The sequence below is a fragment of the Salmonella sp. SAL03688 genome, assembly GCF_046551895.1.
Lineage (GTDB): Bacteria > Pseudomonadota > Gammaproteobacteria > Enterobacterales > Enterobacteriaceae > Salmonella > Salmonella enterica.
In genome coordinates, this window is the sequence record NZ_JBGDVI010000019.1 from 1 (window position 1) to 103,741 (window position 103,741).

The 103,741-nt window shown below is 51.6% G+C and carries 110 protein-coding genes, 3 tRNA genes and 5 pseudogenes; 74 read left to right on the forward strand and 44 right to left on the reverse strand.

What is annotated here, in order from left to right:
• The 8 genes and pseudogenes from ACLJR2_RS17570 to ACLJR2_RS17605 all read left to right on the forward strand — a co-directional run.
• Positions 1 to 768: DUF4329 domain-containing protein (locus tag ACLJR2_RS17570; RefSeq protein WP_219828005.1), on the forward strand; the 768-nt coding region annotated here is incomplete at its 5' end.
• Between the two features lie 25 nt (positions 769 to 793).
• Positions 794 to 1,090 carry an NTF2 fold immunity protein gene (locus ACLJR2_RS17575; protein WP_227491030.1) on the forward strand — a complete coding sequence of 99 codons (297 nt, stop codon included), beginning with the start codon at positions 794 to 796 and terminating at the stop codon, positions 1,088 to 1,090.
• Positions 1,091 to 1,194: 104 nt separating this feature from the next.
• Positions 1,195 to 1,506 (forward strand): annotated as a pseudogene (locus ACLJR2_RS17580) (PstS family phosphate ABC transporter substrate-binding protein); the annotation flags it as partial.
• Between the two features lie 88 nt (positions 1,507 to 1,594).
• A pseudogene (locus ACLJR2_RS17585) lies at positions 1,595 to 3,861 on the forward strand (RHS repeat-associated core domain-containing protein).
• Complete coding sequence (locus ACLJR2_RS17590; RefSeq protein WP_001534617.1) at positions 3,861 to 4,331, forward strand: hypothetical protein; 471 nt, start codon at positions 3,861 to 3,863, stop codon at positions 4,329 to 4,331. Before ACLJR2_RS17585 ends, ACLJR2_RS17590 begins: the two are co-directional and overlap by 1 nt.
• 93 nt (positions 4,332 to 4,424) lie before the next feature.
• Positions 4,425 to 4,952 (forward strand): annotated as a pseudogene (locus tag ACLJR2_RS17595) (RHS repeat-associated core domain-containing protein); the annotation flags it as partial.
• 67 nt (positions 4,953 to 5,019) lie between these two features.
• Positions 5,020 to 5,985, forward strand: a complete 966-nt coding sequence (locus ACLJR2_RS17600) for a tetratricopeptide repeat protein (RefSeq protein WP_000739390.1) — start codon at positions 5,020 to 5,022, stop codon at positions 5,983 to 5,985.
• 193 nt (positions 5,986 to 6,178) lie between these two features.
• Positions 6,179 to 7,341 (forward strand): IS3 family transposase gene (locus ACLJR2_RS17605; protein WP_086011254.1). Its coding sequence is split into 2 segments (ribosomal slippage): positions 6,179 to 6,449 and positions 6,449 to 7,341, totalling 1,164 coding nucleotides; the frame shifts between segments, so codons are not numbered across the junction.
• 137 nt (positions 7,342 to 7,478) lie between these two features.
• On the opposite strand, the gene ACLJR2_RS17610 is transcribed toward ACLJR2_RS17605, so the two are convergent.
• Positions 7,479 to 8,258, reverse strand: a complete 780-nt coding sequence (locus ACLJR2_RS17610) for a hypothetical protein (protein WP_000686702.1) — start codon at positions 8,256 to 8,258, stop codon at positions 7,479 to 7,481.
• A 267-nt stretch (positions 8,259 to 8,525) separates the two neighbouring features.
• Here ACLJR2_RS17610 and ACLJR2_RS17615 point away from each other — a divergent pair, with 267 nt between their 5' ends.
• From ACLJR2_RS17615 to ACLJR2_RS17630, 4 genes are all read left to right on the forward strand, one after another.
• On the forward strand, positions 8,526 to 8,804 hold the full coding sequence (locus tag ACLJR2_RS17615; RefSeq protein WP_015632889.1) for a hypothetical protein: 279 nt from the start codon (positions 8,526 to 8,528) through the stop codon (positions 8,802 to 8,804).
• Positions 8,801 to 9,178, forward strand: a complete 378-nt coding sequence (locus tag ACLJR2_RS17620; protein ID WP_015632890.1) for a hypothetical protein — start codon at positions 8,801 to 8,803, stop codon at positions 9,176 to 9,178. The genes ACLJR2_RS17615 and ACLJR2_RS17620 overlap by 4 nt, the downstream gene beginning before the upstream one ends.
• 539 nt (positions 9,179 to 9,717) lie before the next feature.
• Positions 9,718 to 9,930 (forward strand): cold shock domain-containing protein, encoded by a 213-nt coding sequence (locus tag ACLJR2_RS17625; RefSeq protein ID WP_000208509.1) that lies wholly within the window; start codon positions 9,718 to 9,720, stop codon positions 9,928 to 9,930.
• 10 nt (positions 9,931 to 9,940) lie between these two features.
• Positions 9,941 to 10,129 carry a hypothetical protein gene (locus ACLJR2_RS17630; protein ID WP_024134126.1) on the forward strand — a complete coding sequence of 63 codons (189 nt, stop codon included), beginning with the start codon at positions 9,941 to 9,943 and terminating at the stop codon, positions 10,127 to 10,129.
• 258 nt (positions 10,130 to 10,387) lie between these two features.
• Here the strand turns inward: ACLJR2_RS17630 and ompC are convergent, their stop codons facing one another.
• The gene (gene ompC, locus ACLJR2_RS17635; RefSeq protein ID WP_001080676.1) at positions 10,388 to 11,599 is read right to left on the reverse strand and encodes a porin OmpC; all 1,212 of its coding nucleotides are present in this window, start codon (positions 11,597 to 11,599) and stop codon (positions 10,388 to 10,390) included.
• A 649-nt stretch (positions 11,600 to 12,248) separates the two neighbouring features.
• On the opposite strand from ompC, the gene drpB reads away from it, so the two are divergent.
• The 4 genes from drpB (at position 12,249) to ACLJR2_RS17655 (ending at position 15,290) form a co-directional block, all read left to right on the forward strand.
• Positions 12,249 to 12,560 (forward strand): cell division protein DrpB, encoded by a 312-nt coding sequence (gene drpB / locus ACLJR2_RS17640; protein WP_000107436.1) that lies wholly within the window; start codon positions 12,249 to 12,251, stop codon positions 12,558 to 12,560.
• 79 nt (positions 12,561 to 12,639) lie between these two features.
• Entirely contained in the window at positions 12,640 to 13,335 is a 696-nt protein-coding gene (locus ACLJR2_RS17645; RefSeq protein WP_000377038.1) for a phosphohydrolase, read from the forward strand.
• A gap of 73 nt (positions 13,336 to 13,408) precedes the next feature.
• Complete coding sequence (locus tag ACLJR2_RS17650) at positions 13,409 to 14,839, forward strand: DNA cytosine methyltransferase (protein WP_001157301.1); 1,431 nt, start codon at positions 13,409 to 13,411, stop codon at positions 14,837 to 14,839.
• A complete protein-coding gene (locus ACLJR2_RS17655; RefSeq protein WP_000785978.1) occupies positions 14,820 to 15,290 on the forward strand; it encodes a very short patch repair endonuclease in 471 nt (156 codons plus the stop codon). Before ACLJR2_RS17650 ends, ACLJR2_RS17655 begins: the two co-directional genes overlap by 20 nt.
• Here the strand turns inward: ACLJR2_RS17655 and yedA are convergent.
• Positions 15,279 to 16,199, reverse strand: a complete 921-nt coding sequence (gene yedA / locus ACLJR2_RS17660) for a drug/metabolite exporter YedA (RefSeq protein ID WP_001212265.1) — start codon at positions 16,197 to 16,199, stop codon at positions 15,279 to 15,281. The two genes, ACLJR2_RS17655 and yedA, sit on opposite strands and share 12 nt — an antisense overlap.
• Positions 16,200 to 16,368: 169 nt before the next feature.
• Here yedA and ACLJR2_RS17665 point away from each other — a divergent pair, with 169 nt between their 5' ends.
• From ACLJR2_RS17665 to dgcQ, 3 genes are all read left to right on the forward strand, one after another.
• Positions 16,369 to 17,286: a DUF808 domain-containing protein gene (locus ACLJR2_RS17665; protein WP_094461623.1), complete on the forward strand. Its 918-nt coding sequence runs from the start codon at positions 16,369 to 16,371 to the stop codon at positions 17,284 to 17,286.
• Between the two features lie 76 nt (positions 17,287 to 17,362).
• Entirely contained in the window at positions 17,363 to 17,548 is a 186-nt protein-coding gene (locus ACLJR2_RS17670; RefSeq protein WP_000232161.1) for a YodC family protein, read from the forward strand.
• Positions 17,549 to 17,712: 164 nt separating this feature from the next.
• Entirely contained in the window at positions 17,713 to 19,425 is a 1,713-nt protein-coding gene (dgcQ, locus tag ACLJR2_RS17675; RefSeq protein ID WP_001119817.1) for a cellulose biosynthesis regulator diguanylate cyclase DgcQ, read from the forward strand.
• On the opposite strand, the gene ACLJR2_RS17680 is transcribed toward dgcQ, so the two are convergent.
• A complete protein-coding gene (locus ACLJR2_RS17680) occupies positions 19,404 to 20,219 on the reverse strand; it encodes a mannosyl-3-phosphoglycerate phosphatase-related protein (protein WP_000948786.1) in 816 nt (271 codons plus the stop codon). The two genes, dgcQ and ACLJR2_RS17680, sit on opposite strands and share 22 nt — an antisense overlap.
• 309 nt (positions 20,220 to 20,528) lie before the next feature.
• Positions 20,529 to 20,756 carry a YodD family peroxide/acid resistance protein gene (yodD, locus tag ACLJR2_RS17685; protein ID WP_000844798.1) on the reverse strand — a complete coding sequence of 76 codons (228 nt, stop codon included), beginning with the start codon at positions 20,754 to 20,756 and terminating at the stop codon, positions 20,529 to 20,531.
• Between the two features lie 128 nt (positions 20,757 to 20,884).
• Here yodD and dsrB point away from each other — a divergent pair, with 128 nt between their 5' ends.
• Positions 20,885 to 21,079, forward strand: a complete 195-nt coding sequence (dsrB, locus tag ACLJR2_RS17690) for a protein DsrB (RefSeq protein ID WP_000867218.1) — start codon at positions 20,885 to 20,887, stop codon at positions 21,077 to 21,079.
• Positions 21,080 to 21,117: 38 nt separating this feature from the next.
• Here the strand turns inward: dsrB and rcsA are convergent, their stop codons facing one another.
• The 14 genes from rcsA to fliF form a co-directional block, all read right to left on the reverse strand.
• The gene (gene rcsA / locus ACLJR2_RS17695; protein WP_000103971.1) at positions 21,118 to 21,741 is read right to left on the reverse strand and encodes a transcriptional regulator RcsA; all 624 of its coding nucleotides are present in this window, start codon (positions 21,739 to 21,741) and stop codon (positions 21,118 to 21,120) included.
• A gap of 281 nt (positions 21,742 to 22,022) precedes the next feature.
• A complete protein-coding gene (fliR, locus tag ACLJR2_RS17700) occupies positions 22,023 to 22,817 on the reverse strand; it encodes a flagellar biosynthetic protein FliR (protein ID WP_000616953.1) in 795 nt (264 codons plus the stop codon).
• 8 nt (positions 22,818 to 22,825) lie between these two features.
• A complete protein-coding gene (fliQ, locus tag ACLJR2_RS17705) occupies positions 22,826 to 23,095 on the reverse strand; it encodes a flagellar biosynthesis protein FliQ (protein WP_000187355.1) in 270 nt (89 codons plus the stop codon).
• Between the two features lie 9 nt (positions 23,096 to 23,104).
• Positions 23,105 to 23,842 (reverse strand): flagellar type III secretion system pore protein FliP, encoded by a 738-nt coding sequence (gene fliP, locus ACLJR2_RS17710; protein WP_001253411.1) that lies wholly within the window; start codon positions 23,840 to 23,842, stop codon positions 23,105 to 23,107.
• Complete coding sequence (fliO, locus tag ACLJR2_RS17715) at positions 23,842 to 24,219, reverse strand: flagellar biosynthetic protein FliO (protein ID WP_000978276.1); 378 nt, start codon at positions 24,217 to 24,219, stop codon at positions 23,842 to 23,844. Before fliO ends, fliP begins: the two co-directional genes overlap by 1 nt.
• The gene (gene fliN / locus ACLJR2_RS17720) at positions 24,219 to 24,632 is read right to left on the reverse strand and encodes a flagellar motor switch protein FliN (protein ID WP_001282115.1); all 414 of its coding nucleotides are present in this window, start codon (positions 24,630 to 24,632) and stop codon (positions 24,219 to 24,221) included. Before fliN ends, fliO begins: the two co-directional genes overlap by 1 nt.
• Positions 24,629 to 25,633, reverse strand: a complete 1,005-nt coding sequence (gene fliM / locus ACLJR2_RS17725; RefSeq protein WP_000502811.1) for a flagellar motor switch protein FliM — start codon at positions 25,631 to 25,633, stop codon at positions 24,629 to 24,631. The genes fliN and fliM overlap by 4 nt, the downstream gene beginning before the upstream one ends.
• Positions 25,634 to 25,637: 4 nt before the next feature.
• On the reverse strand, positions 25,638 to 26,105 hold the full coding sequence (gene fliL / locus ACLJR2_RS17730; protein WP_000132169.1) for a flagellar basal body-associated protein FliL: 468 nt from the start codon (positions 26,103 to 26,105) through the stop codon (positions 25,638 to 25,640).
• Positions 26,106 to 26,209: 104 nt separating this feature from the next.
• On the reverse strand, positions 26,210 to 27,433 hold the full coding sequence (gene fliK, locus ACLJR2_RS17735) for a flagellar hook length control protein FliK (protein ID WP_000631673.1): 1,224 nt from the start codon (positions 27,431 to 27,433) through the stop codon (positions 26,210 to 26,212).
• Positions 27,430 to 27,873: a flagellar export protein FliJ gene (gene fliJ, locus ACLJR2_RS17740; protein ID WP_000046982.1), complete on the reverse strand. Its 444-nt coding sequence runs from the start codon at positions 27,871 to 27,873 to the stop codon at positions 27,430 to 27,432. Before fliJ ends, fliK begins: the two co-directional genes overlap by 4 nt.
• Before the next feature lie 21 nt (positions 27,874 to 27,894).
• Entirely contained in the window at positions 27,895 to 29,265 is a 1,371-nt protein-coding gene (gene fliI, locus ACLJR2_RS17745; protein ID WP_000213257.1) for a flagellar protein export ATPase FliI, read from the reverse strand.
• Positions 29,265 to 29,972 carry a flagellar assembly protein FliH gene (fliH, locus tag ACLJR2_RS17750; protein ID WP_000064158.1) on the reverse strand — a complete coding sequence of 236 codons (708 nt, stop codon included), beginning with the start codon at positions 29,970 to 29,972 and terminating at the stop codon, positions 29,265 to 29,267. The genes fliI and fliH overlap by 1 nt, the downstream gene beginning before the upstream one ends.
• Entirely contained in the window at positions 29,965 to 30,960 is a 996-nt protein-coding gene (fliG, locus tag ACLJR2_RS17755; RefSeq protein ID WP_000067735.1) for a flagellar motor switch protein FliG, read from the reverse strand. Before fliG ends, fliH begins: the two co-directional genes overlap by 8 nt.
• Positions 30,953 to 32,635, reverse strand: coding sequence for a flagellar basal-body MS-ring/collar protein FliF (fliF, locus tag ACLJR2_RS17760; protein WP_001276842.1), 1,683 nt, complete (start codon positions 32,633 to 32,635; stop codon positions 30,953 to 30,955). Before fliF ends, fliG begins: the two co-directional genes overlap by 8 nt.
• Positions 32,636 to 32,851: 216 nt before the next feature.
• Between fliF and fliE the strand changes: the two genes are divergently transcribed.
• Entirely contained in the window at positions 32,852 to 33,166 is a 315-nt protein-coding gene (fliE, locus tag ACLJR2_RS17765) for a flagellar hook-basal body complex protein FliE (protein WP_000719037.1), read from the forward strand.
• A gap of 120 nt (positions 33,167 to 33,286) precedes the next feature.
• Here the strand turns inward: fliE and ACLJR2_RS17770 are convergent, their stop codons facing one another.
• The 3 genes from ACLJR2_RS17770 to yedE form a co-directional block, all read right to left on the reverse strand.
• On the reverse strand, positions 33,287 to 33,673 hold the full coding sequence (locus ACLJR2_RS17770) for a hypothetical protein (RefSeq protein WP_077905134.1): 387 nt from the start codon (positions 33,671 to 33,673) through the stop codon (positions 33,287 to 33,289).
• Between the two features lie 264 nt (positions 33,674 to 33,937).
• Entirely contained in the window at positions 33,938 to 34,171 is a 234-nt protein-coding gene (gene yedF, locus ACLJR2_RS17775; RefSeq protein ID WP_000790504.1) for a sulfurtransferase-like selenium metabolism protein YedF, read from the reverse strand.
• Positions 34,168 to 35,373 (reverse strand): selenium metabolism membrane protein YedE/FdhT, encoded by a 1,206-nt coding sequence (gene yedE / locus ACLJR2_RS17780; protein ID WP_001535037.1) that lies wholly within the window; start codon positions 35,371 to 35,373, stop codon positions 34,168 to 34,170. Before yedE ends, yedF begins: the two co-directional genes overlap by 4 nt.
• 185 nt (positions 35,374 to 35,558) lie before the next feature.
• Here yedE and yedD point away from each other — a divergent pair, with 185 nt between their 5' ends.
• Positions 35,559 to 35,972, forward strand: a complete 414-nt coding sequence (gene yedD, locus ACLJR2_RS17785) for a lipoprotein YedD (RefSeq protein WP_000754694.1) — start codon at positions 35,559 to 35,561, stop codon at positions 35,970 to 35,972.
• A 39-nt stretch (positions 35,973 to 36,011) separates the two neighbouring features.
• On the opposite strand, the gene amyA is transcribed toward yedD, so the two are convergent.
• The 4 genes from amyA to fliD all read right to left on the reverse strand — a co-directional run bounded on the left by amyA (position 36,012) and on the right by fliD (position 39,761).
• Positions 36,012 to 37,496 carry an alpha-amylase gene (gene amyA / locus ACLJR2_RS17790; protein WP_000795494.1) on the reverse strand — a complete coding sequence of 495 codons (1,485 nt, stop codon included), beginning with the start codon at positions 37,494 to 37,496 and terminating at the stop codon, positions 36,012 to 36,014.
• Between the two features lie 71 nt (positions 37,497 to 37,567).
• On the reverse strand, positions 37,568 to 37,936 hold the full coding sequence (gene fliT, locus ACLJR2_RS17795) for a flagella biosynthesis regulatory protein FliT (protein WP_000204899.1): 369 nt from the start codon (positions 37,934 to 37,936) through the stop codon (positions 37,568 to 37,570).
• Complete coding sequence (fliS, locus tag ACLJR2_RS17800; protein ID WP_000287764.1) at positions 37,936 to 38,343, reverse strand: flagellar export chaperone FliS; 408 nt, start codon at positions 38,341 to 38,343, stop codon at positions 37,936 to 37,938. Before fliS ends, fliT begins: the two co-directional genes overlap by 1 nt.
• Positions 38,344 to 38,357: 14 nt before the next feature.
• Positions 38,358 to 39,761, reverse strand: coding sequence for a flagellar filament capping protein FliD (gene fliD / locus ACLJR2_RS17805; protein WP_000146802.1), 1,404 nt, complete (start codon positions 39,759 to 39,761; stop codon positions 38,358 to 38,360).
• 256 nt (positions 39,762 to 40,017) lie between these two features.
• On the opposite strand from fliD, the gene ACLJR2_RS17810 reads away from it, so the two are divergent.
• The 9 genes from ACLJR2_RS17810 (at position 40,018) to sdiA (ending at position 48,788) form a co-directional block, all read left to right on the forward strand.
• Complete coding sequence (locus ACLJR2_RS17810; RefSeq protein WP_000079807.1) at positions 40,018 to 41,499, forward strand: FliC/FljB family flagellin; 1,482 nt, start codon at positions 40,018 to 40,020, stop codon at positions 41,497 to 41,499.
• 78 nt (positions 41,500 to 41,577) lie between these two features.
• Positions 41,578 to 42,783 (forward strand): flagellin lysine-N-methylase, encoded by a 1,206-nt coding sequence (fliB, locus tag ACLJR2_RS17815; RefSeq protein ID WP_000659225.1) that lies wholly within the window; start codon positions 41,578 to 41,580, stop codon positions 42,781 to 42,783.
• Positions 42,784 to 42,979: 196 nt separating this feature from the next.
• The gene (locus tag ACLJR2_RS17820) at positions 42,980 to 43,699 is read left to right on the forward strand and encodes an RNA polymerase sigma factor FliA (protein WP_001087453.1); all 720 of its coding nucleotides are present in this window, start codon (positions 42,980 to 42,982) and stop codon (positions 43,697 to 43,699) included.
• Between the two features lie 58 nt (positions 43,700 to 43,757).
• Complete coding sequence (gene fliZ / locus ACLJR2_RS17825; protein ID WP_000218080.1) at positions 43,758 to 44,309, forward strand: flagella biosynthesis regulatory protein FliZ; 552 nt, start codon at positions 43,758 to 43,760, stop codon at positions 44,307 to 44,309.
• A gap of 146 nt (positions 44,310 to 44,455) precedes the next feature.
• Entirely contained in the window at positions 44,456 to 45,256 is an 801-nt protein-coding gene (gene tcyJ, locus ACLJR2_RS17830) for a cystine ABC transporter substrate-binding protein (protein ID WP_000761634.1), read from the forward strand.
• A 153-nt stretch (positions 45,257 to 45,409) separates the two neighbouring features.
• Positions 45,410 to 46,396, forward strand: a complete 987-nt coding sequence (gene dcyD, locus ACLJR2_RS17835; RefSeq protein ID WP_001128191.1) for a D-cysteine desulfhydrase — start codon at positions 45,410 to 45,412, stop codon at positions 46,394 to 46,396.
• Between the two features lie 20 nt (positions 46,397 to 46,416).
• Entirely contained in the window at positions 46,417 to 47,085 is a 669-nt protein-coding gene (tcyL, locus tag ACLJR2_RS17840; RefSeq protein WP_001158238.1) for a cystine ABC transporter permease, read from the forward strand.
• Positions 47,082 to 47,834, forward strand: a complete 753-nt coding sequence (tcyN, locus tag ACLJR2_RS17845) for an L-cystine ABC transporter ATP-binding protein TcyN (protein ID WP_001273033.1) — start codon at positions 47,082 to 47,084, stop codon at positions 47,832 to 47,834. The genes tcyL and tcyN overlap by 4 nt, the downstream gene beginning before the upstream one ends.
• 231 nt (positions 47,835 to 48,065) lie before the next feature.
• Positions 48,066 to 48,788 carry a transcriptional regulator SdiA gene (sdiA, locus tag ACLJR2_RS17850; RefSeq protein ID WP_001157167.1) on the forward strand — a complete coding sequence of 241 codons (723 nt, stop codon included), beginning with the start codon at positions 48,066 to 48,068 and terminating at the stop codon, positions 48,786 to 48,788.
• A 66-nt stretch (positions 48,789 to 48,854) separates the two neighbouring features.
• On the opposite strand, the gene ACLJR2_RS17855 is transcribed toward sdiA, so the two are convergent.
• Positions 48,855 to 49,079, reverse strand: coding sequence for a DUF2594 family protein (locus tag ACLJR2_RS17855; RefSeq protein WP_000106483.1), 225 nt, complete (start codon positions 49,077 to 49,079; stop codon positions 48,855 to 48,857).
• A complete protein-coding gene (locus ACLJR2_RS17860) occupies positions 49,076 to 49,231 on the reverse strand; it encodes a hypothetical protein (protein WP_000546186.1) in 156 nt (51 codons plus the stop codon). The genes ACLJR2_RS17855 and ACLJR2_RS17860 overlap by 4 nt, the downstream gene beginning before the upstream one ends.
• 311 nt (positions 49,232 to 49,542) lie before the next feature.
• On the opposite strand from ACLJR2_RS17860, the gene uvrY reads away from it, so the two are divergent.
• From uvrY to ACLJR2_RS17910, 10 genes and pseudogenes are all read left to right on the forward strand, one after another.
• On the forward strand, positions 49,543 to 50,199 hold the full coding sequence (gene uvrY, locus ACLJR2_RS17865) for a UvrY/SirA/GacA family response regulator transcription factor (RefSeq protein ID WP_000611323.1): 657 nt from the start codon (positions 49,543 to 49,545) through the stop codon (positions 50,197 to 50,199).
• Positions 50,196 to 52,028 carry an excinuclease ABC subunit UvrC gene (gene uvrC / locus ACLJR2_RS17870; protein WP_001289472.1) on the forward strand — a complete coding sequence of 611 codons (1,833 nt, stop codon included), beginning with the start codon at positions 50,196 to 50,198 and terminating at the stop codon, positions 52,026 to 52,028. Before uvrY ends, uvrC begins: the two co-directional genes overlap by 4 nt.
• 56 nt (positions 52,029 to 52,084) lie before the next feature.
• Positions 52,085 to 52,633 carry a CDP-diacylglycerol--glycerol-3-phosphate 3-phosphatidyltransferase gene (gene pgsA, locus ACLJR2_RS17875; RefSeq protein ID WP_001160192.1) on the forward strand — a complete coding sequence of 183 codons (549 nt, stop codon included), beginning with the start codon at positions 52,085 to 52,087 and terminating at the stop codon, positions 52,631 to 52,633.
• 151 nt (positions 52,634 to 52,784) lie between these two features.
• Positions 52,785 to 52,860: transfer RNA gene (locus ACLJR2_RS17880), tRNA-Gly, on the forward strand.
• Positions 52,861 to 52,912: 52 nt separating this feature from the next.
• Positions 52,913 to 52,986 (forward strand) — tRNA-Cys (locus ACLJR2_RS17885).
• An 11-nt stretch (positions 52,987 to 52,997) separates the two neighbouring features.
• Positions 52,998 to 53,084: transfer RNA gene (locus tag ACLJR2_RS17890), tRNA-Leu, on the forward strand.
• A gap of 249 nt (positions 53,085 to 53,333) precedes the next feature.
• Positions 53,334 to 53,665 (forward strand): annotated as a pseudogene (locus ACLJR2_RS17895) (hypothetical protein).
• A 213-nt stretch (positions 53,666 to 53,878) separates the two neighbouring features.
• Positions 53,879 to 55,318 carry an SH3 domain-containing C40 family peptidase gene (locus tag ACLJR2_RS17900; RefSeq protein ID WP_077905108.1) on the forward strand — a complete coding sequence of 480 codons (1,440 nt, stop codon included), beginning with the start codon at positions 53,879 to 53,881 and terminating at the stop codon, positions 55,316 to 55,318.
• Between the two features lie 212 nt (positions 55,319 to 55,530).
• On the forward strand, positions 55,531 to 55,857 hold the full coding sequence (locus tag ACLJR2_RS17905; RefSeq protein WP_000240837.1) for a glucose-6-phosphate dehydrogenase: 327 nt from the start codon (positions 55,531 to 55,533) through the stop codon (positions 55,855 to 55,857).
• Between the two features lie 238 nt (positions 55,858 to 56,095).
• A complete protein-coding gene (locus ACLJR2_RS17910) occupies positions 56,096 to 56,761 on the forward strand; it encodes a YecA family protein (protein WP_000781522.1) in 666 nt (221 codons plus the stop codon).
• A gap of 74 nt (positions 56,762 to 56,835) precedes the next feature.
• On the opposite strand, the gene tyrP is transcribed toward ACLJR2_RS17910, so the two are convergent.
• Entirely contained in the window at positions 56,836 to 58,047 is a 1,212-nt protein-coding gene (gene tyrP, locus ACLJR2_RS17915) for a tyrosine transporter TyrP (RefSeq protein ID WP_001747700.1), read from the reverse strand.
• A gap of 226 nt (positions 58,048 to 58,273) precedes the next feature.
• Between tyrP and ACLJR2_RS17920 the strand changes: the two genes are divergently transcribed.
• Positions 58,274 to 58,513 (forward strand): YecH family metal-binding protein, encoded by a 240-nt coding sequence (locus tag ACLJR2_RS17920; RefSeq protein ID WP_000377238.1) that lies wholly within the window; start codon positions 58,274 to 58,276, stop codon positions 58,511 to 58,513.
• A 45-nt stretch (positions 58,514 to 58,558) separates the two neighbouring features.
• On the opposite strand, the gene ftnA is transcribed toward ACLJR2_RS17920, so the two are convergent.
• The gene (ftnA, locus tag ACLJR2_RS17925) at positions 58,559 to 59,056 is read right to left on the reverse strand and encodes a non-heme ferritin (protein ID WP_000920619.1); all 498 of its coding nucleotides are present in this window, start codon (positions 59,054 to 59,056) and stop codon (positions 58,559 to 58,561) included.
• Between the two features lie 239 nt (positions 59,057 to 59,295).
• Complete coding sequence (locus ACLJR2_RS17930; RefSeq protein WP_000803229.1) at positions 59,296 to 59,631, reverse strand: YecR-like lipofamily protein; 336 nt, start codon at positions 59,629 to 59,631, stop codon at positions 59,296 to 59,298.
• Positions 59,632 to 59,886: 255 nt separating this feature from the next.
• Here ACLJR2_RS17930 and ACLJR2_RS17935 point away from each other — a divergent pair, with 255 nt between their 5' ends.
• Positions 59,887 to 60,525: an RpiB/LacA/LacB family sugar-phosphate isomerase gene (locus ACLJR2_RS17935; protein WP_000684805.1), complete on the forward strand. Its 639-nt coding sequence runs from the start codon at positions 59,887 to 59,889 to the stop codon at positions 60,523 to 60,525.
• A 178-nt stretch (positions 60,526 to 60,703) separates the two neighbouring features.
• Here ACLJR2_RS17935 and ACLJR2_RS17940 read toward each other — a convergent pair whose 3' ends face one another.
• Entirely contained in the window at positions 60,704 to 61,207 is a 504-nt protein-coding gene (locus ACLJR2_RS17940; protein WP_000741707.1) for a non-heme ferritin-like protein, read from the reverse strand.
• A gap of 550 nt (positions 61,208 to 61,757) precedes the next feature.
• Between ACLJR2_RS17940 and ACLJR2_RS17945 the strand changes: the two genes are divergently transcribed.
• From ACLJR2_RS17945 to otsA, 4 genes and pseudogenes are all read left to right on the forward strand, one after another.
• Positions 61,758 to 62,315, forward strand: a complete 558-nt coding sequence (locus ACLJR2_RS17945; RefSeq protein WP_000754796.1) for a DJ-1/PfpI family protein — start codon at positions 61,758 to 61,760, stop codon at positions 62,313 to 62,315.
• Positions 62,316 to 62,426: 111 nt separating this feature from the next.
• Positions 62,427 to 62,609 (forward strand): annotated as a pseudogene (gene araH / locus ACLJR2_RS17950) (L-arabinose ABC transporter permease AraH); the annotation flags it as partial.
• Positions 62,610 to 62,831: 222 nt separating this feature from the next.
• Positions 62,832 to 63,635 carry a trehalose-phosphatase gene (gene otsB / locus ACLJR2_RS17955; protein WP_000840114.1) on the forward strand — a complete coding sequence of 268 codons (804 nt, stop codon included), beginning with the start codon at positions 62,832 to 62,834 and terminating at the stop codon, positions 63,633 to 63,635.
• Positions 63,610 to 65,031: an alpha,alpha-trehalose-phosphate synthase gene (gene otsA, locus ACLJR2_RS17960; protein WP_000089042.1), complete on the forward strand. Its 1,422-nt coding sequence runs from the start codon at positions 63,610 to 63,612 to the stop codon at positions 65,029 to 65,031. The genes otsB and otsA overlap by 26 nt, the downstream gene beginning before the upstream one ends.
• A gap of 17 nt (positions 65,032 to 65,048) precedes the next feature.
• Here otsA and uspC read toward each other — a convergent pair whose 3' ends face one another.
• Both uspC and ACLJR2_RS17970 read right to left on the reverse strand, forming a co-directional pair.
• Positions 65,049 to 65,477, reverse strand: coding sequence for a universal stress protein UspC (gene uspC / locus ACLJR2_RS17965; RefSeq protein ID WP_000122606.1), 429 nt, complete (start codon positions 65,475 to 65,477; stop codon positions 65,049 to 65,051).
• The gene (locus ACLJR2_RS17970; protein WP_001617301.1) at positions 65,474 to 65,590 is read right to left on the reverse strand and encodes a hypothetical protein; all 117 of its coding nucleotides are present in this window, start codon (positions 65,588 to 65,590) and stop codon (positions 65,474 to 65,476) included. Before ACLJR2_RS17970 ends, uspC begins: the two co-directional genes overlap by 4 nt.
• A gap of 682 nt (positions 65,591 to 66,272) precedes the next feature.
• On the opposite strand from ACLJR2_RS17970, the gene flhD reads away from it, so the two are divergent.
• The 15 genes from flhD to ACLJR2_RS18045 all read left to right on the forward strand — a co-directional run bounded on the left by flhD (position 66,273) and on the right by ACLJR2_RS18045 (position 81,887).
• Positions 66,273 to 66,614, forward strand: coding sequence for a flagellar transcriptional regulator FlhD (flhD, locus tag ACLJR2_RS17975; protein WP_001518146.1), 342 nt, complete (start codon positions 66,273 to 66,275; stop codon positions 66,612 to 66,614).
• Complete coding sequence (flhC, locus tag ACLJR2_RS17980) at positions 66,611 to 67,195, forward strand: flagellar transcriptional regulator FlhC (RefSeq protein WP_000605987.1); 585 nt, start codon at positions 66,611 to 66,613, stop codon at positions 67,193 to 67,195. Before flhD ends, flhC begins: the two co-directional genes overlap by 4 nt.
• 124 nt (positions 67,196 to 67,319) lie before the next feature.
• Positions 67,320 to 68,207: a flagellar motor stator protein MotA gene (gene motA / locus ACLJR2_RS17985; protein WP_000906312.1), complete on the forward strand. Its 888-nt coding sequence runs from the start codon at positions 67,320 to 67,322 to the stop codon at positions 68,205 to 68,207.
• Positions 68,204 to 69,133: a flagellar motor protein MotB gene (gene motB, locus ACLJR2_RS17990; protein WP_000795653.1), complete on the forward strand. Its 930-nt coding sequence runs from the start codon at positions 68,204 to 68,206 to the stop codon at positions 69,131 to 69,133. Before motA ends, motB begins: the two co-directional genes overlap by 4 nt.
• 4 nt (positions 69,134 to 69,137) lie before the next feature.
• Positions 69,138 to 71,153, forward strand: a complete 2,016-nt coding sequence (gene cheA / locus ACLJR2_RS17995) for a chemotaxis protein CheA (protein WP_000061302.1) — start codon at positions 69,138 to 69,140, stop codon at positions 71,151 to 71,153.
• 20 nt (positions 71,154 to 71,173) lie between these two features.
• Positions 71,174 to 71,677 (forward strand): chemotaxis protein CheW, encoded by a 504-nt coding sequence (cheW, locus tag ACLJR2_RS18000; protein ID WP_000147295.1) that lies wholly within the window; start codon positions 71,174 to 71,176, stop codon positions 71,675 to 71,677.
• A gap of 236 nt (positions 71,678 to 71,913) precedes the next feature.
• Positions 71,914 to 73,575, forward strand: coding sequence for a methyl-accepting chemotaxis protein II (tar, locus tag ACLJR2_RS18005; RefSeq protein WP_001534363.1), 1,662 nt, complete (start codon positions 71,914 to 71,916; stop codon positions 73,573 to 73,575).
• Between the two features lie 153 nt (positions 73,576 to 73,728).
• Positions 73,729 to 74,595 carry a protein-glutamate O-methyltransferase CheR gene (gene cheR, locus ACLJR2_RS18010; protein WP_000204363.1) on the forward strand — a complete coding sequence of 289 codons (867 nt, stop codon included), beginning with the start codon at positions 73,729 to 73,731 and terminating at the stop codon, positions 74,593 to 74,595.
• Entirely contained in the window at positions 74,592 to 75,641 is a 1,050-nt protein-coding gene (gene cheB / locus ACLJR2_RS18015; protein ID WP_000036392.1) for a protein-glutamate methylesterase/protein glutamine deamidase, read from the forward strand. Before cheR ends, cheB begins: the two co-directional genes overlap by 4 nt.
• A 17-nt stretch (positions 75,642 to 75,658) precedes the next feature.
• Positions 75,659 to 76,048 carry a chemotaxis response regulator CheY gene (cheY, locus tag ACLJR2_RS18020; protein ID WP_000763861.1) on the forward strand — a complete coding sequence of 130 codons (390 nt, stop codon included), beginning with the start codon at positions 75,659 to 75,661 and terminating at the stop codon, positions 76,046 to 76,048.
• A gap of 10 nt (positions 76,049 to 76,058) precedes the next feature.
• A complete protein-coding gene (gene cheZ / locus ACLJR2_RS18025; RefSeq protein WP_000983586.1) occupies positions 76,059 to 76,703 on the forward strand; it encodes a protein phosphatase CheZ in 645 nt (214 codons plus the stop codon).
• Between the two features lie 193 nt (positions 76,704 to 76,896).
• On the forward strand, positions 76,897 to 78,048 hold the full coding sequence (gene flhB / locus ACLJR2_RS18030; RefSeq protein WP_000797081.1) for a flagellar biosynthesis protein FlhB: 1,152 nt from the start codon (positions 76,897 to 76,899) through the stop codon (positions 78,046 to 78,048).
• Entirely contained in the window at positions 78,041 to 80,119 is a 2,079-nt protein-coding gene (gene flhA / locus ACLJR2_RS18035) for a flagellar biosynthesis protein FlhA (protein ID WP_000002392.1), read from the forward strand. The genes flhB and flhA overlap by 8 nt, the downstream gene beginning before the upstream one ends.
• Positions 80,119 to 80,511 carry a flagellar protein FlhE gene (gene flhe, locus ACLJR2_RS18040; protein WP_001233619.1) on the forward strand — a complete coding sequence of 131 codons (393 nt, stop codon included), beginning with the start codon at positions 80,119 to 80,121 and terminating at the stop codon, positions 80,509 to 80,511. The genes flhA and flhe overlap by 1 nt, the downstream gene beginning before the upstream one ends.
• A gap of 236 nt (positions 80,512 to 80,747) precedes the next feature.
• Positions 80,748 to 81,887, forward strand: a complete 1,140-nt coding sequence (locus ACLJR2_RS18045) for a glycoside hydrolase family 105 protein (RefSeq protein WP_000989908.1) — start codon at positions 80,748 to 80,750, stop codon at positions 81,885 to 81,887.
• 53 nt (positions 81,888 to 81,940) lie between these two features.
• Here the strand turns inward: ACLJR2_RS18045 and mrdA are convergent, their stop codons facing one another.
• Together mrdA and argS are read right to left on the reverse strand one after the other, a co-directional pair.
• Positions 81,941 to 83,812, reverse strand: coding sequence for a penicillin-binding protein 2 (gene mrdA / locus ACLJR2_RS18050; protein WP_000142859.1), 1,872 nt, complete (start codon positions 83,810 to 83,812; stop codon positions 81,941 to 81,943).
• A 188-nt stretch (positions 83,813 to 84,000) separates the two neighbouring features.
• Complete coding sequence (gene argS, locus ACLJR2_RS18055; RefSeq protein WP_001025363.1) at positions 84,001 to 85,734, reverse strand: arginine--tRNA ligase; 1,734 nt, start codon at positions 85,732 to 85,734, stop codon at positions 84,001 to 84,003.
• A gap of 236 nt (positions 85,735 to 85,970) precedes the next feature.
• On the opposite strand from argS, the gene ACLJR2_RS18060 reads away from it, so the two are divergent.
• Both ACLJR2_RS18060 and cutC read left to right on the forward strand, forming a co-directional pair.
• A complete protein-coding gene (locus tag ACLJR2_RS18060) occupies positions 85,971 to 86,540 on the forward strand; it encodes a VOC family protein (RefSeq protein WP_000024796.1) in 570 nt (189 codons plus the stop codon).
• A gap of 19 nt (positions 86,541 to 86,559) precedes the next feature.
• Complete coding sequence (cutC, locus tag ACLJR2_RS18065; RefSeq protein ID WP_001185780.1) at positions 86,560 to 87,306, forward strand: copper homeostasis protein CutC; 747 nt, start codon at positions 86,560 to 86,562, stop codon at positions 87,304 to 87,306.
• Positions 87,307 to 87,541: 235 nt separating this feature from the next.
• Here cutC and cmoB read toward each other — a convergent pair whose 3' ends face one another.
• From cmoB to ACLJR2_RS18090, 5 genes are read right to left on the reverse strand one after another with little or no spacing between them, the layout of a single operon-like run.
• Entirely contained in the window at positions 87,542 to 88,513 is a 972-nt protein-coding gene (gene cmoB, locus ACLJR2_RS18070; RefSeq protein WP_000569024.1) for a tRNA 5-methoxyuridine(34)/uridine 5-oxyacetic acid(34) synthase CmoB, read from the reverse strand.
• Complete coding sequence (gene cmoA, locus ACLJR2_RS18075; protein ID WP_000019609.1) at positions 88,510 to 89,253, reverse strand: carboxy-S-adenosyl-L-methionine synthase CmoA; 744 nt, start codon at positions 89,251 to 89,253, stop codon at positions 88,510 to 88,512. The genes cmoB and cmoA overlap by 4 nt, the downstream gene beginning before the upstream one ends.
• A 40-nt stretch (positions 89,254 to 89,293) precedes the next feature.
• Positions 89,294 to 89,689 carry an MAPEG family protein gene (locus tag ACLJR2_RS18080; protein WP_000252975.1) on the reverse strand — a complete coding sequence of 132 codons (396 nt, stop codon included), beginning with the start codon at positions 89,687 to 89,689 and terminating at the stop codon, positions 89,294 to 89,296.
• A 52-nt stretch (positions 89,690 to 89,741) separates the two neighbouring features.
• Complete coding sequence (locus ACLJR2_RS18085) at positions 89,742 to 90,560, reverse strand: DUF72 domain-containing protein (protein WP_000639226.1); 819 nt, start codon at positions 90,558 to 90,560, stop codon at positions 89,742 to 89,744.
• Positions 90,557 to 91,123: a hydrolase gene (locus ACLJR2_RS18090; RefSeq protein WP_000916144.1), complete on the reverse strand. Its 567-nt coding sequence runs from the start codon at positions 91,121 to 91,123 to the stop codon at positions 90,557 to 90,559. The genes ACLJR2_RS18085 and ACLJR2_RS18090 overlap by 4 nt, the downstream gene beginning before the upstream one ends.
• Before the next feature lie 324 nt (positions 91,124 to 91,447).
• Here ACLJR2_RS18090 and aspS point away from each other — a divergent pair, with 324 nt between their 5' ends.
• The 4 genes from aspS (at position 91,448) to ruvC (ending at position 95,094) form a co-directional block, all read left to right on the forward strand.
• Positions 91,448 to 93,220: an aspartate--tRNA ligase gene (aspS, locus tag ACLJR2_RS18095; RefSeq protein WP_001258629.1), complete on the forward strand. Its 1,773-nt coding sequence runs from the start codon at positions 91,448 to 91,450 to the stop codon at positions 93,218 to 93,220.
• Between the two features lie 93 nt (positions 93,221 to 93,313).
• On the forward strand, positions 93,314 to 93,766 hold the full coding sequence (gene nudB, locus ACLJR2_RS18100) for a dihydroneopterin triphosphate diphosphatase (protein ID WP_000653693.1): 453 nt from the start codon (positions 93,314 to 93,316) through the stop codon (positions 93,764 to 93,766).
• A gap of 29 nt (positions 93,767 to 93,795) precedes the next feature.
• On the forward strand, positions 93,796 to 94,536 hold the full coding sequence (locus tag ACLJR2_RS18105; protein ID WP_000907242.1) for a YebC/PmpR family DNA-binding transcriptional regulator: 741 nt from the start codon (positions 93,796 to 93,798) through the stop codon (positions 94,534 to 94,536).
• Positions 94,537 to 94,572: 36 nt separating this feature from the next.
• A complete protein-coding gene (gene ruvC / locus ACLJR2_RS18110; RefSeq protein ID WP_000022509.1) occupies positions 94,573 to 95,094 on the forward strand; it encodes a crossover junction endodeoxyribonuclease RuvC in 522 nt (173 codons plus the stop codon).
• Position 95,095: 1 nt separating this feature from the next.
• Here the strand turns inward: ruvC and ACLJR2_RS18115 are convergent, their stop codons facing one another.
• Positions 95,096 to 95,695 carry a YebB family permuted papain-like enzyme gene (locus tag ACLJR2_RS18115; RefSeq protein ID WP_000716750.1) on the reverse strand — a complete coding sequence of 200 codons (600 nt, stop codon included), beginning with the start codon at positions 95,693 to 95,695 and terminating at the stop codon, positions 95,096 to 95,098.
• A 208-nt stretch (positions 95,696 to 95,903) separates the two neighbouring features.
• On the opposite strand from ACLJR2_RS18115, the gene ACLJR2_RS18120 reads away from it, so the two are divergent.
• From ACLJR2_RS18120 to ruvB, 3 genes are all read left to right on the forward strand, one after another.
• The gene (locus tag ACLJR2_RS18120) at positions 95,904 to 96,596 is read left to right on the forward strand and encodes a hypothetical protein (RefSeq protein ID WP_000227325.1); all 693 of its coding nucleotides are present in this window, start codon (positions 95,904 to 95,906) and stop codon (positions 96,594 to 96,596) included.
• Between the two features lie 359 nt (positions 96,597 to 96,955).
• Complete coding sequence (gene ruvA / locus ACLJR2_RS18125; RefSeq protein ID WP_000580335.1) at positions 96,956 to 97,567, forward strand: Holliday junction branch migration protein RuvA; 612 nt, start codon at positions 96,956 to 96,958, stop codon at positions 97,565 to 97,567.
• Between the two features lie 8 nt (positions 97,568 to 97,575).
• On the forward strand, positions 97,576 to 98,586 hold the full coding sequence (gene ruvB, locus ACLJR2_RS18130) for a Holliday junction branch migration DNA helicase RuvB (RefSeq protein WP_000568504.1): 1,011 nt from the start codon (positions 97,576 to 97,578) through the stop codon (positions 98,584 to 98,586).
• Between the two features lie 78 nt (positions 98,587 to 98,664).
• Here ruvB and znuB read toward each other — a convergent pair whose 3' ends face one another.
• Entirely contained in the window at positions 98,665 to 99,450 is a 786-nt protein-coding gene (gene znuB, locus ACLJR2_RS18135) for a zinc ABC transporter permease subunit ZnuB (RefSeq protein WP_000571508.1), read from the reverse strand.
• Positions 99,447 to 100,202, reverse strand: coding sequence for a zinc ABC transporter ATP-binding protein ZnuC (gene znuC, locus ACLJR2_RS18140; RefSeq protein ID WP_000203023.1), 756 nt, complete (start codon positions 100,200 to 100,202; stop codon positions 99,447 to 99,449). The genes znuB and znuC overlap by 4 nt, the downstream gene beginning before the upstream one ends.
• Before the next feature lie 78 nt (positions 100,203 to 100,280).
• On the opposite strand from znuC, the gene znuA reads away from it, so the two are divergent.
• The 3 genes from znuA (at position 100,281) to lpxM (ending at position 103,645) form a co-directional block, all read left to right on the forward strand.
• Complete coding sequence (gene znuA, locus ACLJR2_RS18145; protein WP_000939597.1) at positions 100,281 to 101,225, forward strand: zinc ABC transporter substrate-binding protein ZnuA; 945 nt, start codon at positions 100,281 to 100,283, stop codon at positions 101,223 to 101,225.
• 15 nt (positions 101,226 to 101,240) lie between these two features.
• The gene (mepM, locus tag ACLJR2_RS18150) at positions 101,241 to 102,560 is read left to right on the forward strand and encodes a murein DD-endopeptidase MepM (RefSeq protein ID WP_001184028.1); all 1,320 of its coding nucleotides are present in this window, start codon (positions 101,241 to 101,243) and stop codon (positions 102,558 to 102,560) included.
• 116 nt (positions 102,561 to 102,676) lie between these two features.
• A complete protein-coding gene (gene lpxM / locus ACLJR2_RS18155; protein WP_000448400.1) occupies positions 102,677 to 103,645 on the forward strand; it encodes a lauroyl-Kdo(2)-lipid IV(A) myristoyltransferase in 969 nt (322 codons plus the stop codon).
• The last annotated feature ends 96 nt before the right edge of the window (positions 103,646 to 103,741 follow it).

Here is a 103,741-nt window from a genome sequence, read left to right on the forward strand (position 1 = left end):
CGTGGACTGCCGCTGGCGCTGATTACCCCGGATAACACGGTGGCGTGGCGCGGGGAGTATGATGAATGGGGAAACCTGTCGGGTGAGGAAAACCCGGCGCACCTGGAGCAGGTGATACGGCTGCCGGGGCAGCAGTACGATGAGGAGTCGGGGCTGTATTATAACCGGCACCGTTATTATAATCCGGGACAGGGAAGGTATATCACACAGGATCCGATAGGGCTGAGAGGGGGGTGGAATCTCTATAATTACCCATTAAATCCGGTTAGTGAAATTGACCCGTTGGGGTTATCGATGTGGGATGATGCGAAATCAGGATCATGTACTGATGGTTTTTGTAATGCTCTATCATTTATTATAGGCCCTAGCAAATTTGATTCTGAAGAAGATGCAGCACTAGATGCTTTGAAGAATATAAATAATCAATCAATTTGTTCAGGTACTGAATATGGCGGATTAATTTGCAAGGATGTCAAAAATAAATATTTTGCAACCACCCCCATTAGTGGTACTAATGATGGGCTTACCTTGAGCGCACTTGCATGCCCCCAAAACACAACTAATTCTGCTGATTATCATACCCATGGAATGGAGGAGGCAGGGTATGAAAATAATAAATTCTCTCCCCTTGATATTTCTGATAATTATAAAAATTACAGAAATGGTTACTTAGGTACACCAGATGGTACGTTTGGCAAAGTAGATATATCATATAAAACGGTGACTTATCAAAAAAATAAATTAACAGATCATTGTGAGATTCGCTAATGATAAGTTTTTAATGGAGTAAAGCATGAAGAGGATATTAATGGGTATATATTTATTGTTTCCGATTTGCAGTGTCGCAAAACCAGTTCCTTTTGATATGCTAATAAATTCAAGGGAAATGGCGGGAGAGTTAACTGAGGTCTATATTAAAAATTTATACGGTGTTCAACAAGCTAATGAAAAGCCATATAATATCAAGGAGCGGAATGATAGCTGGGAAATAGAAGGTACACCATCATCTTCTAGCACTAAAGGTGGAAACTTTGTTATTGTTTTATCTAAAATAGATGGTGCAGTATTATTCATTTCTCACGGGAAATAGAATTAGGTCGGTTCATATTAAACCGAGGTTTTTGGGTGGTGATGCAGATTTAGTGGCGGGAAAACTTGCACAGAGTGAAACGGGTGGTGATGAAGGCGTCAGCCTACCAGAATACTCAGCCTTCGATTGGCTATACGTTTCGATACTATGCCACACAGATGAATAAGGATATCAGCAAAAATATTAAACTTCTGGCAATAAATGGTATTGTACCCACGGTGGAGAATATCCGGAATGGGGCTTACCCTTACATTGTGGAAGTATATATGGTCACACGTGAAAAGCCTTCGCGAGAAGCTCAGAAATTTGTGGACTGGTTTGTAAACCCTCAGGGGCAAAGTTTTGTGGAGGATGTAGGGTATGTGCCGTTATATAAAACAATCTCAGCGAATGATGCCAGACTTCTCTATAAATAAGTTGGCTCTTTATAAAAGATATAAGCGCAACAGGTAAAGGGTACAATTACAGGTAGATGAAATTAATAAATAACAGAAAGAATTGAGCATGAGCGGAAAACCAGCGGCGCGCCAGAATGATATGACAGCAGAAGGCGGCCCGATAGTCCAGGGTTCGGCGGGGGGGCTGATAGGCGCGCCGACGGGCGTGACGTGCTCGGTGTGTCCTAACAGCCCGATAGAAGAGGTGAAAGGTCATCCGGTAAACCCGATGCTGGGGGCGAAGGTGCTGCCGGGAGAGACCGACTTTGCGCTGCCCGGCCCGCTGCCGTTCATCCTTACCCGCGCCTACAGTAGCTACCGGACGAAGACGCCCGCGCCATCGGGGCTGTTCGGCCCTGGCTGGAAGATGGCTGCCGATATGCGCTTACAGATTTGTGAGCGGGCGCTGATACTGAACGACAGCGGAGGCCGGAGCATTCACTTTGAGCCACTGTCGCCGGGTGAGTCGTCATACAGTCGCAGCGAGTCATTCTGGCTGGCGCGGTGCGGGGTGCTTATGCCGGATAAAAGCAACCCGCTGCATGACCTCTGGCAGGCACTGCCGGAAGAGATACGGTTAAGCCCGAACACGTACCTGGCAACGAACAGCCCGCAGGGGCCGTGGTGGGTGCTGGGGTGGCCTGAGCGGGTGCCGGGTGCGGATGAGGCGTTGCCCGCGCCGCTGCCGCCGTACCGTGTGCTGACGGGGCTGGCGGACAGCTATGGACGCACGCTGACGTATCACCGCGCCGCAGAGGGTGAAGTGTCCGGGAATGTCACCGGGGTGACGGACGGTGCGGGAACAGAGACATACGAACAGAGCAGTGTGTATAACCTCACCGGGCAACTTCAGAGCCAGCATCTGAACCACCCGCAGCTAAACCGGGAGTACGGTTACGATGAGGGCGGCAGGCTGGTGCGCATCAGCGGACCGCAGCAGACGAGGGAGTACCGCTACAGCGAGAGCGGGCGCCTGACCGGGGTGCATACCAGCGCCGCGAATCTGGACATCACCCTCCCGTATGCCACGGACCCGGCGGGAAACCGCCTGCCGGACCCGGAGTTTTACCCCGACAGCGCCAGTACGAATACGATAACCAGCACCGGCTGGTCCACTATGTGCGCACACAGCACAACTCCGTCCTGGCGGAGGGGAGGTATCTCTACGACCCGCTGGGCCGCCGGGTGGGCAAACGGGTATGGAAGCGGGAGCTGGTTCACTGGAGCGACACACGGATGGAACTGTCGCGCAGGCCATATGTGACGTGGTATGGCTGGGAGGGGGACAGGCTGACGACCATCCAGACCGGACAGAGCCGCGTCCAGACGGTATACGGTCCGGGAAGCTTCACGCCGCTGGTGCGCATCGAAACGGATAATGCGGAGCTTGAGAAAACGCAGCACCGCAGCCTGGCGGAGAAGCTGTCGCAGGAGGGAAGTGAGGACGGCCAGGCGGTACAGCTTCCGGCGGCGCTGACGGCGATGCTGGACAGGCTGGAGGGTGAGCTGAGGCGTAATGCGGTGAGTGAGGAGAGCAGGCAGTGGCTGGCGGGATGCGGGCTGACGCCGGAGCAGATGGCGGGGCAACTGGAGCCGGAGTACACACCCCAAAGGAAAATCCATCTTTACCACTGCGACCAGCGTGGACTGCCGCTGGCGCTGATTACCCCGGATAACACGGTGGCGTGGCGCGGGGAGTATGATGAATGGGGAAATTTGTCGGGTGAGGAAAATCCGGCGGACCTGGAGCAACTGATACGGCTACCGGGCCAGCAGTACGATGAGGAGTCGGGGCTGTATTATAACCGGCACCGGTATTACAATCCGGGGCAGGGAAGGTATATCACGCAGGATCCGATAGGGCTGAAAGGGGGATGGAACCTGTACCAGTATCCGCTGAACCCTGTCACAGGTACAGATCCATTGGGATTAAAGGTGACTTTTAAGGGTGACGAAGAACAGCAAAAAGCTATGAAAGAGGCATACGAATCTGTAAGGAAGACAAAACATGGTCAGGAAATGATAGAAAAAATGGAGTTATCTGATCATGATTATATATTTAGAGGACCGAGGAAAGGTATGGAATATACATGCTACGATCCCTCCGAATATACTTTCTATATTGAAATAGATTTTGACCATGCCGCATGCCAATATCAAGGAAAAGGTAAAGCATGCAAACTGACACCTACGCCATTAAGTGTAGTTATCGCCCACGAAATGGGACATGCAATGGGTGAAAATGACGACGGACCAGGACATATGAATAATGTTAAAAAACATGAGAACCCTGTCCGCAAAGAAATGGGAATCCCACCAAGGATGAAATACTAATGATAAAGATAAGCCCCCCCTGTTTAATGAAATTTTATGTATTTTCTTTGCATCTTCAAAAAATCATTAAAAATACATTATTGTTGCTTGTCTGTATTTTGCCATTTTCTTGCGATGCGAAAATGCTATTTTTCCGTATTCCTTTTCGTATTCAAACCTATACACCAATAACAAGGGAGGAAATTAAAAGACTTGCAGTGAAAGGAGGGGGGCAAGAATTGCTGCAACGAAATCATGGAAAAGTATTAGCATTACTAAGCCCACATGGGAATAAATGTTATCTATTCGATGATGAAAACATTAGAATATATATATATGAAGATAATCACGAATATTTCATAGATAACAAAGGTGTGGTGTTATTCAAGAATAACAAAACCTATAAATGCTCAAAAAATAAAATCAATGAGAATGAAATCGTTATGTTATTGAACGATGGAAATGTTGATACATGGGAGAAAGATGAATAATAATGGTAGGAATCGCATAATTTCTGTAGTGGGCCAGGAAAATATATTAAAAATAAAACGATAGTACGATGCAGAAACCAACCGGATCTATATCACCAACACTATGATTTGTTGCAAAGAAAGTATATTACCAAAGATCCGATAGGGCTGGAAGGCGGGCTGAACCTGTATCAGTATCCGCTGAATCCGATTTTGAATATAGATCCTTTAGGATTATCAGGTTGGGATTCTCTTGGATATGGAGGATTTAGGGAAATATGCCAGCAAGCTGGTTCGGCAGTACATTATCTAACACCACAAGAAGCAGCAGGAGTGATACATAATATGGAAACTATGCATAACGTATACAATCCGTTATCTAAATATGTTTTCGGGATATCAGTAGGTTCAACTATAACTGGTATAGCTGGTACGAGTTTCGGAGTGGCAACTGTTGCAGAAAAAGATTCTGCATGTATTAAGGATGTAGTTAAGTCCGTGATAAAAGACGGAGAAAGAGATCCAACAAATTTGGCATTAACTTGCGGAAAAAGCTTTATAAATGAAGGTGGTTCCAGTTTTCAGGGTAAGGTATCCGATTACCTTATTGACGCTCTTTTTTCCTATAAGGCGAAACAGTAATCACTGTTATGGATAACGTAACAGTAAGAAATCCATCTATTTTAACAATAGTAAGCTGAAGGATAATATGAAGAAAAACATATTAATGATGGTTTTTACAGTAATTGTTTTATTTGGAGGAGTTATTGCTTGGCTTTATCATTCAAATGATAGTTTGGAAAATGTGAGTGCGAATAGTGATATAGCACATCTAACCAAGTTAGCAGAACAGGGGGATATGAAAGCACAAACAGATCTGGGGCTTGCTTATGGGAGTGGTAACAGTATGCCACAGGATTACACAAAAGCAATGTATTGGTATAATCAGGCTGCAAAACAAGGTTACGCACCAGCACAATTTAATCTCGGTCTTTTCTATGAAAATGGTTGGGGTGGAAGCAGAGATCTTCAATTAGCAAAAGAATTTTACCGTAAGGCGGCAAATCAAGGCTTTACCAATGCTCAAATAAATTTAGGCATTCTATTCATGGATGGCAAAGGGGGGGGGATTGATTATGTTCAAGCCAGAAAATTATTTATAAAGGCTGCTGAATCCAATAATCCAGTTGCTATTTATAATCTGGGACACATCTATAATTATGGATTGGGCATTCCAAGAGATGATGTTCAGGCTGCAACATGGTATAGCAAAGCGGAAGATCTTGGTTCAATGAGCGCAAGAAATTCACTTGCTCTATTTTATGCAAAAGGATTGGGTAATCTGCCTGTTGACAGAAACAAGGCATTAAAATTATTGAATATTTCTGCTTGTCAGGGATATGCGGTAGCTCAAAATAATCTTGGAATATTATATTCTGATGGTACAGATGAATTATCTAAAGATTATCAGCAATCCTACGCCTGGTTCTCAGTGGCATTTTATAATGGTTTTAAAGAGGCTGATACCTCACGAAACGTAATCATGGGAAAATTAGAAACTAAAGAAATTGAAAAAGCTAAAGCACTTTCCACTGAATATATTGAAAAATACCATACTAATCTCAATGGAGATGACACAGATAGAGATAAAGAGTGTAAGCATTTATACCCGTGATTATTGAAGATGCTTGATTTTTCAGCGACAGAAGATCATTCTACTCGCTAAGAAAATGTTCATTACTGACCAAGAAAAAGTTGAACTTGAACGCCTTCACAATTCCAGTCGTGACGGGCGAGGCAGAGTGATCTTACCCAGAATAGTGGACACGCGACTAAGTGAGTAAACTCTCAAGTAAGAGGTGACTCACATGACAAAACCAGCATCAACCACCAAAAAGCCACGCAAGCAGCACACGCCTGAATTTCGTCAGGAAGCCCTGAAACTGGCTGAACGCATTGGGGTGGCCGCTGCCGCCCGCGAACTTAACCTGTATGAATCACAGCTCCACAACTGGCGAAGCAAACAGCAAAATCAGCTCTCTTCTTCTGAACGCGAGCAGGAGATGTCCGCTGAGATCGCCCGTCTGAAACGTCAACTGGCAGAACGGGATGAGGAACTGGCCATTCTCCAGAAGGCCCCGACATACTTCGCGAAGCGCCTGAAATGAAGTATGTCTTCATCGAAAACCATCAGGCTGAGTTCAGTATCAAAGCCATGTGCCGTGTACTTCAGATTGCCCGTAGCGGCTGGTACGTCTGGCATCAGCGTCGTCATCAGATAAACCGGCGTCAGCGGTTCCGCCTTGTCTGTGATAACGTCGTCCGGGAAGCATTCAGTGACGCAAAACAACGCTATGGTGCGTCACGCCTGACGGATGAGCTTCGTGCTCAGGATTACCAGTTCAACGTGAAAACCGTGGCGGCCAGCCTGCGTCGGCAGGGGCTGCGGGCGAAAGCCTCGCGCCGGTTCCGTCCGGTCAGTTACCGCAAACATGGTCTGCCAGTCTCAGAGAATCTGCTGAAGCAGGACTTTTACGCCAGCGGCCCGAATCAGAAGTGGGTGGGTGACATCACGTATCTTCGCACTGGTGAAGGCTGGCTTTATCTGGCCGTGGTTATCGATCTGTGGTCGCGGTCAGTCATTGGCTGGTCGATGCCTTCGCGGATGACAGCACAGCTTGCCTGCGATGCGTTACAGATGGCGCTGTGGCGGCGTAAATGTCCGGAAAATGTCATCGTGCATACAGACAGAGGCGGTCAGTACTGTTCAACGGATTACCAGAGCTTACTGAAACGCCATAATCTGCGGGGAAGTATGAGCGCAAGAGGTTGTTGTTACGACAATGCCTGTGCGGAAAGCTTCTTCCATACGCTGAGGGTGGAATGTATCCACGGAGAGGACTTTGTCAGCCGGGAAATAATGCGGACAGCAGTGTTTAATCATAGTGAGTGTGATTACAATCGGTGGCGTCGTCACAGTGCCTGTGGCGGTCTCAGTCCGGAACAATTTGAAAACCAGAACCTCGCTTAGGGTTGTGCCCATATTACGCGGGTAGGATCAGAAACCCCGCTGACAGTGTTGAATCCAAAGACTTAAAAAGCGGAGCGACAGCTCCTGTGGATTTATGTCAGCGGAGAGTCCACCGGCTCCGTATTGGCACTGTTCGTTTACTGGTAGCGGTTCACCAGATCTTTCACCATTGACGCATAGGTTCTTTGCCTGAGCTGCGAAATCTGCTGTTCTGTAGTTGCCTCTGCGGAATCTTTTTTCCCCGGCTGCGGTGGAAGTACTGTATTCTCATAGTTGAGTGGCGACCAGGTGGCCCATTCGCCCGTAGCCACGTCCACTAAGGTGAAACGCACCAGATAACGCAACGATACGCTGTCGGTCAGTTTTTCATTTTTAAAATCTGACCAGACGGTGTTTTTTGTCATGGCGTCATATTTGCCAGACTGCAACGTATCCTGATAAACGATAATGGCTTTCTGATGTCCTTTCGCGGCAACATAGCGCAGCGCCTGCATCCAGTTCATATTTTCGGCAGTAGCAATGTCCTGATTTCCGTCTTTAATTTTGTCTTTACTGCAGGTCACAGTCTTTTGTCTGTCCGGGATGCCAGAGAACGTCGAAACAGTATAATACTTGCTCATTTCCTGCTGCATAATAGCTTCCGGTGCGCGATTACCAGACTGAACCAGAATGACGGCAGAATTCAGCGGTACGCTGAATTTCTCACCTTCCAGTGCGGCCTGGATATCTTCTTCTGAAACGGCAAGTGTGGTCTCGTTACCAAAGATATCTTTATCTGTTAACTGACTGGCCGTATTTTTACTGATACTGCTTTCCGTTCTGGAGATGTCCTTTTTCTTTGCGTCAATGGGGGAACGCACACAGGCGCTCAATAAAAATATTGTAGTGCATAAATAAATCACTGAACAGATTTTCATATGTTTTCCTGAAGTGTGTATTGGATGGCGATGTAATTAAAAGACTCTGATTATTGTTTTTATTATATCCTGTTATTGATAATTTCAGGAGAACTGTTTTGTATTCATAAATCAAATGAAATGTTCTATTTTGATATTTCCTGATTATTGTTAATGTGTCTGGTATCAATTTTAGTATTTGATTTTTATTTGCCAGTGGTGTTTCTGTTTGTAATAACTGACGATGATATTGAGTCCCTCTGGAAGACAAAAAAAGGAGAATGTGATATGAGTTCGGTTCCTTATCACAGTAACAATTCCGTCATGCCGGTCCGGGTAACGATTTATGAAGTCGTTAATATTATAAAAAAGCAAGCTAATGAGGAGATTACAGCCAGTGAAATATGGCGTTATGCGCTCTATGGGCACCTTACGCTATCCATCTATTTTCAGTCTCCGGTGATCTTTCGGCGGATTAAAACCAGAAAAAATAAAATATTTTTAATGAAGGGAAAGGATGATCCAGTTAATCGACTCTGTTACCTGAACAGTGATATCATGTTATGAGCAATAGCTGGAGGGTGAAAACTGAAGGTGATTACATCTCTCCACCCAGTCATATAATGGATACACCATTACTGGACTATGAATATGTTATGCTGCAACGATTACTGGCGCATTCACTGAATCTACCGCTACCAGAGAGCGGGCAGTGTAATATCTATTGTGGCGTTCTTGTCAGTGATGGAAGTAATATTTTTCAGGTTTTTGAATATCAGTCTCTGGAGCAAAGGATTTTTCAGCAGTTACAATTAATTCCGGTAGATAAAGCAAGCCTTTGCCATGACGAAATCAATAAAATACAGTTCGACAGAACAAAGAAAGATTACTTTCCTGTCTATCATTTTCCAGGAGATGCCTGTTTCGTTGTAAAAATGTAGCATCTTGAGTCATTCATCAGCCGGTTTTATTCCTCTCAGACTAAGCCATCAACACAGATTTCAACGCCGCTGTCGCGGTTATTATGGCTTGCCTGTAAACATAATGAACACACTAATTCTCTGCTTGACCACCCTTATAAACTGGTCGCACAAGATCACAGGAACCTCTCACGATGAGGCGCATGTATCCTGGTTTACGACATCAGGAAATGTGGCGCATTTATTGCCAGGTAGGCGTTGTGAGACGTCACTTATTTACGCCAGGTTTCAGCCGTAGCGACGGGCATGGATAAAAAGAGTATGGCAATCAGCGTGATAATGCTAAAAAACAGTTAATATTTTTTTAACAAAACTAAAGCTTGCTATGTTCAGTTAACCATGCGTTAATGGTTGTGCGGTTTGATACAAACTTATCTGAAGTAGTGATTGTAATATTTCTCATCATTTGTTCCTCTTGAGATCTCCTTTAGGTTTTTTTCTCTCTGATAATTTTCTTCAGGCCATTTCGCCCAAGGGCTCATTCAAAAGGTAACAATATTATGACGACGAAAATCACTGGTTTAGTAAAATGGTTTAACCCTGAAAAGGGCTTTGGTTTCATTACGCCTAAAGATGGCAGCAAAGATGTGTTTGTGCATTTTTCCGCCATTCAAAGTAATGAATTCCGCACTCTGAATGAAAATCAGGAAGTGGAGTTTTCAGTAGAGCAGGGACCAAAAGGTCCATCAGCGGTCAACGTTGTGGCGCTTTAAGGCAACTGATATTACTAATAAAATTCACTTCCGGTGTCCATGTTGCCATGGTTCACAATACAGAACATCGACATTCGATGTTACTGAGCAAAACCCGTTTGGCGCGAAATGTATTTTTTGTAAGTCAACCATGATCACTTTTGATAATGTTGGAATATACATTCGCTCAGGACAGGTTCCGCCAGATTTTAGAAAATAATTCATATTAGCTCCGTACAGGAGCTTTTTTATGCCCGGATGATTATCATCTATAGACGCTGACATCCATCATCTATAGTGGCTTACCTTTCCCCAAAGGTGTTATTTCTCTTGCAGACAGCGCCTGAAAAAAACGATGTTGTCTTCATCTATCCGATGAAACCAGGTCAACCTGTCTTTGTGCCGTTATCCGTTATTTAATTCTTGCCCTATAATAACAAGCCCGCGCTAAGCACGGGCTTGAATAACATAAAGCGTCTTAGAACTGGTAGACCAGACCAACACCTACGATATCATCGGTTGCAATACCGTTGTTTGCGTAGAAGTCATCATCTTCGTCCAGCAGGTTGATTTTATAATCAACGTAGGTGGACATATTTTTGTTGAAGTAGTAAGTCATACCGACGTCAACATATTTAACCAGATCTTTGTCGGTGTAACGATAGTTACCACGGCTATCCATATCCTGGCCGCCTAAATCTTTGCCCTTAGACTGCAAGTAGGCGATGGACGGACGCAGACCGAAATCGAACTGATACTGCGCAACCACTTCAAAGTTCTGGGTTTTGTTAGCGATACCGCCGCCACCCAACTTACCGTCTGCAGAGTGATAGTCGCTGTCTCCATAAGAGGTCATATTGCGGGTTTCAGAGTACATCGCCGCCAGGTATACGTTATAGGCGTCATATTTGACACCTACGGTCCAGGCTTCGGCAGTTTCACCGCCGGCATCATTGTTGCCATAGTAACGATGACCATCACCATATCCATTACCTACTTGGGCATCGGTACGGTCAGAACTTGAATAAGCAGCCCCCAGGCTTAACCCGAAGTCAAAGTCATAAGAGGTAGAGAGGCCGAAACCGTCACCGTTTTCTTTATTTGTACCGCGGTTAGTTCCATTACCGGAGCCTTCCTGGCCAAATCCGTTATTGCCACTTTCGTTATTACCCTGGTATTGCAGCGCGAAGTTCCAGCCTTCCACCAGGCCGAAGAAGTCGGTGTTACGATAGGTGGCCAGGCCGTTAGCACGCTGAAGCATATATACATCTGTCTGGGTGTAAGAGTCGCCGCCGAATTCCGGCAGCACATCGGTCCAGGCTTCAACGTCGTAGATAACACCATAGTTACGGCCATAATCGAAAGAGCCGTACTCGCCGAATTTCAGACCGGCAAAGCCCAGACGAGTCCAGGACGTATCCCTGTTACCTTCAGTGCCGCTCGCCTGCATGTTGTATTCCCACTGACCATAGCCGGTCAGCATATCGTTGATCTGCGTTTCGCCTTTAAAGCCAATACGGGCGTAGGACTGGTCGCCGTCGCTGCCTGCATCGTCAGAGAAGTAACGCAGACCATCAACTTTGCCGTACAGGTCGAGTTTGTTGCCATTTTTATTATAAACTTCAGCCGCATTTGCTGCGCCTGCCACTAATAATGCCGGGACAAGCAGTGCCAGAACTTTTCTGTTCATTATGTATTCCCTTATGATAATAATTTATATGAATATGTAGCCACTTCAACAAAACTACAAATTGATACTATTCTATGAAGTTCATGGAATTTAAAAAATAACATGTAACAAAGGTATTTAAAATATTTCAATTTGTTTCTGTTTGGTTTTTTATAATACAGGCTATATAAGTAACTAAGAATATATATTCTATAATTATCATTTTTTATCAATGGGTTATGTGTTTTGATTTGATGGTTGCTGGAGTGAATATAATTTGTTTTTTATATGTATTTGATGCTTTGATTATGAAAAAGCATAAAAAAAACCGGCATAAATGCCGGTAATGTGGGTAATGATAAAATAAATGATAAAAGGCTAATAACCGAATCATTCTGACATTTAATGCTAATAAAATAAAACGCTATCGCGGTGCGTAAAAATAAGTTGTTCTGGTTATGGGTTATTCTGCATCAGAGTGCGATTCAATCACCATTCCCTTATTTAACAGCAGGTTCAGCGCCTGACACAACATTAACTGAGAATAAACTATTTGTGGAGCGAATGACCAGAACAGGTGGATAAGGTATTTTATGGTCGAAATGTGACTAATGTCACATTATAATGTAATTAATGTCATATGACTTACATCACAAAAGCGGAGTAAAGTTTGAGTACCAGGGAGGACAACGCCACCCGTAGCATGGGCGGCAAATTAGCGTTATGGGTTTTTTATACCTTTTGCGGCTACTTCATCTGGGCGATGGCGCGTTGCGTGTGGCTGATGTCCGCCATACAAACCGAGCCGGTTCTCGGCCCAATCAGCACTCCTGGCAGCACAACGGAAAAATGGCTTAACGCGCTTTCGCTGGGCGTCGTCTGGCTTATTCTGGGGAATATTGCCTGGTACACCCGGCCTCGCAAAAACAGGGGGTATCCCGCCGACACTCAGCCAGAAACGCGCAAGCACGCAAGGATGTAAAGTGGTGGCGGATATGTCAGGATAGCGAACCCTGTGCTCAGGCATGTAATAAAAATGGTCTGCTATAAAGAGAGGGCGTATGGACTCAGGATACTGGCAATCGCAGTTTGAAGACTGGCTACGTCACCATCACCAGGAACAGGATGCCGCCCATGACATCTTCCATTTTCGTCGTGTTTGGGCAACCGCGCAAACGCTAGGGGAAAACAGTCCTGTCGACTGGCTGGTGGTGCTATCGGCATGTTATTTCCATGACATCGTCAGCCTGGCGAAAAATCATCCACAGCGGCATCGTTCTTCCATTCTGGCGGCGGCAGAAACCCGGCGTATTTTTCTGCGGGATTTTCCTGACTTTCCGGCAGAAAAACTGGCGGGCATTTGTCATGCTATCGAAGCGCATAGCTTCAGCGCAAAAATTGCGCCCACCACGCCAGAGGCAAAAATCGTACAGGATGCAGACAGGCTGGAGGCGTTGGGCGCCATTGGTCTGGCGCGGGTCTTCGCGGTCTCCGGCGCGCTGGGCGTCGCGCTGTTTGATGCCGACGATCCCTTTGCCGACAGACGGCCTCTTAACGATAAGCAATTCGCGCTCGACCATTTTCAAACCAAACTGCTGAAACTGCCGCTGACGATGCAGACCGAACGGGGCAAGTGCCTGGCGCAGCGTAATGCGGATTTTCTGGTGTCGTACATGGCGAAACTGAGCGCTGAGCTGAAAGGCGACTATGAAACACGGGATGAGGCGGTCATCCAGATGTTTGCTACGCATCAGTAACCCCTGCCGCTGAAACGTAAACCGCGTCATTTTATGTTAGTCTGTCGGCAATTATTTTTGGCCGGTTAAATGTATGCAGGAAAATATTTCAGTAACACACGCCCGGAACCTCATCGCCGACGACGCCGGAAGCGAGATCCAGGCGATGCTGAGTCAATTGCTGGAAATCTACGATGTTAAAACGCTGGTGGCGCACCTTAACGGCCTGGGCGAACAGCACTGGAGCCCGGCCATCTTCAAGCGCGTAATGATGAACGCGGCATGGCATCGTTTGAGCGACAATGAACTCACCTGTCTTAAAACAGAGTTGCCGACGCCGCCAGCGCATCATCCACATTACGCCTTTCGTTTTATCGATCTCTTCGCGGGCATCGGCGGCATTCGCCGCGGATTTGAAGCGATAGGCGGACAGTGCGTGTTTACCAGCGAATGGAATAAGCACGCGGTACGGACATATAAAGCGAACTATTTTTGCGATCCGCTGCAACATCGCTTTAATGAAGATATCCGCGATATCACGTTGAGCCACCGGGAAGGGGTCAGCGATGATGAGGCGGCGGAACACATTCGCCAGCATATTCCGCAACATGATGTCCTGCTGGCGGGCTTTCCCTGTCAGCCATTTTCTCTGGCGGGCGTTTCCAAGAAAAATGCGCTGGGCCGCGCCCACGGCTTTGCCTGCGAGACTCAGGGGACGTTATTTTTTGATGTCGTAAGAATTATCGACGCTCGCCGCCCCGCGCTGTTTGTGCTGGAAAACGTGAAAAACCTTAAAAGTCACGACCAGGGCAACACTTTCCGCATTATTATGCAAACGCTCGATGAACTGGGATATGACGTGGCGGATGCCGCTGACAATGGCCCGGACGATCCGAAAATTATCGACGGGCAGCACTTTCTTCCTCAGCATCGGGAACGTATTGTGTTGGTGGGATTCCGTCGCGATTTAAACCTGAAAACCGATTTTACGTTACGCAATATCGCCCGCTGTTATCCACCGCGCCGTCCGACGCTGGCAGAACTGCTGGAGCCCGTCGTCGAAGCCAAATATATCCTGACGCCGGTGCTGTGGAAATATTTATATCGCTACGCGAAAAAGCACCAGGCGCGGGGAAACGGTTTTGGCTATGGCATGGTTTACCCTGACAATCCGGAAAGTGTGGCGCGCACGTTATCTGCTCGCTACTACAAAGATGGCGCCGAAATTCTGATCGATCGTGGTTGGGATATGGCGAAAGGCGAAGTGAATTTCGACGATGCTGGCAACCAACAACATCGTCCCCGCCGACTCACGCCGAGAGAGTGCGCGCGTTTAATGGGATTTGAGGCGCCGCAAACGTACCAGTTCAGGATACCTGTCTCGGATACGCAGGCCTATCGCCAGTTTGGCAACTCCGTGGTGGTGCCGGTATTTGCCGCGGTAGCAAAGCTGCTGGAACCCAAAATTCACCAGGCGGTGACGCTGCGTCAGAGAGAGACGGTAGATGGCGGACGTTCACGATAAAGCCACGCGCAGTAAAAATATGCGCGCGATAGCGACCCGCGATACGGCTATTGAAAAACGTCTTGCCGGCCTGCTAAGCGCGCAGGGGATTACGTTTCATACTCAGGACGCGACATTACCGGGCAAGCCGGACTTTGTGGTGAATGACTATGATTGTGTGATTTTTACTCACGGCTGCTTTTGGCATCATCACCACTGTTATCTGTTCAAAGTACCGGCCACGCGAACGGCTTTCTGGCTGGAAAAAATCGGTAAGAACGTTGAGCGCGATGAGCGCGATATTCAGCGTTTACAGGCGCTTGGCTGGCGGGTGCTGATCGTCTGGGAGTGCGCCTTACGCGGGCGAGCGAAATTGAGCGACGCGGCGTTGGCGGAGCGCCTGGAAGAGTGGATCTGCGGCGGCGGCGCCAGCGCGCAGATCGACACCCAGGGGATTCATCTACTGGCGTGAATCTTCCGTTTTACACGGCGTGACCACCGCCCTGGCGGGAAGCAGGTACTTACCCAGAGTCACCAGCACTACGGCAAACACAATCACACCCAGCGCGGCCCATTCAACGGGCGATAACCTCTCACCGCCCAGGCCAGTGCCAAGCAACACGGCGACAACCGGATTCACGTAGGCGTAGCTGGTCGCCAGCGCCGGACTGACGTTGCGAATCAGGTACATATAGGCATTAATGGCGATAATAGAACCGAACAACGCCAGGTAGCCGACGGCCATAAACCCCGATAAACCAGGCAGCGTGGCGAGCTTTTCGCCGGAAAGAAATGCCGCGCAAAGCAATACCACGCCCGCCGCCAGCATTTCAATCGCGCCCGCCATCATGCCCACAGGGAGGGCGATGCGCGAGCCGTAAACGGAACCAAATGCCCAGCTCATCGAACCTATCAGGATCAAAATCGCGCCCCACGGATTGCCGCTTAAGTTGCCGCCGCTGTTCAGCAGAATAATCCCGGCAAGTCCAATGGCAATCCCCACCCATTCTAATTTGCGCGTTTTAATACCAAAAAAGTAGCTAAAGCACAGCGTAAATAGCGGGACAGTGGCGACCACGACGGCAGCAATGCCCGATGGCACGTTTTGATGCTCCGCCACCGTCACCAGGCCGTTACCCACCGCCAGCAGCAGTAGACCAATCAGCGCGGCGTTGATGGTCTGGCGCAGCGGCGGAAGTTTTTCGCCGCGCAACAGCAAAAACGCCATGAGCAACATCCCCGCCGAGAGAAAACGTACGCCTGCCATCATCAGCGGCGGCCAGCTTTCAACGCCTATGCGGATAACAAAATAGGTAGACCCCCAAATGATGTACAAGGCAAAAAGCGCGCCAAAAAGAGGTAATAACTGCCGGAAACGCATAATCACTCACGGTGAAATAAAAAGGGTGGATATAGTAAACGTCAAAATTATTATGCTGGCGAGCATTATAATTGTCCTTTTGGAATAAAAAGGCGTTGACCCGCGCCGCCGGTTTCGGCATTGCGCGTTTTGCTACATACTTAACGTCTTAGAAGAAAAGACCGAGGAAATCATTTTGGCAGGAAGTAGCTTACTGACATTACTCGACGATATCGCAACGCTGCTGGACGATATTTCGGTAATGGGCAAATTGGCCGCGAAAAAAACCGCGGGCGTACTGGGGGACGACCTGTCGCTCAATGCGCAGCAGGTGACCGGCGTTCGCGCTAATCGCGAGCTGCCAGTGGTATGGAGCGTGGCGAAAGGATCATTAATCAACAAGGTTATTCTGGTGCCGTTGGCGCTGCTGATAAGCGCATTTATCCCGTGGGCCATTACGCCTTTATTAATGTTAGGCGGCGCGTTTCTCTGCTTTGAGGGGGTAGAAAAAGTCCTGCATACCTTTGAGGCGCGAAAACACAAAGAAGACCCGGCGGAGCGGCAAAAACGTCTTGAAGCGCTGGCTGCGCAAGATCCTTTGGCCTTTGAAAAAGATAAAGTAAAAGGGGCGGTCCGTACCGATTTCATTCTGTCCGCTGAAATTGTGGCCATTACCCTGGGGATTGTCGCGCAGGCGCCGCTGCTTAATCAGGTGTTGGTGCTGGCGGGGATTGCGTTGGTTGTGACTATTGGCGTGTATGGCCTGGTGGGTATTATTGTCAAACTGGATGATATGGGGTACTGGCTGGCGGAAAAGCGTAGCGTGCTGGCGCAGGGCGTCGGTAAAGGATTACTGATTATCGCGCCCTGGTTAATGAAAGCATTATCCATTGTCGGTACGCTGGCGATGTTTCTGGTCGGCGGCGGGATTGTCGTACACGGTATTGCGCCGCTACACCATGCCATTGAACATTTTGCGCAGCAGCAGGGGGCTTTCATGGCGCATACGATCCCTGCGGGGCTGAATCTGGTGCTCGGCTTTATTATCGGCGCCATTGTGGTGACGCTGGTGAAAGGTGTGGCGAAAATTCGCGGTGTTTCGCACTGATTTTCTACAATGAATTATGCAAAATTGCCCATCCTCGTCTAAGGTGAAAACGTTTCATCTGATACAGGAGGCAGGTATGGTCTTTTCTGTCAGTGAGGAAGTTACCGTGAAAGAGGGTGGGCCCCGGATGATCGTCACCGGTTATTCCAGCGGAATGGTAGAGTGTCGCTGGTATGATGGTTTTGGTGTAAAGCGGGAGGCATTCCATGAGAATGAGCTCGTGCCAGGCAAGGAAAGGCGCGTGCGGGACGAAGCCCGATGACAAAACGCCCGGTTAATGCCGGGCGTTTTGCTGTGGAGAAAAAGAGTCGTCGCGCTGCGACATGCAGCTACCTGGTTATGCCAGGATTGAGTGGTATCCCTTGATGAGGTCTGGCTACCGTAAGCCATCAGGGGGCGTTGTATCAATAACCAGGAGTTACCAGGGTGCCGCACGAAACACTGTTAGATAATCAAGGCTGGTTTAAAAAGCTGGCGCGGCGTTTTGGTCCCGGTCATGTCGTCAACACCTGTTTTCTGATCGTGATGCTGTTCTCGACGCTACTTACCTGGCGGGAAGTGATGATACTGAAAGACGCGTATGTCGCCAGTCAGCGCAATCATCTGGGGAGCGTCGCGAATGTCCTTGACCGCCAACTGCAATTCAACATGGACAGGTTGATCTTTTTACGCAACGGTATGCATGAAGCGCTGGTGGCGCCGCTGGCTTTTTCCGCATTGCAAAGCGCGGTGACGCAGTTTGAGCAACGACGCGTCAGACATTTCTGGCAACTGGAGTTGGATAAGCGGCGGACATTGCCGTTATATGGCGTATCCGATCAATTTGTCGCCCAGACGACGCTTCTTTCGCGGGAGAGTCGTGACCTGGCAAATGAATTAACTGCCACGCTGGAGTTAGGGTATCTGGCGCGTCTGGCGCGCTCATCCGCCATGCTGACGCTGGAGACGATGTATGTTTCTCGCTCAGGGTTTTACCTCTCAACTCTCCCTACGGCGTACGGTAGCGATATTGTCTCCCGTTACTATCAGTACGTGACCCAGCCCTGGTTTATCGAGCAAAGCCAACGGCGTAACCCACAGCGCGGCGTGCGGTGGTTTACCTCCGCACAGCCCTATGTTGCTGACGAGCAGAAAAAAGTGACAGCCAGTCTACCGCTGGATCACGATAATTACTGGTATGGCGTACTGGCAATGGATATTCCCGTCGCGTCACTACAGCGGTTCCTGCGCGATGCGGCCGAAAAGGATATTGAAGGGGAATATCAGCTATACGATAACCATCTCCGTTTGTTGACGGACTCCGCGCCGGAACAACAAACCGCGAATACGTTAAATGACCGTGAGCGCGCCTTACTGGCGCGTGAAATAGAAAAAGATACCCTGGGCGGGCTGCGTTTAGGAACGCATTATGTAAGCTGGGAGCGGCTGGATCATTTTGATGGCGTCCTGCTGCGCGTGCATACATTACGTGAAGGCATACAAGGGAATTTTGGCAGTATTAGTATCGCGCTAACGCTGTTATGGGTGCTTTTTACGGCGATGCTGTTGATCTCCTGGGGCGTTATTCGACATATGGTCAAAAACATGTTTGTTCTGCAAAATTCGCTGCAATGGCAGGCATGGCACGATCCGCTGACCCGGCTATATAACCGTGGCGCGCTGTTTGAAAAAGCGTCCAGGCTGGCAAAGCGCTACCGGGAAGCCCGCCAGCCATTTTCTGTGATACAGCTGGATTTAGATTATTTTAAAAGCGTTAACGATCGCTTTGGTCATCAGGCAGGCGATCGCGTGTTGTCCCATGCCGCTGGGCTCATTGGCAGCACCATTCGAGCGCACGACATCGCCGGACGGGTAGGGGGCGAAGAGTTTTGTATCGTGCTGCCCGGCGCGACGAAAGCGCAGGCGCTGCAGATTGCCGAACGCATACGCCAGCGCATTAATGACAAAGAGATTCTGGTGACGAAAAGCACGACGCTTCGTATCAGCGCGTCAATGGGGATCAGTAGCGCGGAGGAATACGGCGACTATGATTTTGAGCAGTTGCAGTCGCTGGCCGACAAACGGCTTTATTACGCCAAACAGTCCGGACGTAACCGTATTTGCGCCAGCGACGCGACTCAGGAGCGGGAAAAGAAATAGTCCATTCCTTCGCGCCAGCCATCCGGCCCTTCGTTCTGGCTACGGTAGACGCGCTGAGGATCGTCGTTACGCAAATGTACGCCCTCCCGGTTTAGCCCTTTGACGACAACCGCATAATCCATCACATCCAGTAAAGGCGCATCATTGGGGCCGTCTCCTAGCCCCAACGTCAGAGGACGCGCGCGCCACTGCCGACGATATGCTTCTATCAGCCAGTTAGCAGCCTGATCTTTACCGGCGGAGGCGTCCAGCACATGCCAGAAACGGGCGCCATGGACAAATTGCAGTCCCAGGTCATTTAAATGGGCGACAAACTGCGCCATGCGTTCATCGCTATCGCGCCAGATCAGCGACACCGACGCTTCATGCAGACGGGTTAGGGCAGACTGTGCCCGGTTTAGGCCCGTCCATTCGCTTATCACCTGATCGTCAACGTCATCAAACGTGGTGAACTTAAACTGTTCCTTTTCACGCAATTTATGCAGGACGAGGCGGATTTCGTTGTGAGAAATACCGGCTATCAGACGGGGATAGTTGGGATGGTCTTCCCAATGAACGTCCAGTTGGATCACCGCGCCGTTTTCCGCAATCAGCGGCAGTCCCTGTAGATTTAACGTCGTCTGGAGCTGGAGCATTTCAGCCGCGGTTTTACTGCTACAGAGGATCACGGGCACGCCGCTTTCATGCAGGCGTGTAAGCCAGGGGGCCGCGGGCTGCCACTCAAACGTGTGGCTGTTCAGCAATGTGCCGTCCAGATCGGTAAAAATCAGCAAGGGGTCATGGATTGAGAGCATTTTTTCCTCATTTTCCGTTGCAACGGCGGGCTTATTTCCAGGAAAAGTCCTAAAGCACACCCGAAAGAAGTCGAACGCTAACTGGAACCGATCCCGTCGCTTCCAGGCAGCACATGCGTTGTCACACTTTTGCTACCGAACTATTAGCGTGCTTAATCATTCATGTAAAAAATATTTACTTGTCATGCAAAAAAATTGCAGATAAGGTAAATCTCACATCAGATTTCCTGGTGTAACGAATTTTCAAGTGCTTCTTGCATAAGCAAGTTTGATCCCGACCCGTAGGGCCGGGATTTTTTTCGGCCATTTTTAACGGTTTACTTCTGTTACACTAAAATCATGAATATCCAGCTCGAATGCTTCAGCTAATTCATGCCATGTATGATATTCCCGTCCGTCTACGCTCACCCGTTCAGGATCTTCCTGGCTACGGTGAACCTCGCTTTCGCTGATTTCATTGATGGCCGCCAGTAGCGCATCTACATCGACGCTCACTTCGCGCTTGGCCGTATCACTGTACTCTTTTGCCGTTTTCATCTTCACTACCTCACGGGTTCCTGACAGCCTAAGTATAGACCGTTGAGAAAACCAGCAAACACGCCGGCAAGGCGCTGTCAGACGCAGAAAATTGTTCTACACTGGCACAAAGCGACAGGAGGAAAATGATGAAGGTGAATGATCGGGTAACCGTTAAAACGGACGGCGGTCCCCGCCGACCGGGCGTGGTACTGGCAGTGGAAGAATTTAGTGAAGGCACAATGTACCTGGTTTCGCTGGAGGATTACCCGCTCGGCATCTGGTTCTTCAATGAGTCAGGTCACCAGGATGGTATTTTTGTCGAGAAGGCGGAGCAGGACTAATTGAGCCGGACTGGAGGTACATTGCCAGTCCGGATGTCTCAGCGCATGTTAACAAAAATGCCGTTAGTGACGTTATCTGTCAGCCGCACTACGTGATAGATCACTTGTTTATTATGCGTTTTTATCTTTCTTTTTATATTCCCCTTATGGGAGGATACTGTTTTTGCTTTAATATTCATTCTGTCAGAAATCTGAATGGTTCCCTGACCTTCCATCCACATTCGCAACATGCTGGATTCAGTTCGACTTAACGATAATGTTGGTAAATTTATGGTTCCTGAAATACCCGACTCTTTTTTCAGAATATCGCCAAGAATGGTATCCAGCGAGTCAGGTTTAATCGATTTTGAGCTAATCAATAAGTTTTTTCTTACTAATAAATATTCATCAAAATGCACATTAGCAATTGCCATAAAAACAATAAATAACGTGTCAGGATGTTGATTAATGATTTGCTTTATTTGTTGACTGTCTGAAGGCGTATGAATGAAACAGTCCTCATTAATAAACACCACCGAAGGCTGATGCGCGCCACAAGCGATAGCGAGTTCGTCAACGGTTTCGATGTCGTTGATTTCCCTTTTTTTCACCCCTCTGCTGACCAGATACCCGCTTAACCCTAGCCGGGTGTAACTGCATAAATCCATAATAATCGTTGACATGGCATACCCTCACTCAATGCGTAACGATAATTCCCCTTACCTGAATAACTCACCATAATCAGACGGAACACGAATAGTCACCTTAGACAACGCTTACGCGGTTTTTCAGGCGAACTTACTATCCCGTAAAGTTACATATAATTTGCCAGGAATCATCTTAAAGTAAAGTGAATGTTGCGTTATGTGAGTGAAGTAAAAACAAATAAGGGGCAGCGGATATATCCTGGTGAATGTTTTTTAAAATTTATTTTCGGATAAACCTTAGTAAAACAGGATAAAAATTATGGGTTATTATTTATCGGCATCTCGCTAACAATATCAGCAAGCAAATTGAAAATTTCGCTGAATAAATGTTCGCAAAACGGCGCAATTAATGGCATTAGCGCGGCCATCAGCATAATGCCGACGGTGAGGGTAAGCGGGAAACCGATAACAAATATCGAGAGCTGCGGCGCCATGCGGTTTAATAGCCCCAGCGCCAGGTTGAGCGTAAGCAGGAGGGTAATGACCGGCAATGCCAGCATCAGTCCGTTTAAGAAAATGAGCCCTCCGGCCCTGGCGAGCGCCATAAATGCATTACTGTTCACCGGGTTACTACCGATGGGCAGAGTATGGAAGGTATCGACCAGCAGCGAAATAAGCCACAAATGGCCATTAAAGGTGAGAAACAGTAGCATGGCGAGCATATCCATAATACGCGCCAGAACCGGCATATTCAGGTGGCTGCCCGGGTCGACGAAGGTGGCAAAGGAAAGCCCCATTTGCAGACCGATAAACTCACCTGCGGTACGCACCGCCGCAAAGGCGAATTGCATGGTAAATCCCAGCGCAATACCGATCAGAATTTGTTGCATCGCCAGCCATAAGGCGGCAATAGAAAAAAGCGGCGTATCGTTTGCCGGTAGCGACGGCGCGATAACAAGGGTAATCATTATTCCCAACCCCAGTTTTACCCGCTTGGGAATAGCGCGCTCACTGAGAATGGGCGCCGTTGAAATCAGCGCCAGTACGCGCAGCAAAGGCCAGAAATAGAGATGCAGCCAGTATAGCCATTGCTCGCTTGTAACCTGTATCATCGTTCTGTTTATCCGATGATATAAGGTAAATTGCTGAACAGAGTGCGTACGTAGTCCAGCAGCAGGTTGAGCATCCACGGGCCGGCAACGATAATTGCGATGAATACCGCGACGATTTTAGGGATAAACGACAGCGTCATTTCATTAATCTGAGTCGCGGCCTGCAAGATGCTGATAATGAGGCCGGTAATCAGCGCGACGAGTAACAGCGGCGCAGCCAGGGCGAGAGCGACTTTCATCGCCTCGGTGCCCATCATCATGACGGATTCAGGAGTCATTTTGCGCCTCTAACTGTAAAAGCTTTGGGCCAGCGACCCCACAAGCAATTGCCAACCATCGACCAGCACAAACAGCATCAGCTTAAACGGTAGGGCGATTGTCGCTGGCGGCACCATCATCATCCCTAACGCCATCAATACGCTGGCGATCACCAGGTCGATAATCAAAAAAGGGATGAAAATCGTAAAACCGATCTGAAATGCCGTCTTTAATTCGCTGGTGACATAAGCGGGCAGGAGGATACGCATCGGTACTGCTTCCGGTCCCTGTAACGGACCGCTATTGGCCAGACGGGCAAACAGCGCCAGATCGGCTTCGCGGGTTTGGCGCAACATGAACGCGCGTAACGGTTGCGCGCCTTTATCCAGCGCTTCCTGCATAGAAATTTTCTGCTCGCTAAACGGCTGGTAAGCATCCACGTAAATCTTGTCAATGACGGGCGACATAATAAAAAAGGTCAAAAACAACGCCAGCCCGAGTAACACCTGATTTGGCGGTGCCGAGGGCGTGCCCAGCGCGTTACGCAACAGGCCAAAAACAATGATGATACGCGTGAAGCTCGTCATCATCAGTAAAATCGCCGGCAGAAACGTCAGCGAGGTGATGAAAACCAGCGTCTGGACGGATAATGACCAGCTTTGGCCTCCGCCCGCTAATGGTTGGCTGATAAGCCCCGGCAGTTGCGCAGCGGCGGCGGGACTAAAAAGCCACAGACCCGCCAGAGAAAGGAATAACAAACGGCGCATCAGGATCTCCCGGAACGCTTGAGTAAGCTCTTCATCATGTTCTGGAAATCCGCCGGTGGGGCAACGGGCGCTTCCGTGTCATTCTCCGCGGGCGGGAGGGTGTGCAGCAGGTTGATCTGCGAGGCGGTCACGCCCAGTACCAGACGTGCATTTTCGACCTCGACAATCACCACGCGTTCGCGCGGGCCAAGCGAGGCGCTGGCTGACACCTTGAGTCCCCGGACGCTATTTCCTTTTGGCGCGAATCCCATACGCTTAATCACCCAGGCCGCCGCCAGAATGAGCGCAATAATGCCAATTAATGCGCCGCTCACCTGCATGAGCGGCGATCCGGCTGGCGCGGTGGGCTGAGAAACCGTGGCCTCTGTCTTCATCATTAACGACTCAAACGACGCATACGCTCGGATGGCGTAATAATATCGGTGATACGTACGCCGTATTTATCCGCCACGACGACCACTTCACCCTGGGCAATCAGGTAGCCATTAATCAGGATATCCAGCGGCTCGCCCGCCAGCCCGTCCAGCGCGACGACCGACCCCTGCGTCAGACGCAGCAGTTCTTTAATGGTCATTCGCGTGCGGCCCAGCTCTACGGTCAGTTTGACCGGGATATCCATAATCAGATCGATATCCTGCATAGCACCGCTGACATCGCCGCCGCCAAGCTGTTGGAAAACCGCGTCGGCGGCGCTTTTAGTGGTGGTCGCTTTTTGCTCGTTTAACGCGTCAGCCCACAGATCATCCAATGCGCCAGTATTCTCATCGGACGGATTATTCATGTCACTCATTTGGGCTGTTCCTCATTCAGCGAATTCAAAATTGGGTTGATCAAATGTTCTACGCGTAGCGCATACTGTCCGTTTACGGTGCCATATTGGCTGGTGAGTACCGGAACGCCGTCCACATGAGCAATAATGCGGTCGGGTTTTTCAATCGGCAGTACATCGCCGGGTTTCAGCTTCAAAATCTGGGAAAGACGTAACGGAATATCGGCAAAATTGGCTACCAGCTCCAGTTCAGAGTGCTGAACCTGGCGGACCAGGTTATCACGCCAGTTCTGATCTTCATGGCGCGAGTTTTCCAGCGGCGGATTCACCAGCAGCTCACGCAGCGGCTCGATCATGCTAAATGGCAGACAGATGTTAAATTCACCGGTCAGATTGCCGATCTCCACATGAAACGGCGTATTGACGACGATATCGTTCGGCGAGGTGGTGATATTGGTAAATTTCACCTGCATTTCGGAACGCACATACTCCACTTCCAGCGGATTAATGGCTTTCCATGCGTCGCTATAGCCTTCCAGCGCCAGTTTCAGCATACGGTTGATGACACGCTGTTCCGTATGGGTAAACTCGCGGCCCTCGACTTTGGTCGGAAAACGACCGTCGCCGCCGAACAGGTTATCGACGGCAATAAACACCAGACTCGGCGAGAACACCACCAGCCCGGTGCCGCGTAGCGGCTTCAGGTGGATCAGGTTCAGGTTGGTCGGTACCGGCAGGTTACGCGCAAATTCGTGATACGGCTGAATACGTATGGCACCCACGGTAATATCCGGGCTGCGGCGCAGCAGGTTAAATAATCCCATCCGGAACTGGCGTGCGAAACGCTCGTTAATAATCTCCAGCGCCTGCAAGCGTTCACGCACGACGCGACGCTGGGTATTGGGATCGTAAGGGCGAATATCGCTATCGCTTGCGATACCGGGAGTGGGTTCGTCTTTGGTGTCGCTGTCGCCGTTCAACAGCGCATCGATTTCAGCCTGAGAAAGAATACTATCGCCCATATCGTTACCGCAGAATAAAAGCTGTATAAAGCACGTCAGTGACGACCTGTTTTGGTTGTCCGGCAACGAGCGGCGCGGCCAGCGTCTCTTTAATGGCGGCAATCAGTTTTTGTTTGCCAGCTTCTGTTGAGAGCTCGGCGGCATTCTGGCGGGAAAACAACAACAGCAGACGGCTGCGTACTTCCGGCAGATATTCATTTAATCGCGCGCGCGTCGCTTCGTCTTTCAGACGCAGGGTCACGCCGATATACAACACGCGATCCGCATCGCCCAAATTGACGGTAAACGTATCCAGCGCAAAAAATACCGGCGCGGGCGGCGGAGCCGGTTCCGCTTTAGCGTTCGTGGTCGGTTGCTGCTGCATACGCCAGTAGCTATAACCAGCGGTCGCGCAGGCGGCGAGGGTAATCAACACCAGCAAAGGTATCCAAATCGAGCGTTTGCTCTTTTTGTTAATCGCGGAGTCAGTCATCTGATACGGGCTTCCTGTTTCGGTACTGCTTATTGGCTGATTATCCCGTGTCCTGTCCACGACAAAGCGTGGAAAAGACGCGGATAATCATGCTACCTCTGGCGTTAGGCGAAGATATCCACTGCGCCATTGCCGCGCGCGGCGGCCTGAAGCGAGGCCGGCGCCGCTAACGCTATGTCATCTTCAGCTCCAAACGCGTCCGTGTGTTGGGCGCGGGAAGACTGTTGTTGCGATGAAGACTGCTGCTGTCCGGCAAAGCTTTCGCTACTGATGCTGCTTTGTCCCAACTGAATGCCGCTTTCCGCCAACTGAGTGCGCAACATGGGCAGGGCGGCTTCCAGCGCGGCGCGGACATGGCTGTGCGGCGATACCATCTGGAGCTGCGCCTGATTGTCATCCAGCTTGAGCGAAATATGCACCTGACCTAACTCTTCCGGATGCAATCGAAGCTGCGCGCTTTGCTGTCCCTGACGCGTAAATAACATGACCTGCTGACTGAACGTTTGCTGCCATTCATGGCTGCCTAACGGCGCGCTGAGTACCGGGGCTGAGGCGACAGGTAGCGGTTGCGGTTGCGCCGTGGCGCTGCTGAGCGTCGGCATTGCCGCGCCATGCGTTACTGGCGCGGGCGGGCTATCCACCTCCACTTTCGCGCTGGTCGCGGCGGCAGCGACCACCAGCGGCGTCAGTGATGGCCCCGTGGCGCGATCGTCGCTGGCGCGCGCAAGCGACGCCTCGGTTTTCCCTTTTTCATGCTCGCTAAAAGAGAGCGTATGTGTCTCTTCCTGCGGCGCCGATGGCATGTCGCCGCGCAACAGTGACGGCAAGGCGATGTGATTTTCAGCCGGCGTCTCTCCGGCGACAGGCGTCGCGACAGGTTGTCCGGGCAGCATGGCGAATAAGGCGCTCAGACTGGCAAGATCCTCATCGCTCAGCGCGGGCGTTTTCTCATCATGCTGCGCCGTTTTACTCAATGCGGCCAGAGCGCTGGTTTTCAACGATGGCGTTAGCGTAGACAGTAGATGCTGCGCTTGTGTCAGATCGGTAAGCGTTTCATCCGTCGCATTCGCTTTTTGCGCCAGCAGGTCGGCAAGCTTCACCGCCTGGCCCGGCTCGCCATGTTGGGTCAGTAGCTCTTTCGATAACTTGCCGCCTGCCGCCTGTAAATCGGCCAGCGTGATGCGGGCGTCTTTGCCCTGTGCGCCGTCTGCGCCTAACGCGCCCGCCAGGAGCGCCAGAAAGTCCTCGGCTGAACCGGTGGTTTTTCCTGACGTCAGACCCGCGGTCATGTCGGTATCGGTGGTGATCAGTTGGGGCAGGGTGATCATTCGGTTTTCCTCATTGCTGCACGCTGAGCAAATTCATCCATCTTTTTCTGATCCATGCGGTTTTCAGCTAACAGCGCTGCCGCGGTTTGTCGGTCCTGTAAGGTTTGCCAGGCCTGAAGTCGCTGCTTTTTCTCACGCCAGCTCTTCAGCGCCAGGTCGACTTTTTGCGTCCACTGCGTAAGCTGGAGGCGATGCTGCTCTATCGCCTTTTCCAGTGTCTGAATAAACTGCTGATAGTTGATCCAGCGATTACTGGCGATGCCGTTGCCCATATCGGTGTTCAAATTACTGCGATACTCATTCTGATAATCGATCAGCATTTTGAGCTGTTCTTCCGCCTGTTGGCAGCCGCGACGCATTTCGCCCAGTAAACGCGCCGCGTCATCTACCTCTTTTTCGGCCAGATCTTTGAGTGTTTCCAGAGCGCCATGTTGTGCCATGATCGTCGCCCTCCTGCTTTATCACACCGTCGGGAAAATTAAATCGAGCGCCTGCAGAGAGTCCTCCCAGTCGGCCCGTTCAAAAATGCCTTGCTGTAAAAACGCTTCCAGTTGCGGCCATAAGGTAATGGCTTTATCGAGCATCGGATCGCTGCCTTTGGCATAGGCGCCGACGCTGACCAGATCGCGGTTACGCTGGAAACTGGAAAGCAACTGTTTAAATAGCCGTACCCGCGCATAGTGCTGCTCGGTAATGAGCGCGGTCATCGCCCGGCTGATTGACGCCTCGATATCAATGGCCGGATAGTGCCCGGCCTCCGCCAGACGGCGGGACAAGACAATGTGCCCGTCGAGGATTGCGCGTGCCGAGTCGGCAATGGGATCTTGTTGGTCGTCCCCCTCGGTCAACACGGTATAAAACGCGGTGATAGAGCCACCGCCATGGATGCCATTACCGGCACGCTCGACCAGCGCCGGCAGCTTTGCGAACACTGAGGGCGGATAACCTTTGGTGGCTGGCGGTTCGCCGATTGCCAGCGCAATTTCACGCTGTGCCATCGCATAGCGCGTCAGCGAATCCATAATCAGCAACACATGCTGTCCGCGATCGCGAAAGTCTTCGGCGATGCGGGTGGCATAGGCGGCGCCCTGCATTCGCAGCAGTGGCGAGACATCCGCCGGGGCGGCGATCACCACCGAACGCGCGCGACCGTCGGGGCCGAGAATATTTTCGATAAAATCTTTAACTTCGCGGCCACGTTCGCCGATAAGTCCCACGACAATCACGTCCGCCCGCGTGTAGCGCGCCATCATGCCAAGCAGAACCGACTTACCGACGCCGGAGCCGGCAAAGAGTCCCATACGCTGACCGCGCCCTACGGTTAACAACGCGTTGATAGCGCGTACGCCGGTATCCAGCACATGTTCGATTGGCGTTCGCTGTAGCGGGTTAAACGGCGGCGTGATTAACGCGCCGGTTTCCAGCGTATCCGGCGCAGGCAGTCCGTCGAGCGGTTTACCGCCGCCATCCAGCACCCGACCAAGCAGGGCCGGGCCGAGCGGTAGCTGTTTGCCGCTTTGCAGACCGTCGCCATGCCCGTTACGGGCGTAAACGCGGGCACCGGGCAGAATGCCTTCGACCTCTTCCAGCGGCATTAAAAACAGACGCTGGCCGTTAAAACCGACGACTTCCGATTCCACCTCTTTGGTTTCAGGGCCGTCCTGGCGCTCAATAATGCAGGTGGCGCCCAGCGGAAGCTGGAGACCGGTAGCCTCCAGTACCAGGCCAGTGGCGCGGGTTAAACGTCCATAACGACGCACCGCCGGCAATAACGCCATTTTTGCTTCAAAGTTGTCGAGCGCGGTAAGCCAGCGGGTCAGGCGCGTGGTCATCAGAGCACTCCCGGCGCCGCCAGGCGACACAACTCTTGCCAGCGAGTAGCGACGCTGGCGTCCAGATCGCCCTCATCGGCAGAGACTTTACACCCGCCGTGATGCAACGTTGGATCGCCGCGTAACCGCCATCCGTGAAGACTGAGCGTGGCGCCCAGCATCTCTTCCACCCGCTGTAAGTCGTCCGGATGCACGCGCAACTGCGGCTTGCCGCTAAAGAGCGGCTCTTGCTGCAACAGTTGTTGGATCTGTTTAATCAGCGCCGAGTTGTCCACCGCCGGCGTTTGGCCGATGACCTGACGTGCGGCCTCCAGGGCCATTTGCATCAGCCGTGAGGCGATAACGCTATCGAGCGCGTCAAGCGTGTTCTGAAACTCGCTCACTAACTGCTGCATACGGGCATGAATCGGCGCCTGCTGCGTCTGCGCCTGGGCTTGTCCTTGCTCCAGCCCCTGCGCTAACCCTTCCTGGTATCCCTGCGCGTGTCCTTTTTGCCGTCCCTCCGCCAGCCCGGCGTTATAACCTTGTTCATGGGCCTGTATTTTTAGCTGCGCCAGCTCCTGCTCCAGCTGCTGTTCGGCAGTGAGTTCGGGCTCCGGCGTATCGTCTGTCAAGGTCACGTTATCAGCCTCAACCGGCACAAACGTCTCCGGCGGCGGGGCGAGATCGTCGGGGGTCCAGACTTGCCACGGCAATTCATTAGACATAGGTATCCTCGCCGCTGCCAATCACCATTTCGCCGGTTTCCGCCAGACGACGCACAATAAGCAGAATCGCTTTCTGCTCGTTTTCCACCTGAGACAGACGAACCGGGCCACGGTTGGCAAGGTCGTCGCGCAGGATATCGGCGGCGCGCTGGGACATATTGCGCAGGAACTTCTCGCGTAATGGCGGTTCGGCGCCTTTCAGAGCGATCAGCAGCGATTCGGAATCCACTTCCTGCAACAGACGCTGGATACTGCGATCGTCCACATCCACCAGATTTTCGAACAGGAACATCTCGTCGATGATTTTCTGCGCCAGTTCGCCGTCGAATTCGCGCACAGCGGTAATAACCGCTTCTTCCTGCTGCGTTTTCATCAGGTTGATAATTTCCGCCGCGGTTCTTACGCCGCCCATTTTGCTGCGTTTCAGGTTCTGACCGTCGAGCAGGCCATTCAGCACTTCGGTCAACTCCGCCAGCGCCGCCGGCTGTACGCCGCCAAATGTCGCGATACGCAGCATCACATCATGACGCAGACGCTCGTCAAACAGCGCCAGAATATCGGCGGCCTGACTGCGTTTGAGGTGGACCAGAATGGTGGCGATAATCTGCGGGTGTTCGTCGCGAATCAGGTCGGCGGCGCTCTGCGGTTCCATAAAGTTGAGCGTTTCGATACCGCTGGTGGTATCGCGCGTTTCCAGAATATCTTCCAGCAGGCTGGAGGCGCGTTCTTCGCCCAGCGCTTTAACCAGTACGGAGCGTAGGTATTCGTTGGCGTTAATATTCAGCGCGGCGAACTGCTCCGCTTCTTGCTCAAACTCTGATAGTACGTCCGTCAGTTGTTTGTTGGAGATCTGACGCACGTTAGCCATCGCCGTACTTAACGCCTGTACTTCGCGGGTGGAGAGGTGTTTAAACACCTCTGCCGCCCGGTCTTCGCCAATGGTCATCAACAAAATGACGCTTTTATCGGTACCGCTAAGATTACTCATGATCGTTACTCATCCACTGGCGAATGACCAGCGCCACCACGCGCGGATCGTTGTCTGACATTTCGCGAATACGCTGGCTCATCACCTCGGCGCCCAGACGCTGGTTAGCCCGGCGTTGCTGGAGCTGCTCGTCTTTGCTAAGGCGTACTTCCACGGCTTCTTCGGTTTCCTGGCGAACCTGTGCCTGTTCCTGCGCCGCTTTCGCTTCTTCAACGCGGCGCGTCAACTGCGGACGTACCGCTTTGCGCCACAGAATCCAGGCCACCACCAGCACCAGTAACCAGCGACCTGCCGCGAGCAACTGATCGATAAAGGACTGCTGTTGCCAGAAGGGCAGTTCGCCGCCGGTGTCATCCACTGCGCTAAACGGTGAATTCACCACGTTTAGCGTATCGCCGCGTTTATCAGAAAAACCCATCGCTTCACGGGTTAAATCCTCGATCTGTTTCATCTGATCGGCGGTCAATGGCAGCGGTTTGCCATCTGCCAGCGTTTTGTAATTCACCACGACGGCCACGGAGAGACGCTCAATATCGCCCACATTCATTTTGGTGTGACGAATGGTGCGGTCCACTTCGTAGTTACTGGTTTCATTACGCTGCGTATTGCGCGGGCCAGCGTTGTTACTGTTGTTACTGGTGCTGGTTTGTGGCGTATTCTGCGCGTTTTGTTGATTGGTCGGCGGCGTGGCGATCGGCGCCTCGTTAGGCGGCGCTGGTTGGTTCGACAGCGCGCCAGGCACGCCGCCGGGATAGCCCGCGCCTACCTGTTCGCTAATATTCAACTGACGTGAACGCAGGGTGGCCTTCGACGCATCGCCGTTCGGGCTGTAGTGCTCTTCCGTCTGTTCTTTATTGGCAAAATCCAACTGGGCGGTTACCTGAGCGTGAACATTACCGTTCCCGACGATAGGCGACAGAATGGCTTCGATACGGCGTTGGATGCGGCTTTCCACATCATTAGCAAATTTTAATTGCGCGTCATTAAGGTCGCGACCGCTGGTATTGGATTGCGTGAGCAGATGACCGGATTGATCGACCAGAGTGACGTTTCCTGGCGGCAAACCGGCGACAGCGCTGGAAACCAGATGTACCACGGCGCTAATTTGTCCTTCATCCAGCGCCCGACCCGGTTCCAGTGTGACGGTGACGGAGGCGGAAGGGGATTTTTGTTCCCGCACAAATAGCGACGGCTTTGGCATCGCCAGGTGAACGCGGGCGCTTTTTACCGGCCCCAGCGTCTCGATCGTCCGGGCCAGTTCACCTTCCAGCGCGCGCTGATAATTCACCTGCTCGCTGAACTGGCTGATACCGAATTTTTCCTGATCAAGCAGTTCAAAGCCTACCGCGCCGCCTTTAGGCAGCCCCTGCTGCGCCAGACGCAGACGCAGTTCATGCACTTTGTCGGCGGGCACTTCAATCGCGCCGCTGCCATTGGCAAAGCGATAGGGGATATTCATCTGGGTCAACTGCGCGACGATCGCGCCGCCGTCCTGATCGGAAAGGTTGCTAAATAGCGTGCGGTAATCGGGCGTTTTGGCCCACAGCACCATCGCAACGACGATCGCCACGGCAGCGGAACTCGCCACAATTAACGGAATTCGGGGATTCGCGCGTAGGCGATTAAGCCACTCGAGAGGTTTAGGTTGGGTTGCAGTCGATGCAGTCGCACTCATCTCGCACCTCGTGACTGATCGTGGACGGCGTTTTTTGCAAAGTGGAACAAGACTCACTCCCGGGTCAGCAAACTCGAAAAATTGACGGTCTCATTATTTGTGGTTTCGAATTTTTCTATGCGCTAAAAACCGAGGTTTTTTATCGTTATTTAACGCCTTTATCTTATTGACAAACTGGTAATCTCTGCTGCGTAAAAAATCATCCAGGGGAATAGCATGGCAGCAATACAGGGGATTGAAGGGGTTATTAGCCAGTTACAGGCGACGGCGATGGCCGCGCGCGGGCAAGACACGCACTCGCAGTCGACGGTGAGTTTTGCCGGCCAGCTACATGCTGCGCTGGATCGTATTAGCGACAGACAGACGGCGGCGCGCGTTCAGGCGGAAAAATTCACTCTGGGTGAGCCGGGCATTGCGCTTAATGACGTAATGGCTGATATGCAAAAAGCGTCCGTCTCCATGCAAATGGGGATTCAGGTGCGCAACAAGCTGGTCGCCGCGTATCAGGAAGTCATGTCCATGCAGGTTTAAGACAGGGCTGACAACACACCCGCAGCGAACTCCCGGGCGCTTACCTAAGTCAGCGGCGGGGGACGCGACGCCCATGCAACCAGTGCGTGATTATGTGGGCTTGTTTTTTGCGAGGCGCGCTCATTTTATTGATAAGCGGGTTGCACATTGTTGCAGGGACTTATTAAAAATAGGGTACGCCTGTTTACTGACGCCATTCATTCCTACTATTCGTTCTGATGCTATTGTCATTGAGTTTGCAATCCAGAATGTTCCTGCAATATATGCGCCGTTGCGATAATACACGGTAAATTCTTTATTAATGCCTGGAATATCTGTTTCATGGAGATCCAGTATATACCCATACGGGGACAGATTATCAGCGAGACAGCGGGCAATGGCGCTCGGATGTGCATTGACCACTGTGACGGGTGAGTAACGGGCAGCGGCAAGACAGACGACTCCAATAATGGAGATGAAAATAATTTTTATCATTTTTTGGGCTTCTGCTGTGCATAAATAAATCATCACCTGATAATGTCAGTGAGTAAAAATATAAATACCTGATAGTCTTTTATGACGTAGAGGGAAAATAATAATTATTTTATGTTTTGCTTAAAATAGTCATGGGTTTTTCATCGGCTCAAACAAAATTAAAACGGTATACGTTATATAATAGATTTATGCCACGGCGCACAAGACGACCTTGTCTGATTTCTTTTATGCGTTTTAGATTTTTGCCGGTTATGCCGTAAAAGGTCTCCCGCCGTAACGTACAGCGGGAGTATGCGCTTATTTTTGAATCAGATAACGAATTGTCGGGCCATCCTGTTGGATATCCAGCACCGTATAACCGTGATTGCGCGCATCCAGTGGAATATTATTAATGGACTGCGGACAGTCGCTCACCACTTCCAGGATCTCACCTTTTTTTAGCTGCGGCATCGCTTCCAGAGTGGCGACCGCCGGGTACGGGCAAGGTTCGCCAACCATATCCAGACGGTAATCAGGGACGATATTTTTCATACAGATTCCTTAGCAGGCGTCAGCCCCGCACGGCGGAAAAAACGTTTTTCCCAGCCGATGATTAACATCAGCGCGGTAAATAACAACAGATAGGTGACCAGCAGACCGCCCAGCGGACCAAAGGTATTCAGCAGGTTAACTTTATCCCAACTGGTCGCCAGCGCGGGCGCGAAATCATCCCAGTAGTAAGCCAGGATGGTTGAACCGATGACATTGCCGAGGCCCACCCACCAATAATGCACCTGGCCTTCTACGGCGCGGTACATCCAGCCGGTTTCGCAGCCGCCCGCCAGCACGATGCCAAAACCGAACAGCAGTCCGCCAATGACCGCATTCGGGCCAGCCCACATAATTTTAGGTGCAACGCCCAACTGCACGTAGCTGAAAATACCAATGGTGCTGACCGCCATGCCGAAAATAATCGCTTTCGCCATATGGGCGCGTCCGGAGATCCACAGGTCGCGAAAGGCCGAAGTAAAGCAGATTTGCGCGCGCTCGATCAGCAGCCCAAACCCGACGCCGAACAGCATCGCCAGCCCCAGTTTCGGCTGATGCATTGCCGTTAATAACGCCCAGCCAATCATGCCGATAAAGACCAGCATACCGAGCCTGAAACGCCGTCTTGCCTGATCCGGTTTCTGCGTCAGTGGCGAAGCCGCGGAGACCTTTTGCATTTTCACCGGTATGCGAAATATCGGCAGCAACGTAAAGCGGGCGCCGAACCAGGAGCCGATAGCGGTCGCCAGCGCAAAGAACCACGCATGTAGGGAGAACTGCGGGATTCCGGTAAAAAAGGCGGCCAGGTTACACCCCATCGCCAGACGCGCGCCGAAGCCAGCGATCATGCCTCCGACCACCGCCTGTACGATACGGATTCGGCTGCGCGGCATACGCAGTTTTACGTTGTTGGCCCACAGCGCCGCGGCGAAACAGCCGCCGAACATGCCGAGGATCATCATGCCGTCGATACGCGTCAGCGGCGTACCTTCCAGATGAATCAGCTTGTAGTAGCCCCACTGTTCGGCATGAACGCCAAAAAGCTGCAAAATTTGCCCGCCCCAGCGGGTAAATTCGCCCGTCACGGCCCAGAACGTGCCGGTGATGCCAAAATAATAGGTAGAGAGAATACCGGCTGCGATCACCGCAGGGGCCGGCGCCCAGAATTTAATTAACCAGGTTTGCTTGAAGTGTTGCCATGACATGTGTTTAGCCTCTGAACTCAGAAGGTGTGAAACAAGAAGTGCGCATACTACACCGATCACAGAATTTGCCTACACCTAATAAGCGGTAATACCGACTGGATCAAATTGCGGCCAGCGCCTGGAAAGGCTGGCGGCGTCAGGGCTTTAATGCCACAATTCCTCTTTCTTCTGATGCAGGATGAATGATGAAAAAAGTAGCGATCGTTGGCGCATTGCTGGTTCTGGCCGGATGCGCCGAGGTGGAAAACTATAATGATGTGGTGAAAACGCCCGCGCCGGCCGGTCTGGAAGGGTACTGGCAGTCAAAAGGCCCGCAACGTAAGCTGGTGAGCCCTGAAGCTATCGCCAGCCTGGTGGTGACTAAAGAAGGCGATACGCTGGACTGCCGCCAGTGGCAGCGCGTTATTGCTCTGCCGGGCAAGCTGACCATGCTCTCCGATGACTTAACCAATGTTACGGTTAAGCGTGAGCTCTATGAGATTGAGCGCGACGGGAATACCCTGGAATATGATGGCATGACGCTGCAACGGGTCGCTCGTCCGACGCCGGAGTGCGCCGCCGCGTTAGAAAAAACGCCGCTGCCGACGCCGCTGCCGTAATTTCGCTTCCCGGCAGCGCTCTGCCGCCGGGAACGCTCATCACACGTCCTCAATGATCCACACGCTGACGCTGCCTGCGTTGCAGAAGAACGTCGCTTCGCCTTGATCATTAGTTACAACATGCTCACTGCGGTTTCCCAGAAAATCACGCCAGGTCTTGTTAGCGTAATTGTCGCCGAGCAGGAGGGTTTTTTCACCGTCGTCGCCATTGGAAAGTACAACCACACAGCCTGGATTCTCTTCAGCACCGCTGCGACTAAAGGCGATACAGTTAGGATGATCGAAAAAGAGTGTTTGTATACCGTGCGCAAAACGCTGACGAGCGAGGATCAGCCGATCCAGTTGGTTAATCACCGGCATGTCGACCCGACAGGTCTCGCCATTTTCGCCGCTATCTTCATAGCTGGCGCCGTATAAATCGGGATAAAACACTGACGGTACGCCGTTTTCACGAAGCAGGATCAGCGCATAGGCCAATGGTTTGAACCAGGGTTCTACCGGCGCTTCCAGCGCCTGTAACGGTTGTGTATCGTGGTTAGCGACCAGCGTCACCGCATGAAAAGGGTCGGCTTCTACCAGCGTGCCGGTGAAAATGTGGCGCATGTCATACTCCGCGCCCTGGCGCGAGGCTTCATGAAATTTCATCTGCAACGGCGCGTCGAACAGCATGGTTTTCCCGTCGACCTGATCGATGTACGTTTGCAGTTTATCTACTTCATGCGACCAGTATTCTGCGACAATAAACAGCGGTTTTGGCGCAACCGCCTGTACATGCTCAATCCATTCTTTATAAAACCAGGCGGGTATATGTTTTACCGCGTCCAGGCGAAAGCCGTCACAGTGGGTTTGTTCCATGACCCAACGAGCCCAATATTTAATCTCTTCCGTAACCGCGTGATTGCGAAAATCGATATTTTCCCCCATCAGATAGTCAAAATTACCCATCTCATCATCAACCTGATCGTTCCAGCCATCGCCGGTATAGTCATTGACGATCTTAAAAATGCCGTCTTCGTCGGGATTCTCGATGTGATCAATGCCGCTGAAACAGTGATAGTCCCAAATAAAGTTGGAATACTGGCCCGCGCGGGCAGGGAAGGTGTAGCGCGTCCAGCCTTCGCATTCAATGATGTTGTCATCGATTTGCGTGCGGTCATCCTGATTCACGCGCTGAACGCGAATACGTTCTTTTTCGTCTGCTCCCATTTTGTGGTTCACGACGACGTCGAGCAGCACCGCAATATTATTTTTTTTGAGCGCGTCTATCGCCGTCAGTAACTGGCGTTTATCGCCGTACTTTGTCGCGACAGTTCCTTTTTGGTCAAATTCGCCGAGGTCAAACAGGTCGTAGGTATCATAGCCTACGGAATAGCCGCCGGAGGCGCCTTTACAGGCGGGCGGTAGCCAGACCATATTGATACCAATATCATTCAGCCCATCAGCACGTTCCGCCAGCTCAGACCAGAGTTTACCGCCGTCGGGATAATACCAGTGGAAGTACTGCAATAACGTGGGGTTTTTCATCTTCCGTGCTCCAGAAGTCGTTTAGCCGACCTCTGGAGTATGGAAGAATTTTCATACGAGACGGGAAAATATTATGAGGCGCCAGGCGCGTCTGGCACGAGTAACATACCGGAAAGACGGCCATACGCGTTGTTGAGTGATTTTTGGCGGGTGGATTGTCCGATCAAACTACTCAGTTCATCCAGTCGCTGTTGCAGCAGCCCTTTCAGGAGCTGCTCATTATCCAGCGTTTGTTTGATGTATCCGGCGACCATATCCTGAATACTTCGCGTAATGCCCGGTGGAGTTTGCTTTTCCATCACCGTTTCAATACTTTGCAGATAGGAGACCTCTTGTTGCAATAAGAGATCCCATTCACCTCGCTGCGCAAGTTCAAGCAGCGATTGACTGAGCAGCGCAATACGCTGCCAACGGTTGATAAACTCCACGGTTGAGGTCATTAACGAGACTCCTGGAAAGATGCTTTCGGTGAAATCTGCTTCCAGGCTTCTGCAATATTGCTGAGTAACCCTTCCACTTCTTCGATGGCCTGAGCGTCGTTACGCAAATTAGCCTGCAGTAAACGGCGAATCATATAGTCGTATAGCTCGGAAAGATTCGTCGCAATCTCACCGCCTTTTTCCTGATCGAGGCCAGCTTTCAGCCCGTTATCGATAATATTGATGGCTTTGCTTAACGCTTCACCTTTCGCGACAACATCGCCTTGTTCTAAAAACAGGCGAGCGCGCACCAGAGCGCTATTCGCGCCATCAAACAACATTTCAATCAACTGATGCGGGCTGGCGCTCATCACGGCGCTTTCCACGCTGACTTGCGCATAAGCTTTGATACCGCTCGCGGTGTACATGGTGACCTCTGTTATCAGGACTTGTTCATAGCTGTAAATTGCTGGGTCAAATAACTACTGGTGTTATTCAGCTTACTCATCATGGTATCCAGTTGGGTAAACTGGGCCTTGTAACGGGCAACGGTTTCATCGATGCTGTTGCTAACGGACAGGTACTGTTTCGTCAGGCTTTTCAGCGTGGCGTTAACGTTGTCCTGCGCATTATCAATAATGCCGTCATCCGCCAAATAACTTTTCACTTCGGTGGCAATTTTGGTGGTGATCCCCGTTTCTTTACCATCGCCCACCAGCAGCTCACGCGCTGCGGCTGTGTTATCTTTCAGTACTTTGGTCAGCTTATCATCATCAATCTTCAGTTTGCCGGAAGTCCCATCCTGGGTAATGCCAATTTCCGCCATTGTTTTGAACGCAGAATTACTGCCGCTATTGGCAAATTGTGCCCGAATCCCGGTCTGGATAGTACGAACCACACTATCGCCTAACAGCGCGCCGTTTTTATCGCTGGCTTCTTCGCCCGGCTCAACGGCGGTATATTTGGTTAACGAGCTAAAGGTATCCACCAGCGAGTTATAGGCATCCACCCAGGATTTAATCGCCTCTTTCGCCTTGGTATCATCTTTCGTTACCGTCACGGTCGCGTCGGTCACTTTCTTCGTCAGGGTGAGCGTAATTCCCTGAGGGGCGTCGGTTACGGTATTGCTCTGACGTTCAATGTCGATGCCGTTTACGTTCAGCTTCGCGTTTTCTGCTTTCACCAGCTCTTGCATATTGCCGGTATTGGTGGTGCTGTCATAAGCGAGTAAATCGTTAAGTTTTGTATCGCCTTCCACCGTGATCTTCATCGTATTGTCGGTACCGCTATTGGCGGTAAGCACCAACTGGAATTCGTTCTCTTTGACCTTAACGATGCTGGCGGCGATACCGCTGTCGGCGTCATTGATGGCGTCACGGATCGCCTCCATGGAGGTGTCGCCTTTATCCAGCTTAATTTCCAGCGGCTCTTTACGTCCCGGCTGTTCAATTTTAATTGTCCGGGACGTGACCGACGTATCGCCCAACTGCTCTTTGGTGGTCGCGAAGGTGGTTTTTGTCGCCAGCGATTGTGCGGCGGCAAGCTGGGTTACGTTAATCTTATAAGTCCCTGCGGCAGCGCCAGCGGTAGTACTGACTTTGAGGTCCTCTGTCGTGCTGGACGCCACGGTAGACTTAAATAAATCCGCTTTATTTAACGCGGTATTTGCCGTCTGGAATTTTTCTAATGCGCTTTTCAATGTGCCATAGGCGGTTAGCTTTGCCGAATTCGCGCTCTGCTGTTTGGTAATTGGCGTTAAGCGTCCTTTTTCGTTCTTTGTCAGGTCTGTCAACAACTGGTCTAACGGTAAGTTTGATCCCACACCTAATGATGAAATTGAAGCCATGCCTTCTTCCTTTTTGATTGCAAACAGTAGTTAAGCGCGTTATCGGCAATCTGGAGGCAAAGTTTAATGATAATTTTGCAAAAATAATGCGCGGAATAATGATGCATAAAGCGGCTATTTCGCCGCCTAAGAAAAAGATCGGGGGAAGTGAAAAATTTTCTAAAGTTCGAAATTCAGGTGCCGATACAAGGGTTACGGTGAGAAACCGTGGGCAACAGCCCAATAACATCAAGTTGTAATTGATAAGGAAAAGATCATGGCACAAGTCATTAATACAAACAGCCTGTCGCTGTTGACCCAGAATAACCTGAACAAATCCCAGTCTGCTCTGGGTACCGCTATCGAGCGTCTGTCTTCCGGTCTGCGTATCAACAGCGCGAAAGACGATGCGGCAGGTCAGGCAATTGCTAACCGTTTCACCGCGAACATCAAAGGCCTGACTCAGGCTTCCCGTAACGCTAACGACGGTATCTCCATTGCGCAGACCACTGAAGGCGCGCTGAACGAAATCAACAACAACCTGCAGCGTGTGCGTGAACTGGCGGTTCAGTCTGCTAACAGCACCAACTCCCAGTCTGACCTTGACTCCATCCAGGCTGAAATCACCCAGCGTCTGAACGAAATCGACCGTGTATCCGGCCAGACTCAGTTCAACGGCGTGAAAGTCCTGGCGCAGGACAACACCCTGACCATCCAGGTTGGCGCGAACGACGGTGAAACTATCGATATCGATCTGAAGCAGATCAACTCTCAGACCCTGGGTCTGGATACGCTGAATGTGCAACAAAAATATAAGGTCAGCGATACGGCTGCAACTGTTACAGGCTATACAGATTCTGCTACTGCTATTGACAAATCTACGTTTGCTGCATCAGCAACTACCTTAGGTGGTACTCCTGCTATTACTGGTGATCTGAAGTTTGATGATACTACTGGAAAATATTACGCTGATGTTTCAGGTACTACGGCTAAAGATGGTGTTTATGAAGTAACAGTTGCAGCCGATGGAAAAGTCACTTTAACTGGCACACCAACAGGACCAATTACTGCTGGCTTCCCTTCAACTGCAACAAAAGATGTTAAACAAACTCAGCAAGAAAACGCTGATTTGACAGAGGCCAAAGCCGCATTGACAGCAGCGGGTGTTGCAGCGGCTGGCACAGCATCTGTTGTTAAGATGTCTTATACTGATAATAACGGTAAAACTATTGATGGTGGTTTAGCAGTTAAGGTAGGCGATGATTACTATTCTGCAACTCAAAATAAAGATGGTTCCATAAGTATTAATACTACGAAATACACTGCAGATGACGGTACATCCAAAACTGCACTAAACAAACTGGGTGGCGCAGACGGCAAAACCGAAGTTGTTTCTATTGGTGGTAAAACTTACGCTGCAAGTAAAGCCGAAGGTCACAACTTTAAAGCACAGCCTGATCTGGCGGAAGCGGCTGCTACAACCACCGAAAACCCGCTGCAGAAAATTGATGCTGCTTTGGCACAGGTTGACACGTTACGTTCTGACCTGGGTGCGGTTCAGAACCGTTTCAACTCCGCTATCACCAACCTGGGCAACACCGTAAATAACCTGTCTTCTGCCCGTAGCCGTATCGAAGATTCCGACTACGCGACCGAAGTTTCCAACATGTCTCGCGCGCAGATTCTGCAGCAGGCCGGTACCTCCGTTCTGGCGCAGGCGAACCAGGTTCCGCAAAACGTCCTCTCTTTACTGCGTTAATCCGGCGATTGATTCACCGACACGTGGTACACAATCAAGGCAGCGAAAGCTGCCTTTTTTAATTCCGGAGCCTGTGTAATGAAAGAAATCACCGTCACTGAACCTGCCTTTGTCACCCGCTTTTCCTGTTCTGGCTCGGCCTGTCGCGACCACTGTTGTAAGGGCTGGAAAATCACGCTGGATAAGACGACGGTTAAAAAGTATCTCGCCAGTAAAGACGCGACGATTCGTACCATCGCGCAAGACCATATTATCCTGCTGAAAAAGAACAACAGCCACTGGGGCGAAATTAAGCTGCCTTCGGCGCTGGGGAATTGCCCTTATCTGGATGAGGACCGTCTGTGCCGGGTACAAAAAACGTTAGGCGCAAAGGCATTAAGTCATACCTGTTCCTCTTTCCCGCGGGCGTATCATACCTACAAAAATGAGGTACGTAACTCCCTGAGTCTTGCCTGCCCGGAGGTGACGTCCCGCATTTTAAACGATCCTGACGCGATGGCGCTCGGCGAAAAAACAATCATTCAGCAGACATTCAATACTGCGCCGTTATTCCCAGCGCAGCAAAAGTTACTCAATCTGTTTTGCCTGAGTTTGATCAACCATGCCAACAGCAGTACGGAAGCGGCGCTCTATGCGTTAATAAAATTTGTCATGTATACGCAGAAATTTGCCAAAATTGATGATGCGGCGCTGGGTGAACTGGAACAGGTGTATGCTGCGCTACTTGAGCAGTTGCAGACCGGCGTGCTGGCGCAGGAGTTAATGAATATCGCGCCGGATAGCAAGGTAAAAACCTCGCTGGTATTGCAGATGCAGGACTATTTCCGCTCGCTCCCGCTTAATCGTGGCAGTGTTATCCTCGATCACTACATCCAGTGCCTTCTGCGGGTGCTGACGGCGGAAGAGGGCGTTTCAATGGAGCAGAAGGTGAGCGATATTGAGTCCTCATTAGCGCGCTGTCTACAGGCGGATGAGCAGCAGAAGAACTGGGCCTTCAGAAATTTAATTCTCTATAAAATTTGGGAAAATAATTTCCCCAACCAGCCGAATGTCGACCCGTTACGCGCGCTGTATATTATCGTGGCGGAATATGCCTTTATTAAGCTATTAACGGCAGCCAGCGTGCATGAGCGCGGGCGGCTTGAGTGGGATGACGTTACTAATATTGTGTATAGTTTTCACTCCCGCAGCCAGCATAACAGCGAGGTGGCGAAGAATTTTCATCACCATATAGAAACGGTGCGTACTGGCGACGATCTGTCGATGATTCATCTTCTGACATAGTTTTGTTCGGGGTGGGCTTTTGCGCATCCCGTTTATCCTATCTGGCTGATTTTATTCTGCTCTTTGAGCCGCTAAAAAGGCGCTACAGGTTACATAAGTGAAATAACCCTTCTTTTATAGCCTTATTCCTTCGATAGAACCCTCTGTAGAAACGGATAATCATGCCGATAACTCATTTAACGCAGGGCTGTTTATCGTGAATTCACTGTATACCGCTGAAGGTGTAATGGATAAACACTCGCTGTGGCAGCGTTATGTACCGCTGGTGCGTCACGAAGCATTGCGCCTGCAGGTGCGATTGCCGGCGAGCGTGGAACTGGACGATCTGCTACAAGCGGGCGGCATCGGGTTATTAAATGCGGTCGACCGATATGACGCTTTGCAAGGAACGGCATTTACCACTTACGCAGTGCAGCGTATTCGTGGGGCGATGCTGGATGAATTACGCAGCCGCGATTGGGTGCCGCGTAGCGTCCGGCGTAATGCCCGCGAAGTGGCGCAGGCGATGGGACAACTGGAGCAGGAACTGGGGCGTAATGCGACGGAAACCGAAGTGGCGGAACGTCTTGGCATCCCTGTTGCGGAGTATCGTCAGATGTTGCTCGATACCAACAACAGCCAACTTTTCTCTTACGATGAGTGGCGGGAAGAGCATGGCGATAGCATCGAACTGGTGACTGAAGAACATCAACAGGAAAACCCGTTACATCAACTGCTGGAGGGCGACCTGCGACAGCGGGTAATGGACGCGATTGAATCGCTGCCGGAACGCGAGCAACTGGTGTTAACGCTGTATTACCAGGAAGAGCTCAACCTCAAAGAGATTGGCGCGGTACTGGAAGTCGGCGAATCGCGGGTCAGCCAGTTGCATAGTCAGGCCATCAAACGATTACGCACCAAACTGGGTAAGTTATAGGTCGCGCATGGTCGCACCCGAAAAGTGCCGCACAACGTATAGACTACCAGGAGTTCTCATGACGGTGCAGCAACCTAAAAGGCGGCCCTTGAGCCGCTATCTTAAAGACTTTAAACACAGCCAGACGCATTGCGCGCATTGTCACAAGCTGCTCGACCGCATTACGCTGGTTCGCCGTGGCAAGATCGTTAATAAAATCGCTATTTCACAGCTGGATATGCTACTTGACGACGCTGCCTGGCAGCGGGAGCAGAAGGAGTGGGTGGCGCTATGTCGCTTTTGCGGCGATTTGCACTGCAAAAAGCAGAGTGATTTTTTCGATATTATCGGTTTCAAACAGTATTTGTTTGAACAAACCGAGATGAGCCATGGCACGGTGCGGGAATATGTCGTGCGTTTACGACGTCTTGGCAATTACCTCAGCGAGCAAAACATTTCCCACGATCTGCTGCAGGACGGTTTTCTCGATGAAAGCCTGGCGCCATGGTTGCCGGAAACCAGCACCAATAATTACCGTATCGCACTACGTAAATACCAGCAATATAAAGCGCATCAGCAGATTGCGCCCAGACAGAAATCCCCCTTTACCGCCAGTTCTGATATATATTAAAAAAGCATAAGATGTAGCAGAGTCGTGTTGGTGAAACGTGGCAAACCTTCTACATTAGGCTGAGTCCCCCAAAGGTTCGCGAGACGTGACGATGCGCCATGGCGGGACACAGTCTATGGTCATTAACGGCAATATTCGGGGTTACTATGAAATTAGCACTGCTGGGACGTCAGGCACTGATGGGAGTAATGGCTGTAGCGCTGGTGGCGGGAATGAGCGCGAAGAGCTTTGCCGATGAGGGTTTGCTGAACAAAGTTAAAGAACGCGGCACGCTGCTGGTAGGGCTGGAAGGTACCTATCCGCCGTTTAGCTTTCAGGGCGAAGACGGCAAGTTAACCGGTTTTGAAGTCGATTTCGCCGAGGCGTTGGCAAAACATCTGGGCGTTAAAGCGTCGTTGAAGCCGACCAAATGGGACGGAATACTGGCGTCGCTGGACGCTAAACGCATTGATGTGGTGATAAACCAGGTCACGATTTCAGACGTCCGCAAGAAAAAATATGATTTCTCTACGCCTTATACTGTCTCCGGCGTTCAGGCGCTGGTGAAAAAAGGCAATGAAGGCACGATCAAAACGGCTGCCGATCTGCAGGGCAAAAAAGTCGGCGTTGGGCTGGGGACTAACTATGAAGAGTGGCTACGTCAACATGTGCAGGGCGTGGATATCCGTACCTATGACGATGATCCTACAAAATATCAGGATCTGCGCGTAGGCCGTATTGACGCGATTTTAGTCGATCGTCTGGCGGCGCTGGATCTGGTGAAAAAAACCAAAGGTACGCTGGCCGTCACCGGTGATGCGTTTTCGCGTCAGGAGTCCGGCGTTGCGTTACGTAAAGGCAACGAAGACTTGCTGAAGGCGGTAGATAACGCCATTGCGGAAATGCAAAAAGATGGCACCTTAAAAGCGCTCTCTGAAAAATGGTTTGGCGCTGACGTGACCCAATAATGCTCTACGTTGCCCGGCAGGCAGTGCGCCGCCGGGCAATATCAACCTCATACTATGTCAGCAAACGGAGGCGCGTGAATCGGCGCCTTTTTTATTTCCGTTAGATCAACGTGCATAATAAAAAGAACACACCACAACGTTACCGGAGGCTCAATGCCACTACATCACTTAACGCGCTTTCCTCGCCTGGAGCTTATTGGCGCGCCGACCCCGCTCGAATACCTGCCGCGATTGTCTGATTATCTTGGCCGTGAGATTTACATTAAGCGCGATGACGTTACGCCCATTGCAATGGGCGGCAATAAACTGCGCAAGCTGGAGTTTCTGGTGGCCGACGCGCTGCGAGAAGGGGCGGATACGCTGATAACCGCAGGGGCGATTCAGTCGAACCATGTCCGTCAGACGGCGGCAGTCGCGGCCAAATTGGGACTGCATTGCGTCGCCTTGCTGGAAAATCCAATCGGTACCACCGCGGAAAATTACCTGACGAATGGTAATCGCCTGTTACTGGATTTATTTAATACGCAAATTGAGATGTGCGATGCGCTAACCGATCCGGATGCGCAGCTGCAAACGCTGGCGACGCGCATTGAAGCGCAAGGGTTCAGGCCCTATGTGATTCCGGTCGGCGGCTCCAGCGCGCTGGGGGCAATGGGATACGTAGAGAGCGCCCTGGAAATCGCCCAGCAGTGTGAAGAGGTCGTCGGGCTCTCTTCGGTGGTGGTGGCCTCCGGCAGCGCCGGAACGCACGCCGGGTTAGCTGTCGGGCTGGAACATCTGATGCCGGATGTCGAACTGATTGGCGTGACCGTTTCACGTTCTGTCGCCGAGCAGAAACCCAAAGTGATTGCCTTGCAGCAGGCTATTGCCGGTCAGCTGGCGCTGACGGCGACGGCGGATATTCATTTATGGGATGACTATTTTGCCCCGGGTTACGGCGTGCCAAATGACGTGGGGATGGAGGCGGTGAAACTGCTGGCGAGCCTGGAGGGGGTGCTGCTGGATCCGGTATATACCGGTAAAGCGATGGCGGGTCTGATAGACGGCATCAGCCAGAAACGCTTTAACGATGACGGGCCGATTCTCTTTATTCACACCGGTGGGGCGCCTGCGCTGTTTGCCTACCATCCTCATGTATAACCTCCAGGTAATCAACGCGAATGCAAGAAAGTATCCAACTGGTTATTGAATCGCTGCCGTATTTGCTTAAAGGCGCCGTCTTTACCCTGCAACTGAGTATTGGCGGTATGTTTTTTGGTCTGCTGCTGGGATTTGTGCTGGCGCTGATGCGGATGTCTCCGCTATGGCCGGTTCGCTGGCTGGCGCGCTTTTATATCTCGATTTTTCGCGGTACGCCGCTTATCGCCCAGTTATTTATGATCTATTACGGCCTGCCGCAATTTGGTATTGAGCTGGACCCTATCCCGGCGGCGATGATTGGTTTATCGCTCAATACCGCGGCTTACACGTCCGAGACGCTGCGCGCGGCGATCTCGGCTATCGACAAGGGACAATGGGAAGCGGCGGCGAGCATTGGCATGACGCCGTGGCAAACGCTACGTCGCGCTATTTTGCCGCAGGCGGCTCGCGTCGCGCTTCCGCCGTTGAGCAACAGCTTTATCAGCCTGGTGAAAGATACGTCGCTCGCCGCGACGATTCAGGTGCCGGAGTTGTTCCGCCAGGCGCAGTTAATTACCTCGCGAACGCTGGAGGTGTTTACCATGTATCTGGCCGCGTCGTTAATCTACTGGGTAATGGCGACCGTCTTATCGGCACTGCAAAACTATTTTGAAAACCAGCTTAACCGCCAGGAGAGAGAGCCAAAATGAGTGCGATCGAAGTCACCAACCTGGTCAAAAAATTTCATGGTCAAACGGTGCTGCACGGTATTGACCTTGAGGTGAAGCCCGGAGAAGTCGTCGCCATTATCGGCCCGAGCGGCTCAGGGAAGACAACGTTATTACGCTGTATTAACCTACTGGAACAACCGGAAGCGGGCACCATTAAAGTGGGCGATATTATCATCGATACCGCCCGCCCATTCAGCCAGCAAAAAGGGTTGATTCGCCAGTTGCGTCAGCATGTCGGCTTTGTCTTTCAGAGTTTTAACCTGTTCCCGCATCGTACCGTGCTGGAAAATATCATTGAAGGTCCGGTGATTGTAAAGGGAGAGCCGAAAGCCGAGGCGACGGCGCTGGCGCGGGAACTGTTAGCCAAAGTCGGGTTGGCCGGTAAAGAGACCCGTTATCCGCGCCGCCTGTCGGGCGGGCAACAGCAGCGCGTGGCGATTGCGCGTGCGCTGGCGATGCGCCCGGAAGTGATTCTGTTTGATGAGCCGACGTCGGCGCTTGATCCTGAATTAGTCGGCGAGGTGCTTAATACGATTCGCCAGCTGGCGCAGGAAAAGCGCACGATGGTGATCGTTACTCACGAAATGGGCTTTGCGCGTGACGTGGCTGACCGGGCGATATTTATGGATCAGGGGCAAATCGTTGAGCAGGGGCCGGCGAAAACCTTGTTCGCCGACCCTCAGCATCCGCGTACCCGCCAGTTCCTTGAGAAATTTTTAGTGAAATAATACCTTTTCAACGCTCGTCCGAATTAGCCGTGCCTCGGGCGAGCGCAATGAATAATTATGAAGTCATTCTGCCAGATTATTAACCTCGCTCTCAGGCGGAAGCCAAAAAGTGTAATGCCGCTCAAGTATTCTACGTTTCGTCCGATATTTCTTATATATAAACACTATTTATGTGTTAATTTAAGTTATTCATAATAATGATTATCAATATCAAAGGCGTGACCATAAAATATGCAGGAAAATGATTTCTTCACCTGGCGACGCGCAATGTTGTTACGCTTTCAGGAGATGGCGGCAGCAGAGGATGTTTATACTGAATTGCAATATCAGACACAGCGGCTGGAATTTGATTATTATGCCCTGTGTGTTCGTCATCCCGTCCCCTTTACCCGGCCTAAAATATCGCTTCGTACCACTTATCCTCCGGCGTGGGTAACGCATTATCAGTCCGAAAACTATTTCGCGATCGATCCGGTATTAAAGCCGGAAAATTTCAGACAGGGTCATTTACATTGGGATGACGTGCTATTTCATGAAGCGCAGGCGATGTGGGATGCCGCCCAGCGTTTCGGATTACGCAGAGGCGTAACCCAGTGTGTGATGTTGCCGAACCGGGCGCTGGGCTTTTTATCTTTCTCTCGTAGCAGTTTACGCTGCTCCTCGTTTACCTACGATGAAGTGGAGCTGAGGTTGCAACTGCTGGCGCGGGAGAGTCTTTCGGCGCTGACAAGATTTGAAGACGACATGGTGATGGCGCCTGAGATGCGTTTCAGTAAACGTGAGAAAGAGATTCTGAAGTGGACGGCGGAAGGGAAGACCTCATCGGAGATCGCCATTATTCTGTCGATTTCTGAAAATACCGTTAACTTCCATCAGAAAAACATGCAGAAGAAATTCAATGCGCCCAATAAAACACAGATTGCCTGCTACGCTGCGGCGACAGGTCTGATATGACGTGCTGACGATGCTTCGCGCCAGACGCGAAACCGGCTGAAAGCGATGCTAACAGCCGGTTTTTTACTACTGGCGGTAAGCCTGTTTAATTTGCTTAACCGTACTGGAAAATACCGCCGCTTGTGCTTCATCATCCATCTGCGCGATCTGTTTTTCCATTTTAAGAATCACGCGCCCTGCATCGGCCTGGCCCATCGCCTGCAGCATCAGCGTTAACATGGCTTTCAGGCAGTTGACTTCAGTAGCCAGTTCTTGATTATTCTCAGCGGTGGAAAAATCAGGCGTACTCATTTATTTTCCTCGTTATGTTTCAGTGAAAATGTGCGATAGCAGATGTTAAGGCGGCGGAGTATACCATAAGCTACGCTAAAAATAGCAGTGGTTGTTTTTTGATCAAAAAGCGGAGGGGTTACCCACAAAATAAACGTTGCTGCGTGATGCATATATTTTCTTCATTCTTTGTTTATTACGCGTATTTTACTCGTTAATTATTGTTACAAAGTTGATTCCCTAATTAGTGTTTAGACAGCGGAACGTGAAATTTTTGTCACCATTATGAAATAGCAGCCCGGGACAGCGCCGTCAGAAGGGGCTACAACGTTGGCAGTTGCCACACGACGTACAACATAATTTCCAAAAACGAGAGCAAAATCGAATACCCGGTGTTTTTTTACGTTTCAAAGTTGAGATAAAACCAGCTAATATAAGGGCGATTAACTATCAGTAGCGTTATCCCTATTCTGGAGATATTCCTTTGATCAACGTTCTTCTTGTTGATGACCACGAACTGGTGCGCGCAGGGATACGACGCATTCTTGAAGATATAAAGGGCATTAAAGTTGTCGGTGAAGCGTGCTGCGGAGAGGATGCGGTAAAATGGTGCCGTACTAACGCCGTTGACGTCGTGCTGATGGATATGAACATGCCCGGTATTGGCGGCCTTGAGGCGACGCGTAAAATTGCCCGATCGACAGCGGATATCAAAGTGATCATGCTGACCGTCCATACGGAGAACCCGTTGCCCGCCAAAGTGATGCAGGCTGGCGCAGCTGGCTATCTCAGCAAAGGCGCTGCGCCTCAGGAGGTGGTGAGCGCTATTCGTTCGGTGTATTCCGGACAACGTTATATCGCCTCCGATATCGCTCAGCAGATGGCGCTCAGTCAGATCGAGCCTGCAAAAACGGAAACGCCGTTCGCCAGTTTGTCTGAACGCGAGTTGCAGATTATGCTGATGATCACCAAGGGTCAGAAGGTCAATGAGATTTCAGAACAGCTGAATCTCAGTCCTAAAACGGTGAACAGCTATCGCTATCGTATGTTCAGTAAATTAAACATTCATGGTGATGTTGAGCTGACTCACCTGGCAATCCGCCATGGCCTGTGTAATGCGGAGACGTTAACAAGCCAGTGAGTGAAATATTTGACGCAAAGGCGTTCCTGAAAACTGTTACCAGCCAACCCGGTGTCTATCGTATGTATGACGCCGGCGGTACGGTTATCTATGTCGGTAAAGCAAAAGACCTGAAAAAGCGTCTTTCCAGCTACTTTCGCAGCAACCTGGCTTCGCGTAAAACCGAAGCGCTAGTTGCGCAAATTCAACACATTGATGTCACGGTAACGCATACCGAAACGGAAGCGCTGCTGCTTGAGCATAATTACATCAAGTTGTATCAACCGCGTTACAACGTGTTGTTGCGTGATGATAAATCCTATCCTTTTATTTTTCTGAGCGGCGATACCCATCCGCGTCTGGCGATGCACCGTGGCGCCAAACATGCGAAAGGCGAGTACTTCGGCCCATTTCCTAATGGCTATGCCGTGCGGGAAACGCTGGCGCTGTTACAGAAAATTTTCCCTATCCGCCAGTGCGAAAACAGCGTGTATCGCAACCGCTCGCGTCCTTGCCTGCAATATCAGATTGGCCGCTGCTTAGGCCCCTGCGTTGCAGGACTGGTCAGCGAGGAGGAGTACACGCAACAGGTGGAGTATGTCCGGTTGTTTTTGTCCGGCAAGGACGACCAGGTCTTAACACAACTGATTGCCCGGATGGAAAAGGCCAGCCAGGATCTGGCATTTGAAGAGGCGGCGCGTATTCGCGATCAGATCCAGGCGGTACGCCGGGTCACGGAAAAACAGTTTGTCTCCAATGCGGGCGACGATCTCGACGTGATCGGCGTGGCTTTTGATGCGGGTATGGCCTGTGTGCATGTGCTGTTTATTCGCCAGGGTAAGGTGCTGGGCAGCCGCAGCTATTTTCCAAAAGTACCTGGCGGTACGGAACTGGGCGAAGTGGTGGAAACCTTTGTCGGGCAGTTTTACCTGCAGGGTAGCCAGATGCGCACGCTACCGGGCGAGATACTGCTCGATTTTAATCTGAGTGATAAAACGCTGCTGGCCGATTCGTTGTCGGAACTTGCCGGACGGCGTATTCATGTCCAGACAAAACCGCGCGGCGATCGCGCCCGTTATCTCAAGCTGGCGCGGACCAACGCGGCAACGGCCTTAATCACTAAACTCTCGCAGCAGTCCACCATCACGCAGCGTTTGACCGCGCTGGCGGCGGTATTAAAACTTCCTGCGATCAAGCGGATGGAGTGTTTTGACATCAGCCATACCATGGGGGAGCAAACGGTCGCATCCTGTGTGGTATTTGACGCTAACGGGCCGTTACGCGCCGAGTATCGTCGTTATAATATCGCGGGCATCACGCCGGGTGATGACTACGCGGCGATGAATCAGGTGCTACGTCGGCGTTATGGCAAGGCCATAGAAGAAAGTAAGATTCCGGATGTTATTCTGATCGACGGCGGAAAAGGGCAGCTCGCCCAGGCGAAAGCCGTTTTCGCTGAGCTGGATGTCCCCTGGGATAAGCATCGCCCTTTGCTGCTTGGCGTCGCCAAAGGCGCGGACAGAAAGGCCGGTCTGGAAACACTCTTTTTTGAACCGGAAGGCGAGGGGTTTAGCCTGCCGCCGGACTCGCCGGCGCTGCATGTTATTCAGCATATTCGCGATGAGTCGCACGATCACGCGATCGGCGGGCACCGTAAAAAACGCGCGAAGGTTAAAAATACCAGTACGCTGGAAACTATTGAAGGCGTTGGGCCTAAACGTCGCCAGATGCTGTTGAAATATATGGGCGGTTTGCAAGGGCTACGTAACGCCAGCGTAGAAGAAATTGCAAAAGTGCCGGGTATTTCGCAAGGTCTGGCAGAAAAGATCTTCTGGTCGTTGAAACATTGAGGCCACTGTAGCAACATAGGGGTAATTTCACTGACAACAGATAGTTACCCGTCACTATGCAATTTAATATCCCTACGTTGCTCACGCTGTTTCGCGTCATCCTGATTCCATTCTTTGTCGTGGTGTTTTATTTGCCGTTCGCCTGGGCGCCGATGGTCAGCGCGCTGATTTTCTGTATTGCCGCGATTACCGACTGGTTTGACGGCTTTCTGGCGCGACGCTGGAACCAGAGTACGCGTTTCGGCGCTTTCCTCGACCCCGTCGCCGACAAGGTGCTGGTGGCGATCGCCATGGTGCTGGTCACCGAGCATTATCATAGCTGGTGGGTGACGTTACCTGCGGCGACGATGATCGCCCGCGAAATTATTATCTCTGCTCTGCGTGAATGGATGGCGGAGCTGGGCAAACGCAGTAGTGTAGCGGTCTCCTGGATCGGTAAAGTCAAAACTACCGCACAGATGGTGGCGCTGGCGTGGCTCTTGTGGCGTCCGAATATCTGGGTAGAGTATGCCGGGATCGCGCTTTTCTTTGTCGCAGCGGTACTAACGTTGTGGTCCATGTTGCAATATTTGAGCGCTGCACGCGGAGATTTGCTTGATCAGTGATCGTTTCGCCGCAAATTTCAGCAAACGATCGTGAGTGACGAAAAATATCGTTGACTCAGTGCGTCAGGTAAGTAGAATGCAACGCATCGAACGGCAGCACTGATTGCCAGACGATAACAAAATCAAGTGATTAACAAAGTTGCTTGATACTGCGGGAATAGCTCAGTTGGTAGAGCACGACCTTGCCAAGGTCGGGGTCGCGAGTTCGAGTCTCGTTTCCCGCTCCAGTTTAAAAGCATTGGCGTAAAGCGGATGCTGGCTGAAAAGCAAAAAAAATTTGGCGCGTTAACAAAGCGGTTATGTAGCGGATTGCAAATCCGTCTAGTCCGGTTCGACTCCGGAACGCGCCTCCAATTTTTCCCGAGCCCGGATGGTGGAATCGGTAGACACAAGGGATTTAAAATCCCTCGGCGTTCGCGCTGTGCGGGTTCAAGTCCCGCTCCGGGTACCATGGGAAAGACAAGAATAATCAAAGCAATAAGCAGTGTCGTGAAACCACCTACGGGTGGTTTTTTTGTGCCTTCAGTTTGTATGCCGACCGCGAGCGTGAACTTTCCAGCGCGATACACAGTAAAAAACATCGGTAGCGGCATTTCTGCCAGTACAGCAGTTATGTGCTACCGACCCGCAAGAACTTATGGCTGGTAAATACTAAACGTCGGGTAAATCAGCCGATAAAATCCATTAATCTCTATAAAAAATGCTGATATGTTTTATGCCTGCTTTATTAAAGAGAGTAGGTCTGCCAGTGAAATATACCGATAATGCAAAATTATTTATTAGCTTCATTAATATTGGGATTGTAGGTTGCGCTTTTTTACTTTTTTTTATTTTGTATGAGCCTGAGAGTGCAATCGTAACCTACTCTCTTCCCGGTGAGCTTTCCTCTTCGACATGTGATGCGCGTAATTTTATTGGCTACGTCGATGAAAATGACTTTGCAGAGTATATAAAAAAGTAGAACTGACGCGCTACAGTATGTATTGTCTGAAAAAAACGGGGGCGGGTCAGTGGAGTATTTATGCTAATTAAACGAGTATATAACTGTTCCGGGGTATTTTCTGCACAATTTAATTAAAGGTAGATAGCGAACTAATATTCATCATAAGGTAATGTGATCCGCATCATGCTTTAGTCACGTTTTGCAATATTGTCTTAATAACAGGTCAACTACAGATAATTTCGGGTTTTCGTGAATGGCGGTTTTGGTCAGTCTCTATATTATGCTTTCCCCGCTTTACGGAGATGATGATGCAAAAGAAAACCTGGGCCGTTTTATTGATACCATTGTGCCTCACCGCTTGCCACCAGACGACCTACCGATCAACAGCCAAAGATGAAATTCTCACAGGGAGCTATATTGACCCGACAAAAACACGCTTTCCGTTAGCGGATTATTCACAGTCGGTTGATAAATGGATACCTCCGGACTCGGCTGATTACACTATTCCGGTTATTGATAGTGCTACCCAACAACGCTACTTTAGCGCACTAAAATCTCATTATTTCGGAATGGACAGTGAAGCGCACTCGCCGTGGAATGGTTTTTATATTACCGCATTGCTGAAAAAAAACGCAGCCCAGGCCCGGGATGCCAGTATTAAGCAGTTTCTTAGCGACGGCAGTGCTTATTGGGGGGAAAACTTCAGACTTTATACCTCTCGCTGGAAAGAGGAGGTTAGAGGGAATACGGATACGCAGATTGACAATATCTATCATGCCTCCCGGCGAGGCATTATGGTCAGGGAAAGTTTAGTCAGAGCGCTGCCAACGGACGACCCGCTCTTTAACGATCCCCGTCAGGCGGGCGAGGGGTACCCGTTTGATAATTTACAAATGTCTTCGCTGCGTCCCGGTACGCCGGTCTATACGCTGACGAAGAGCAAAGACCAACGCTGGCAATATGTCGTTTCACCAGCGGTAACTGGCTGGGTTCATAGTGAAGATATTGCCAGTACGGATCAGAAATTTATAACACAGTGGGTTTTGCTTGCTCATAAGCAACTGGGGGCATTTATCAACGCGCCGGTTTCTGTCCATGCCGCAGGCGTCTATTATTTCACCGGGCGACCGGGCACTATTTTACCGTTCCGACATCAACGGGCGGGCCAGTTCCTGATTGCGGCGCCAGTTCGCGACAGCAATGGTCGTGCGTTTATCCATTGGGTCTGGCTAAGCGGTAACGAGTTTACGGCTATGCCGTGGAAAATGGCGCCGGAAAATATCGCCGTGCTAATGAAAGCAATGCACGGCGCCCCCTACGGTTGGGGAAATTTTAACTTTTATAATGATTGTTCAGCCGAAGTCCGCAGCCTGTTAATGCCGTTTGGCATATTCCTGCCCAGACATTCATCCGCGCAGGTAGAGGCTGCTGGGCGGGTGGTCGATCTTAGTCATAAAAATCCCCAAATGCGGATCGATTATCTCACCAGATACGGAAAACCGTTTACTACGCTGGTCTATATTCCAGGGCATATTATGCTGTATATCGGTAACACAACCATGAATGGGCAGGTCGTGCCGATGACTTATCAGAATATCTGGGGATTGCGCCCAAACCATGCTAATAGCCGGAGCATTATCGGTGAGGCGGTATTTTTGCCGTTACTGCGTTTTTATCCTGAAAATCCTGAGCTGATATCGCTGGCTGGTAAGGTTCTGTTTAAGCTTGGTTATATAGAATAGGTTGACAAACTGTGTTATCGCGGAAGACATGATTAAGGCAACCGTGCGCGTGGATATAAAGAGAGTATCCCTGTAAACTGTGTCTGAAAAAAGTATGCGCTATAGTGCGGGCTGTTTATTTGAAATACTATCTGGAGCTGATTCTGGATGTGATTATGTGCCTCACACATTGAAGTGAGAGTTATTGTTGGCGGTATCTGGCTGGAGGCTGGGTGGTAAAAAGACGTAATTTATTGCATTTTAATAACGGTGCCCGGTCGGAGCGCGATCTTGGGGATCTGGTCACTAAAGTTTTTGAGAAAGCGGCGAAAAAAGAACCGCAACCGCTATACACATTTAGCCTGCCGTTGCTGAGTGTGCAGGATGAGATCCGTGTTTACTGTAAGAAAAAAAATATCAAAATAGGGTACGATACGCTGTTTATGGAAATAACCTTTTCTGCTGACAGAGAAGCGGTAGACGAACTCATTAAACACTTTTTTACTGAAAATAAGCTCTATTTGAGAGGGCGGTTTTATCTGTCCGCGGCGGTGGTATAAGTTAGCATGAGTATAATATAGCGAGAAACCTATCTCTCGCTTTTGTGTGGGGCGAGCGCTTCCTGGCGGAAAATCTGCGCCCTGATCCTCCTTTTGTGCGTTAACTTCCGGAATCCTCCTCATTTCGTGTTAATCTGGCCCCTGATGGTTGCCATCCAAACTGCCTGCAAAAAAATTATTTTTATCCGCTGCAATGTAAGAGGCCTACAGGCGGAAGTCATCACTGAGGAAAAGCATTATGAAAATGGAACCATTAAACGAGAACGAGCTGGAATGGCTGGATGATGTGCTGACGAAATACAATACCGATCAGGCCATTTTGGATGTCGCGGAGCTGGACGGTCTGATTACTGCGGTACTAAGTTCTCCGCGTCCCATCGAGCCGGAACAGTGGCTGGTCGCGATATGGGGGGGACCCGCGTACGTACCGCGCTGGACATCTGAAAAAGAAATGACGCGATTTATGGATCTGGTGTTCCAGCACATGGCGGACACAGCCGCCCGGCTTGAAGACTATCCAGAACAGTTCGAGCCGCTGTTTGGCCTGCGAGAAGTTGATGGCCATGAATTAACGATTGTTGAAGAATGGTGCTTTGGTTACATGCGCGGAGTGTCGCTGTCCGACTGGTCTGACTTGCCGGATACGCTAAAACCGGCGCTGGAAGCGATTGCCTTACACGGCACGGAAGAAAACTTTGCGCTGTTGGATAAAATGAGCCCGGAAGCGTTCGATAAAAGCGTTGACGCTATCCGTAGCGCGGCGCTTGAGCTGCATGCCTGGTGGATGGCGCATCCGCACACGACGCCGCTACAGATGCCGATAAAAGCAGAGGTGAAAGTGGGGCGTAACGATCCTTGTCCATGCGGGAGCGGCAAAAAATTTAAGCAGTGCTGCCTGCATTAATGGCTCGTAAACGGCCATAGCGTGATGATTATCGAGCCTGGACGGTGTCCGGGCCCGGTAATCTTTGCCTGGCGTTAACCTGGATCGGGCAGGAACCCCAGAGCGATCGAAAACTGGACGCCAATCACGATAATGCCGCAGATAAACACCAGCGCCAGCGCTGGGGTGCCGCCTGCCACACGATAGCCCGCCTGAGGGATCTGTTTACGGCACTGCCAGACCAGCATGGCAGGGATGAGCAGTGCCAGCACTGCCAGCGCTACGCCGGCATAGCCTAATGCCATCACAAATCCACGTGGGTAGAAAAGCGCAAACGCCAGCGGCGGCAGAAAGGTAATCAGCCCGGTTTGCAGGCGTCCGGACACCGTACTGCGGCGCTGGAATAGATCGGCCAGGTAATCAAATAATCCTAGCGCTACGCCCAGAAAAGAGGTCGCCAGCGCCAGATCGGCGAACAGGTGGACCGCCAGTTCGACATGTGGCGAAGCGACCACTTCTCTGAGCGCCTGCAGCAGGCCATTTAACCCGGCATGGCTGGCCAGTAGCCCTCTGAATGTCGGCGAGTCGATACTTCCCAGCGTGGCGAGCTGCCAAAAAATATAGGCCACTAGCGGAATGGCGCTACCCGTCATAAAGACCCAACGCAGCCGGCGAATGTTGCCGTTCATATAACTCACAATACTCGGCACGCTTCCGTGAAAACCAAACGAGGTGAAAATGACCGGTATGGCGGATAACGCCAGCCCCTGCTGTAAAGGAAGCGTAAGAAGATTTACTTTATGAATATGTGGCGTGAGCAACGCAAGCATGATGACCAGAAAAATGATCTTTGCGCTAAACAGGAAGCGGTTAAAAAGGTCGACCAGCGAGGTGCCCACACATACCACCCCACCGGCAACAAAGGTGAACAGCAGTACTCCGGCAGCGGGCGAGAGCGTGGCGCCAAGCCAGTTATTAATACTGGATGCCAGTAATTCTCCGGCTCCGGAAATGTAGGCGGCGGTGAGCGCATACATTAAGAACATCATACTGAATCCCGTAAGCCACTGTCCGTAACGTCCAAGATAGCGTTTTGCCAACGAGCCCAGTCCGGTATCCGCCGGAACGTGTTGATATACCTCCAGTAATAGTAGCGCGGTATAACACATCAGCGCCCACAGGCCAATCAACAATCCCAGCGTGACGCTGAAACCAACGCCAGCCGCTGCCAGCGGCATTGCCAGCATCCCGGCGCCGATAGTGGTGCCTGCCACGATAAAAATACTGCCCAGAGTTCTGTTTTTCACGCTTTCTACTACCCCGGTAACAAAGAACGGTGATATCCGCGGCGCAGGGTAAGGCATTACGCTATTTTCGTCAAATGGTCGTTACAATGTGTGTACTGTAAAATTTACAGTTCCGGGCATAAAAACGAATATGGGAGGAGACGCGGACAACCGCCGCAAACCTGCGCTAGCGCAAAGTCGCTCGCACAAGGACACATTAGGCTACGAGTTTTATTCAGGAGGGGTTATGGATTCTATTCACGGTCACGAAGTACTCAACATGATGATTGAGTCTGGCGAGCAGTACACGCATACCTCGCTGGAGGCGGCAATAAAAGCGCGCTTTGGCGAGCGGGCACGATTTCACACCTGTTCAGCGTCAGATATGACGGCGGCGGAACTGGTCGCGTTTCTGGCGGCGAAAGGAAAGTTTATTGCCGTGGAGGACGGTTTTTCAACGCATGAGAGTAAAATCTGCCGCCATTAATACGCCACGGTGAGAGCGCGTCTCACCGTGTAAGGACTTGCTGGATTAATTTTGCGTATCCAGGGTGGAGAGTTCTTTATCAATGAAATAAAGCCCTTCGCCGCTTTTTCCCGCCAGCGTTAATTTATCAATAATAGATTTGAACAGTTTTTCTTCTTCATGCTGTTCTGCCACATACCACTGCAAGAAATTAAATGTCGGATAATCCTGGCTGGTCATTGCGGCATGAGCCAGTTCATTAATTTTTTGCGTAATAAGCTGCTCATGCTCATAGGTCGCGCGGAACAGTTCATCCAGTGAGGTGTACTCAGCGAAGGGCGAAGAAACGGTATTAATGCGCGGCAGGCTTCCGGTATCGGTAAGGTAGTCAAACAGGCGCTGCATATGCGTCATCTCTTCTTGCGCATGGCGACGAAGAAATGCGGCCGCGCCTTCAAAACTGTGATAGCTGCACCACGCGCTCATTTGTTGATAGAGCAGGGAGGAGTACAACTCCAGATTCATTTGCTCATTCAGTTTGTCGATCATTTCTGTTTTCAGCATGGTTCCGCTCCACAAATAGCAAAAGATATACAGTAATGTGGCGCCACTATAATTTGTTATTTTATTATTTGCAAAAGGTAAAATATTAAATTTAATTATTAAAAATACGAATGGGAATAAAACGCATTAACGCCAGTGTATAGGGTATAAAAATAAAGGAAAGCCAGCATCTTCATGCTGGCAATAGCGACCCTGCACTCTCCTCCATTGTACATGGTGTCGGCGTTAAGCCAGCCGCCTTAATAATAAAGCGGCATAATTTGCGGGACGGCAACGCCCCGGCACTGCCAGGAGAGGGTAAATCGGGTGTTCAGACACAACGAGCCCGCATAAATGCTACAGGTTCCTACCGGCTGACCAAACGAAACGGCATCGGCATAGCCCATCTGCTGGCATTCGCGTGTTGCGGTCCCGTGAGATACATAGTCATCTGTCCGTGAAGTAAAAAATAGCGGCTGGTTATACGTCAGGCGCACGATGCCGCTTATCGGGCTGGCTTCGCTGACCTGCGCTTGTCGAGTAATGGTGCATCCCGTCAGGGCTAGCAGTGAAAGAGTAAAAATAAGAGGCTTCATAAAATCGCTCCGACAATTCGGTATCAGACCATGCTACCTCGTGTCTTGCACCGTCAATGGCTGGAATAACTTACGGATTCGCCTTGATTAAAGGTAACGGCAGGAGGTTTACAGCGGGAACAGAAAATGTGTGAGCGTCTCTTCATTTAATGAAACTTAGTTTCATTAAATTTGAATGCGTGTTCTTAATTGTGTAGTGTGGGCAAAACGTCATGATTTACGCAGACGCGACCGTTTGCATTCAGGAGGAACACGATGAAAATTGCACTGATGATGGAAAATAGCCAGGCCAGCAAAAATGCCATCATTTATAACGAACTTAGCGCCGTCGCCAATGAAAAGGGATTTCCCGTTTTTAACGTCGGCATGTGCGACGAAAATGACCATCACCTGACGTACATTCATTTAGGCATCATGGCGAGTATTTTGCTTAATGCAAACGCGGTTGATTTTGTGGTTACTGGCTGTGGCACCGGGCAGGGCGCGCTGATGTCGTTAAATATTCATCCAGGTGTCATTTGTGGCTATTGCATCGATCCGGCAGATGCTTTTCTGTTTGCGCAGATCAACAACGGCAATGCGTTGTCCCTGCCATTTGCGAAAGGCTTTGGCTGGGGCGCTGAGCTGAACGTGCGTTTCATCTTTGAAAAAGCGTTTACCGGGCGTAAAGGCGAGGGGTATCCGCCTGAGCGCAAAGCGCCGCAGGTACGCAATGCGGGCATTTTGAACCAGGTTAAGGCCGCGGTCGTCAAAGAGAATTATCTGGATACACTACGGGCTATCGATCCTGAACTGGTTAAAACGGCGGTTTCAGGGCCGCGTTTCCAGCAATGTTTGTTTGAAAACGGCCAGAATAAAGAAATAGAAGCGTTTGTACGTGAGATGCTGAGGTAATGCGTGGACAAGACAGAGACGTTTCGCGCCTGTCGGCTGGCATGATGTGCCGATAATACGCCAGTAGCGACAGGCACCACCTCTGGCAAACAGATCAGAAACGGTGTAGGCCGGATAAGCTGCTTCGCGTTGCTATCCGGCTAATAACGTCTCAATATTGTCGCTCGGGGTGCCGCTATCAGTGATGCTGATAGGTCACGACGTTAAGGAGATGCTGATCGGTTTGCGCCAGGCATAACCCTGCTCGTTTAGCGCTGCGAACTTCTTCGAGAATAGTTTGTAAAAGTACGCCATCCTGCTGCTGCTCTTTTTCCAGGGTATGGAGAAAATCGAGCGTTGAGGCATCATTCAGCGCTTTCGCTTCATCTGCCAGACGCGACAGCGTGCTGGCGCGTTGCTGATAATCCTCCAGGGTTTTCTGGAACAATTCTTCCAGAGAGCAGAGCTCTTCACCCGGAACGTCAATGGCTTTAACGATAGGGGTGGCGCCGGCGTTTTTCATAAAATTAAACATGCGCATCATTTGCGTCACGTTGCCTTGCGCCTGGGTACGAAGAAAGGTGGCGGTGCCTGTTAAACTGTGTTCAGAACACCATTCGCTTAGATGGAGGTAAAGATTTGATGCGTAAAACTCAAGGTTCATTGGCGTGTTGAGCTTTTGAACCATTCCTACAGCTGCCATAACAATATCCTTATTTCCAGAAAGTGTTGATGTGCATGACAGACGAGAATGCAACGGGCCGTTGTCACATTCTTACCTCTATGCACAATAAATACTCTTAGCAGAAGAACTCCGTTCCGCCAGTCCCTTATGCGATCTCATTTCCTGTTTATCGATCGGTAATGAGAATAGCGCGTCAATAAAAATAAGAAAATCCTTAAATGCAATTGTTTATCTTTTTTTACATTTTTAGCGGTGTGATTTTTTCAGGTGTAATGATTTTTGGTGTGGAGCAGTTACAACCATTTGAAAGTTAAATGATATTATATAGATTTGTAATTTATGAAACGTTGTTTCAGATCATGGGTTAAGCCTTTCAAGTATGGTAATTTCAATAAAATAAACATTAGCCAGTCTGGATATCACACGCATAAACGGTTGAGAGCAAATATGCCTGTTTTTATAAACTAGCCGATTCTGCGGTAGATCATTTTTAATGTCATTAATCATACGAGCACGTTATTTGGTTGAGCGCAGTTTTGATGGGTGACTCGTTAACAAGGAGCAGTCAATGAAAAAGGTCGCGGTGCTGTTGGCGCCAGGATTTGAAGAAGCAGAGGCCATTGTTACTCTTGATATTCTGCGACGTTTGCATATCGATGTCGAAACGCTGGCGTGTGCTGAATCACGGGCGGTGGTGAGTTACCATGATATTCCTATGGTTGCGGACAGTACGCTGAGTGAACGCCAGCAGGCGCTTTTCGATGCGGTAGTGCTGCCGGGCGGTCCGCAGGGGAGCGCTAATCTGGCGGCTAATCCGGCGGTGATCGCTTTCGTTGCGCGTCATGATGCGGCAGGCAAATTTATTTGTCCTATCTGTTCCGCGGCGGCAAGGGTGCTGGGTGCTCACGGATTGCTGAAGGGGCGTCGTTATGTCTGTTCCGGCGACCTGTGGAAAGCGGTTCCAGAAGGTGTCTATGTGGATGCGCCCGTTGTTGAAGATGGTAATTTAATTAGCGGCAAAGGCTTGGGTCATGTCTTTGATTTCGCGCTAACCCTTTCCGCCAGACTGCTGGGAGACGATGCGCCGGTTCGCGAACAGGCTGAACATATCTATTATCCCTGGTAATCGTTATTCACCCAGGGCCATAAGGATTAGCTGGCTGATGTTATGGATTAATGTGCTGGCTTTTCTGCCTTTTGGCTGATGAATTCGCTCTGGGTTATGTCATGCTGGTCAATGAATTCCCTGGGTTATGAGTTAATCGTTATTTCTGCGTGTGTCTTAGGGGGCGTTTTCCTGAGAGGCGGCCTCGGAAAAATCTCATATGTGGTGGCGAGCGTACTGATATCAGGAACGGTGGAGAACGCGATGAACCTGCTCAACATTTCACCTTTTGCACAGTACGTGGTTCGCGGCTGAATCCTTCTGACAACAGTTATCTTCGACCATTATAAGTAAAAAGCGAAGCGTATGATTTGATGAATTAACACTCAACTAAACAGTATAGCTTCACGTCATCGCCAGCCGCTACCCCGGCTGGCGATGGTCTTTCTAAATGGCGAGCAGCGTCACACTGTCTATACTTACATGACTAATGAGACCGTTTGTGAGTCTCAATATGATGATAAGGAGGAGACCAGGGTGGCAGAACCGTTAACCGTATCCCCCGAACTCACTGCGAACTATGCGTATTTTTTTGACCTTGATGGCACATTGGCAGAGATAAAGCCTCATCCCGATCAGGTAGTGGTACCGCATAAAATCCTTCAGTTGTTAGACCGTCTCGCGGCGCACAACGCAGGGGCACTGGCATTGATTTCAGGGCGTTCAATGACTGAGCTGGATGCTTTGGCGAAGCCTTTTCGCTTTCCGCTCGCTGGCGTTCACGGGGCAGAGCGTCGTGACATCAATGGTAAAACCCATATCGTGCGCCTTCCTGAAGCGGTAGTCCGTGAGGTGGAGGCGTTATTACGTTCGACGCTTGTAGCGCTGCCCGGAACGGAGCTGGAGACGAAGGGGATGGCGTTTGCGCTGCACTACCGTCAGGCTCCGGAACATGAAGCGGCGCTGTTGGCGCTTGCGCAACACGTTACGCAGCACTGGCCGCAACTGGCGTTGCAGCCTGGTAAATGTGTTGTGGAAATCAAACCTAAGGGAACTAATAAAGGCGAAGCGATTGCCGCCTTTATGCAGGAGGCGCCCTTTGCGGGACGGATTCCCGTTTTTGTGGGCGACGATTTGACCGATGAGGCTGGCTTTGGCGTGGTGAATCACGCTGGCGGAATTTCCGTAAAAGTGGGCGTCGGGGCAACCCAGGCGGCATGGCGGCTGGAAAGCGTACCCGATGTCTGGCGCTGGCTGGAGCAAATCAATTATCCACAACAAGAACAACAAGTAATGAATAACAGGAGAGATGGCTATGAGTCGTTTAGTCGTAGTATCTAATCGAATTGCCCCCCCGGATAATAAAGGCGGCGCCGGCGGCCTCGCCGTTGGCGTGCTTGGCGCGCTAAAAGCGGCTGGCGGGTTGTGGTTCGGCTGGAGTGGCGAGACAGGTAACGAGGATGAGCCATTAAAAAAGGTGACAAAAGGTAATATTACCTGGGCATCGTTTAACCTGAGTGAACAAGATTACGAAGATTATTACTGTCAATTTTCCAATGCGGTTCTCTGGCCTGCGTTCCACTATCGTCTGGACCTGGTACAGTTTCAGCGTCCTGCATGGGAAGGCTATATGCGGGTGAATGCGTTATTAGCGGATAAGTTATTGCCCCTCATTAAAGAGAACGACATCATTTGGGTGCATGACTACCACCTGTTACCGTTCGCCAGCGAGCTGCGTAAACGCGGCGTGAACAACCGAATTGGTTTTTTCCTGCATATTCCATTCCCGACCCCGGAGATTTTTAACGCTTTACCGCCGCATGATGAACTGCTGGAGCAGTTGTGTGACTTTGATCTGCTAGGGTTCCAGACCGAAAATGATCGCCTGGCTTTTCTGGATAGCCTTTCGAGTCAAACGCGAGTCACGACTCGCAGCGGCAAGCAGCATATCGCGTGGGGTAAAGACTTCCAGACAGAAGTGTATCCCATCGGTATTGAGCCCGATGAGATTGCTCTGCAGGCTGCCGGGCCGTTGCCGCCTAAACTGGCGCAGCTCAAGGCGGAACTGAAAAATGTGAAGAATATTTTTTCCGTTGAGCGGCTGGATTATTCGAAAGGGCTGCCGGAACGTTTTCTGGCGTATGAAGCGCTACTGGAAAACTACCCGCAGCATCGGGGAAAAATTCGTTATACCCAAATTGCGCCTACGTCACGCGGCGAAGTACAGGCATATCAGGATATTCGCCACCAGCTTGAGACGGAAGCAGGCCGGATTAATGGGAAATATGGACAATTGGGCTGGACGCCGCTCTATTATCTGAATCAGCATTTCGACCGTAAACTGTTAATGAAGATATTCCGTTATTCAGACGTCGGGCTCGTCACCCCGTTGCGTGACGGGATGAACCTGGTGGCGAAAGAGTTTGTCGCCGCGCAGGACCCCGCTAATCCTGGCGTATTGGTATTGTCACAGTTTGCCGGCGCGGCGAATGAACTGACGTCGGCGTTAATCGTCAATCCTTACGATCGGGATGACGTGGCGGCGGCGCTCAATCGCGCGTTAACGATGCCCCTTGCCGAGCGTATTTCGCGCCATGCGGAAATGCTGGACGTGATCGTTAAAAATGACATTAACCGCTGGCAGGAGCGTTTTATTCATGACCTAAAGGAGGTCACGCCGCGTAGCCCTGAGCGTCAGCAGCAGAACAACGTGGCAACGTTCCCTAAGCTGGCCTGAAATATCGCGAGCGGCGACTAGTCGCCCGCTAACGGTACCAACAACACATCTACCTGGCTGGCGCTGACGACACTTTTTGCCGAGCAGGATGCGCGCGAAAAGAAACTGTGGTTATGGTTGCCGCAAATGACCAGATCAACATGGTGTTTGCGGCACACAGCCAAAATATGCTGGCTTAACTCACCTGATGCGATGAAAGTTTGTTCAATCGGATAATCCGCCTTTTCCCCCAGCATCTTAAGAAAATTCTCGGTTTCCTCATGCATAACCGCGCGTAAATCCTCCATCATGGGCGCGGCGAACTGGTTATACAGTTCAGGATCGGAAGCGAGAGTAATCAGGCTTACTTTCGCCTGGACAGGGCGGGCGATAGAGACCGCTTTAGCCAGTAGCTGGTGACTTTCCGGGGTGACGGCAACGGCGACAAGAATATGGGTGTAGCTCATAACTCGCTCCTTGATTGCAAGAATATGAGATTGTGCTTTAGCTTTACTCTGTTTATCGCATTTCTGCAATGCGCTAATGCCACATTAATGTGAAGGACATCATAATTAATCATTAATTATTCTTATGTAAAGAATCGTGGCATAAGACACTTTTTACACACCACCAGGATGCTTCATTTAAACGGGTGAACAATGAAAGCTAAAAGTTAAATCAAATGAGCTTATTTTTAACAGCGGAGGGCGTATGCTGTGACGAGATTAATTAATAACGTTTAATATTTAAGCCACTGTTTACTAAAGGTAAAATAAAATCGTTTCTAAAATAGAAATAATAGCCTGTTATCTATTATCCTGGCGTTATTTTAACAGAGAGAAACAAAAAAGAATTTGGTGTTGACGTACCCCTATTCAGCAGTGTGGAATAGAAAAAGTGAACATTAGGTTATTAATTAAACAAAGTAAAAGCCATGCTGATGGTTTTATCGTAAGTATTCCGTTAAAATATGTGATCTACATCACATATTTTCTAAAATCGCCGTCCCGCTCCGTTGTATGTCACGAAGCTGACGAGTAGAGTTGCGTCGAATTAGGAAAAATCTTAGGCATTTGTAAAAATTGATGTAAACGTGTAAGGCGAATCTCAGTGGGAAGCTGCGTTATACGTCACAATGTCCACAATGTCTGAGCGCTGCTATGCATTTGACCTTTTTGCTTCTTTTACCGGGCCTTCCCGGCGACATCACGGGGTGCGGCTACGTCGCACAAAAATAAAGTTGGTTATTCTGGATGGGAACAATGCATACATCCGAGTTGCTAAAACACATTTATGACATCAATTTGTCATATTTACTCCTTGCACAGCGTTTGATCGTCCAGGACAAAGCATCTGCGATGTTCCGCCTCGGTATCAACGAAGAGATGGCAAACACACTGGGCGCGTTGACCCTACCGCAGATGGTCAAACTGGCGGAGACGAACCAGTTAGTTTGTCATTTCCGGTTTGACGATCATCAGACGATCACCCGTTTGACTCAGGATTCGCGCGTCGATGACTTACAGCAGATTCACACAGGTATCATGCTTTCAACGCGTCTGCTCAATGAAGTGGACGATACGGCGCGTAAGAAAAGGGCATGATAATGAGTGAAAAAAGCATTGTTCAGGAAGCTCGCGATATCCAGTTGGCGATGGAGTTGATTAATCTTGGCGCTCGTCTACAAATGCTGGAAAGCGAAACACAGCTCAGCCGTGGTCGCCTCATCAGGCTGTACAAAGAATTACGCGGTAGCCCGCCGCCTAAAGGGATGCTGCCATTTTCGACAGACTGGTTTATGACCTGGGAGCAAAATATTCATGCCTCCATGTTCTGCAACGCCTGGCAATTTTTACTGAAGACCGGCTTATGCAGCGGTGTGGATGCGGTGATTAAAGCTTATCGGCTTTATCTTGAGCAGTGTCCGCAACCGCCTGAAGGGCCGTTGTTGGCGCTGACTCGCGCATGGACGCTGGTGCGTTTTGTTGAAAGTGGGTTGCTTGAATTGTCGAGCTGTAACTGCTGCGGTGGGAACTTTATTACCCATGCGCATCAGCCCGTAGGCAGCTTTGCGTGTAGTTTATGCCAGCCGCCATCCCGCGCAGTAAAAAGACGTAAACTTTCCCGAGATGCTGCCGATATTATTCCACAACTGCTGGATGAACAGATCGAACAGGCTGTTTAACCGAAACGGTGTGGACAAACACTCCAGCAGCGGTAAGTCATTACCGCTGCTTTTTTTTGCCTTGCCTTCGCGTTAATCGCCCGACTGCGCATCCTGTCATAGTCAACAGCGGAAGGATGATGTCGTGCTTATCTTATTAGGTTACCTGGTGGTTATCGGTACAGTTTTCGGCGGTTATGTCATGACCGGCGGACACCTTGGGGCACTCTATCAACCTGCTGAACTGGTCATCATTGGCGGCGCGGGGATAGGGGCGTTCATTGTCGGCAACAACGGGAAGGCCATCAAAGGCACGATGAAAGCGATCCCGTTGTTATTTCGTCGTTCGAAATACACAAAATCTATGTACATGGATTTGCTGGCGTTGCTCTATCGCCTGATGGCCAAATCACGCCAGCAGGGGATGTTCTCCCTTGAACGCGATATTGAAAATCCGAAAGAGAGTGAAATCTTCGCCAGTTATCCGCGTATTCTGGCCGATGCGGTAATGCTTGATTTTATTGTCGATTATCTGCGCCTGATCATCAGCGGCAACATGAATACGTTCGAAATTGAAGCGTTGATGGATGAAGAGATTGAAACCCATGAAAGCGAGGCGGAAGTCCCGGCCAACAGTCTGGCGATGGTGGGGGATTCGCTGCCTGCCTTTGGTATCGTCGCGGCGGTAATGGGGGTGGTTCACGCTCTGGCTTCAGCCGATCGTCCGGCAGCGGAGTTGGGGGCGCTGATTGCCCATGCCATGGTAGGTACGTTCCTCGGTATTTTACTGGCTTATGGATTCATTTCACCGTTAGCGACCGTTTTGCGCCAGAAGAGCGCCGAAACCACCAAGATGATGCAGTGCGTAAAAATTACACTGCTGTCTAATCTGAACGGCTATGCGCCGCCGATTGCCGTGGAATTTGGACGTAAAACGCTTTATTCCAGTGAGCGTCCATCATTTATTGAGTTGGAAGAACACGTTCGCGCAGTGAGAAACCCAAACCAGCAGCAGACGACTGAGGAAGCATGAAAAATCAGGCTCATCCCATTGTCGTCGTAAAACGCCGCAGGCACAAACCGCACGGCGGCGGGGCGCACGGTTCCTGGAAAATTGCCTACGCCGATTTTATGACGGCGATGATGGCTTTTTTTCTGGTGATGTGGCTGATTTCCATCTCCAGCCCTAAAGAATTAATTCAGATTGCCGAATATTTTCGTACGCCGTTGGCCACCGCGGTAACGGGGGGAAATCGGATTGCCAATAGCGAGAGCCCGATACCAGGCGGCGGCGATGATTACACCCAACAGCAGGGTGAAGTGGAAAAGCAGCCGAATATCGACGAGCTGAAAAAACGGATGGAGCAGAGTCGCTTAAACAAACTACGTGGCGATCTGGATCAACTGATCGAATCCGATCCCAAACTGCGCGCGTTACGTCCGCATCTGAAAATTGATTTGGTTCAGGAGGGGTTGCGCATCCAGATTATCGACAGCCAGAACCGCCCGATGTTTAAAACCGGCAGCGCCGAAGTTGAGCCGTATATGCGCGATATCCTGCGTGCGATTGCGCCAGTATTAAACGGTATACCTAATCGCATTAGCCTGGCCGGCCATACCGATGACTTTCCCTATGCGAACGGCGAAAAAGGCTATAGCAACTGGGAGTTATCCGCCGATCGCGCCAATGCCTCGCGTCGCGAACTGGTCGCTGGCGGGCTGGATAACGGAAAAGTATTACGGGTGGTTGGCATGGCCGCCACGATGCGGCTGAGCGATCGCGGTCCTGATGACGCCATCAACCGCCGTATAAGCCTGCTGGTGTTAAACAAACAGGCGGAACAGGCCATTTTGCATGAAAACGCTGAAAGCCAGAATGAGCCGGTAAGTGTATTACAACAGCCTGCGGCAGCCCCGCCGGCAAGCGTACCCACATCGCCAAAAGCGGAACCGAGGTGATAGCGTGAGCATGGATATTAGCGATTTTTATCAGACATTTTTTGATGAAGCTGACGAGCTGTTGGCTGATATGGAGCAGCATCTGCTGGATTTGGTGCCGGAATCCCCGGACGCTGAACAACTGAACGCCATTTTTCGCGCGGCGCACTCCATTAAAGGCGGCGCGGGCACATTCGGCTTCACTATTCTGCAGGAAACCACGCATTTAATGGAAAACCTGCTGGATGAAGCCCGACGCGGTGAAATGCAGCTCAATACCGACATTATCAACCTGTTTTTGGAAACGAAAGATATTATGCAGGAACAGCTCGACGCCTATAAAAACTCCGAAGAGCCGGATGCCGCAAGCTTCGAATATATCTGCAATGCGCTACGCCAGTTGGCGCTGGAGGCGAAAGGCGAAACCACGCCGGCGGTCGTAGAAACCGCGGCACTAAGCGCGGCGATCCAGGAAGAGAGCGTAGCCGAAACCGAATCGCCTCGTGACGAGAGTAAACTGCGCATTGTACTTTCACGGTTGAAAGCCAATGAGGTCGATCTGCTTGAAGAAGAGTTGGGCAATCTGGCTACTCTGACGGATGTCGTTAAGGGGGCGGATTCACTGTCGGCAACTCTGGATGGCAGCGTCGCGGAAGATGACATTGTCGCGGTGCTCTGTTTTGTCATTGAGGCCGATCAGATCGCTTTTGAAAAAGTGGTCGCCGCGCCGGTTGAAAAAGCGCAAGAGAAAACCGAGGTAGCACCGGTAGCGCCTCCGGCAGTTGTTGCGCCAGCCGCCAAAAGCGCGGCCCATGAACATCATGCGGGGCGCGAAAAACCTGCGCGTGAACGCGAGTCCACCAGCATTCGCGTGGCGGTAGAGAAAGTGGATCAGCTCATAAACCTGGTCGGCGAGTTAGTGATTACCCAGTCAATGTTGGCCCAGCGTTCTAACGAGCTGGACCCGGTAAACCACGGCGATCTCATTACCAGTATGGGTCAGTTACAACGTAACGCCCGCGACTTACAAGAGTCGGTGATGTCGATTCGTATGATGCCTATGGAGTACGTCTTCAGCCGTTTCCCGCGTCTGGTACGCGATTTAGCAGGCAAACTGGGCAAGCAGGTAGAGCTGACGCTGGTGGGGAGCTCCACTGAACTTGATAAAAGCCTGATCGAACGCATTATCGACCCGCTGACGCACCTGGTGCGCAACAGTCTCGACCACGGGATTGAAATGCCGGAAAAACGCCTTGAGGCGGGGAAAAATGTTGTCGGCAATCTGATCCTTTCCGCAGAACATCAGGGCGGGAATATTTGTATTGAAGTGACCGATGACGGCGCGGGGCTTAACCGTGAGCGTATCCTGGCGAAGGCCATGTCGCAGGGGATGGCGGTGAATGAAAACATGACCGACGATGAAGTAGGCATGTTGATCTTCGCGCCGGGATTCTCAACTGCGGAACAGGTCACGGATGTCTCCGGTCGCGGCGTTGGCATGGATGTAGTGAAACGTAACATTCAGGAGATGGGCGGTCACGTTGAGATCCAGTCAAAACAAGGCTCCGGCACCACGATTCGTATTCTGCTGCCGCTGACGCTGGCCATCCTCGATGGGATGTCGGTTCGCGTGGCGGGGGAAGTTTTTATCCTGCCGTTGAATGCGGTGATGGAGTCGCTGCAACCGCGTGAAGAGGATCTTCATCCGCTGGCGGGCGGCGAACGGGTTCTGGAAGTTCGCGGCGAGTATTTGCCGCTGGTCGAATTGTGGAAAGTGTTTGACGTGGACGGGGCGAAAACCGAAGCCACGCAGGGCATTGTTGTGATCCTGCAAAGCGCGGGACGCCGTTACGCGCTGCTGGTCGATCAGCTCATCGGTCAGCACCAGGTGGTGGTCAAAAATCTGGAAAGCAATTATCGCAAGGTACCGGGGATTTCCGCCGCGACGATCCTGGGCGACGGCAGCGTCGCGCTGATTGTTGATGTTTCCGCATTGCAGGGTTTAAACCGCGAACAACGTATGGCGATCACAGCCGCCTGATTGAGTGAGAAGGGAATAATATGACCGGTATGAGTAATGTAAGCAAACTGGCCGGCGAGCCGTCAGGTCAGGAATTCCTGGTGTTTACACTGGGAAATGAAGAGTACGGCATCGATATCCTGAAAGTGCAGGAGATCCGTGGCTATGACCAGGTGACGCGCATCGCCAATACACCGGCCTTTATAAAAGGGGTGACTAACCTGCGCGGCGTGATTGTACCCATTGTCGATCTGCGCGTGAAATTCTGCGAAGGCGACGTTGAGTATGATGACAATACGGTAGTGATCGTACTGAATCTGGGGCAACGTGTCGTCGGGATAGTGGTAGACGGCGTGTCTGACGTACTGTCGTTAACGGCGGAACAGATCCGTCCGGCGCCAGAATTTGCCGTGACCTTGTCAACAGAATATTTGACGGGATTGGGCGCGCTCGGCGAGCGTATGCTGATTCTGGTGAATATCGAAAAACTGCTTAACAGCGAAGAGATGGCGCTGCTGGATATCGCAGCATCACACGTCGCGTAATAACGTTGCCGGATGGCGTCGCGCCATCCGGCAATATTCACCGTTATGCTTCCGCCAGCGGTGAGAGTGCCTGTTCATCGCCCGCGCCCAGCCCCTGCATTTTGCGCCGATATCGCCGCTGCGACACTGTTATTGTCAATATCGTCTTCCGGAACAGCGTATTTCCTTTTTGCAAAAGTAAAGTTATCACCGCAGGTGCCGATAACGTTGATAACTCGTTATCAGGAAGGTGCCTTATGTTTAACCGTATCCGCGTTGTCACAATGCTGATGATGGTGCTGGGGGTTTTCGCACTGCTACAGCTTGTTTCCGGTGGTTTGCTGTTTTCTTCACTACAGCATAACCAGCAAGGTTTTGTTATTTCTAACGAATTACGTCAGCAACAAAGCGAACTCACGTCGACATGGGACTTAATGCTGCAAACGCGCATTAACCTGAGCCGCTCCGCCGCACGCATGATGATGGACGCTTCTAACCAGCAGAGCAGCGCCAAAACGGATTTACTCCAGAATGCAAAAACGACCCTCGCACAGGCGGCGGCGCACTACGCCAATTTCAAAAACATGACGCCATTGCCAGCGATGGCGGAGGCCAGCGCGAACGTCGATGAAAAATATCAGCGCTATCAGGCCGCATTAGCCGAACTTATTCAGTTTCTGGACAATGGCAATATGGATGCCTACTTCGCCCAGCCAACCCAGGGAATGCAAAACGCGTTGGGCGAGGCGCTGGGCAATTACGCCCGGGTGAGCGAAAACCTGTACCGCCAGACATTTGATCAAAGCGCTCATGACTACCGTTTTGCGCAATGGCAACTGGGGGGGCTTGCGGTCGTGCTGGTGCTGATTTTGATGGTGGTTTGGTTCGGCATTCGTCATGCCTTGCTTAACCCATTAGCGCGAGTGATTACTCATATCCGTGAAATTGCCAGCGGCGATCTGACGAAAACGCTCACCGTCTCAGGACGTAATGAAATTGGCGAACTGGCGGGAACGGTTGAACATATGCAACGCTCGCTGATTGACACCGTGACGCAGGTTCGTGAAGGTTCGGATGCGATTTATTCCGGCACCAGTGAAATTGCCGCCGGTAATACCGACCTCTCTTCCCGTACCGAACAACAAGCCTCCGCTCTGGAGGAGACGGCGGCCAGCATGGAACAACTGACGGCCACCGTGAAGCAAAACGCCGATAATGCCCGTCAGGCTTCGCAACTGGCGCAAAGCGCCTCCGAGACCGCGCGTCATGGCGGCAAAGTGGTCGACGGCGTAGTAAACACTATGCACGAAATTGCCGACAGTTCGAAAAAAATCGCTGACATTATCAGCGTTATCGACGGTATTGCCTTCCAGACTAACATTCTGGCGCTGAACGCGGCGGTAGAAGCGGCGCGCGCGGGAGAGCAGGGGCGCGGTTTTGCGGTCGTGGCAGGCGAGGTGCGTAATCTGGCCAGCCGCAGCGCCCAGGCGGCGAAAGAAATAAAAGCGTTGATTGAAGATTCCGTCTCGCGTGTCGATACCGGTTCAGTGCTGGTGGAAAGCGCCGGGGAAACCATGACTGACATCGTCAATGCCGTTACGCGCGTCACGGATATCATGGGCGAAATCACCTCCGCCTCGGATGAGCAAAGCCGGGGTATCGATCAGGTCGCTTTGGCCGTTTCCGAAATGGATCGCGTAACGCAACAGAACGCCTCGCTGGTTCAGGAATCCGCAGCGGCCGCCGCCGCGCTGGAAGAGCAGGCCAGCCGTCTGACCCAGGCGGTATCGGCTTTCCGCCTGGCATCGCGACCGCTGGCGGTAAATAAACCTGAGATGCGTTTATCAGCGGACGCTCAGTCCGGCAATACGCCGCGGCCCTTAGCCGCCGGGGATGATGCGAACTGGGAAACCTTCTGATCGACGTGCGCTGTCGGTTCTCGATTAATTTGCGAACCCGCCGATCCCTTTCGTCTGGTTCGCATAGATAAAAGCAAAAAATGTGTAATACGGGAAGCATGGCGCTGCCGCAGGGCGCGCCCGTTGTACTTTGAATGTGATTAAGAAGGCGCTATGACATCATCTCTGCCCTCCGGGCAAACGTCAGTATTGTTACAGATGACACAGCGCCTCGCGCTGTCCGACGCGCATTTTCGTCGGATATGTCAATTAATCTACCAGCGTGCAGGGATCGTGCTGGCTGACCATAAGCGGGATATGGTTTATAACCGCCTGGTCCGTCGGCTGCGTGCCCTGGGACTGGATGATTTTGGCCGTTATCTCAGTATGCTGGAGGCTAATCAAAACAGCGCTGAGTGGCAGGCTTTTATCAACGCTCTGACTACCAACCTGACCGCTTTTTTTCGCGAGGCGCACCATTTTCCCATCCTTGCGGAACATGCGCGTCGCCGCCACGGCGAGTACCGCGTCTGGAGTGCGGCGGCATCGACAGGAGAAGAACCTTACAGTATCGCCATTACGCTGGCGGATGCGTTGGGGATGGCCCCCGGTCGCTGGAAAGTATTCGCCAGCGATATTGATACTGAAGTGCTGGAAAAAGCGAGAAGCGGTATTTATCGCCTCAGCGAACTGAAAACGTTATCGCCGCAGCAGCTACAACGTTACTTCATGCGCGGTACGGGGCCGCATGAAGGACTGGTGCGCGTGCGTCAGGAACTGGCCAGTTATGTTGAATTTTCCTCCGTTAATTTGTTGGAAAAGCAGTACAACGTACCCGGTCCCTTTGACGCGATTTTTTGCCGTAACGTCATGATCTATTTTGATAAAACGACTCAGGAGGACATTCTGCGCCGTTTTGTTCCACTCCTTAAACCTGACGGACTGTTGTTTGCCGGTCACTCAGAAAACTTTAGCAACCTCGTGCGCGAGTTTAGCCTGCGCGGACAGACGGTGTATGCGCTAAGTAAGGATAAAGCATGAGTAAAATCAGGGTATTGTCAGTTGATGATTCCGCGCTAATGCGCCAAATCATGACTGAAATTATTAATAGCCATAGCGATATGGAGATGGTGGCGACTGCGCCGGACCCGTTGGTCGCCAGGGATCTCATCAAAAAATTTAATCCGGACGTATTGACCCTGGACGTTGAGATGCCGCGTATGGACGGCCTCGATTTTCTGGAAAAACTGATGCGCCTGCGACCGATGCCGGTGGTGATGGTCTCTTCGCTGACCGGGAAAGGTTCCGAAGTGACGCTACGGGCGCTGGAGTTGGGGGCCATCGATTTTGTCACTAAACCGCAGCTTGGCATTCGTGAAGGTATGCTGGCGTATAGCGAGATGATCGCCGAAAAAGTGCGTACCGCCGCGCGGGCCCGCATCGCCGCACATAAACCGATGGCGGCCCCGACAACCTTAAAAGCCGGTCCGCTGCTCAGTTCGGAAAAACTGATTGCTATCGGCGCTTCAACGGGCGGTACTGAAGCTATCCGACATGTGCTGCAACCGCTGCCGCTTTCCAGTCCGGCAGTGATTATTACGCAGCATATGCCGCCTGGCTTTACCCGCTCGTTTGCCGAGCGTCTGAATAAACTCTGTCAAATCAGCGTGAAGGAGGCGGAGGACGGCGAACGCGTATTGCCAGGTCATGCCTACATTGCGCCCGGCGACAAGCATATGGAGCTGGCGCGTAGCGGGGCGAATTATCAAATCAAAATTCATGATGGCCCGCCGGTAAACCGACATCGGCCTTCCGTGGATGTGCTGTTTCATTCGGTGGCGAAACACGCGGGGCGCAACGCCGTAGGCGTCATTCTTACGGGGATGGGCAACGATGGCGCCGCTGGAATGTTAGCGATGTACCAGGCTGGCGCCTGGACCATTGCGCAAAACGAAGCAAGTTGTGTGGTGTTCGGCATGCCGCGCGAGGCCATCAATATGGGTGGCGTAAGCGAAGTGGTCGATCTTAGCCAGGTAAGCCAGCAGATGCTGGCGAAAATCAGTGCCGGACAGGCGATACGTATTTGAACCAGGAGTAGTATTTTATGGCGGATAAAGAGCTTAAATTTTTGGTTGTGGATGACTTTTCGACCATGCGTCGTATCGTGCGCAACCTCTTAAAAGAGCTTGGATTTAACAATGTGGAAGAGGCCGAAGACGGCGTCGATGCGCTGAACAAGCTCCAGGCGGGCGGCTTTGGTTTTATTATCTCCGACTGGAACATGCCGAATATGGATGGCCTGGAGCTGCTGAAAACCATTCGCGCCGATAGCGCCATGTCGGCGTTACCCGTGTTGATGGTCACGGCGGAAGCCAAGAAAGAGAATATTATCGCCGCCGCACAGGCTGGCGCCAGCGGTTATGTCGTAAAACCGTTCACCGCAGCGACTCTGGAAGAGAAGCTCAACAAAATCTTTGAGAAACTGGGCATGTGAGGATGCGATGATGATGCAACCATCTATCAAGCCTGCTGATGAAGGCTCAGCAGGAGACATCATTGCGCGCATCGGTAGTCTGACCCGAATGCTGCGCGACAGCCTGCGTGAACTGGGGCTGGACCAGGCGATTGCCGAAGCGGCGGAGGCGATCCCTGATGCGCGCGACCGTCTGGATTACGTCGTCCAGATGACGGCGCAGGCGGCGGAACGCGCGCTAAACAGTGTCGAAGCTTCGCAGCCGCATCAGGATGCGATGGAAAAAGAGGCGAAAGCGCTAACCCAACGTTGGGACGAGTGGTTTGACAATCCGATCGAGCTTTCCGACGCCCGTGAACTGGTGACGGATACGCGCCAGTTTCTCAGGGATGTCCCGGGCCATACTAGTTTTACTAACGCGCAACTGCTGGACATCATGATGGCGCAGGATTTCCAGGATCTGACGGGTCAGGTGATCAAACGCATGATGGACGTGATTCAGGAGATTGAGCGCCAGTTGTTAATGGTGCTGCTGGAAAACATCCCGGAACAGAGCGCGCGACCAAAACGCGAGAACGAAAGCTTGCTCAACGGCCCGCAGGTGGATACCTCGAAAGCTGGCGTCGTCGCCAGTCAGGATCAGGTGGACGACCTGCTGGACAGTCTTGGCTTTTAAGCTTTTTTGACCTGATGGCGCGGCGCTTATCGGGTCCGAATCCGTCAACCCGGCCGGATACGAGACTTTCTTATCGTATCCGGCTATCTCTATTAACGCCATAAACCCCGCCTTTTTTACCGCTTACTCTGCCCATTGGCGTAAAGCGGTTCTGGCATCATTCTCGCTTATCAATCTATCCAGGGTTTGCTGCGTGGCAGAAGAGAGCGACGACGACAAAACAGAAGCCCCCACACCCCACCGACTTGAAAAAGCGCGGGAAGAAGGGCAGATCCCCCGTTCCAGAGAACTGACCTCACTGCTGATATTGCTGGTGGGCGTTTGTATTATTTGGTTCGGCGGCGAGTCGTTAGCGCGGCAGCTGGCGGGAATGCTCTCAGCAGGCCTGCACTTCGATCACCGTATGGTAAACGATCCTAACCTGATCCTGGGGCAGATAATTTTGCTGATTAAAGCGGCGATGATGGCACTGCTACCGCTCATCGCGGGCGTGGTGCTGGTGGCGCTTATCTCGCCGGTTATGCTTGGCGGCCTGATTTTTAGCGGTAAGTCGCTACAGCCAAAATTTTCTAAATTAAACCCGCTGCCGGGAATTAAGCGCATGTTTTCGGCGCAGACCGGCGCGGAACTGCTAAAAGCGGTGTTGAAATCCACGCTGGTCGGCTGCGTTACCGGCTTTTATCTCTGGCATCACTGGCCACAAATGATGCGCCTGATGGCGGAGTCGCCGATCGTCGCAATGGGGAATGCGCTGGATCTGGTTGGACTCTGCGCGTTACTGGTGGTACTGGGCGTGATTCCGATGGTGGGATTTGACGTGTTTTTCCAGATCTTTAGCCACCTGAAAAAATTACGCATGTCGCGGCAGGACATTCGCGACGAATTTAAAGAGAGCGAAGGCGATCCGCATGTTAAGGGCAAAATTCGCCAGATGCAACGCGCCGCCGCGCAGCGCCGCATGATGGAAGATGTGCCGAAAGCGGACGTCATTGTCACTAACCCGACGCACTATTCCGTGGCGCTGCAGTATGACGAAAACAAAATGAGCGCGCCGAAAGTGGTCGCGAAGGGGGCTGGATTAATAGCGCTGCGCATTCGCGAGATCGGCGCTGAACATCGGGTTCCCACTTTAGAAGCGCCGCCGCTGGCGCGGGCACTATATCGCCACGCCGAAATTGGTCAGCAAATTCCCGGGCAGTTATATGCTGCCGTTGCGGAAGTGTTGGCCTGGGTCTGGCAGCTTAAACGCTGGCGGCTTGCGGGCGGGCAACGTCCTCCACAACCTGAGAACCTTCCGGTGCCAGAAGCGCTGGATTTTATGAACGAGAAGAATACTGATGGCTAATCTGGTCGCGATGCTGCGCCTGCCCAGCAACCTGAAATCGACGCAATGGCAAATTCTTGCCGGGCCGATCCTCATTCTGCTGATTTTGTCGATGATGGTGCTGCCGCTACCTGCTTTTATCCTCGACTTATTGTTTACCTTTAATATTGCGCTATCAATTATGGTGCTGCTGGTGGCGATGTTTACCCAGCGCACTCTGGATTTTGCCGCGTTTCCGACCATCCTGCTGTTTACCACGCTACTGCGTCTGGCGCTTAACGTAGCCTCAACGCGCATTATTTTGATGGAAGGGCATACCGGCGCGGCGGCGGCGGGAAAGGTGGTGGAGGCGTTCGGTCATTTCCTGGTCGGCGGTAACTTCGCGATCGGGATTGTGGTTTTTATCATCCTCGTCATTATCAACTTCATGGTCATCACCAAAGGCGCCGGACGTATTGCCGAAGTCGGCGCGCGCTTTGTGCTGGACGGTATGCCCGGTAAGCAAATGGCGATTGACGCCGATCTTAATGCCGGTCTGATTGGTGAAGACGAGGCCAAAAAACGGCGTTCGGAAGTCACTCAGGAAGCCGACTTCTACGGCTCGATGGACGGGGCAAGTAAATTTGTGCGCGGCGACGCCATCGCCGGTATTCTCATCATGGTCATTAACGTGGTCGGCGGGCTGCTGGTCGGCGTATTGCAGCACGGAATGAGCATGGGCAGCGCGGCGGAAAGCTACACCCTGCTGACCATTGGCGACGGCCTGGTCGCCCAGATCCCGGCGCTGGTTATCTCCACGGCGGCGGGCGTCATTGTGACCCGCGTCAGTACCGATCAGGATGTAGGCGAGCAGATGGTTGGCCAACTGTTCAGTAATCCAAGGGTGATGCTGCTGGCAGCGGCGGTGCTGGGGCTGCTTGGCATGGTGCCAGGAATGCCTAACCTGGTATTTTTACTTTTTACCGCCGCTTTGCTCGGCCTGGCATGGTGGCTGCGCGGGCGTGAAGAAAAAGCGCCAGAGGAGCCGCAGCCGGTAAAAATGCCGGAAAATAACTCGGTGGTCGAAGCCACCTGGAATGACGTACAGCTTGAGGATTCACTGGGAATGGAAGTGGGTTACCGCCTGATCCCGATGGTGGATTTTCAACAGGATGGCGAATTGCTCGGACGTATTCGCAGTATTCGTAAAAAATTCGCGCAGGATATGGGGTTCCTGCCGCCGGTGGTCCACATTCGCGACAATATGGATTTACAGCCTGCGCGCTACCGTATTTTGATGAAAGGGGTAGAGATTGGCAGCGGGGACGCCTATCCGGGACGTTGGCTGGCTATTAACCCCGGCACGGCGGCGGGAACGCTACCGGGCGAGAAAACCGTCGATCCAGCTTTTGGCCTTGATGCCATCTGGATTGAAAGCGCCCTGAAAGAGCAGGCGCAAATTCAGGGCTTTACCGTTGTTGAAGCCAGTACCGTTGTGGCGACGCACCTTAACCACTTGATTGGCCAATTCTCCGCCGAACTGTTTGGCCGCCAGGAAGCGCAGCAACTGTTGGATCGTGTCTCTCAGGAGATGCCTAAACTCACGGAAGATCTGGTCCCCGGCGTCGTGACCCTCACGACTTTACACAAAGTCCTGCAAAACTTACTGGCGGAAAAAGTCCCGATTCGCGATATGCGCACCATTCTGGAAACGCTGGCGGAACATGCGCCGTTACAAAGCGATCCGCATGAATTAACCGCCGTGGTACGCGTGGCATTAGGACGAGCGATTACGCAACAGTGGTTCCCCGGTAATGAAGAAGTGCAGGTGATTGGCCTGGATACCGCGCTGGAGCGTTTGCTGCTTCAGGCATTGCAGGGCGGCGGCGGTCTTGAGCCTGGGTTGGCGGATCGCCTGCTGGCGCAGACGCAAGAGGCGCTTTCTCGCCAGGAAATGCTTGGCGCGCCGCCGGTATTACTGGTTAACCATGCGCTACGTCCATTATTGTCCCGCTTTTTGCGGCGCAGTTTACCGCAGCTGGTGGTGTTGTCGAACCTTGAGCTTTCCGATAACCGTCATATCCGCATGACGGCGACCATTGGAGGAAAATAATGCGTAAATGGCTGGCGTTGTTGCTCTTTCCCCTGACGGTTCAGGCCGCAGGCGAAGGCGCGTGGCAGGATAGCGGTATGGGTGTAACCTTAAATTACCGGGGTGTTTCCGCATCGTCTTCGCCATTGTCGGCGCGTCAGCCGGTTTCCGGTGTGATGACGCTGGTCGCCTGGCGTTATGAACTGAATGGCCCGACCCCCGCAGGATTACGGGTACGTTTATGTTCCCAGTCCCGTTGCGTAGAACTTGATGGTCAGAGTGGCACGACCCACGGTTTTGCTCATGTTCCCGCAGTCGAGCCGCTCCGCTTTGTCTGGGAAGTCCCCGGCGGCGGCCGACTTATCCCGGCGTTAAAAGTGCGGAGCAATCAGGTGATTGTGAACTACCGCTAACCGCCCCTTTCTTTGCCAGGTAGCAGACCTGACTCTCTTTTTGAATAAATAGAAACGCTGTTTTATAAAATGGTGAGGTAGGTTGCCGGACTCTTTGCGTTTTTGCCATTTACGCTCTGGTAATGGCAGAAACAAAAAGGTTTCCGCCCAGCTTAGCTTTTACTGTAGCGAATCGACTGCGTCGGCGGTAAAACTGCACGCAGCACTGAATTCGACATTACACAGAGGTTAAGCAAATGATGGTTTATCCAGTCAAACACAGTCCGCTATTGCGTCAGCCTGAGCATTTTATCGCCAGAGATGAACTAAAAGCCCTGGTGCAAAAGGTGACGCATAACCTGGTCAATATTAAAGATGAGACAGGCGAATTTTTATTGCGACTGGACGACGGACGCGTGATCGATACTAAAGGCTGGGCCGGATGGGAGTGGACGCACGGCGTGGGCCTGTACGGAATGTATCACTATTACCAACAGACCGGCGACCAGACGATGCGTAAGATCATTGATGACTGGTTTGCCGATCGTTTTGCGGAAGGCGCGACGACGAAAAACGTTAATACGATGGCGCCGTTTTTAACGCTGGCGTATCGCTATGAAGAGACGCGTAATCCAGCGTATTTACCGTGGCTGGAAACGTGGGCCGAATGGGCGATGAATGAAATGCCCCGTACCGATCACGGCGGAATGCAGCACATCACGCTGGCGGAGGAAAATCATCAGCAGATGTGGGACGACACGCTAATGATGACGGTGCTGCCGCTGGCGAAAATCGGTAAACTGTTGAACCGGCCGGAATATGTGGAAGAGGCAACCTATCAGTTCCTGCTGCACGTGCAGAATTTGATGGATAAAGAGACGGGGCTGTGGTTCCACGGCTGGAGCTATGACGGTCATCATAACTTCGCTAACGCTCGCTGGGCGCGCGGCAACAGCTGGCTGACCATTGTGATCCCGGATTTTCTTGAACTGCTGGACTTGCCGGAAAATAATGCCGTGCGCCGTTATCTGGTCCAGGTACTGAATGCGCAGATCGCCGCGCTGGCGAAATGTCAGGATGAAAGCGGTTTGTGGCATACGCTGCTTGACGATCCGCACTCTTATCTTGAGGCGTCGGCGACGGCGGGTTTTGCCTACGGTATTCTTAAAGCGGTGCGCAAACGTTATGTCGAACGGCACTATGCGCAGGTGGCGGAAAAAGCTATTCGGGGGATAGTGAAACATATCTCGCCGGAAGGTGAACTGCTGCAAACGTCATTTGGCACTGGCATGGGCCACGATCTCGATTTTTACCGTCATATTCCGTTGACCTCTATGCCTTACGGGCAGGCGATGGCTATGCTGTGTTTGACGGAATATCTGCGTAACTATTTCTGATGTATGCGGATATTCCGGTCGTATCCTTGTCTGATGGCGCTTTGCTTATTTGACTATGGCGCCTGACCCGACTGTGTGGTATCAGCCTGTGGATCAAACAGGTGGTCAAGGATTTTTCGCATGATGGGCGCGGCGGTAACGCCGTCGCTTCCGCCGTTTTCCAGAATCAAGGCAATAGCGACCTTAGGGTTTTTATACGGTGCAAAAGCGGTATAAAACACATGATCGCGCAGGCGAATAGGGATCATTTTCGCGTTGTAGGTCTGATTTTCTTTCAGGCTAAACACCTGCGACGTGCCGCTTTTGGCCGCAATGCCGTAGGGCGCGGTGTGAAAGAACTTATAGCCCGTTCCGTTGGGTGCATTCGCCATGCCATACATCGCCTGACGCACCAGTCCCCAGTATGGCGACGCCGGATCGGCTATCTGTGCCGGTGTTCCTGAAGGACGATACGGAACCACCGTTTTGCCGCTCTCTTCATTGAGTAACAGGTGAGGGGCAATCACCTTACCGTTGTTGATGAGCGCCACCATCGCTTTTACCATCTGGATGGGGGTGGCAATCCAGTAGCCCTGGCCGATGCCGACAGAGATGGTATCGCCCTGATACCAGGCTTTTTTATGGACCCGCTGTTTCCATGCGCGGCTGGGAAGCAGCCCGTCATACTCTTCATTAAGGTCGATGCCCGTCGGTTTGCCATAGCCGAACTGAGACAACATCGTGTCGATACGGTCAATACCCATCATATAAGCGACCTGATAGAAAAAGGTATCCGCAGATTCCTCAATCGCTTTAGTGACATCCAGCATACCGTGTCCGGTTTTTTTCCAGTCCCGGTAATGCCGCTGCGTGCCGGGAAGCGTCCAGGTTGGCGCGCCAAAGAAGGTGGTTTGCGGCGTAATAATCCCGCTTAACAGCGCGGACATCGCCATATAGGGTTTAACCGTTGACGCCGGAGGATAAAGCCCTTGCGTCACGCGGTTGATCAGCGGCAGATTTTTATCGTGCAGCAGTTTGCCGTAATCCTGATAGCTAATGCCTTTTACAAAGGGGTTCGGGTCGTAGCTGGGCATAGATACCATCGCCAGCACTGAACCATCGTGCGGATCTTCAACCAGTACGGCAGCACGCTGCCCGGCCAGCAAACTTTCAATGTACTCTTGTAAATGGAGATCCAGCGTCAGGTGAATGTTCTTACCCGCGATGGGAGGAACGTCTTTCAGCAGGCGGACAATACGCCCGTGATTATCCACCTCGACCTCCTGATAACCGGTTTTGCCATGAAGATCGTTTTCGTAGTAACGCTCAATCCCCTGTTTACCGATGTTATGGTCCGCCGCGTAATTCTCTGCCAGCCCTTTTTTATCCAGCGCTTTAAGGTCGTTATCGTTTATCTTTGACACGTAACCGAGAACATGCGCCAGCTCCGCGCCGTAAGGATACTGCCGATCCTGATAGCTATTGATCGTGACGCCGTTGAAATGAAACTGATTGACCGCAAAGCGTGCGATTTCAACATCCGTTAGCGCGTTTTTGAGCACCACCGGACGATAGCGGCTACTGGATTTTAGCGCATGGCGAAAGTCGGCGATATCATCGGGGGAGAGATCAACAATAGGGGTGAGCTGTTTTAGCAGCGCATCCATATCGGCAATTTTATAGGGCGTAACCGCGATATCATACCAGGTTACGTTACGCACCAGCGGAATGCCGTTGCGATCGTAAATGATGCCGCGCGTGGGCGCGACGGGTAGCATCTTGATATCGTTCTCATTCGAACGGGTGGTGTAGTAGTGGTGCTGGCGGATTTGCAAGTTATAGAGGTTGAAGATCAGGATACCAAAGCAGACAACCACTACACCAAACGCCACAATCACACGTCTCAGGAAGAGTTTCTCTTCCGCATCAAAGTCTTTAAAAGTCATTACCTGTACCTGAACAATCCGCCGCCTAATGATACGGGGCGGTCAGCGCCAGCACAGGTAAAAGATGTTCCATCTCTCTATAGAAATGTGTCATTCCTTGTGATTTGTTACAGATATACCGCTGTGGCAATAAAAAGGCCTGAGTCCGTTATCCGGAGTCAGGCCTGATGATGTTAACGACGGCGCATTTACATGCGTTCTACGGTTTCGATACCCAACGTATCCAGACCCAGTTTCAGCGTCTTCGCCGTCAGTTGCGCCAGTTTTAGGCGGCTATTGCGAACCGCGTCATTCTCGGCGCTGAGAATAGGGCAGTGCTCGTAGAAGCCGGAGAACAGCCCGGCGACGTCATACAGATACGCGCACATGACGTGCGGCGTACCTTCACGCGCGACCACCGTCAGGGTTTCTTCAAACTGCAGCAAACGGGCAGCGAGCTGCGCTTCGCGATCTTCGCTAATGATAACCGGCGCGCTCGCCAGCGCCTGCTCGTCGATGTCCGCTTTACGGAAAACAGACAGCACACGCGTATAGGCATACTGCATATAAGGAGCGGTATTGCCTTCGAAAGCCAACATATTATCCCAGTCGAAGATATAGTCAGTGGTGCGATTTTTTGACAGATCGGCGTATTTCACCGCGCCAATACCGACGGCGTTAGCCAGTTTTTCCAGCTCGTCAGCCGGCATATCCGGGTTCTTCTCCGCCACCAGACGACGCGCGCGCTCCAGCGCCTCATCCAGCAGGTCCGCCAGTTTCACCGTACCGCCCGCGCGAGTTTTAAACGGTTTACCGTCTTTACCCAACATCATGCCGAACATGTGGTGTTCCAGCGGAACGGAATCCGGTACATAACCGGCTTTGCGCACAATGGTCCAGGCTTGCATCAGGTGCTGGTGCTGACGGGAGTCAATGTAGTAGAGCACGCGGTCGGCGTGCAGCGTTTCGTAACGGTATTTGGCGCAGGCGATATCGGTAGTGGTATACAGATAACCGCCATCTTTCTTCTGAATAATGACGCCCATCGGGTCGCCTTCCTTGTTTTTAAACTCATCAAGGAAAACCACCGTTGCGCCTTCGCTTTCAACCGCCAGGCCTTTGGCTTTCAGATCGGCGACGATGCCCGGCAGCATCGGATTATACAGACTTTCGCCCATCACATCGTCACGCGTCAGCGTGACGTTCAGACGATCATAGGTGATCTGGTTTTGCGTCATCGTGATATCAACCAGCTTACGCCACATCTCACGGAAATAGGCATCACCGCTCTGCAATTTGACGACGTAGTTACGCGCGCGCTCGGCAAACGCTTCATCTTCGTCATAATGCTTTTTCGCATCGCGGTAGAATCCTTCGAGATCCGCCAGCGCCATGTCGCCCGCGTTTTCCTGCTGCTGTTTTTCCAGCCAGGCGATAAGCATACCGAACTGGGTGCCCCAGTCGCCGACGTGGTTAGCGCGAATAACATGATGGCCCAGAAACTCCAGCGTGCGCACTGCCGCATCGCCAATGATCGTGGAGCGTAGATGACCAACGTGCATCTCTTTCGCGACATTGGGCGCGGAGTAGTCGACGACAATCGTCTGACGAGTCGGCTGAGAAACGCCCAGACGTTCGGAGGCCAGCGCCTGTTGCACCTGTTCAGCGAGAAAAGCCGGTTCGAGGAAAATATTGATAAAGCCAGGGCCGGCGATTTCAACCTTGCTGGCGATGCCGCTGAGATCCAGATGAGTCAGCACCTGCTCTGCAAGTTGTCGGGGGGCCATACCCAGTTTTTTCGCAACTGCCATCATGCCGTTGGCCTGATAGTCGCCGAACTGAACTTTGGCTGACTGACGAACCTGGGGCTCGCAATCTGCAGGCGCGCCTGCAGCAATCATGGCCTGACTAACTTTTTCTGAGAGAAGAGCCTGAATATTCACCGGAATACCTTACGTTTATGAAGCGGGCTGTATTACCCGCGCCAGTTTAAGAATTAGGGCGGGAGTATACTGCAAATGCCCGTTGGCGTCAGCATTGCGCGCGCGGCGCGTCGCCTGAAATATACGCAACAATAATCTGCATAAGCATTCAATAAACGCCCAACCAAATCAAAGGTTGGTTGCCGGGGCGCAACAGCGTAAATTAGCGGTTTTCACAGCAAGAAGAGCGTCCTGATATGGCGAACTGGCAACACATTGATGAACTGCATGATATTTCCGCAGATTTACCGCGATTCACTCTGGCGTTCAGAGAACTTTCCACTCGCCTTGGTCTGCAGATTAGCGCCCTTGAGGCCGATCACATTTCATTGCGCTGTCACCAGAATACGACGGCGGAGCGTTGGCGTCGCGGTTTTGAACAATGCGGCGAGCTACTGTCGGAAAATATCATCAACGGCAGGCCGATTTGTCTGTTTAAACTGCATGAACCGGTATGTGTGGAACACTGGCGGTTTTCTGTTATTGAATTACCGTGGCCGGGAGAAAAACGCTATCCACACGAGGGGTGGGAGCATATTGAAATCGTGCTGCCCGGCGAGCCGGAGACCTTGAATGCGAGGGCCCTGGCGTTGTTGTCGGATGAGGGGCTTAGTCAGCCGGGGATAGTGGTTAAAACCAGTTCGCCACAGGGCGAGCATGAACGTTTGCCAAACCCTACGCTGGCCGTGACCGATGGCCGCGTCACGGTAAAATTTCATCCATGGTCGATTGAAGCGATTGTCGCCAGCGAACAGGCGGCCCATTAACCTGCCGAGCGGAGTGAATATGGCGTTACTTGAGATCTGTTGTTACAGCATGGAATGCGCGCTCACCGCGCAGCGAAACGGCGCGGATCGTATCGAACTGTGTGCCGCGCCGAAAGAAGGCGGGCTTACGCCTTCGCTGGGCGTCTTACGCAGCGTGCGCGAGCATATTACGATTCCCGTACATCCGATTATTCGTCCTCGCGGCGGGGATTTTTATTACACTGACGGCGAATTTGCCGCCATGCTGGAAGATATTCGCCTCGTCAGAGAGTTGGGTTTTCCCGGGCTGGTTACTGGCGTGTTGACCGTTGATGGGGATGTCGATATGTCGCGAATGGAAAAAATAATGGCGGCGGCCGGGCCGCTGGCGGTGACATTCCACCGCGCCTTCGATATGTGCGCTAATCCCTTCAATGCGCTAAAGAATCTGGCTGACGCAGGCGTAGCAAGAGTACTGACTTCCGGACAAAAAGCCGATGCGGCGCAAGGTTTATCAATAATTATGGAACTTATTGCCCAGGGGGATGCTCCAACCATTATGGCTGGTGCGGGGGTTCGTGCAAATAACCTGCAGAATTTCCTCGATGCCGGAGTACGGGAAGTACACAGTTCCGCCGGAGTCTTACTGCCTTCGCCGATGCGCTATCGCAATCAGGGGTTATCGATGTCTGCCGATATACAGGCGGACGAGTATTCTCGCTATAGAGTAGAGGGTGCGGCGGTCGCTGAAATGAAAGGAATCATTGTTCGCCATCAGGCCAAATGATTTTTACCGTTGCATCATGTCGCCCAATATGATGCTTGCTCGTACCAGGCCCCTGCCAATTCAACAGGGGCCTTTTTTTCTCCTTCATATTTCAAGCCGCAGCAGCGTTGGCCGCCTCGCGCACCCCGGTCACGTAGCTACCTACGTTCCCGGGGATTTGCTGCGTTGCCGCCTTGCTGCAACTTGAACTATTTTGGAGAAACGGTGCTATACGTAACGGTCATTCGGCAATCCATCACGGTTTACGCGCAATCAGCACCGCGCGCTGCGGGGCGGGATAGCCTTCCACCGTCTTGCTGCGATCGTTCGGGTCGAGGAAATCGGCCAGCGACTCGGTAACCATCCATTCGGTACGGCGCTGCTCTTCGGTGGTAGTGACGCAAACGTCAGCGATACGCACATCAACAAAGCCGCATTTTTCCAGCCATTTTTTTAATGCCGGCGCGGAAGGAATAAAATAGACGTTACGCATCTGCGCGTAGCGGTCACCCGGCACCAAAACGGTATTTTCGTCGCCGTCGATGACCAGCGTTTCCAGTACCAGTTCACCCTCGTTGACCAACTGATCTTTTAACTGCCACAGATGTTCCAGCGGCGAGCGACGGTGATAAAGCACCCCCATCGAGAAGACGGTATCAAATGCTTTCAGTGCCGGGAGTTGTTCAATGCCCAACGGCAGCAGATGCGCGCGCTGATCGTTACCCAACAGTTTACGCACCGCCTCAAACTGGCAGAGGAAAAGCTGTGTAGGATCGATGCCGACCGCCAGATGTGCGCCCGCGCCAATCATCCGCCACAGGTGATAGCCGCTGCCGCAGCCGACATCAAGGATCGTCCGGCCGGTTAAATCTGACAGATGCGGCAGTACGCGATCCCACTTCCAGTCTGAGCGCCATTCGGTATCAATATCTACGCCATAAAGCGAGAACGGGCCTTTACGCCACGGCATCAGATTACGCAGCAATGTATCAATACGCTTTAGCTGACCTTCGCTGAGCGGCGTTTCGCTTTCCGCCGTGACGCTGTGCAGTAAATCCAGCCGCCAGGGCGTAATTTCCGGTAAAAATTCTACCGCGTTCGACCACTGTTTAAACAAGCCATGCTGCTGCTCGCGTTGCCAGGCGGCAATCTGCGCGGGCAATGTTTCCAGCCAGTGGGAGAGATGATTTTTAGCAATGAGCTGATAAAAGTTACCAAACTCGATCATGCGGCAACTCCGGCTTTTAACGCGACAAGCGACCCGAAATTAAAGCACTGGAACCACAGTTCACTGTGTTCGAAACCCGCCTGACGCAGGCGCGCTTTATGTGTTTCCACCGAGTCGGTGAGCATCACGTTTTCCAGCATACTGCGCTTCTGGCTGATCTCCAGTTCGCTGTACCCATTAGCGCGTTTAAAATCGTGGTGCATGTTGAATAACAGCTCGCCCACTTTCGCGTCTTCAAAGCTAAATTTTTCCGACAGTACCAGCGCGCCGCCGGGATTCAACCCCAGGTAAATCTTATCCAGCAATGCCTGGCGTTCGGCAGGTTCAAGGAATTGCAGGGTAAAATTCAGCACCACCATCGAGGCGTTTTCAATAGTGATATCGCGGATATCGCCTTCAACAACTTCAACCGGCGTTGGCGCTTTATATGCATCAATATGGCGGCGGCAGCGTTCTATCATGGCCGGGGAGTTATCGACGGCGATAATGCGACAATGCTCATGGCGGATATTACGCCGAACAGACAGCGTCGCGGCGCCCAGCGAGCAGCCCAGATCGTAGACCTGCGTGTTCGGCTGCACAAAGCGTTCAGCCAACATGCCGATCATGGAGATGATGTTGGAGTAGCCTGGTACCGAACGCTGAATCATGTCGGGGAAAACTTCGGCTACTCGTTCATCAAAAGTCCAGTCGCCGAGACGGGCGATAGGCGCAGAAAAAAGCGTGTCGCGGTGAGACATAACGTATACATCCGGGAAAAATAAAGGCGCATATTGTGCGCTAATACAGGGAGAAAACCAACTCCCAGGGCATATACCACAGGTTTGCCAGCACCATCAGCAACAATGCGCACCAGGTCGCGCTCATCCCCGCCCGCCGCCAGCGGAACAGGCGGTGGTGAAAACCGTAATAATGCATCAGCCGACCGGCGATTAAAATGATGCCGCAGATATGCACCATCCACGTTTCGGCGCCGTTCATTTCCATAAACAGCAGCAGCACCAGCGCGACAGGAATATATTCCACCGCGTTGCCATGAATACGGATGGCGCTTTGCAATTCGCTAAAACCGCCGTCGCCATAGGCGACACGGTACTGCATTCGCAAGCGAACGACATTAAAAGAGAACTTCATTAATAATAACGCACCCAAAACGGCATACAGCGCGCTTACCATACAAACTCCCTTTTAAAATGGCTGATGGCACTGTCTATGATAGGGGGCATTTTCAGAAAAGAGAAGATTGCTGTGGAATGGACGGAGCAGTGCCGATTTCCGGTAAGACGCTGCGTAAATCATGCCAAAGCGTATTCACCAGTTCCGGCGCCTGCGCGATATCCGGAGTATGTAAAAACAGAAAAGGCGTGGTGGTCTGCCGCCACTGCGGGAGTTTCTGCAACCAGGCGGCGAAAAACTCACGGTTTTGCGCCATATTATCGCTACCGATAAAACGCACCATCGGGTGGCTGGCCGTCACGACTGCATGTACCGGGACTTTGGGTTTTTTTCGCTGCGCGTCGCGGACGGCCTCGCTGTGGGGATGGGCGGCATGTACCGGACGACTATCCAGGATCACGCGGTTTACGCCGCGCGCGTGTAACCCGCGATTGAGCCGCTGTTCATCCTCACCTTTGTCAAAAAAACACGGATGACGAACTTCTACGCCATAGGTAAACGTGGCGGGGAGCGCATCAAGAAACTGCCATAAGGCGGGGAGATCGCGCGGTCCAAAGGCGGCGGGCAACTGCAGCCAGTATTGGCCAATACGCGTTTCCAGCGGCGCCAGGCGGGTAAAAAACGCCTGTACCAGATCGTCGCAATGACGCAGCGCGGCCTGGTGAGAAATGGTGGCGGGAAATTTAAAGCAAAAACGGAAATCGTCCGTAGTTTGCGCATACCAGCGATCGACAATTTCCGCTTTCGGCAGCGCGTAAAGCGTGGTGTTGCCCTCCACGCAATTAAAGTGGCGGGCATACTCTTCCAGACTGGTGATGCCGAGCCGCGCCCATTTCGGGTGCGACCATTGCGGCAGGCCAATGTAGATCATAAGGCGTTTAAAATATCCTCTACGCTGCGTACCCGGCCAATGCGCGGGAAAATATGCGTCATACTGCTCTGATGCTGCTCACTGCTGGCGGCGCTACAGGCATCTTCGGCAATAATAAGGTTAAATCCTAACTCCCAGGCGTTGCGCGCTGTGGATTCGACGCCGATATTGGTTGAGATCCCGCACAATATGATGGTGTCGATACCCCGGCGGCGAAGCTGTAATTCCAGATCGGTGCCGTAAAACGCGCCCCACTGGCGTTTAGTCACTTCCAGATCGCTGTCCTTTTTACCCAATGCCGTAGGCCAGGTCCACCAGTTTTCCGGCAACGCGTGCGCAGGCGTTGCGGCATCCACCGGCTGTTTTAACGCTTCGGCATAATCATCAGACCATCCGACGCGTACCATAACCACGGGCGAGCCGTTGGCACGACACTTTTCCGCCAGCCGCGCGGCGCGGGCGACCACCTCATTTGCCGTATACGGGCCGCCGGCAAACGGAAGAATTCCTTCCTGTAAATCAATAACCACCAGGGCGGTTGTGGTCGCGTTGAGTTTCAGCATGATAATCACTCTCCTAAAAATAGCGGATTTCACTACACCTTAAGCGCGATTAAAGAGGAAAGCGGCGACAAATATTGTTAATTTTTGTGAGCATACGCAATACCCGCGTGAAAAACCCGGGTACAGTCAGTATGAACCAGGCGTCGATACCGCATGAAACGGGCAAGTTATCGCTCCCATGCTGGATTGACTCTTATCGTGCGGCAGAATTTCCAGTATAATAGCCGCCTTTTTTCATCCAGTTGTGACATACAGCTAAAGCTGCGACTTCGTCGCCTGCATGGCAGGCAACAATCCGCCTGCGGCTAAGTTAAGGGATATCTCATGCGTACAGAATATTGCGGACAGCTACGTCTGTCCCACGTGGGGCAGCAGGTGACTCTGTGTGGTTGGGTCAACCGTCGTCGTGATCTTGGCAGCCTGATCTTTATCGATATGCGCGACCGCGAAGGTATTGTGCAGGTGTTCTTCGATCCGGATCGTGCGGACGCGTTAAAGCTGGCCTCTGAACTGCGTAATGAGTTCTGCATTCAGGTTACGGGCACCGTGCGTGCGCGTGACGCGAAAAACGTCAATGCGGATATGGCGACCGGCGAAATTGAAGTGCTGGCGTCCTCTCTCACTATCATCAACCGCGCAGACTCACTGCCGCTTGACGCTAACCACGTTAATACCGAAGAGGCGCGTCTCAAGTACCGCTATCTGGATTTGCGTCGTCCGGAAATGGCGCAGCGCCTGAAAACTCGCGCCAAAATTACCAGCCTGGTGCGTCGTTTTATGGACGATCACGGTTTCCTTGATATTGAAACGCCGATGCTGACCAAAGCCACGCCGGAAGGCGCGCGCGACTATCTGGTGCCTTCGCGCGTGCACAAAGGTAAATTCTACGCGTTGCCGCAGTCGCCGCAACTGTTCAAACAGCTCCTGATGATGTCCGGTTTCGACCGTTACTATCAGATAGTCAAATGCTTCCGTGATGAAGACTTACGTGCTGACCGTCAGCCGGAGTTTACTCAGATCGACGTCGAGACCTCCTTCATGACCGCGCCACAGGTGCGCGAAGTGATGGAAGCGCTGGTGCGCCATTTGTGGCTGGAAGTGAAAGGCGTGGATCTGGGGGATTTCCCGGTCATGACGTTTGCCGAAGCGGAACGTCGCTACGGTTCCGACAAGCCAGACCTGCGTAACCCGATGGAACTGGTAGATGTCGCTGACCTGCTGAAATCGGTAGAGTTCGCGGTCTTCGCGGGCCCGGCTAACGATCCGAAAGGCCGCGTGGCAGCGCTGCGTGTGCCTGGCGGCGCACAGCTTAGCCGTAAGCAGATCGACGATTATGGTAACTTTGTTAAGATCTACGGCGCGAAAGGCCTGGCGTATATCAAAGTTAACGAGCGCGCGAAAGGTCTGGACGGGATTAACAGTCCGGTGGCCAAGTTCCTGACCGCCGACATCGTCGACGCTATCCTTGAACGTACCGGCGCGCAGGACGGCGACATGATCTTCTTCGGCGCAGATAACAAAAAAGTGGTTGCTGATGCGCTGGGCGCGCTGCGTCTGAAACTGGGCAAAGACCTGAGCCTGACCGACGAAGACAAATGGGCGCCGCTGTGGGTGATTGACTTCCCGATGTTCGAAGACGACGGCGAAGGCGGTCTGACCGCGATGCACCATCCGTTCACCGCCCCGCGTGACATGACGGCGTCTGAACTGAAAACTGCGCCGGAAGAAGCCGTCGCTAACGCTTACGATATGGTGATTAACGGCTATGAAGTGGGCGGCGGTTCGGTGCGTATTCACAACGGTGAAATGCAGCAAACCGTATTTGGTATTCTCGGTATCAATGAGCAGGAGCAGCGCGAGAAGTTCGGCTTCCTGTTGGATGCGTTGAAATACGGTACGCCGCCGCATGCGGGCCTGGCGTTTGGTCTGGACCGTCTGACCATGCTGTTGACCGGCACCGATAATATTCGTGATGTTATCGCCTTCCCGAAAACGACCGCCGCCGCGTGTCTGATGACCGAAGCGCCGAGTTTCGCCAACCAGGCAGCGTTGACGGAGTTGGGGATTCAGGTTGTAAAGAAAGCCGAGAATAACTGATATGAACAATGTACACGACATCATTCGCGTGATATCGCGGCGGCCCGCAGGGGCGAGTCTCATCCGTCACCCAACAGCCAACAACGAGGTCGCGTGAAGGATAAAGTGTACAAGCGCCCCGTTTCGGTCCTGGTGGTTATTTTCGCGCAGGATACGAAACGGGTGCTAATGTTGCAGCGACGCGACGACCCGGATTTTTGGCAGTCAGTGACTGGCAGCATAGAAGAAGGGGAGACCGCGTTGCAGGCCGCCGTACGTGAAGTCAAAGAGGAGGTCACGATTGATGTTGCGGCAGAGCAACTGACCTTAATCGACTGCCAACGTACGGTGGAGTTTGAAATTTTTTCACATTTACGTCATCGCTATGCGCCGGGCGTCATGCACAATACAGAATTCTGGTTCTGCCTTGCGTTACCGCATGAGCGGCAGGTGATATTCACTGAACATCTGACGTACCAGTGGCTTGATGCACCTGACGCGGCGGCGCTTACCAAGTCCTGGAGTAACCGGCAAGCGATTGAAGAGTTTGTCATTAACGTCGCCTGAAAAGGCGCGCTTTTTTTGAGGAAATATTTATGGCAGGTCATAGTAAATGGGCCAACACCAGACATCGTAAAGCTGCGCAAGATGCCAAGCGCGGTAAAATCTTCACTAAAATTATTCGTGAACTGGTAACGGCAGCTAAATTGGGCGGCGGCGATCCGGATGCCAACCCGCGTCTGCGCGCGGCTGTAGATAAAGCGCTGGCCAACAACATGACCCGCGACACTCTGAACCGTGCCATCGCTCGCGGTGTGGGTGGTGATGAAGACTCGAACATGGAAACCATCATCTATGAAGGTTATGGTCCTGGCGGCACGGCCATTATGATTGAGTGTCTGAGTGACAACCGTAACCGTACCGTAGCGGAAGTGCGTCATGCTTTTAGCAAGTGCGGCGGTAATCTGGGTACCGATGGCTCAGTGGCGTACCTGTTCAGTAAGAAAGGGGTCATCTCCTTTGAGAAAGGCGATGAAGACACCATCATGGAAGCCGCTCTGGAAGCCGGTGCGGAAGATGTTGTGACCTATGATGATGGCGCGATTGATGTTTACACTGCCTGGGAAGAGATGGGCAAAGTGCGTGACGCGCTGGAAGCGGCGGGTCTGAAAGCGGACAGCGCCGAAGTGTCCATGATCCCGTCAACCAAAGCGGATATGGATGCGGAAACCGCGCCGAAACTGCTACGTCTGATCGATATGCTGGAAGACTGTGACGATGTCCAGGAAGTCTACCATAACGGTGAGATCTCTGATGAGGTGGCGGCGACCCTGTAATGGTGCTGTTAAACGCCGGCGGGCAGGGGGTATAGCGTGTCGATTATTCTCGGTATTGACCCCGGCTCGCGCATTACCGGTTATGGCGTTATTCGCCAGGTAGGCAGACAACTGACCTATCTGGGCAGCGGATGTATTCGTACCAAAGTCGATGATTTGCCGTCTCGTTTGAAGCTCATATACGCAGGCGTGACGGAAATCATCACGCAGTTCCAGCCGGACTATTTTGCTATCGAACAGGTGTTTATGGCGAAGAACGCCGATTCAGCCCTCAAGCTGGGACAGGCGCGCGGCGTCGCGATTGTCGCCGCGGTCAATCAGGAACTGCCCGTGTTTGAATACGCGGCGCGTCAGGTGAAGCAAACCGTCGTCGGTATTGGTAGCGCGGAGAAAAGCCAGGTTCAGCATATGGTGCGCACGTTGCTGAAGCTCCCCGCTAACCCGCAGGCCGATGCCGCGGATGCGCTGGCTATCGCCATTACGCATTGCCACGTTAGCCAGAACGCGATGCAAATGAGCGAGAGCCGACTCAATCTGGCGCGGGGAAGGTTGCGCTAAATCATTCTCCCTCAGCCTCGCGTTGAGGGGTTTCAATTCCACAGGCACTAATTAATTCTAAATTGGGATGTTGCCACAGGCTGGCTGGCGTCACCGTCTTACGATCCCACGGGATTGAACCTAAAAACCAGAACTTCCAGAAGGCGAGTTTCGCATCAGGATTGCTGTGAAGTAATTCTTCGAATGTCTCAATATCGCCTACCGGAATACATAATGCTTCTTTATAGATATCAAACACAAATTTCGAGCAGAACTGGCGCGATGACTCGTATTTAAACCCCGTGTGATAAAACTTATTCAGCCGGGCGGGAACCTGTTCCATGATGGCGAGTTTCTGTTCGACCGTCAGACCGCCGCACAGGCGACGAACCGCGTAACGTTGTCCGGCTGAACGTTGTATAAACAGTGACAGCGTGGTGACGGTTGAGAGGGGGACGCGACTTTCCGCCACCAGATAGTCATCACCATTATGACCAATAATAATCCCAACATGGTTGCTCCAGCACTGTGAAGCGGTGGATATCTGGCCGAAAAGCGCGGCACCTATACAGGTAAAGACGATATCCCCGGTTTCATATTGGACAGAATAATGTTTTTTCATCTCTGCATTCCATTATTTGAAATAAATTCCTTTTATTTATTCTACAGGGTAGTTAGCATTATACCAAATAAATGACAAGCCTTAGTGTCATCGAAATATGTATGGTGAATATTTCATTTATTGGAATTAATGTCGCAAATATATTTGGGGGGGATTAAGGTGGTAAATTTCTCATCATCTGATCTCTCATATTGACAGGGAGTATGACGTGGTTGATGATAAACCAATGAGAATAGGTTGGGTATTTTATTTTTCTTATATTTTTGTTGCTATTACCTTTCATCTGTTTATTAGTTTTTGTTATTGTTTGAGTATTGATATGGCAGAGGCTAATACTGTTGTTTTTTTATTAAAGCCAGGGACGATTTCATTATTATTTTTGCTTCTCCCTGCCAGGCGGTTCAGGACCAGACTGTTGGCAACATTGAGTTCAGTTTTCATTACCTTAGTATTTAACCAGTGGCATTTGGTTGCCGGGAATAAAGAACTGGTTTTGTGCCTGCAGGCAGCGTGCTTTATGGCTTTCCTGACTATGACATCGGTAAAAAAATCCGGGTGGATGATTAGCGCATCATTATTTTTGGTTTGTGCGGCCGGAACGATTCGCCAGTGCTGGCTGGAACAGCTGTTTAACGCTGCCGATATATATATTGTTGATGATGGGCGGAGCTGTGGCGCCAGCGGCCACTGCTTCCAGTATATTGCAGCAAAAGGCCGTGGGTTAGCAGCAAAACGACAGGCACTTTTTAGTAGCGAAGAGTATGTGAATATTTATTATAGTTATTCAGAAGGGATGCCAGCCGTGAATTTCGATGGCATGAAAAATGAGTTTGTACAATATTTATTGTGTCATGGCGAATTAAAATCTGTTGCGCGCGACGATAAAACAACATGCGATTAAATTCAGCGCTAGTGGTTAATATTATTAAATCTATTCTCGGGTCTGTTTTTTTGGAGGCCCGATGTTCCGCTGTTGGCATTCGTACTGGATACATTATTAGTGTTATCAGGATACTCATTATTGAAGACTACCGAACGTGCGCCACGGCATGTTGGCAAAAAGTTATTCGCGTAGGACGCAAAAAGTTGTCAATGAGTGTACGACTTATTTTGTACGCAGCGGGGAGCGTACCCGTCGTTAACCATCACGGGTTGTTGGAGTAGAGAAATATCGGGATACGTGTTTTTCATCTGGATAAACATCCAGTCTTTTTTTATGATAGTGCATTATCTTTTCAGCCCTTTACGCAGGAGCGTCATGTGATAGGCAGACTCAGAGGCATTATTCTCGAAAAACAACCCCCGATCGTGCTGCTGGAGACAGGGGGAGTAGGCTATGAAGTACATATGCCTATGACCTGCTTTTACGAGCTGCCGGAGGCCGGGCAGGAGGCAATCGTCTTCACCCACTTCGTGGTGCGTGAAGATGCGCAGTTGCTGTACGGATTTAACAATAAGCAAGAGCGCACGCTATTTAAAGAGCTAATTAAAACGAATGGCGTCGGGCCTAAGCTGGCGCTGGCGATTCTCTCCGGCATGTCGGCGCAACAGTTCGTCAATGCGGTTGAGCGCGAAGAGCTTGGCGCACTGGTGAAGCTGCCGGGTATCGGCAAGAAAACTGCCGAACGATTGATTGTCGAAATGAAAGACCGCTTTAAAGGGCTACATGGCGATCTCTTTACGCCAGCGGTCGACTTGGTATTGACGTCGCCGGCCAGCCCAACCTCGGAAGATGCAGAACAAGAAGCAGTTGCTGCGCTGGTGGCGCTGGGTTATAAACCGCAAGAAGCCAGTCGGATGGTAAGCAAGATCGCCCGTCCGGATGCAAGCAGTGAAACACTGATTCGCGACGCGTTACGCGCCGCGTTATGAGGTAAAGGATGATAGAAGCAGATCGCCTGATTTCAGCAGGCGCCACGATCGCAGAAGACGTCGCCGATCGCGCCATTCGCCCGAAGTTATTGGCGGAATATGTCGGCCAACCGCAGGTGCGCTCCCAGATGGAGATCTTTATTCAGGCGGCAAAACTGCGTGGCGACGCACTAGATCACTTGCTGATTTTCGGCCCGCCAGGGTTAGGTAAAACGACTCTGGCGAATATCGTTGCCAATGAAATGGGCGTCAATCTCCGAACCACGTCCGGCCCGGTGCTGGAAAAAGCAGGCGATCTGGCGGCTATGCTCACCAATCTTGAACCGCATGATGTGCTGTTTATTGATGAGATTCACCGGCTTTCACCGGTGGTGGAAGAGGTACTCTATCCGGCGATGGAAGATTACCAGTTGGATATTATGATTGGCGAAGGGCCTGCTGCACGTTCAATTAAGATCGATCTGCCGCCGTTTACGCTCATTGGCGCGACGACGCGCGCCGGGTCGTTAACGTCCCCGCTACGCGACCGTTTTGGTATTGTGCAGCGCCTGGAGTTCTACCAGGTGCCCGATCTGCAGCACATCGTCGGGCGCAGCGCAAGGCACATGGGGCTTGAGATGAGCGATGACGGCGCGCTGGAAGTGGCGCGTCGGGCGCGCGGTACGCCGCGTATAGCCAACCGCCTGCTCAGACGTGTGCGTGATTTCGCCGAGGTGAAGCATGACGGGGCTATTTCAGCGGAAATTGCCGCGCAGGCGCTGGATATGCTGAACGTCGATGCGGAAGGGTTTGACTATATGGATCGCAAGCTGCTGCTGGCGGTTATTGATAAATTCTTCGGTGGACCGGTCGGCCTGGATAACCTGGCGGCGGCGATTGGCGAAGAGCGTGAAACCATTGAGGATGTGCTGGAGCCGTATCTGATTCAGCAAGGTTTTTTGCAGCGCACGCCGCGTGGGCGTATGGCAACGGTGCGCGCCTGGAACCATTTCGGGATCACGCCGCCAGAGATGCCTTAGCGCCTGAAGTCGCTGCGCTCATCAGACCTGGGCGATTTTGTAGGCCCGGTAAGCGCAGCGCCACCGGGCAACACACGCTTAGCTTGCCTGCTTTTTCATCATACTGAAGATAAACAGCAGCGCGGCACACAGCACTACGGATGGCCCTGCCGGGGTATCATAAAAGGCTGAGAAGGTCAGTCCACCTGTAACCGCTATCATACCTACACCAACGGCGACGCCCGCCATCTGCTCCGGCGTACGGGCAAAGCGACGCGCGGTTGCGGCGGGAATAATCAGCAGCGACGTAATGATCAGCGCTCCGACAAACTTCATCGCCACGCCAATAGTTAACGCCGTTACCAGCATCAATAGCAGCTTCACGCGCTGTAACTTCACGCCATCGACAAAGGCAAGATCCGGACTGATAGTCATTGACAGCAAGTTGCGCCACTGCCAGAAGAGAATGGCCAGCACAATAACGACCCCAATAGCGATCGAGATAAGATCTTCCGGCGTGACGGCCAGCAAATCGCCAAACAGATAAGCCATTAAATCAACGCGGACGTTGGACATCAGGCTGACCACGACCAGTCCTAAAGATAAGGCGCTGTGCGCCATAATGCCCAGTAAGGTATCAATCGCGAGGTGAGGGCGTTTCTCCAGCCATACCAGACCGGCGGCCAGCAGCAGCGTAACGGCGATTACCGCATAAAAGGGGTTAACGTCCAGCAACAGGCCAAAAGCCACGCCCAGAAGCGACGCGTGAGCCAGCGTATCGCCAAAATAGGACATCCGACGCCAGACCACAAATGAGCCCAAAGGACCAGCGGCGCACGCCAGCATCATCCCGGCCAGCCAGCCGGGCAGTAATAATTCAATCATGAGTGACCATTTCCCCGGCGCAGTACAATACGACCCTGTAAATCGTGGCGATGATTATGATGATGGCGATAAATCCCTAATTGCTCCGCGCCTCGCGGGCCAAACATAGAGATAAATTCCGGATGCATAGACACCACTTCCGGCGCGCCGGAACAGCAAATATGATGGTTCAGGCATAACACTTCATCCGTCTTTGCCATGACCAGATGTAGGTCATGCGACACCATCAGCACGGCGCAATCGAGTTCACGGCGCAGCTGATCGATAAGGTCGTATAACGCGACCTGGCCGTTGACATCCACGCCTTGCGTCGGCTCATCAAGTACCAGCAACTGCGGCCTGTTAAGCAGAGCACGCGCCAGCAGTACCCGCTGCGTCTCACCGCCGGAGAGTTTTTGCATGGGCGCGTCAATCAAATGTCCGGCCTGAACGCGTTTAAGCGCCGGGAGAATATCCGTTTTTTGCGTGCCGGGACGTAAACGTAAAAATCGGTTTACCGTCAGCGGAAGCGTGGTATCGAGATAGAGTTTTTGCGGGACATAGCCGATACGGAGTTGCCCGTTGCGCTTGATCACCCCTTCATCAGGGGCTACCAGTCCTAAAACCACGCGTACAAGCGTTGACTTCCCCGCGCCGTTAGGGCCGAGAAGCGTTAAAATTTTTCCGGGGCTCAATTCAAGCGACACGTCAGAGAGGACGCGGCGTTGACCAAATGAGACCGAGACGTTTTCCAGTGAAACTAAACTTGTCATGTTAATTTTAGGCTTGCAGAAGTGATAGAATGTTATAATATCACATTTCACACATTCATTACGATGATTAGTCGCATTATGTTACAGAAAAATACGCTTCTTTTCGCAGCATTATCCGCCGCGCTTTGGGGGAGTGCAACCCAGGCTGCCGACGCCGCCGTTGTCGCTTCGCTTAAACCACTTGGGTTTATCGCTTCCGCCATTGCTGATGGCGTTACGGATACGCAAGTATTACTTCCGGATGGGGCATCCGAGCATGATTATTCATTGCGTCCATCAGACGTAAAACGCTTACAGGGCGCGGACTTAGTCGTCTGGGTTGGCCCGGAAATGGAAGCTTTTATGGAGAAGTCGGTCAGGAATATCCCTGATAATAAGCAGGTTACCATTGCGCAACTTGCCGATGTAAAACCGTTACTCATGAAGGGCGCGGATGATGATGAGGATGAACATGCGCATACGGGCGCCGATGAGGAAAAAGGTGACGTACATCACCATCACGGCGAATATAACATGCATCTTTGGCTCTCCCCAGAGATAGCGCGGGCTACAGCGGTTGCAATCCATGAAAAATTAGTGGAACTTATGCCGCAAAGTCGAGCCAAACTCGACGCCAACCTGAAGGATTTTGAGGCACAATTAGCCGCAACCGATAAACAGGTCGGTAACGAGCTCGCGCCGCTCAAGGGGAAAGGGTATTTCGTTTTTCATGACGCCTACGGTTACTACGAAAAACACTACGGACTCACCCCACTCGGTCACTTTACCGTGAACCCTGAGATACAACCTGGCGCGCAGCGTTTACATGAAATAAGAACACAGTTGGTTGAGCAAAAAGCAACCTGCGTTTTTGCTGAGCCACAATTCAGGCCAGCGGTCGTGGAAGCCGTGGCGAGAGGGACATCCGTTCGAATGGGAACACTGGACCCCCTCGGGACGAACATTAAACTGGGTAAAACAAGCTATTCAGCGTTTTTAAGCCAATTAGCCAACCAGTATGCGAGCTGCCTGAAAGGAGATTAACGAGGAAGTGAATACGTGCAACAGATAGCCCGCTCTGTCGCCCTGGCATTTAATAATCTGCCCCGACCCCACCGCGTTATGCTGGGGTCACTTACCGTTCTGACACTGGCCGTCGCCGTATGGCGGCCCTATGTTTACCACCCAGAATCCGCACCAATCGTTAAAACTATTGAACTGGAGAAAAGCGAGATTCGTTCCCTCTTACCGGAGGCCAGCGAACCCATCGATCAGGCCGCGCAGGAAGATGAAGCTATTCCTCAGGATGAGCTGGACGATAAAACCGCAGGCGAAGTCGGCGTCCATGAATACGTCGTCTCCACAGGCGATACGTTAAGCAGCATTTTGAATCAGTACGGCATCGATATGAGCGATATTAGCCGACTTGCCGCTTCTGATAAGGAGCTGCGCAATCTGAAAATTGGCCAACAGCTTTCCTGGACACTGACCGCCGATGGAGATTTACAGCGTCTGACATGGGAAGTCTCCCGCCGTGAAACGCGTACCTACGATCGCACTGCCAACGGTTTTAAAATGAGCAGTGAAATGCAGCAGGGGGACTGGGTTAACAGTCTGCTGAAAGGTACGGTAGGGGGTAGCTTTGTCGCCAGCGCGAAAGAGGCCGGTTTAACCAGCAGCGAAATCAGCGCAGTGATAAAAGCCATGCAGTGGCAGATGGATTTTCGCAAGCTGAAAAAGGGCGATGAATTTTCGGTTCTGATGTCGCGCGAGATGCTGGATGGCAAGCGTGAACAGAGTCAGTTGTTGGGCGTGCGGATGCGTTCCGATGGTAAAGATTACTACGCCATTCGCGCCGCTGACGGTAAATTCTATGACCGTAACGGTGTTGGCCTGGCGAAAGGCTTTTTACGCTTCCCGACCGCCAAACAGTTCCGCATCTCCTCCAACTTCAATCCGCGCCGTCTGAACCCGGTTACTGGACGCGTTGCGCCGCATCGTGGCGTTGACTTTGCGATGCCGCAGGGTACGCCGGTGCTGTCGGTGGGGGATGGCGAGGTCGTGGTCGCTAAACGTAGCGGCGCTGCCGGTTACTACATTGCGATTCGTCATGGACGCACCTACACCACACGTTACATGCACTTGCGTAAGCTGCTGGTGAAACCGGGGCAAAAAGTGAAACGTGGCGATCGTATTGCGCTTTCTGGTAACACCGGGCGTTCCACAGGGCCGCATCTGCATTATGAAGTATGGATAAACCAGCAAGCCGTTAACCCTCTAACAGCAAAATTGCCGCGCACGGAAGGTCTGACGGGGTCAGATCGTCGTGAATACCTGGCACAGGTGAAAGAGGTTCTGCCACAACTGCGCTTCGATTAACAAATGCGCTGACAGAGCCGGTACGCGATGTGTGCCGGCTTTTTTGTTTTGTGTGAGACGCAGACGTCGCTACACTATTCACAATTCCTTTTCGCGTCAGCAGACCCTGGAAAAGCATGGAAACCAAAAAAAATAATAGTGAGTATATCCCTGAATTCGAAAAATCCTTTCGCTATCCGCAGTATTGGGGCGCCTGGTTGGGCGCTGCGGCAATGGCGGGGATCGCATTAACACCGGCATCATTCCGCGACCCTTTGCTGGCGACGCTGGGGCGTTTTGCCGGACGGCTGGGGAAGAGTTCTCGTCGCCGGGCGCTAATTAATCTGTCGTTGTGCTTTCCGCAGCGTAGCGAAGCTGAGCGCGAAGCGATTGTCGATGAGATGTTCGCCACCGCGCCACAGGCAATGGCGATGATGGCTGAGTTGGCGATGCGCGGTCCGAAAAAAATTCAACAGCGTGTTGACTGGGAAGGTCTGGAAATCATTGAGGAGATGCGTCGTAACGACGAAAAAGTCATTTTTCTCGTACCGCATGGCTGGGGCGTCGACATTCCAGCCATGCTGATGGCCTCTCAGGGGCAAAAAATGGCGGCGATGTTTCATAATCAGGGTAATCCGGTTTTTGACTATATCTGGAACACAGTGCGTCGGCGTTTCGGCGGACGTTTGCATGCGCGTAATGACGGGATTAAACCCTTTATCCAGTCTGTTCGTCAGGGCTACTGGGGTTACTACCTGCCGGACCAGGATCACGGCCCGGAGCATAGTGAATTCGTTGATTTCTTTGCGACATACAAAGCGACGCTGCCTGCAATTGGTCGGCTGATGAAAGTGTGCCGCGCACGCGTGATACCGCTTTTCCCGGTGTATAATGGTAAAACGCATCGCCTGACTATCCAGATTCGCCCGCCAATGGACGATCTGCTCACGGCTGACGACCACACTATCGCCAGACGGATGAACGAAGAGGTCGAAATTTTTGTCGGCCCGCATCCGGAACAGTACACCTGGATCCTGAAGCTGCTCAAAACCCGCAAGCCAGGCGAGATTCAGCCGTATAAGCGTAAAGATCTTTATCCCATCTGACTAGTCCTGATATAGGTTGACAGTTTTTTGTCTGTAAAACGCCTGATGAACATCATCGGGCGTTTTGTATTTCAGGGCCTGGTGTGGCCGTTCATG

Bases quoted from the DNA above. Each gene is read 5' to 3' on its own strand.
- ACLJR2_RS17625 (WP_000208509.1), top strand. From the start codon at position 9,718: ATGACGACGAAAATCACTGGTTTAGTAAAATGGTTTAACCCTGAAAAG.
- cheB (WP_000036392.1), top strand. From the start codon at position 74,592: ATGAGTAAAATCAGGGTATTGTCAGTTGATGATTCCGCGCTAATGCGC.
- rcsA (WP_000103971.1), bottom strand. From the start codon at position 21,741: ATGTCAACGATTATTATGGATTTATGCAGTTACACCCGGCTAGGGTTA.
- tar (WP_001534363.1), top strand. From the start codon at position 71,914: ATGTTTAACCGTATCCGCGTTGTCACAATGCTGATGATGGTGCTGGGG.
- flhe (WP_001233619.1), top strand. From the start codon at position 80,119: ATGCGTAAATGGCTGGCGTTGTTGCTCTTTCCCCTGACGGTTCAGGCC.
- fliQ (WP_000187355.1), bottom strand. From the start codon at position 23,095: ATGACTCCTGAATCCGTCATGATGATGGGCACCGAGGCGATGAAAGTC.
- ACLJR2_RS18080 (WP_000252975.1), bottom strand. From the start codon at position 89,689: ATGGTAAGCGCGCTGTATGCCGTTTTGGGTGCGTTATTATTAATGAAG.
- fliI (WP_000213257.1), bottom strand. From the start codon at position 29,265: ATGACCACGCGCCTGACCCGCTGGCTTACCGCGCTCGACAACTTTGAA.
- ACLJR2_RS17600 (WP_000739390.1), top strand. From the start codon at position 5,020: ATGAAGAAAAACATATTAATGATGGTTTTTACAGTAATTGTTTTATTT.
- ftnA (WP_000920619.1), bottom strand. From the start codon at position 59,056: ATGCTGAAAACAGAAATGATCGACAAACTGAATGAGCAAATGAATCTG.
- ACLJR2_RS17770 (WP_077905134.1), bottom strand. From the start codon at position 33,673: ATGATTTATTTATGCACAGCAGAAGCCCAAAAAATGATAAAAATTATT.
- yedD (WP_000754694.1), top strand. From the start codon at position 35,559: ATGAAAAAAGTAGCGATCGTTGGCGCATTGCTGGTTCTGGCCGGATGC.
- ACLJR2_RS17645 (WP_000377038.1), top strand. From the start codon at position 12,640: ATGGACTCAGGATACTGGCAATCGCAGTTTGAAGACTGGCTACGTCAC.
- ACLJR2_RS17970 (WP_001617301.1), bottom strand. From the start codon at position 65,590: ATGATTAATTATGATGTCCTTCACATTAATGTGGCATTAGCGCATTGC.
- ACLJR2_RS17930 (WP_000803229.1), bottom strand. From the start codon at position 59,631: ATGAAGCCTCTTATTTTTACTCTTTCACTGCTAGCCCTGACGGGATGC.
- mrdA (WP_000142859.1), bottom strand. From the start codon at position 83,812: ATGACTTTTAAAGACTTTGATGCGGAAGAGAAACTCTTCCTGAGACGT.
- fliJ (WP_000046982.1), bottom strand. From the start codon at position 27,873: ATGGCACAACATGGCGCTCTGGAAACACTCAAAGATCTGGCCGAAAAA.
- otsA (WP_000089042.1), top strand. From the start codon at position 63,610: ATGAGTCGTTTAGTCGTAGTATCTAATCGAATTGCCCCCCCGGATAAT.
- fliH (WP_000064158.1), bottom strand. From the start codon at position 29,972: ATGTCTAATGAATTGCCGTGGCAAGTCTGGACCCCCGACGATCTCGCC.
- ACLJR2_RS18060 (WP_000024796.1), top strand. From the start codon at position 85,971: ATGGCGAACTGGCAACACATTGATGAACTGCATGATATTTCCGCAGAT.
- ACLJR2_RS17860 (WP_000546186.1), bottom strand. From the start codon at position 49,231: ATGCATCACGCAGCAACGTTTATTTTGTGGGTAACCCCTCCGCTTTTT.
- ACLJR2_RS17680 (WP_000948786.1), bottom strand. From the start codon at position 20,219: ATGCTCTCAATCCATGACCCCTTGCTGATTTTTACCGATCTGGACGGC.
- yodD (WP_000844798.1), bottom strand. From the start codon at position 20,756: ATGAAAACGGCAAAAGAGTACAGTGATACGGCCAAGCGCGAAGTGAGC.
- fliR (WP_000616953.1), bottom strand. From the start codon at position 22,817: ATGATACAGGTTACAAGCGAGCAATGGCTATACTGGCTGCATCTCTAT.
- fliB (WP_000659225.1), top strand. From the start codon at position 41,578: ATGAAAGAAATCACCGTCACTGAACCTGCCTTTGTCACCCGCTTTTCC.
- ACLJR2_RS18085 (WP_000639226.1), bottom strand. From the start codon at position 90,560: ATGATCTACATTGGCCTGCCGCAATGGTCGCACCCGAAATGGGCGCGG.
- motB (WP_000795653.1), top strand. From the start codon at position 68,204: ATGAAAAATCAGGCTCATCCCATTGTCGTCGTAAAACGCCGCAGGCAC.
- yedA (WP_001212265.1), bottom strand. From the start codon at position 16,199: ATGCGTTTCCGGCAGTTATTACCTCTTTTTGGCGCGCTTTTTGCCTTG.
- znuA (WP_000939597.1), top strand. From the start codon at position 100,281: ATGTTACAGAAAAATACGCTTCTTTTCGCAGCATTATCCGCCGCGCTT.
- ACLJR2_RS18105 (WP_000907242.1), top strand. From the start codon at position 93,796: ATGGCAGGTCATAGTAAATGGGCCAACACCAGACATCGTAAAGCTGCG.
- ACLJR2_RS18045 (WP_000989908.1), top strand. From the start codon at position 80,748: ATGATGGTTTATCCAGTCAAACACAGTCCGCTATTGCGTCAGCCTGAG.
- ACLJR2_RS17615 (WP_015632889.1), top strand. From the start codon at position 8,526: ATGAGTTCGGTTCCTTATCACAGTAACAATTCCGTCATGCCGGTCCGG.
- sdiA (WP_001157167.1), top strand. From the start codon at position 48,066: ATGCAGGAAAATGATTTCTTCACCTGGCGACGCGCAATGTTGTTACGC.
- ACLJR2_RS17575 (WP_227491030.1), top strand. From the start codon at position 794: ATGAAGAGGATATTAATGGGTATATATTTATTGTTTCCGATTTGCAGT.
- cutC (WP_001185780.1), top strand. From the start codon at position 86,560: ATGGCGTTACTTGAGATCTGTTGTTACAGCATGGAATGCGCGCTCACC.
- cheY (WP_000763861.1), top strand. From the start codon at position 75,659: ATGGCGGATAAAGAGCTTAAATTTTTGGTTGTGGATGACTTTTCGACC.
- ACLJR2_RS18090 (WP_000916144.1), bottom strand. From the start codon at position 91,123: ATGCTGAAACTCAACGCGACCACAACCGCCCTGGTGGTTATTGATTTA.
- flhD (WP_001518146.1), top strand. From the start codon at position 66,273: ATGCATACATCCGAGTTGCTAAAACACATTTATGACATCAATTTGTCA.
- ACLJR2_RS17900 (WP_077905108.1), top strand. From the start codon at position 53,879: ATGATGATGCAAAAGAAAACCTGGGCCGTTTTATTGATACCATTGTGC.
- fliK (WP_000631673.1), bottom strand. From the start codon at position 27,433: ATGATCACCCTGCCCCAACTGATCACCACCGATACCGACATGACCGCG.
- cmoA (WP_000019609.1), bottom strand. From the start codon at position 89,253: ATGTCTCACCGCGACACGCTTTTTTCTGCGCCTATCGCCCGTCTCGGC.
- fliL (WP_000132169.1), bottom strand. From the start codon at position 26,105: ATGACTGACTCCGCGATTAACAAAAAGAGCAAACGCTCGATTTGGATA.
- ACLJR2_RS17655 (WP_000785978.1), top strand. From the start codon at position 14,820: ATGGCGGACGTTCACGATAAAGCCACGCGCAGTAAAAATATGCGCGCG.
- yedF (WP_000790504.1), bottom strand. From the start codon at position 34,171: ATGAAAAATATCGTCCCTGATTACCGTCTGGATATGGTTGGCGAACCT.
- ACLJR2_RS17670 (WP_000232161.1), top strand. From the start codon at position 17,363: ATGGTCTTTTCTGTCAGTGAGGAAGTTACCGTGAAAGAGGGTGGGCCC.
- ACLJR2_RS17855 (WP_000106483.1), bottom strand. From the start codon at position 49,079: ATGAGTACGCCTGATTTTTCCACCGCTGAGAATAATCAAGAACTGGCT.
- fliO (WP_000978276.1), bottom strand. From the start codon at position 24,219: ATGATGAAGACAGAGGCCACGGTTTCTCAGCCCACCGCGCCAGCCGGA.
- pgsA (WP_001160192.1), top strand. From the start codon at position 52,085: ATGCAATTTAATATCCCTACGTTGCTCACGCTGTTTCGCGTCATCCTG.
- znuB (WP_000571508.1), bottom strand. From the start codon at position 99,450: ATGATTGAATTATTACTGCCCGGCTGGCTGGCCGGGATGATGCTGGCG.
- cmoB (WP_000569024.1), bottom strand. From the start codon at position 88,513: ATGATCGAGTTTGGTAACTTTTATCAGCTCATTGCTAAAAATCATCTC.
- tcyN (WP_001273033.1), top strand. From the start codon at position 47,082: ATGAGTGCGATCGAAGTCACCAACCTGGTCAAAAAATTTCATGGTCAA.
- ACLJR2_RS17810 (WP_000079807.1), top strand. From the start codon at position 40,018: ATGGCACAAGTCATTAATACAAACAGCCTGTCGCTGTTGACCCAGAAT.
- ACLJR2_RS17920 (WP_000377238.1), top strand. From the start codon at position 58,274: ATGGATTCTATTCACGGTCACGAAGTACTCAACATGATGATTGAGTCT.
- fliS (WP_000287764.1), bottom strand. From the start codon at position 38,343: ATGTACACCGCGAGCGGTATCAAAGCTTATGCGCAAGTCAGCGTGGAA.
- uspC (WP_000122606.1), bottom strand. From the start codon at position 65,477: ATGAGCTACACCCATATTCTTGTCGCCGTTGCCGTCACCCCGGAAAGT.
- dsrB (WP_000867218.1), top strand. From the start codon at position 20,885: ATGAAGGTGAATGATCGGGTAACCGTTAAAACGGACGGCGGTCCCCGC.
- lpxM (WP_000448400.1), top strand. From the start codon at position 102,677: ATGGAAACCAAAAAAAATAATAGTGAGTATATCCCTGAATTCGAAAAA.
- flhA (WP_000002392.1), top strand. From the start codon at position 78,041: ATGGCTAATCTGGTCGCGATGCTGCGCCTGCCCAGCAACCTGAAATCG.
- tcyL (WP_001158238.1), top strand. From the start codon at position 46,417: ATGCAAGAAAGTATCCAACTGGTTATTGAATCGCTGCCGTATTTGCTT.
- ACLJR2_RS17935 (WP_000684805.1), top strand. From the start codon at position 59,887: ATGAAAATTGCACTGATGATGGAAAATAGCCAGGCCAGCAAAAATGCC.
- ACLJR2_RS17910 (WP_000781522.1), top strand. From the start codon at position 56,096: ATGAAAATGGAACCATTAAACGAGAACGAGCTGGAATGGCTGGATGAT.
- ACLJR2_RS17620 (WP_015632890.1), top strand. From the start codon at position 8,801: ATGAGCAATAGCTGGAGGGTGAAAACTGAAGGTGATTACATCTCTCCA.
- flhC (WP_000605987.1), top strand. From the start codon at position 66,611: ATGATAATGAGTGAAAAAAGCATTGTTCAGGAAGCTCGCGATATCCAG.
- tcyJ (WP_000761634.1), top strand. From the start codon at position 44,456: ATGAAATTAGCACTGCTGGGACGTCAGGCACTGATGGGAGTAATGGCT.
- fliF (WP_001276842.1), bottom strand. From the start codon at position 32,635: ATGAGTGCGACTGCATCGACTGCAACCCAACCTAAACCTCTCGAGTGG.
- fliD (WP_000146802.1), bottom strand. From the start codon at position 39,761: ATGGCTTCAATTTCATCATTAGGTGTGGGATCAAACTTACCGTTAGAC.
- fliG (WP_000067735.1), bottom strand. From the start codon at position 30,960: ATGAGTAATCTTAGCGGTACCGATAAAAGCGTCATTTTGTTGATGACC.
- dcyD (WP_001128191.1), top strand. From the start codon at position 45,410: ATGCCACTACATCACTTAACGCGCTTTCCTCGCCTGGAGCTTATTGGC.
- cheR (WP_000204363.1), top strand. From the start codon at position 73,729: ATGACATCATCTCTGCCCTCCGGGCAAACGTCAGTATTGTTACAGATG.
- amyA (WP_000795494.1), bottom strand. From the start codon at position 37,496: ATGAAAAACCCCACGTTATTGCAGTACTTCCACTGGTATTATCCCGAC.
- fliP (WP_001253411.1), bottom strand. From the start codon at position 23,842: ATGCGCCGTTTGTTATTCCTTTCTCTGGCGGGTCTGTGGCTTTTTAGT.
- ACLJR2_RS17940 (WP_000741707.1), bottom strand. From the start codon at position 61,207: ATGGCAGCTGTAGGAATGGTTCAAAAGCTCAACACGCCAATGAACCTT.
- znuC (WP_000203023.1), bottom strand. From the start codon at position 100,202: ATGACAAGTTTAGTTTCACTGGAAAACGTCTCGGTCTCATTTGGTCAA.
- aspS (WP_001258629.1), top strand. From the start codon at position 91,448: ATGCGTACAGAATATTGCGGACAGCTACGTCTGTCCCACGTGGGGCAG.
- ACLJR2_RS17590 (WP_001534617.1), top strand. From the start codon at position 3,861: ATGATAAAGATAAGCCCCCCCTGTTTAATGAAATTTTATGTATTTTCT.
- cheW (WP_000147295.1), top strand. From the start codon at position 71,174: ATGACCGGTATGAGTAATGTAAGCAAACTGGCCGGCGAGCCGTCAGGT.
- ruvB (WP_000568504.1), top strand. From the start codon at position 97,576: ATGATAGAAGCAGATCGCCTGATTTCAGCAGGCGCCACGATCGCAGAA.
- ACLJR2_RS17650 (WP_001157301.1), top strand. From the start codon at position 13,409: ATGCAGGAAAATATTTCAGTAACACACGCCCGGAACCTCATCGCCGAC.
- yedE (WP_001535037.1), bottom strand. From the start codon at position 35,373: ATGTCATGGCAACACTTCAAGCAAACCTGGTTAATTAAATTCTGGGCG.
- ACLJR2_RS17945 (WP_000754796.1), top strand. From the start codon at position 61,758: ATGAAAAAGGTCGCGGTGCTGTTGGCGCCAGGATTTGAAGAAGCAGAG.
- ACLJR2_RS18115 (WP_000716750.1), bottom strand. From the start codon at position 95,695: ATGAAAAAACATTATTCTGTCCAATATGAAACCGGGGATATCGTCTTT.
- ompC (WP_001080676.1), bottom strand. From the start codon at position 11,599: ATGAACAGAAAAGTTCTGGCACTGCTTGTCCCGGCATTATTAGTGGCA.
- fliT (WP_000204899.1), bottom strand. From the start codon at position 37,936: ATGACCTCAACCGTGGAGTTTATCAACCGTTGGCAGCGTATTGCGCTG.
- cheZ (WP_000983586.1), top strand. From the start codon at position 76,059: ATGATGCAACCATCTATCAAGCCTGCTGATGAAGGCTCAGCAGGAGAC.
- fliN (WP_001282115.1), bottom strand. From the start codon at position 24,632: ATGAGTGACATGAATAATCCGTCCGATGAGAATACTGGCGCATTGGAT.
- fliZ (WP_000218080.1), top strand. From the start codon at position 43,758: ATGACGGTGCAGCAACCTAAAAGGCGGCCCTTGAGCCGCTATCTTAAA.
- fliM (WP_000502811.1), bottom strand. From the start codon at position 25,633: ATGGGCGATAGTATTCTTTCTCAGGCTGAAATCGATGCGCTGTTGAAC.
- fliE (WP_000719037.1), top strand. From the start codon at position 32,852: ATGGCAGCAATACAGGGGATTGAAGGGGTTATTAGCCAGTTACAGGCG.
- ACLJR2_RS17610 (WP_000686702.1), bottom strand. From the start codon at position 8,258: ATGAAAATCTGTTCAGTGATTTATTTATGCACTACAATATTTTTATTG.